This is a genomic window from Enterococcus spodopteracolus, from assembly GCF_030441955.1.
GTDB lineage: Bacteria > Bacillota > Bacilli > Lactobacillales > Enterococcaceae > Enterococcus_B > Enterococcus_B spodopteracolus.
In genome coordinates this window covers 230,686-346,028 of the sequence record NZ_JARJHD010000002.1, presented here as the reverse complement: position 1 = coordinate 346,028, position 115,343 = coordinate 230,686, and the positions used below count along the sequence as shown (strand labels likewise).

The window sequence follows — 115,343 nt, the reverse complement described above, 5'->3', positions numbered from 1 at the left end:
AGTCGATCTCTTTTTTGATCTCAAATCATTACATCTGAGTAAGTGTCCTTTGCTTAAAGCTTACGTGCAAAGAATGAAACGATCAATACTAAAATGATTGCTCCGATAAGTGATGGTACGATTGCCATTCCACCGATCACTGGACCCCAAGTACCTAAAAGTGCTTGACCAATAGCTGATCCAACTAGACCTGCAATCACATTCGCAATGATTCCCATTGAAGAACCTTTATTTGTGATTGCTCCTGCAATTGCTCCGATAATACCACCAACGATTAATGACCAAATAAATCCCATGATTGTTTCCTCCTAAAATTCTATAAAATTAACTTTATTGTACGCGTGGTTCATTATTTTCTTTTACTTTTTGCGCACCTTTGCCAACAGCTGATTTTGCTTTGTCAGTTTGTTTTGAAGCAAATTGACCAGTTGATTTTGCTGCATCAGTTACTTTGTCTTGTACTGTTTCTTGATCTTTTTCGTATTCTGCTTGTGTTTTGATGTCAACAACATTTACGTTAACTTCGATCACATCAAGATGAGTCATTTCATTTACTTCTGTGCTGATCAATTCTTTGATTTGATCGTAAATATTTTCGATATCTTTTCCATATTCAACAACTACATCTAAATCAACAGCTACTTGTTTTTTACCAACTTCTGCATTGATTCCAGCAGTCACGTTATCTGTATTGACTAATTTCTCAGCAATGTTTGAGAAAAATCCGCCATCAAGAGTCAACAAACCGTCAACGTCTTTCAATGCGTAACCAATGATTTTTTGAATGACTTTGTCTTCATAAGTCAATTCACCTTTTGCTGTAGTATCAACAACTGAATTTGTACCTGTAGTAGTGTTCACGTTTTTGAAATCTTTGTTTTCCATATTAAATTCCTCCTATGATTTGAAATATTCATCTAATAATTTTGTTTCTTTTAAATAAAAACCAAGGCCCACACCAATAGCGGTCATGATCAATATTAAAAGAGTTTTAAAAAATCCAACTGTTAACCATAAAACGGCTAATAGTAAGCCAAGACCCCCAAAGATAATAGGGAGCTTATATAGTGAAAAAAATTCTTTCATTTGTGTGCCCTCCTATTCTACTCGTGAGTGCTGCTTGTCTTCATAATCTTTTTCTTCTTGATAACTACTATAATTGACAGCTACTTTGATCTCTTGTTCTGAACCAAGGACATTGGCAACTTGATCTCTCACTTCTTGCATCAACATTTCTGTTTTACCAATAAGAGAAGAAGTACGTTTTAAATCGCCTTTTACATGAATATTGATTTTCTGTTTTGTTGATCGTACTTTGACTTTTGGTGATTGAATGAACTCTTCTTCGTGTAGATACGAACGAGTCAGTCCTTCAATTGCTTTTTTATCCAACGTCAATTTTCCATCTTTGTGCTTTAATACGAAGGTTCCTTTCGATTTTGGATAGAAAAGAACAAATAATAAGATGAGAACGACAACAATTGCAAAAACGACTGCAGCCCAGAAAATAAATTGTTGCATATAATAATTTGTTATCGTAAAAAAGCGAAAACGTTCCAATTGTTCAGGTAAGATATATGGTGCATTAACTAGAGCGATGATCAAAAGTACTGAAAGTAAAATTATGCTTACAATTACACCGATGATCTTTACCCCCTTATTCATTTTCCACCTCCTAAGTATCTTATTTTTTTATTTTTCAACACATGACCAACAAGTATATCGCTTGAGGAACCCATAGAAATACCTACTTAAAGTAAGCGCTACCAAAAAGTACAGGCTCAAAATAACTTTGGTACTCCCTCCTGTATAGAAATCTTAAATAACAGTAACAATTATTATATAACTTCTATTGTTTCTTGCTGGCTATACTACAAGGATAGTATTCAAGATTAAAAATTGCAAAGATAATGCTCATTTATATTACAAAAAAAAAAATAAAAATGACAAAATACAGCAAGAAACGATCATTTCCCACTTTTAAACCAAATGTTTTAATCTTTTATTATAAAGGATGATACCCTTTTCAAAAATCATTAAAATATTTTATAATAAGTAAAAGAAAAATGGTAGAATAATAGTTATTCAATTTAGTAAAACTATTACTCTTGGAAAGAGGTGTCATATGCTAAAAAAAACCATATATGCATTTATAATAACGATTATTTACTTGTTTGTTTCCAATGCTGGTAATCTATTTTTTGGGGTGTCTAAAGAATTTAGTTGGACAACTACTCTGTGGGAATCATTGTTTTTCTTTTTATTCATTCTCTTACTACAAAATTATCGAAAGAAATGAATGGGTATGAATAAAAAAAATAAAAAGCGATTTAGATTTTTTCTAAATCGCTTGTTTATTTTTATTTATTCATTTCATTTTTTAATGCTTCAGGCATTTTGGGTTCGTAGATAACGAATGTGCAATCTGCACCGATCGTTCCCATCGCGTAAGTTGCGATAGCAATCGCCATTGTTGAAATAACCTGCATCATTTGTAATTTCTTTGTTTTTAGACTTGTGAACATATTTACTCTACCCCTTTATTTTTAATAAACATCAACAATGTAGCAATTGCTAGACCTGACAAAAGATATGTACGAATATTGTCACTAGGTAAAAGCAAGCCGATCGTTGTGATGAACAAAATAATAAGAACCGTTTTTTTTAATTGGAAAGGTTCTTTTGCTTGATTGATCGTCCGCTCTTTTACGAATATTCCTAAACCAACGAATAGAATTCCGAGAACAAACACAGGACGAGTCGATTCAAAACCAATCGAAGCAATGATCCAAGGCAAAACAACCAAGAAAAGCACACTAAGTATTGTACAAACTGCACTGTTACTTGCATGAAATCCTTTTGTCGTAAAACGAACTGAGATGAATACAAGGTGTGTGATGAATACTGCTCCCACAGTATGTAAGAGAAACGCAATCCCATACATCACGATCATCTTGAACAGATCAACAAATAGGATCGATAACCCATATTCCACCTTTGCTTGATCAATCGGTGAAAGTCCTAATTGTGAAGCGAAATGTCCACTTATTTTCTTTGATAATTTTTCCTCTATTGAAATGTACTCTTCAGTCATCTTTCACGCTCCTTCGCAGTTTATTATACCTATTTTACAAATCTATGGATTATTTTATCAAAAGTGTTTCTTTTTTTATCAAAAGCGCAAAACCGATACATTTATGCTTTGGGCGAAAACTCATTTTCAAAGCGAGTGGCTAATTTTTTTAAATATCTAGTAGAGACTAAACATTCTTCCCCGTTAGTCATGATCACTTTTCGCTTTTTTTTATTGATTTCTGCTATGTTAGCCAAATTGACGACAAACGATTGGTGACACCGACACAAAGAATCATTTAATTTTTCGATTTCTTTGATTTTCCCTGCATACTCAATCATGCGATTATCCAAGTGTACAATCAATTTATGTGGTGTTGGACTTGAACTAAAAAAGAGAATTTCATCAACATATAATTTTACATCGATGGCACCGCTTTTTAGCCAGATCTGATCCCTGGTAGACAACGCAGTATTCATATATCGTTCGATCGCAATATCGATACAACTGATGATTTTTTGTTGTAATTGTTCTTCATTATCTTTGATTATATAATCCAACGCCTCTACCTTATAAAGAAAAGTAAGATAGACAAAATCGGTATAGGTCGTAACAAAAATGATTTTGGCTGTTGGATCATACTGTCGGATCTGCTTTCCTAGTTCCACGCCATTGATATCTGAATTTAAGTCGATATCTAAAAAATAGATACCCTCTGTTTTGTTAGTTGATACGTAGGATAAAATATCATACGGGTTATCTGCAGCTAGTTGGAACTCAATATCATAGTCCATCATCATCACGTAATTTTTAATAATGTTGGTGATACGGTTACGATGGATCTCTTCATCATCACAAATAAAAATTTTTAACATAGTTACCCCTCTACCTCACATATAGTTATGATTTGTATAAACTTATTATTTTGGATCTTTGTATCTAAAAACACATTTGTATTCAAGCGGACTAACTCATCCAGATTTGTCAAACCTATCCCAGAATTACCGGGTTTTGTCGTAAAACTTGCTTTCTTTAAATCATGTAATTTAGGCAAATCATGTGGACAGTTATTGATCAACATAAATGTACAGTCTTTATGGTCTGCCACGATTGCTAGTTCAATTTCTGGATGTTCAATTTCTTCTGAGGCTTCAATTGCATTGTCCAAGATGATCCCCAGCATTCTTACGAGTACCATCGTTGACACTTCCAAATGATTGACCACCTCAGGAACAGAAATGCTTACATGGATTCCTTTCTCATGTGCCATATATAACTTACTCATGATCACACTTTTGATTTCTCGAATTTTTATATTTGAAATCGAAGACATCCTAAAAATTTCTTGGTCAAAAATCGATCCGGTCGCTTTGATACTATTTCTAAAATAATCCTTTAGACCTGTTAGATCTTCAGTTTCGATATAATCTTCCAATGAAATTAGAATATTTTTGTAATCGTGTTTAAATTTTAGAATCTCTAAATAATTTTTTTCAGCTTGTTCACTGTATTCGATCAAGTAACTCATTTGACGTTTTTGCTCTCTATTTTCATATTCCGTTCTTTTTATGAAAATAAAAGAAAAACAAATGATCGCTGACAACAGCCCATACAATATCATGAATAGCTCATGTGCATCGATCAAATAAATTCGCAAATTTGGAAATCTTTCAATGACCACCAGACAAAAATAGACACAAATCGTCGCTGTTGCGATGATTCCGCTGATTTTCATCGTCAAGAGATCTTTGTAGCACTTTTCTAATAACCATGTTTTGAAAATATATGCAAAGAAGAAAAAAAGAAGGGTTCCTAGAATCACAGTTAATCTTATGTTTAGAACCAAATGAAGAATCGTATAACTAAAATTGATGATATAATCGGAAAAAATATATAAACAGAATGTGACAGAAGGGATAAATAGCGCAATATAAATATTTCGCCGGAAGTAATAGGTTACGGCACATAAACTAGCCCATAAAACTGCAGTTGCAAAAAAATTCATCAAAAAATAAAGTGCCATATAGCAAATGATTCCAATGATTGACAAAATGACGTAATACCGATTTTTTAAATGCGTTTCCAAATAGCTAGTCACCCAAAAGATGCAAGCCGTTTGAACGATGACAATCAACAAGCTTTCCAGCGTGTCTAAATTCACAAAATATCCCCCTAATTTAAGTAAGTCCTCACGTGCACAACAAACCAAAAACAACAAAGAATTGCTTCATTACCCATTTCTCTTAGACAAAGACTAATTTCTTCATTTTATGTACCTTTCGATAACAAAAACGATTTAATCCTTTTCACCAAAAAAGATTGTAGCACATTTCACTAGTCTTTTGGATTACATGTTGATTAATAAACTGCGTAGAACTTTTCATTTTTTCGGTGCAGCCAAGGATTTTTTCTGGAAGTAATAGTCTATTTACATCAATTGTATGTTGTGCTATAATAGATATATTGCGAATCATATGTTATACGACATCTTAATTTGTTTTTATGAAATTTAATCCCACTGGCGTAACTAAAGGGTTACAAGGATGTATTAGTGGTTAGGGAATACATTGTTTAAATGAGAAAGAGTTAATATAGAGTAATCGCCTCTTTAGAGGTTTTAAGTAACACCAATGCTTCGTTAGATTGCCTTTTCTTCGGAAAAGGCAATCGTTCAACCATTTTTTTATCGAAAAACGATATATTATAGTTGAATATCAATATATACATTCTATTAGGAGGTTAAATAAATGAAAAATCATTCACGCTTTTTAAAAACAACGACTATCGGAATATGTGTTGTTTTCGGACTCTTTGGTCTGTTGTTGGGTACTCAGTTACTGACCAAAGAATCAAATGCCCCCTTAGATTGGCAAACCACCCTATTGAGTTTAGTCATTTTCACAACTCTACTATCAGGTATCATTATTGGCGGTATCATTTTTAAATTATTAACAATCATCTTTAAAGACCAAACATTTTCTGATCATTCACATCGTTTAGTTAGCTATATCCGAAAAGTAATGATTTTCTTATCACTCAGTACTTTTGGTATTTTACCAAAATTCTATCAAATGGCAGATGCGGATGACGCGCCTGGATTGATGCTATTAGGCCTTGCACTAGTTTTCTTACCTTTTGCGGGATTAGTATTAATGAATGTCTTGATCAAAATATTGGAAGAAGCAATTCGTTTGAAGAAAAATGACGAATTGACCGTGTGAGGTGTGAGATGGCGATCATTGTTAATTTAGACGTAATGTTAGCAAAGCGGAAAATGTCAGTAACGGAATTAAGTGAAAAAGTGGGTATTACCATGGCTAATCTTTCTATTTTAAAAACTGGAAAAGCGAAAGCGATTCGCTTCACCACATTAGATAAAATCTGTGAAGTTTTGAATTGTCAGCCTGGAGACCTTCTTGTCTTTGAAAAAGATCAAGAAATCTAAATATTTTTGGTGTTATAAAAATGCAAGCCCCGTAATCTCAAGATTTGGAGGACTTGCATTTTTTTATTCGTTATCAAGCCAATAATTCTTGATAAAAGTTGATCAGATTATGGATCTCTCTTGCCTTTGGAAAGACGGATATACCAAATATAGGGATATTATAGGTTTTATCAATCGTAATATTTGAAATAATACAATCAAAATTCTCATAATTGATCAAATCTTGGGACAAGGTTTGATTATTTCTAGCAACAAATTCAAAATGATTACCCAATTGTTGGTCTAGCTTACTGAGTAAATAGGCGTCATATTTTAGTGTAGAATTGGTGATAACTAACGCCCGAACTTGCTTATTATCTTCGAATTTTTTTATTAAATCTGGCCAATACAATAATATTTCTGTAAACATAGTTGTCGCAAATTCTTCGAAATCATTTAGTAGGATATGATGTGTATGTACATAATATTTTAACTTATTCCATAATCGAAGCTGGATTTTATTCATTTCTGAGTGACTATTTTTAAAAAAAAGAGAGTTTTTTTGATAACTTATAGAGAAAGGCACCGTGCTTTGTTGCAATAAAATAGTTGCTTTACGAAAGATCTTTTTTTTATCTTCGCACACAATTCCATATTTTTCTTCCACTTCTTTGATAAAACTATCAATTGCAAATAGAATTGGATTTTTTTGATTCAAAGAACCTCTGTCGAATAATTGAAAAATAAATGCTTGATCGAATATAAAACTTGCCAAGTGTTCATTAATCAATTCGTTGCTCTTTGGTAGACGCAAACGTTTATTTGATAGTATTTCGTACTTGAATTTCTTTTGTTTTTTACTAACCGAAACTACCCCCTTATCATTTTGGAACAATAATATTCGACCAGCAATCCAAAAATGAAATATTTTTTCTTCTTGCGGTTCCAAACTAATCAGCCCTTGCTGCAAGCTGTTTTCTTCAACAAAATCCTGCGCAAGTTGAGTAACAATCAACCGAAAGGATGCAGGAAATGCATCTTCAAAATAATGATATTTTTCCATTAAGAACTGAACAGTCATTTCAGTAATGACTTGATCGTTTCCAACAAGTTTGATCAGTGCTTGTACTTTCAGATCATAACTCTGTAACATTGGATTGATTTTATCGACAATTCGCCGCAAGGTACTTTCAGAAATAAATAAATAGTCTGCTAATTCAAGATAATTCTTGAATTTATGTAATAAAATAGCTTCTAAGTAGCGATATTCAATCGACTCTTGCTTGATCACTTGATAGATATAATCTTCCGTGACATGAGGTAGAATTGTTGCTTTAACCCCCTCTTCTCGAGTCATTTGGATTTTGATATCGCTGGCATAAGAATGAATATCAAACAAGTCATTTCTTAAAGTTTTGGCTGAACAACCAAGTAAATTTTCTAAGTCGTTAAAGCGATAGGCATCGCCTTCAAATAAGTACTCCAGTAACTTCAATTGTCTTTTTAATTTTTTTGACAAAATCTTCAACATTTCTATTCACCTCACAAACAAATAAAAAACACTCAAATTTGGGTCTTCCCCCTTTTGAGTGTTTCCCATATTTAATTTTAGAGGTTTTTTTTCTTCTCTAAAAACTATTTTTTCTACTATGAATAAAAAAGTGGATAAAAAATGACTTTATTTATTGGACTCTTCTTCCAACTTTTTAGTCGATCGTTTTTCCCAGAAGAAGATACCGCCAAACAAGGCAAGTAACATAGTCCCTAACACAGAGAGAAGTGTGTTTCGAGTGGCATTTGTCTGTGGCATGTTTCCTGTTGCTTCAAAATCACTTCTGTCATCTTGTCCACTTTCTCCATTTTCACAGCTCTCACTTCCAGCACCCTCTTCGCTAGCACCTGGTTTATCTTCTGCACCTTGTTCGTCCACTGAGTATCTTCCTTGAACACTCGCAGGATTCAATTCTAACTACACTCCTTCATCTGGAACAATCGTCACATCCATACTTTCTGTTGCTTCTCTGCCATCTTGGATACGCACTCTCGCATGCCAAATGAAATTGCCTAAATTAGTGGTACTGATAGTATTTATCCACGTAAGTTGATAACTGCCATCATCCGCGATCGTAAATAGCTCTTGCGACATAGGATTCGAATCATTTTGACGTATCGTAACTTGAGGATTGGTCGTAAAAATCAATGGTTTTATTTCGATTTCAATAGGAAGCGTGACAGCAGGTCTACGGTTTGATCACTAACTCTAATTTCAATGCTTTACTTACCTCTAATTGACTTGTATCAGATTGCGTTACCCATTCATAGTCTACCGTTCCCCTCGTATTGTGGGCATCCACAAAATTTTCTGGATCAGGAATACTCTGTTGATGTTCCAGAATCAATGACTCAGATTTTGGAGTAAGGCGAATACTGCCAATGTCAGTTCCAGAGAAATCGACAATGAAACTAGTTGAGCTACTCTCCAATCTCCAACATCCATTATTTATTCACTGGGAATGTCCCCAGTAAGAAAATGGGAAAATGGGAATCTGCGGATTTCGAATTCTTCTTCTTGAGGTAGTGCTATTTTTAAACGGGTAAAGACCACATTCATTTCCCCGTCTGTTCGAGTATTATGTAAGGCGCTTAATGAAGGTGTGACTTGCATTGGCCAAGTTCCCACTCTTTGGATCAGAAATCACCGTATAAACTGCTCGTTGAGTATGATCATTTCGGCGCAAAGGGCTTAGATCTTCGACGATATATCGAATAAAATCATTATAACCAAAATCCGGTGTTCGGTAGTACATAGGTGTGACATTTCTTAAAATAACTTTATCACCTATGTTAAAATTATCTTGTGTTAGATCTAGGTTGCTTCTGATCCCAGCTCTTAAATGCCCCGTCAACATGTCCCCTAATTGCCTACCCCGTAGGTTATTTACATACGGAATCCATGAAGGTAAATCTTGTGCGTGGATGGGATTTAATAGTTGATCTAACGAATCACTCCGTTCTATTATCTCTTCTTTACTTAAATTCTTTAACTCCACTTTGCTTAGTTCATTTCTTTCTTTCGAGTCATTTTGCTCTTTCTCTGGTTGTTTCACTTTTTCATTTGTTTCTTTTTTTACTTTTTCCCCATTCTTTTTTTCCCTCTCATTAGTAGTCGTTCTTGCCTGTCTACTTTGAATCGGACCTAGTTCATGGAATGCGGTCACTGCTTGAACGACTATGTCATTGAGATTACCTAAAGTCAAACCTAGGATCAAAGCACTGTTCAACAGTTTTCTTCTTGTTCTCAAATTGTCCCCCCTTTATCAAACAATCAGAGAAAAACTTTTTCGTCTGGTTCATTCTCTGTTGATAGTCGTTTCTTTTTTTCTTAAAGGATGTTCGTAGTAATTTAAATGACACTTTTATGAAAAGGTTATGTATTTTCAGTTTCTTAATCGTCTTTTTACTATTCACTCCTTTTTCAAATCATTTATAAAAGTATTGAAAATCTTTATTTTTCCAAGTTTATCGGTCATCAATGCCTTGTGTAACGTTATTTTTTCCTTTCAATCGGGAGTGATTGAAAGAAGAATTTTTGTGAGAAAATAATTTTCTAATCATCTACTTGTATGAACCCCGAAAGGACAACAAAAAAGAAAGATCTTCACTTCGTTGAACAAGTCAACTTGTAAAGATCCTTCAATCAAATTCCAGATAATTAAATGTTACCGATTATATTAAAGTAAAAGAATGTTTGCATCTATCGCAAATTTTCTTCTTTATTCTTATAATTTACGGGCAAAGAATGACACGATCAATACTAAAATGATCGCTCCGATCAGTGAAGGTACGATTGCCATACCACCAATGACTGGTCCCCATGATCCTAATATTGCTTGTCCGATTGCTGAACCAACAAGTCCTGCAATGACGTTAGCAATGATACCCATTGAAGAACCCTTATTTGTGATTGCTCCTGCAATTGCTCCGATAACCCCACCTACGATTAATGACCAAATAAAACCCATCTGTATTTCCTCCTATAGTGTCTAGCCGATTTTTTTCAATGCGACAACTCATTTATTTTGATTAAAAGTTTTGACTCACTAAGATATTTTATTGTACTCTTGGCTCGTTATTTTCTTTTACTTTTTCCGTTCCTTTGCTTGCTGCATGTTTTGCTTTATCTGTTTGTTCTGAAGCAAATTCTCCAGTTGCTTTTGCAGCATCCGTCACTTTATCTTGTACGGTGACTTGATCTTGTTCAAATTCTTCTTTTGATTTGATATCTGTTACATTGACATTCACTTCGATGACATCTAAGTGTGTCATATTCGCTACTTCTTCACCGATGATCTCTTTCATTTGTTTAAAGATATCTTCAATGTCTTTGCCGTATTCAACGACGATCGACATATCAACAGCAACTTGTTTCTTACCTACTTCTGTTTCGATCCCAGCTGTTTCATTGTCAGTATTGACTAATTTTCCAGCTACATTAGAGAAAAATCCTCCGTCTACTGTCAATAGTCCGTCGATACGTTCTAATGCGATTGCAATAATTTTTTGAATGACTTTGTCATCATAAGTTACTTCACCGTTCATTGATTCTTCACTGCCCTTCACTTCATTTGTCTGTTTGTTTGCCTCATGAGTTGGAGTATGCACATCAGGAGTTTTCGCTTCATGATGTGGATGATCGTGGTGTTCTTTTTTATCATGCGCTACTTTTTCTTCTACATGCGGCACCACTGGATCTGGATGTGCAGACACTGGCGCAGTTTTATTTTTTTCATCTTTGATCCCTTGTACTTGATTCGGTGTTGTTGGATCTGGATGTGCTGATTTCGGTGTATTTCCCTTTTGATTTGAATGATTGTTTTCCATGGTAAAGCCTCCTAAGATTTAAAGTAATGTTCTAAAATTCCGGTTCTTTTTAAATACATACCGATGGCTACACCGAGCGCAACCATGATCACGATCAGCAATGTTTTAAAAAATCCGACAGCTACTAGTAAAATAGCTAATATCAATCCAAGCGCGCCACAAATAATTGGGAGCTTGTATGTCGAAAAGATCTCGTTCATTTTCTCTCCCCCTTACTGTACTCGAGAATGTTCGACTCTTTTTGATTGTGGTGAGTCAAAACCAGTATAATCGATCAGGACATTCACTGGTTCATCTGTACCAATGATTTGTTTTACATCACGCTCAATATCTGTCATTAGCGCTCCTGTTTTACCGATTAATGATGACGTACGTTTCAACTCGCCTTTTACTTTTACGTCAATTTTATTCTTTGTTGCTTTGATCGTTACTTTTGGGGAAGAAACAAACTCTTCTTTCGTCAATCGTGAACGAACCATTCCTTCGATTGCTTTTTTGTCTAATGTTAACTCACCATCACCTTTTTTTAGTAAGAATGAACGGTAAGTTTTTGGGTAGAATAATAAGACTAGAATCAATATCAGCGTTAACACAGCAAAAGCTGCGGTTACCCAAAAAACATATTGTTGTACGTAAAAGTTAGTTAATGATAAAAACCGAAATTCTTCTAACTTAAACGGCAATGGATAAACTGAGCTTAGCAACATTGCAAATATTAAAACAGACAGCAGAAGAATCAGTAAGATTGCTCCTATCGTTTTGGCTCCTTTGTTCATTGTCTCGCCCTCCTAGCTTCTTGTCACTGATTATAGATTAATGGCTTCTCCACCAGTGATACCGTAAATCTGTGCTGTGACATAGCTTGCTTTGTTAGATGCAAGAAAGACATAAACAGGCGCTAACTCAGCTGGTTGTCCTGCACGTTCCAACAATGCTTGTTGACCAAACTCAGGTAGATCTTCTTTTGGTTGACCTGCATCTAGTTGTAATGGTGTCCAAATTGGTCCTGGTGCTACGCCGTTGACACGAATTCCTTTTGGTGCTAATTGTTTTGCTAAACCAATGGTGAAGTTTGCAATCGAAGCTTTAGTAGCTGCATAATCTAACAAGTGTTCACTTGGATTGAATGCTTGGACTGAAGTCGTTGTAAGGATTGCTCCTCCTGCTGGAATATGTGGAATTGCTTCTTTCACAAGTGCAAACATGGCAATAATATTTACAGCAAAAGTATCTTTTACTTGTTCCAATGGGATTTCTGCAATTGAAGGAGACGAAATTTGTTGCGCCGCATTGAGAACAAGTGTGTCTAATCCACCAAATGCATCCACTGTTTTTTGGATGATTTCTTTTGGTGCAGCTTCATCTCGCAAATCATAAGGTAATAGCAATGCTTTACGTCCAGCTTCCTCGATATAATGCGCCACTTGTTGCGCATCTTCTTCCTCACCTGGGAAAAATTGAATGGCTACATCTGCACCTTCTCGTGCAAAAGCAATGGCAGCGGCACGGCCAATACCAGAGTCTGCACCTGTGATCAAGACACGGCGATTTGCTAATTGCTCCGTACCTTTATAACTTTCTTCACCGCAATCAGGTACTGGTTTCATATCCTTTTGTAAAGCCGGAGTTTCTTGATCCTGTTTTGGAAATTCTTCTGTGTGATATAGTTTTCTTGGGTCGATTAAATTGGGTTCTGTCATGTTGATCCTCCTATTTTTTAGTCATAACTGACGTTATAAATTTGGGCGTATAAGCCCGTATTGATTATTTTGTGTAATCTTTTCTAAATAAGTGATACCCTAAAGCAGCAGCAGCAACAATCGAACCCCCTAATACTAAGAGGAAACCAGTTGCTGAATCTTCTCCTGGTAAACCACCTGTATTCATCCCCCAAATACCTGCAATCATCGCAGGGACAGAGATGATCAATGCGGTAGAATCCAGATATTTCATCAGATGATTCAAATTGTTGTCCATCATTCCATTGAACAGATCACCGATACTTTCTAACAGATCGCGATAAATCAAAATCATCTTCTCTGTTTGACGTTGTCTTAAACGAACGTCATAAAGTAGTTGTTCGTCATTGACACGTTCTTTGAATTTAGGTGTTTCCCATAGGAGGTCCATTGTCTCTTTTTGATCCCGCAACGTATGATCGATGTAAACAATGTCTCTTTCTAAATCAGCCTGCTTGTACAACTCTTCATTTTCTGTCGTTTTTCGTGCTTCTTGATCTAGCGAATCAATACGCGTTTTCATTTCACGAAGTTCTTTGACAAAATGGGTATAGATATCTAATGCCGCATAAACAATCACTTTTTCGAAAGAATCGATTTTATTACCATGATGTTCAATCAGCCGATCGATAAAATTAGTTTTTTCGTCTCGACAAGTAATCAATAAGTCATTTGATATGACGAAAGATAATGGTGTCAAACGACGTTCGATTTTTTCTTTTTCACTTGAAAGGTTGAGCAGTACTAAGGAAATCGGGTTGTTCAAACTTGTTCCTGATAGATGTTCTAAGCGGGAGACCTCTTCTGGATAAGTCATACCGACAAATATATCTTCAGGAAGTTGATAGGTTCGAGTAACCTGTTCGATTTCCTCAGTATCGCTCGTATCAATAACAAGCCAATTAAAATGTTCTTCATCTGCGGCTATTACTTTCTTGTTTTCATCAATCAAGTAATATTCCAGCATGGTGAATCGTCCTTTCCAGTATGCAATCAACTAAAGAAACAATTAGTTAGTTTGATGTTATGATCTAGTACAGCAATCTCATTTTCCAATGAGAAACTATTTAATACATGATCATAATCCATCGTTAAATATTTGCCTAAATAGCATTGTTCACTTTGTGATGTATAGATTTCTAGCGAAGGATGATTAATTTTTGTGACGTATAGTCCAAACTCAGTAACAAAAGGGATAATTTGGAAAAAGCTACCTTTCGCACACGCTCCTTTGTCTCTAAGGAAAGGATCTTTACTATTGATCAATGCAAGTGCTAGTTTTGATTGTTCGCCTGCTTTTTTCTTTAAGATGTCCATCACATTTCTTGTCAGCGTGATTTCCATATCGATCATCTCCTCTATTATAATAGTAAGTTTTTTCTATTATCGATCAATGACTCAATTCAGTATTTCGTTGAACACGAGCGTACAATGGATATTTAGGGAATGATTTAACACAACGAAAAGCGGTCATATTTGCATACTTTTCATAGTATTTTTTACTAGCACCTTTAAACTCTTCACTCCATGGTTTGATATGCCCAGAGTAATGGATGATATAAGGCTTACGACGTGCTTCTTCATACTCTTTTTCTCCTTGAGCTGTTGGATGTTTTTTTGCTTTCGCCATGATGTAACCTTGCGCATTCCATTTTGGATGCAAAGCAATCCAACGATCGTGTAAGATAGCATTCAAAGCATCTTGGTCATGGAATCGAAGTTTTTCTGGGTTTTCTTCGATGAATTTTAGAACGTTTTTCGTGATGTTTTGTTCTAACCATTTTTCAACATTAATCAGCATCAAACCAGAGTTAAAGTAACGCATTGAATCTGCTTCAATCTCCATTTTTTCAAGACGTTGGTGGAAACCAGCATCTTCAACTGCTGCCATCACTGCGCCATTAAACTCTAGATCCCATAGTTTACTGATATCGTTCAATGCAATCATGTCACAGTCCATATAAAGGATACGTTCGACATTTTTCCCTCTAAATAACTCAGGAATCGCAATACGATAATATGCTGTTTCAGGGATACGATCACTAGTCACTAAGTTTTTGAAGAATTTTTTGTTGATTTTCAAAAATTCAACATCTGTATTCATTCGTGAATTTTTCACTGAGTAACGTAAAAGATTTTTACTTTCTAATTCAATATCATCATCAATCACGTAGAAACGTACAAACACTTTCGGGTCACTATTTTCTAAAATTGACACAAACAGTGCTGCTAGATGAGGCACAAATTTTGTATTACAACTAGAGACAACTGCTACTTCTTTTCTTCTATTCATTTACCTCGCCTACTTTCATTAATACGCTATGCGCTAGATTTTTTAGATAGATTTGTGTATAAGGATGATCCTCCAATGTATTCCAAGGTTTATCATGCCCTGTGAAGTGAACGATTGAAGGAGCTTCATTCCCACTCTTATATAACTCTTCATATTTCTTATCTGGAGCTGGATGGCGTTCAAAAATCAATGAACATTGCATGTTCCATTTTGGATGAAGTTGTTCCCAATCTCCATATAAGACACCATTCAATGCGTCTTGATCATGATAGATAATCTGTTCACCATTTTCTTTTAGGAATTGGATCGTTTTATCTGTAATGTCTTTTTCATTCCATTGATCAATATCGATCACCATGACACCTGAGTTAAAATAATATTCTTCTGAATCGATCCCCAGGCGCTTCAACGCTTTCGTTTGTCCTGGATCAATTACTGCCCCAATTGTTTTACCGTTCAATGATTCGTCATATAATGCAACGATATCATCTAACACTAAAACGTCTGCATCTAGATACAACACTTTTTTATAATTGTATTTTGCTAAGATCTTAGGTAGAGAAATTCTTAAATACGCCGTTGTTGTAATGTGGTCACTGACTAAGAAATCTTCATATACATCTTTCTCCACTGTCAAGAATTGGATGTTTGCATGTTCTGAATGTTGTGCAACTGTCTGACGCAATCCTTCTTTACTATATTCTGATAGGCCATCATCAATCACATAAAAATATATATGTCTCATCTTATTCGCATTTTCCAGTGCCGTTGCAATCATTACGCTTAGATAAGGAGCATAATTTTCATCTGAAGCAGTCACAACCGGTACAGTCCCATACTTAATCTCCATCAAAATCACTCCTTTTTTTAATCTTTTTCTAACCTGTTCTACATCTACAATATGCCTACTTTTTCCTGAAAGCAAAAGATATGCTTTGTTTTATATGAATATTACCCAAATTTTTCCCTTTTTTATGAAAATGAAAACGAAATCATTAAGATTGTTATGCTTTTTTATACAGCGGTCTTAACCATTTTCTTACTAATATCTTTTTCACTATTTATGAAAAATCTTTTTTGAAAAAATACAAAGAGTTAAAGCATTTTATTTTTATTTTAGAAGTTTCTCATTTAAGCTATTGGTGAAAGAAAAAAGACTAAGGGAGCGTAAAAAGATGAAATTAGCAGCTATTGATCTAGACGGGACCTTGCTTGATTCCCAAGGAGTTGTCCCACAAGAAAATATTCGAGCATTAAAAGCTTTCTCCTCTAATGGAGGAATCGTAACGATTGCAACAGGAAGAAATAGTATTTCTGCCAAGGATGTCTTTGCACAATTAGGAGTCAGCGGCTATTTGATTTCTTCTAACGGTGCATTGATTTCCGAAATGAAAGACGGCAAGATTGATCATGTATTAAGACGTTCAAAAATCGAAGTATCCATACTTAAAAAGGCCTTTTATTTAGCAAAAGAAGCAAAAATATCGATCATCGCAAGCCGAGAAACACAAGATGATCAAATCACTTTTGATGAAACTACCTTAGTAAAAGACGATCCTTATTATCAACACTTCAACTTGCAAAATCATTCCTTTGATGAGATCACAAAACAGTTGGACGATCCTTCCTTAAGCTATTTGAAATTAGCTCTGACGGATAAAAATGAGGAAAAACTACAAAAAATCCAAGCAGAGATGAAGAAAGAAGGAATTGATTCTGTTTTTTCAGACCCACATTTCCTAGAAATCACTCCTAAAAATATTACAAAGGCACACTCACTCTTATTTCTAACTGAGTACTTAGGGTTATCTTCAGAAGACGTCATGGCGTTTGGTGATCAAGAAAATGATTTGGCAATGCTTGAGTTCAGTGGGTTAAGCGTGGCTATGGGCAATGCGCAAGAACATGTGAAGGATTTAGCAGATGAGGTGACAGAAACCAATGATGAAGCCGGTGTCGCAAACTTTTTGAATGATCACTTTTTATAAGGAGAGATGATAGATGTTAGTCGTTATCGATATGCAAAATCATATTTTAGATCCAACTAGTGAATTTTATATCGAAGATGCTGAAGCATTAGTTGAGCGAGTAAACACACGTTTAAACCAAGCACGTGCAGCGAATGAATACGTACTATTCACTCGAGATATCCCTATCGAACGGAAAGATGAGGCAGAGAGTGAAGATCTTAAAATTATTCCCACGCTCTCTCCTCTACCAAATGAGCAGGAAATCAAAAAATACTACTTTACTCTGCCTCCAGAAACGTTAACAGAGATCAAGCATTCCCTTTTTGAACGTAAAGAAGAACAAAAGACAATTGAAGTGGTCGGGATCGAAACTAATTTATGTGTCTTATCCAACACGATCGCTTTACAAAGTGCTTTTCCAGAAGCTGACTTTATCATTGATTCGTCACTAGTCAGCAGCCGTGTTCACGAGCCACAAGCACTTAAACTTCTAAAAGACTTTAATGTCTATGTCAAAGAGTAAATGTTCGAAACCAATCTAAAAACATAAAAAGGTGGAATGAAGGTTCCACCTTTTTTATGTTTTTTTCAAATTATACGTCTACAGAAGAATCATGTTTTTTATCGAAATATTTGTTCATAATCGCATAACATGCTATCTTTTATCTAGTGAATATAAATCTAGTATATTCACAAATAGAATAACTCAAAATACAATTTATACACAAATAAAATATAGCTATGGGAGTTTATTTATTATGCTGGAATTGAGCCGACTTGCTTTTCTTTTTCCTGTTTTTATATTTGTCCCCATCGTCTTTTCGTTTATCAAGTGGACAAAAGAACGAAAAAAGATCGCACTTGCTAGTTTTCCTGCGATCTATTTCATGTACAAAATATTGAATTATCAGTTTTTTGAACCTTCACATATTTTCATTTTTAATTTAGTTGGCTTCATTTTCTCCATACTCTTTGTCATTGGGTATTTATTTTATCTAAACAGAAAAAATACACGTTAACTTTCATAGATAATTATTTAGAGAAAGGTGAGGTAAAATGACGATTGAAGAAGCGATTTTACTGGATACACTGCATTGCCGTTTAAACTTCCTCAAAGATAAAAAGCATTTAACTACACCACAGGTTGCTGAAAAAGTGAACATACCGATTGAGACATATAAAAACTATGAAGATGGAAAAAATATACCTAGTATCATCGAATTGATCTTTATCGCAGATTTTTACGACACGACTATCGATTATTTGATTGGTCGAACGGAAGCATCCTAAACACTTAATTCACTGTTTTAGAAAGAAGGAAATCTTATATGCGCTTATGGCATCAAAGCCTCTTGCAATCACTTCCGCGCCAACAATTATTAGGACAGCATCGCGAATGTTGTGCTCTGAGAGGCAATGGTTGGGGACGAAAACATGCGACTGTCGATTACGTTTTTACACATTCGCCTTACAAATTATTTCAGTATCATTTGTTAGTAATGGAAGAAATGAAAAAACAAAATTATAACCCTGGTGAGGAATGGTTTGATCCCTTGTATCGTGGAAAAATTTGCGAACCTTATCCTACCCTTTCCCCTATTGAATGGACCTCACCACTTTATCCAGAACATGATCAAATCTACTTAGCCGAATGTGTAGCAAACCTAGAACAGAAAGGGATAATTTTGTAAACAAGTAATGACTTATTGTTCTAACAAGCCTCTCGATTGCTGAATCGAGAGGCTTTTATTGAAATTGGACATAAAAAAACTGCTCCTTCATAAGAAAGAGCAGTAAGATATCAATCGTTTGATTATGCTTTAACGATGTTGATTGCTTGAGGGCCACGTTGTCCATCTTCAACATCAAAAGTCACAGCTTGACCTTCGTCTAATGTTTTGAAACCGTCACCTTGGATAGCTGAAAAATGAGCGAATACATCATTTCCATCTTCCCCAGTGATAAATCCAAAACCTTTATCTGCGTTAAACCATTTTACTGTACCGTTATTCATGTATATTTCCTCCTGATACGTATCAATGTACGTTTATAGTGCAATAAATATTTGATAGGCAAAAGGAGTCTTATAATGTTTAACTTATAGCTCAAATTACGTTTCAAAATAGATTACTTTTATACTATAGCATGCCTTTTTAGAAAACACAACTATAAACCTTTAGTACTTTCAATTTCTCTATTCATCTCATTTGTTTGATTTGTTCATTAGATGAAGCAATGTCTTTCTTCTGATAAATCATCCCTAACTTCTGCATGAAAAAGCGTTCACTCACATTAGACAGCATTTGCCTAATTCCGCTGATAGCTTCCTCTGGAGCAGATCCTTGAACAAACCAGAAAACCGATTTTTGATACAAAGGAGCCTCTGGTGTGTCTAACCCATACTCAAATAGATCCGTCCAGCGATCAATAAATGTTTTTAACAAACCGGTCACATCCCACCAGTAGATGGGTGTACCAATAACCAAGACATCAGCTTGGTTGATTACTCCCATGACTTTGTCAAATTCATCCTCTTCAGTCATCTGTCCTAACTGATTGATCGAATAATCAACTAAATGCAGGACCGTATAGTCGATATCCTTTAAGATTTTTTCTCCCCATTTAACGGTCATCCCCTCTTTGTTGGGGCTAGCATTAATAAACAACATGCGCATATTATCTCCTCCTCTACCCAGTTTTTCGTCCAGACTCTCTTTTTCTTATGAACTCTTAGATTATTTAAATTCGAACGATTATGATATCAAAACGATACTTTTCTTCATTAAATATAACATTTTTTACATAAAAAAAACAAATATTAAAAAAACCATCGTCCATCAAAACTCTCTGTCATTATGTTCATCTTAATGATAAAATAAAGTTTGTTTGTTATTATTTCTTTATATATTTATAACGTTGTGCTTTCTTCTACTACTAATCTTTTTTGATTTATCTATACTCTCTAACTGGCTTTCGTCGGTTCGATTCCGACATAGAGAATACGGTCAATCGCCGTAAATAAAACCAATCGCTTTTATTAGGGGAATCTTTTTATGAAAGCGATCTATTTTTTTGTAGAAACAGGAGGAAAAAATGAATTTATTATTGTTATTGTTAGGATTAATCAGTTTGATGCTTGGTCTACATCTATTTAGTCGATCAAGTAATAGAAATGGAAAAGCTTGGCAGCGCCATCTCGTTTTATTTAGTGCTTTATTCGGTTTGCTACTGATCAGTAGCGCTTGCGGATCTGGTACCAATCAAGCGTCAAAAGCAGATACCGCTACTTCGGAAACAACTTCAACATCCAGTGAAGAAAAAGCCCAACGAGAAGCGGCGGAAAAAAAAGAATTAGAAGAGAAAAAGAAAGAAGAAAAATTAGCAGCTGAGAAAAAAGCGCAAGAAGAACAAGCAAGACTTGAAGCGGAAAAGAAAACGCAAGAAGAACAAGCGAAACGTGAAGCAGAAAAGAAAGTACAAGAAGAACAAGCAAGACTTGAAGCGGAAAAGAAAGCACAGGAAGAACAAGCTCGCCTCGAAGCAGAACAGGCAGCTCAAGCACAAGCAGCGGAACAAGCGCGTATCGCTGAAGAAGCTCGTGTAGCTGCTGAACAAGCAGAAACCCAACGCGTGGCACAAGAACAAGCAGCCGCAGCTCAAGCACAACAGGCCTCTGCTAATGGTCCCCAATATGTCGATGCCAATGGACAAGGATTAATTAAAGGTTCTAGAAACGGAATTTATCATACACCAGGAAGCCGTTATTATGATCGCACAACTAATCCTGTTGCTTGGTTTAAAACTATAAGTGAAGCTGAAGCTGCCGGTTTTCGTGCTCCTTTACAATAATTAAACTATTTTTATGAAAGAAGGGTTATACCCTTCTTTCTTTTTATAATCATTATTATTTAATAAAAATACAGTTGATTCAATCCAACTATCTGTGCTATAATAGTTATGGAATTTCGTTATCAACGTATCGTTGCCTTTCAACAGAACAATAAGAAAGGAGAATGACTATGACATTCTATAACAAAGAATTACAATATCGTGTCACTCTTAATACCGATTTAAATCTTTTCGTCGTGTTCGACAAAGAAGATAGCAATCGTGTAGCGACTGGTGTAACGATCGAACAAGCAGTGCAAGAACTTAAAAAATCTGCATAGGAGTGAAAACCTCGAATGGACGATTGCAACTCTAGTTCACAATAAGACACCTACTTGAAAGGTCAAAGTAGGTGTCTTAAATTTTATATGTGTGATGAAACTCTTCTCTTATTTTACATATGATGATCGAATGATTGCAGCTTATTCTTAGGAATATTCTCTTTTTCAATTATTTGATCCTATTTTCAGCAACTTGAAAAAGTACCTGATTTTTACTACTCTTCAACTAGTCCTTACAATCTTTTTTGCTTTGTGCTAAAATTTCTTTTTCAAGATGAAAATATTTTTGTCTTTATAAGCCGTTTACAAGGAGGTTTGGAAGTGAAAACAGCGATAGCTCGTTCTTTATGTGACACCAGAAATTGACGCTTCGATGTTTTCAATATGCTATGGAAAAGAATCTAACCGTATGGACTTTATTATTATGTTTGATCATTGGACTAGCCTTATTACTTTTTAATGTGATCAGTTGGACAACATACTTTGTTGTGGTATCAATTATTGCTGGATTGACGTTCTTTGAAAAAAAGCGACGCTCAAACCCTAATAAGTAAAACTCTTTTGATTATATAAAGGCAACGAAAACTGCATTAGAAATGAAATGCATTGTCAAAATAAGCGCCACCCCTCAAAAATCATTTTCATGGTTTCGAAAAGGGTGACGCTTATTTATTATGATGTGGATTTTAAACATCTCAAGTATATTAAATGATAGAACTGATGGGATGACAAATACACTTTTTCCCCACTAAGTTAGTGTAATAATTCTGGTAATCCAAATACTTCAAATCCATAGATTCTTGCTGCAGTGTCTGATCCTTGTGTTGGTTTGTCAATACGTAATCGGACATATCGTGCAGATTGTACCGCAAAAGTCTCGACGGAGCTACTCGCCGTATTATTGGTAGTTTTGGCAACTTCTTTATATATCGCTCCATCTTCACTTATTTCGATCGCGTATGCTTTTGTATTCATGTCAGGACTTTCTCCACCTGCTTGCGCATGGTCTATGCGAACTTCGCTAATGGTGTGAACATTCCCTAAATCAAGCGTCAATTCGTGTGGCGGCGTACCCGTTGCACACCATTTAGTCGTCAAGTCGCCATCGATTGCAAAATGAGGGGCTTCCGCTTCATTAGTATAAGAGGAAGCGGTCGCTTTCGCTTTTCGTGATAACAGCGGTAACTCCATTGGTACTTTATTAGAAATTGTAATCAAACCGTTTTTTTCGACAGGTGTCTCCCCTGCTTGATTGCTTGCCGTTAATTTGACTTTATAAACACCTTCTTTGTGGTAAGTGACAACTGGCGAATGTTCATGACTTGTCGTAATATCCCCACCTTCAAATTCCCAAGTAACCGTTTCAGTGTTTAAGGATGACGTGTTTGTAAAAGTAATCGCAGATCCTGGAGCAGCTAACGTTCTTGACGCAGTAAAATCAGCTCTCGGCACTTTATTATCCGGCCAATCAAACGAAACGGCCTCTGAAGGTTCACCTTGATTACCCAGCGCATCAACAGGCACGACAATCAATTTTGTTTGCGTGGTGTCTAAGGTTCGTTCAAGGGCATTGATATAATGATTCGTAGCTGGTGTTGCTCCTAAGAAAGATTTTGAGTTGTCAGGATTCAACCGGTAGATCTCATAGTAGCTTACTTGACTTTCCGTCTCATCCCAAGCAAGTCGTATGCCAGCGTATCGACCTTCCTCTTCATCAAATGCAACATCTTCCAGCGTCAGTCCCGAAACTTTCGTGGTTGGAAGTTCCTTTCCATCTGTCAGGGCTAATTGACCCAGGTGTAGCGCATAATCGGACTGAGTCTCTGAAGCAACAAGCTGATAAGAGAGTGTGTTAATTTTTTCTCCTCCCAACTGACTGACATCATAGCTGACAGTTGTCCAATCCCGACCGATTGGTTCACTTGCCGAGATGATTTCTTTTCGTCCGTCAGCCATTTCTAACACTAAGTCAAGTTGGCTAATGCTCGTTGCTTTTGCCGTTGTTGTGACAAAAGTTTTATCGGAAATGATTTCATCCATTCGATACAGTTTGATTGTGCTTGTTGCCTCGTCCACTATACTCCCTTTAAGAAGCAAAGAATTTCCGCCACGAAACGCCTCATCATAATCCATCTCAACTGCTAATTGATTTTCTCCTTGATGGTCAAAAATCCAACGATACGTTGGCATCACGTCTTGCATACTGCGATTATTCCACTCTAGATCGGATACTTTTTTTCCATTGATAAAGTATCCATACCCATTCCCCATACTAAAATTCGTCACAAAAGGCAAGCTGGTAATAGCGCTCTGCTCTACTGCATACGTAGAGATCCCAGGCCATTCTTTTTCTATCGGTGCCTTGCCTTTGGTTGGATCACCTTGTTCATTTATCCAAAAACGCATTTCACGACGTTGAAAATCAGCAGGATTACTTGCTGATATGTACGTCCAACTTGGGACATACAGCCCTAATGAAGTATAAGGAGTGCCAGTTTCATCTGTGAACAGCCGCCAATTCACTGGGGTATCATAACCATTTTGTTGGACATCGATACCAGCATATAATTGATAAGGATCAATTCCTAATTCATTTGCTTTCTTTTTAGAAGCTTTCAATAGCTCTTGACTAGCTAAACGATCGGTATTCCACCAGAAATTCAAAAACATGCTATCTGCTAAAGGATTCATCTCCGCATCGATTAAAAAAGCTTTGTTTTTATCTGTCAGTGCATTTTGCCAATCCATCTTCCCTTCCGAAGTCATCGAATCATACCACATGATTTCTAATGCTGCTTCTTTTTGTTTGAATTGTTTGATGAATTCTTGCATCAAATCCGCATGTTTTTTACTCAATCCTTCTGTCGTATTCGCCCCTTGTACCTTTTTTTGATTGTTTGTATCATCAAAACTTGTGACTACTGTGTCCGTTTCCTGATTGATAAACCAGCCATCAAACCCATATCGAGTAGCTACTTCGATCAATTGATCGACTAAAGGAAAGGTACCATCCTCATCTTTTTGCAAGAATGTATCCAACCATTCGATTTTACCGCCATGAGCAGACTGTGGAAAGAAAACTGTCCCTAATACTGGCACACCATTTTTATGGGCCGCATCAATGACATCAGGACTTGGCGGTACAATAATCCCTTCACCAGACGAACCACCCCAATACACAAGTTGGTCGATATATTGCCAATTGGAAAATACATTGGCATCAAAAGTATTGATACCTCTAGGCGCATTCCCACTTGTACTGCTATTCATGATCGACAAAGCGACAACTTTCATTTCTGGTGTCTGCGTATCATTTGAAGTTGCCAGTGTGTTTTTATCGATCCGCTTTGCCAAAGGCACTTGGCTAACATTGTAAGGTGCATCTGGATCTTTAGAAAATTCCCATTCTAGCAAATCTTCTGGAAACCAGTAAGACGATTCCGGTTGATTATCCATTCCTCGTTGATAAGTTGCTGCTTCTGTTTCTTTGTAATCAAACGTTTTAGTCTCTGCGTGATACGTTGTCCCACTACCAATTGCACCTACTATTACTACTGCACTAAAGAGTCCGACCGCCATTTTTTTCTTATCCTTCATCTCCGCTCCTCCTAAATTTAATTGGTTCATAAAAATGATAACGCTTTCTTTATTTTGGGTATATGAACAAATCATAGAACTTTCACAACAAATTATAGGTAACCTGAACAAAAAAACTGATTTTGATCGTCGATCGAAATCAGTTTTTTTATTGTTGATTCGCTATTATGCCCTTTTACGATACATTTTATTCGAACCCCTCATGAAACCAATCAAATATAATAAAACTTGTATTGTAGGTCAGCATGATTAGTTACTTCAACATTTTGACTTTTCATCGTTTGTTCAGTGATGACGGATTTTTCCATCATTCATTCCATCGCTGAAAACACGAATCTCATAAACGATTTCTTCTAATGTTCCAGTGGAAGCTTCTGCTTCAATCGCAAAAATAGTCGACTTGTTTTCAAATATTTCTGGAAACAACTCTGGAAGGCGCTCACCATAACTTTCAGGACTAAATCGGCATGCGTATTCTCCACTAGGTAAAATCTTGATATTGTTACCGACATTTTTTGTAGGCTTGATTTCTATATACATATACTGGTGCACGTTTTTATCAATAAATTCATAGAGAATACCAAAATCATATAAAGGCTCATACCCTGCTTCCATCGAGCGATCAAACAAATTGGCTGCTTCTGTATAAAGTGTCTTTTTGTTATCAGTCGGTTGATAAGGAAAAACATATAAGTACTTTTCTGACAATTGCCGAATATGTTGCTTTTTAGAATGTCGATATGTTTTTAACAAATTGATTTCTTCTTTTACCTCTTGCATTCCTTTTAAATTTTGTTGGAGCGAATCGATTTTTTGTTTCATTAATTCTTCGCTATATGATAAAAAAGATAGATAATCGATGGAATTATTCGGATCACTGAAGCGATGCAATTCCTTTAAAGGCAACCCAATCTCTACACATGCTTGAATCAGCTCGACCGCACTCACTTGCGCTAAGGAATAATAGCGATAGCCAGAATCTGGATTGATGTATACCGGTAATAATACTCCGACTTGTTCATAATATCTTAACGATTTAATATTGACACCGGTTATTTTCGCCAATTCCCCGATACTCAACAATTCACTTCTTTTGTCCATTTCTCTCATTATAATTCTCCTACATGATAATGATCTTTAATATCAAGCGTTCAGATACTGATTATATCATAAACTATTTTTACATATTATATTTTATCGTTATTTTTTAATCTAAAACCATTCACATAGATTCCTTTATTTAATATTTTTCATCCATAAATTTTGATAAACAGCTATATTTATAACGTTTTAAATTCATCTTTATTTTAGTTATATATAAAAAACAAATGAACCATTAACAGAATTTCAATGATTCATTAGATAAAGATATAATAATTCCGAATCTTCTCATTTTTGAGACAACTAAAAAAACTACCACCATCAACTTTATCTAAGCTGATAGTAGCAGTTTTCTCTTACTTAATAGATATGATAATCCGACTGTCCTTCTTGTTCAATTGTAATGACTAGTCGATGCGGCAAACAGATACTTGTCTGTCCAGCTTCCGAGATCCAGCCAGTTCTGACAGCGATTTGATCGGGACTATTATCTTCTTTAACTCTGATCTTGCCTTCATGGATTTCGACAATATTGTATTGGGTATCAGATGGATAGTAAGTCACCATCTTGCTACTGATTTCATCTAAATCAAATCGTTCGACTTCTTTTCCGTCGATTTTGACTACTGCATACTTCACACTATTACCGCTTTCTGCGTTATCAAATGACAAAGCAAAGACAATTGTCGGAACGAAAGAAGCAACTATCAGAATACTAATAATGATGATATCCCAAGGTTTTATACCTGATTTACGAAAGTTGTGCATATTGATTGTCCTTTTGGATTTTCTTGTTCTATCCTTTTATCGATCTTCTAAATAGATGTTGATTTGTTGTTCGTCATCATAATCCAGTTGATCAGTTTCAAGCATTTCCATTAATTCTATTTTCAAGTCTACAGGAATCTCCCAGAAGCCGTCAATAGATTTGAACAAATCGGCGTCATACTTTTGAAAAATAGGATAAATGTCCAAAAATTCTTCAAAGGACAAGTTTTGTTTTTCGTAATAGTCTTTGACAAAGCCTTGCTCTATCGCATGTTCTGTAGGAAGGCCAGTTTCTGTGATCAGTTTCTTATCGACCATCGCACGATAGAATTCCCCTTTGTCTACAGGTTCTTTCACCGTTTCAGAATAATATTTGATTCCTTGTTCGACTAATGGCGGATAAATAATTTCCATTTCTTGCCCCCCTTACATCTTCCAATCGGTTATTCTGTCACTTTGCGTCCTTTATAGTAGCCTTTTAAAGAGACATGATGGCTTCGACGATAATCACCAGTCAACTCGTCAAAAGAAATCTCTGGTTTCGTCAAACTTTGGTGTGTTCGTCGCAAATGTTTTTTTGCTTTCGATGTTTTTCTTGCTGGTACTGCCATAACTTTTTCCTCCTATTTTACCAACTTGCTTTTTTAACTCCTGGGATCAATCCTTGATGTGCCAGTTCTCTAAAAGTGATTCGAGACATGCCAAATTTTCTCATGTAGCCTCGAGGACGTCCATCTGTTTGATCTCTAAGTTTTAAACGATTAGGATTAGACTCTTTGGGCAACTTAGCTAGTCCTTCATAATCATTTGCTGCTTTCAACTCTTGACGTTGTTCACTATATTTATTGATCAAAGCTACTTGCTTATTCATTTTTGCAATTTTTGATTTTTTTGCCACTAATAATCTGCTCCTTTATTTCACTTTATATTATTCAAATCGTAACTATTACGTTTTGGGTAGAACAACAATACCATGTATTTATTTGTTTGTCAAAAAAGTAACACTAATAAAAAATATGGCTGATCGACCTTGTACTGAGCGTGTGTTTTTGAGAACATTGAAAAAGCACCCATGATATGTATCACATCCATCACAGTAACTTTTTTTACTATTATTAACTACCTCAAATGTAATTAAACAATTCAGCATTATATATTGATTTTTTGCAATGCTTTCGTAGGCACTTCGTTTTCTGGTCCTGCACTCCAGCGCTTTCCTTGTAAACCTTTTGCATCGATTTTACAAGTATCGACCTTACTTTAATTTGTGATCCGCTAATTTTATTTACTGTTTGTTGAGTGCCATCTTCATCGTATCCTTCAAACGTCTAGAGATAATCCTTCCCTTTTTTTATCACCACTACTTGTTTTGATATAGTATTCTTTCACTTCTTTATCAGATAAAAAATTGTCCGTTAATGCTTGAAAGCCTTTTGTCTTTGATTCAATAAAAAATGGACCGATTCCTAAATAAGCGCAATTGCTAACTATCCATTTAATCGTTTCTCGTACCCATTTCCACTTCCTTATTTTTTTACTTTTTGTCGAAACCATATGATATATCTACATGAGTCAAGATATGTTCTACTATTGAGCTGCATCATTTAACGTAATAAAATTTTCATCTAGCGATTGATTTAGACTTGGCAAGAATAACGCAATAAAAATAACCCGTAAACTCCAAAACTATTCTCGGAATTTACAGGATATAGAAAAAAAATTACTACAACAAATTTTTTGTTAAGCTTTGGTCTACCTTACAACTACCGCATATTTACGTGCATTATAAATATTCTCAAATGTTGCCCGATTCATCCAATAAGAACCACTGATAGGATCAGATACATGGACTTGATTACTTCCTTTATTATATCCATCAAGAGTGACCGCATGATTATTATTCGTTGCGGTACCAAAATTCCAATTTCCCCAACGGATTGGCTGAAAGTTGATCGTCACCCAAGCAACAACCGGATGGCCATTTTTGACGTCGTTTAACAACGTACTCATCGAGCTACCTGAAATATTTTGGACATTTCCGTACTTCTTGCCCCACGCCGTCAAAGGTGTAGGATAAATTGCAGAATAAGTCCATGAGTTTTCGACAAATGGGCTGCCGACAAAACCGCTGTTTGGATTACCATTCGGAGATTTAGGAATTGTATTCAAAAATTGAGTCAAACTCCAGTTGGTGATCTTTCCTTTATATTGAAGTGCCTGTAATAAAGAAGCCCCTTCACATCCACTTGGCGCACCCAACGCATATTGGTTGTAATTTTTCACACCCAATAGCTTATAGTCCTCTTGATTTTGTTGACCACTGCCAACTGCGTACCAACCAACACCTTCATAGACCCATCCTTGTTTCGTGATTACTTTTTTCTCGTTTTCATCTAATGTATAATGGTGCCAGTTCACTCGTTTACTATATAAACGACTGACAGGAATGGCATTCGCTCCTTTATAAGAATACCAACCGATTCCTTCGTATGTCCAGCCTTGTTTCGTAATACTATCTCTTTCTTTTGCATTCAACGTATAAAAATGTTCACCATTATAGCGATTGTATAAACGATAAACTGGATCGCCACTTGTCGGCGCCTGCCAACCGACACCTTCGTAATTCCAGCCAATCCTTCTTAAATTATCTCGTTCACCAGTATCTCTCGTGTAAAAATGCTCCCCACTATGTGGATTGAATAAACGATACATTGGAATCGTTTGCACAGTTGCTCGAAATAATCTTGGAGAGCCTTCGATCAATTCCTCTTTTGGCGCTTGCGTGATATCAGCTTCGTTTTTACCAGCTTTTTCCGGCGCTTGCAAAACTACTTCTACTCCATCGATGATTGCAGTTTGTGGTTGCTCTGGTTGAGCTTCTTTTGCTTCCCTCGCTTGTACTGGTGGTGTTTGTTGTGTCTCTTGCGCGGGTATCTCTGTTTCTGTCTCTTGACTGACTTCATTTGTTTCTATACTTTTTATCTGTGGAGCTACTGAAGTTTGAGTCGATTCAGTCGATGTATCCATTGTAGACGAATCCTCTGCAAAAACTTGATTCACACCAAACGAACTCGCTAAAATCGCAAGTATCGTGAACCCAAAAATCCCCTTAGAAATAAATCCCCTTTTCATCTTTTTCCTCCTCATAAATGAACAAAAAATAGCAATAGATTTTACATAAGATATTCTCTAAAAATATTATAACCACAGTGTTGAAGAGACAACAAAAAGACAAGAATATTACATTTAAAGACGAATGCTTTTTGAAATACCTTGTCTTTTCGTATTACATTTATATTGAAGATCTAACCACAAAACATTAACTAATTCATATATTTAAATTGTTGTTGTTCTATAATTGGATAGCTAATTAACTTGTGACTATCTAAGTCTTCTTTATTCATATCAACTGCAGTGATTTGACTGTCTTCATAGGTTCGATAATAATAGATTCCTTTATCAACATTGCAACAGGAAGAATAAATTGTATATTCATATTTTCCATCACCCACATCACATAAACCTTTTTGTTGTTCTACTGAACCTAAGATATGGAAAAATTGACTGACACTTTCTGATTCTGAACTACCGGATACTGAGTTCAGTTTCGTAAAAGTTGCTTTAACAAAACGAGAAACTGAGGATAAATCTCCAGGTAATCCTATCCCACCCATACCGCGACTGTAAGCATTCAAATTAATTTGATCTGAAAAATTATTTTTTGGAGTTTCACTCGATAAGACACGATAATTATTTAAATTGAATAATTGATAATCAAATGATGGATTATTAGTAAGAACGCCCACAGGATTATCATATATATGAAGGCCATCTTTCATACTTTCGATTACAATTGATCTTTCTTTATCAGCTAATAACCAATGTAAAGGAGACAATGGAAGCTCATCACTATAATTTATATTTGCTAAGTTGATATTTTCTAACAATTTTTCTGCTTCATCTACAGTTGAACATTGGCCCAAAATCCAAGGGATGAATTCAAACGGAGATACATTATCTTTCCCTTCTTGTATTTCTTTATAATCAGCATATCCAGAAAAGTTTAGACCAGCCATACTTAATCCTTTTTCATTCGTTGCATCATAATAAAGAGGATAGTCAGCTACACCAGCAGCAATACCAATCATCGCATAATGAGTATCCAAATTGTTCACCTTTCGAAAAACTAATTCATAATTTTTTGGAGTAACAGTGACTACTTCATTGTAAGATATCTCATAATCAAAATTTCTTCCAAAATAATGATCACTTGTTACATAAGTAATAGACGTACACATAAATTATTCCTCCTAAAATAATAGTTTGTTCATCCTCATATTACTCCTAACACTTTCATATATCAAAAAAAAAAGAACATCATGTTCAAAAAAAGTGGTTCAAATTGTATAACTAATAGTAAAGCTCTATATTCAAAATGATTAAAGAAAGAGGACGTGAAGATAACTGCCAAACCTAGAAAAAAAAGAAGAAAAAGTTCGAGAAAACATCGTTGTTGAAATCAATAAACTAGACAAATAAGCCGACAAAATTAGTGCGTTATCTGAAAAATGGTTAAGATAATCTTCCAGAAAATAGCTATCCCATAAAAAACAAAGACCTTCAACATACTTAAAGTATCTTTAGCTAAAATAATCCTAGTGATTACTCAGTAGTTAAGATTCCTATCATGTTGGAAAATATAAAAGAAAATGTTAACAGACAGTATAAATTGAATTTTCCCATAAATCCGTGGGAAAATTCAACAAAAAAAAGTCTAGCCCAACGGCTAGACCCCTTACTATTTCTTCGGTTCATCCTCGTCCATTTTCAGAACGGCCATGAAGGCTTCTTGAGGGACTTCGACGTTACCGATTTGTTTCATTCGTTTCTTACCTTCTTTTTGTTTTTCAAGTAGTTTACGTTTACGGGAAACGTCACCCCCGTAACATTTTGCCAATACATTTTTACGTAAGGCTTTGATGTCTGAACGTGCAACGATTTTTTGGCCGATTGCTGCTTGGATTGGTACCTCGAATTGTTGACGAGGGATTAGTTTTTTCAGTTTTTCTACGATTGCTTTTCCGCGTTCATACGCAAAATCACGGTGAACGATGAAACTTAATGCGTCGACTTTTTCACCATTCAGCAAGATATCCATTTTGACTAGCTTACTCTTTTGATAACCTGACATTTCGTAATCAAGTGAGGCGTAGCCTTTCGTGCTTGATTTTAGTTTGTCGAAGAAGTCAAAAACAATCTCTGACAATGGCAAGTTATAAACGACGTTGACACGGTAATCATCTAAATAGTCCATCGTGATAAAGTCACCACGTTTGCGTTGAGAAAGTTCCATGACTGCACCAACGTATTCATTAGGTACCATGATCTGTGCTTTCACAAAAGGTTCTTCGACATCTTGGATCGTGACTGGTTCAGGAAAATCAGCAGGATTATCAACGACGACCATCGAACCGTCTGTTTTATTGACATGATAGATTACAGATGGTGCTGTTGTGATCAATTCAAGATTGAATTCACGTTCCAAACGTTCTTGAACAACATCCATGTGAAGCAACCCTAAAAAACCACAACGGAAGCCAAAACCAAGTGCTTGTGACGTTTCTGGTTCAAACTGCAATGCTGCATCGTTCAGTTGAAGTTTTTCCAATGCTTCACGTAGGTCATTATATCGTGATGTGTCGATCGGGTATAAACCACAATAGACCATTGGATTCATTTTACGATAACCTGGTAAAGCTTCTGCAGCTGGATTGTCCGCTAGTGTCACTGTATCCCCGACGCTTGTATCTTGGACTGTCTTGATGCTTGCTGTGATATAACCAACATCACCGACCATCAAGAAGTCACGAGCAATCGTTTTTGGTGAGAAAACGCCGACTTCGGTCACATCGAAGGTCTTGCCATTACTCATCAATTTGATTTTATCCCCTGCTTTAACAACACCATCGGTGATACGTACGTTTAAAATAACTCCGCGGTAGCTGTCATAGATCGAATCAAAAATCAATGCTTTCAAAGGCGCTTCGATATCACCAGAAGGTGCTGGGACATATTCCACTACTTGTTCTAGTATTTCTTCGATACCGATCCCAGACTTCGCACTTGCTAATACCGCTTCACTGGCATCGATGCCGATCACTTCTTCGATTTCATTACGCACACGCTCTGGATCTGCGGCCGGTAAATCGATCTTATTGATGACTGGTAAAATCTCTAGGTCATTATCTAATGCCAAATAAACATTGGCTAATGTTTGTGCTTCAATCCCTTGAGCGGCATCCACGACTAAGACTGCGCCTTCACAGGCAGCTAAACTTCGGGATACTTCATAGGTAAAATCGACGTGCCCAGGGGTATCGATCAAATGGAAGATGTATGTCTCCCCATTTTTTGCCGTATAGTTCAATTCTACGGCATTAAGCTTGATCGTGATCCCACGTTCACGTTCTAGATCCATGGAGTCTAATAACTGATCTTGCATTTCGCGAGACGTCACAGTGTTCGTCTTTTCCAAAATCCGATCGGCCAAAGTTGATTTCCCATGGTCGATATGAGCAATGATCGAAAAATTCCGAATTTGCTCTTGGCGTTGTTTCATTTTCTTTATATCCATAGCGTCTCCTCTTTTCATATAATCAGCACTTTTCATTATACCAACGAAAAGGAGGAATTTAAAGACTTTTTCCTTCTAAGGACTTTAGAAGTTTTTTTTGGAAACTTTTGTTATACTGTGAACAAGTAACTAAATTGGAGTTGAAAAAATGGACCAAACAGATTTTAGAGAAAATTTTGAGTTGAAGCCTGTCACGGAGGAACATGTTGATCAGTTCAATGAATTACTTTCCTATGTGTTTCAAGTCACTGACTCGGATATTGAAGAAAGTGGATTCGAAAACAAAAGAGAATTTGTACGTTCTAAGCGACCGATTCTAGAATTATCAAATGTATTCGGCTGGTTTCATAAAGAAAAACTGATTTCTCAAATCGCGATCTATCCTTGTGAAGTCAATATCCACGGGACGCATTATCAAATGGGTGGTGTCACTGGAGTTGGCACCTATCCCGAATATGCGAATCATGGACTGATGCAAGACTTGATCATCGTAGCTTTAGATAACATGCGTAAAAATAAACAGTGGATCTCTTATCTCTATCCTTACAATATTCCCTACTACAGGCGTAAAGGTTGGGAAATTATGTCAGATAAGCTATCCTTTAAAATACGTGATACACAGCTACCTAAACAAGTGCCCGTTTCAGGTATTGTCGAGCGACTACCTGTCGATCACGAAGATGTTTTCCGAGTGTACCAGCAATTTGCCAATAAAAATCATGGGGCATTGTTCCGTAGTGCGTTTCACTGGGAAGAATACTGGCGTTTCGAGAATGAAGAAGAACGAACTGCGGCGATCTATTATAATAGCAACAATGAACCAATTGGTGTACTGTTTTATTGGGTCGCAGAAGAAATATTCCATGTAAAAGAGATGTTTTATCTGAATCAAGAGGCGCGTAACGGATTGTGGAACTTCATCTCTGCGCATTTCTCAATGGTTTACTGGGTACATGGTGATATCTACAAAAATGAACCCCTTGCTTTCTTATTAGAAGATAGCCAAATCAAAGAACAGATCGAACCCTACTTTATGGCAAGGATCGTTGATGTCAAAGAATTTATCCAACACTTCCCTTTTTCTGGTACAGCAGAAGACTTCCATTTCATCGTGGAAGATTCCGTGGCACCTTGGAATAATGGCGTATTTGGCTTGACGTGGCGAGATGGTCGCCTGTCGATCGTTAACGAACCGATTGGTAAAATGGTTCGTTTAGATATCCAAACATTGACGTGTCTAATGATGAATTATCGTCGTGCTTCTTACCTTGCTCGAATCGAGCGCATAACCACGGATGAGGAGATGGTCAAGACGTTAGAGCGAATCATCCCAAACATGGAAGCTTATTTTAGTGACTATTTCTAATACAAAGGATGTTGAAACGAATGAATATTTATTTTGCATCACCACTTTTTGCAAAAGGAGATTTGCTTTATAACGAATCTCTTGTTAAAAAAATCAGAGAGATTTCTTCTGATTTGTCGATCTATCTCCCACAAGAAAACGAAGCAATCAATGATAAGACTGCCTATGCAGACAGCAAAATGATTGCCTTGGCTGATACTGAAAAAGTACTAGAAAGTGACTTGATGATTGCTCTTTTAGACGGATTAACGATCGATGCCGGGGTTGCTTCTGAAATCGGTGTCGCCTATGCAAAAGGCATCCCGATCATTGGTTTATATACAGACAGCCGCCAACAAGGAGCGACTCATCCAAAAAAAGTCGCTGCCTTGCAACAGGCTGGTGAAAATCAGTTCCATTATTTAAATCTTTATACGGTCGGCTTGATCAAGTTGAACGGAACGATCGTATCTTCTGAAAAGGCATTGTTCGAAGCATTGAAATCATATCTAGCTGGAGGAAATATTAGTGAGTAAGACAGTAAAAAAAGTTCAGATTGCATTAACGATTTTCGGTCTATTTGTTGTTGGTTATAACATTTTCGAATTTGTAACAAACAAATATTCGACCACACAAGGAATCACCTTTATCGTCGAATCTTTGGCAGGTATCTTATTGATTTATTTGCCACAGATCACTCGCCGATTGTTCAAGATCCATGTTCCTGATGCAATTGTTTTATTTTATTGGTTTTTCTTGTTCATCTCGGTCTTTTTAGGAACAGGTATGCATTTGATTAGTATTATTTCATTTTGGGATAAAATCTTACACGCAGTCAGCCCGATGGTTCTGACTGCCTTAGGTTACGGTTTGATCGGCTTCTTGCTGAAAGATGCACCAATCGAGAAAACAAGTCCTTGGCTATTTCTTTTATTTGGATTTGCTTTTGCTGGGTTGTGCGGAGTTTTCTGGGAATTCTGGGAATTTTTATGCGATCAATTCTTAGGGATGAACTTGCAACGGTTTGCTGCATCTGATGGTACTCTCTTCGTCGGACGAGAAGCATTGATGGATACAATGGGAGATTTACTAACAAATACAGTCGGCGCCTTTATCATGGGTATTTATGCGTGGGTCCAAGTGAAAAAAGACCCAGCACATTTTGAGAGTTACCGACTACAAAAATTAGATCACTGATCAATCGTAGTAAATATGATAAATAAAAAAATTGGCAAGGGATTTTGTTCAATCCTTTGTCAATTTTTTTAATTCTTTATTTAAAAAATCTCATTCCAACCACACCCACTACATACACCTATGTACCCAAATAGATTGAGCGTTTTTCTAATGATGTCTTCTTCTCTCTCAAAAGAATGATGCTTCCTTAAGTTGAGACAAGTAAACTCATTTGCGAAAAGGGATACACCTAAAGACGCAGACACAGCAAATAACGTCGTATTAGCGATCAACCAAGAATAACCGGTGACGATATTTCGATCAATTGCATTGACTTTCAATTGTCTGATCTTCTTCATTGAGAGGATCATCCCTCCAACAAACATGCCGATGGATTGAGGTAGAAACACTTTCGGTCCATGAATATCAAAATAACTTGTGCTCGTTACATATATCATCAAAAACGCAGGCAAGTGAAATAGGTCTTTTTTTCAAGAGTTCAAAACAGAGGAATTGAATACGTTTTTTTTAGAAGCTGGAACTATTACCATTGTCGTCGTATCAAGCTCACTTAGTACTTCATTTGGATAATTATTGATCGAGACACCGACTCGTGGTTTTTTAATTAATTCGATGGTTGTTCCGCTAAATAGTTCATCGATCAATTTTAATGATTGTGAAACTGTTTTATTCAATAAATTCATGTGTTTCGCTATTTTTGTGCCCGTCGTATGTTCATCCATCAAAATATATTGAATGATTGCGTTCTCTCATTCCTTGATCATCACACTATCACCTCATCTACATCTTCTATCTTAGCTTGTCAGTCGCTTTATGAGAACACTTGCTTTTACTGTTTTGAATACAGTAAATCATAGGATTAGTTTCTGATCTAGCTATCACCATTCACTTTTCAGTAGTTGTCCATTCAATGATCCCACTGATTATTTTATTAAGTATAGACGAAAAAAATACCTGTCAAAGTGCAGACTATCAGTAATAGTCCACTACTTTGACAGGTAATGCTTTTCCCTACTGTCATGTATAAGGGTGGTACAAGCGTTTCTTATGATTCATCTTCGGGTAAGTTTTCACTTGCAAATGCCAAGTGGTGATCAAACAAAGTGATTGTTACTTTCGATTTTGGCATGATTTTACCAGCGACTATTTCTTTAGCCAAAGGCGTTTCGACTTCTTTTGTAATGAATCGTTTCAATGGGCGTGCGCCATACGCAGGCTCATACGCATTTTCTGCAATCCATGTTTTTGCTTCGTCACTGATTTCCAAAATGATTTCTTGATGTTCTAAACGATGTGCTAATTGAGAAACCATCTTGTCAACGATCCCTTTGACATTGTTTAGACTTAATGGTGTAAATAGAATCGTGTCATCAATACGATTCAAAAATTCTGGTTTGAAATGACCACGAAGAATCGTTCTCACTTGTTCTTCGACTTCTTCTGGTATCGTACCTTCCGCGGTAACACCTTCCAACAATAATTGAGAACCGATATTGCTTGTCATGATCATCACCGTATTTTTAAAGTCAACGACTCGACCTTTTGAATCCGTCAAACGTCCATCGTCTAATACTTGTAATAAAATATTGAAGACATCTGGATGTGCCTTTTCAATTTCATCCAGCAAAACGATCGTATATGGGTTTCGTCGCACAGCTTCTGTTAACTGTCCACCTTCTTCGTAGCCAATGTAACCTGGAGGCGCACCAACTAAACGAGAAACGGCATGTTTTTCCATGTATTCACTCATATCGATCCGCACCATATGCTCTTCAGAATCAAATAAGTTTTCTGCTAAAGCTTTTGCCAGCTCGGTTTTACCGACACCAGTTGGTCCTAAGAATAGGAAAGAACCTAATGGTCGATTTGGATCTTGTAATCCTGCACGAGAACGAATGACCGCATCACTCACTGCATCTACCGCTTCATCTTGCCCAATGACACGTTTATGAAGTGTTTCATTCAACTTGATTAGTTTTTCGCGTTCACCTTCCACGAGTTTCGTTACTGGAATCCCTGTTAAACGACCGACAACTTGAGCAATCTCATTTTCAGTGACAGATTCTTGTACCATCTTGATGTCACTGTCTTTTGTTTTTGCTTCTAGTTCTGCTAATTCTTTCTCTAATTGTGGAATCGTACCATGACGCAAAACAGCGGCACGCTCAAGATCATAATTGTTTTCTGCGTCTTCTAATTCGTGTTTTGCCTTATCGATTTCTGCACGTTTAGAAGAAACGGTATTTACTTCTTCTTTTTCAGTTTCCCACTGCATCTTCATCGCATTGGCTTCTTCTCGAAGATCGGCTAGTTCTTCTTGTAAGTTCTTCAAACGTTTTTTACTTGCATCATCAGATTCTTTCTTCAAAGCTGCTTCTTCGATCTCCAACTGCATCAAGCGACGAGTCACCTGATCTAATTCCGTTGGCATGGAATTCATTTCCACTCGGATCGTAGCACTTGCCTCATCGATCAAATCAATGGCTTTATCAGGTAAAAAGCGATCTGTGATATAGCGATCGGATAATGTAGCTGCCGCAACCAAAGCATTATCATGGATATTGACGCTATGGTGGATCTCAAAACGCTCTTTCAATCCTCGAAGAATACTGATCGTATCTTCAACAGTTGGTTCCTTCACTAATACTTTTTGGAAACGACGCTCTAACGCTTTGTCCTTTTCCATGTATTGGCGGTATTCATCTAAAGTAGTCGCACCGATCAAATGAAGTTCCCCACGAGCTAACATCGGTTTAAGTAAGTTACCGGCATCCATACTACCTTCCGTTTTTCCTGCCCCGACGATATTGTGGATCTCATCGATGAACAAGATGATCCGTCCATCGCTTTTCTTCACTTCTTTCAAGACTGCTTTTAAGCGTTCTTCAAACTCCCCACGGAATTTTGCTCCGGCAATCAAGGCACCCATATCTAAAGAAAAAATGGTTTTATTTTTTAAGTTTTCTGGTACATCTTTGCGAACGATTCGTTGAGCTAATCCTTCAACAATCGCTGTTTTACCAACACCAGGTTCCCCGATCAACACAGGGTTGTTTTTAGTTTTACGTGACAAGATTCGAATCACATCACGAATCTCTTCATCTCGGCCAATAATCGGGTCCATTTTGCCACTACGAACTTGTTGGACGAGATCGATACCATATTTTTCTAACGCTTTATACTGTTCTTCTTGATTTTTAGAAGTCACACGCTCTCCTCCCCTCATGTCTTCGATATTCTTACGCAATTCTTTTTCATTCAGTCCCTGTTTTGTCAAATAAACAGTCAGTGGATAATTTTTTAATTTCATTAAAGCTAATAGCACGATCTCAGTGGATAAGAATTCATCACCAAAGCTTTCTCTCAATTGATCCGCTTCATTCAATAAATGAAAAAGATTTTGACTAAGATTTTGTCCGTATTGAACATTACTGCCTGAGACTGTTGGATACTCATCTAACACTCGATCAATCTCTTGTTCAAACGCATCTGCATCGATACCTGCATCTGTATATAGATTACGGCCAAAATGATTTGGTTGTAAAAAGATCTTCCATAAATGAACGATGTCGATTTCTTGATGTTTTCTTGTCATCGCTACTTGTTGTGCTTCTGCAATCGCTTCTTGGAGCGTAGTTGTCATTTTTTCACTATTCATCTATTTCCCTCCTGTAGTAGAAGTTGTTTGGTCAAAGTCAACTATAACTTTCTCTAACGTCTATAACATCCGTCTAAAGTCTCGTTTTCTTTAACCTTTACAAGATTATTATACTCATTTGGTCAGCTTTGGTCAAAGATTATACTCGCGATCATCAAAAAAATTTGAGACAAAAGTTACAGGAAATGTTGTCCGTCACTCTATACCAAATAAACGACAGAAACAAAAGAAAACTCTATAAAAATAAGGGCAACAACCGCAATTATTTACAGAATAATTTCGTGGTTGTTACCTTTAATTCTAGAGGCTGGTCCTATTCCGACCTAAAGGTATTTATTTCTGATGAGTGCTTGGGACAAACTAGTTGATCCATCAAAATCAAGTCATGATGATTGATTTTGATGAGCGAGCGCTGAAATAAAGGAGCTGATATTTTTATATGAATCATTTAAACCAATTCCGCCTTTTTTAGGCATTTTTATTATATTGATCTCTTTAGCATAGCGTCCAAAGGCAGGATTTTCTTCAGACATCGCAACTACACTTGGGATTCCTTGTACACCGAAGACTAAGGATAATTGGGCCGCCATCATGCCAAAATTAGCATAATGCATTGCGGGGCCACAAAGAACAGCATCTGCAACGATTTTTTTGGCAAAACCTATAATTTTTTTGTTTACCTCTTCTTGGTGAGCGAGATAATACTGAGCACCACAATACAATGTAGCAATGATTTCTGTATCATGTCCATGAAAAAGTGTATTTAAGGTACGACGACCTGGTCCAAGGGCTGTTTTTTTGCCTCCAGGAGGTAGCTGGGCATTTTCATCACTGCCCAAGCCTGCAGTCAAATGATTGAGAATCAAGACTTTTTTTCCTACGGCCTCTTTTCCTATAAATCATCAAAATCGAATTCGTCAAAATCGATTTCTTCTTCTTCCCGTACCGCTTCTGCTTCTTCTTTTAAATGCTGATTATCTAGCACTTGAATAAAAGGATAATAAATAGCCATTCCTAGTAGATCAGTAATGCTTGCAAAACAGATGACTGCCAACCACTAACTAAAAAACCAGAAATGATCGGTGGTGTTGTCCATGGTAGTTGAATACCATTCGTATAATTAACTAATCCTAACTCCATACAAAAATAGGAAATGATAATATTGATCGTGGGTACAAGTGCAAATGGAATTAGTAAGACTGGATTTAAGACAATCGGTAATCCAAAAATAATCGGTTCATTGATCCCAAAAATCCCTGGTACTAGTGACAATTCCGACAGTTTTTTACTCGTTGGCTTTTGTATACTAGAATCATAATTAAAATCAATGAAAGCGTAGATCCTCCACCACCAAAAGTAGCAAACATATCTTGAAATTGACCTGTGATAATATTTGGTATATCTGCGCCATTTTTGAAGGCATCTAAATTTTCAACGGATAGTGCTCGTAAAATCGGATTGAATACTGCCCCAACCACACTCGAACCGTTGATACCGAAAAACCAAAAAAAGTGCAAGAATAAGTAGGCTATGATCATCGCGCCTAGAGTATTTCCTAAGCTAAGTAAAGGAGTTTGTAAGAACTTAAATAGTATTTCTTGTAAATGACCATATGAGGTTAGGTTTGCTTCTGAAGGCAACTTTTGACTGGTCACGTAAGTTCCATCATTGATTCGTTGTGCAATTTTTCCAGCTATATTTTGGAAAAACCCTTATTTTTCATTTTATTACCTACTTTCTAACTACATATCATTCATCAAACAGTCGATTCATTCTGACATCAAAAGTCATACGTCTAAAAGTTGAACGGTCCAAAAATGAAAGAGCAACTTTTATCGTCCTTTATCCTGTTTGTAGGATGAGGAAAATCAAGAAAATATTTCTTGTCAAAAGCTAAGCTTTCTATTAATTTTTATATATAGTATATACCATTAAGTATAGTCTTTCAGCAACTAATGAAGGAATTTTAATTTTACCCTACTGGTGCTGATTGTTTCTTCCATACATTTCGGGCGACTGTCTTGTTTGAGAGATAGCAACGTCTACCTTATTCTACGTGAAAGCAATCGTTGAACAGATATTTTTCAATAAACAAAAAAGAATCAATCTAAGCATTTTCAGCTCAGACTGATCCTCCATTTAAATTCTCCTTGAAAGTTGTTCAAATTATTTAAATTTTCCCCTTTGTACGCTTTTTTTCTGCCTTTACCTCATGGATCTCTTGACGTAAGATATTCCGTCTTTCTGCAATCACGTAGAAAAAGCCATAAATGAATGGCAAGATGAACGAGCCAAATCGATAAAGCAATAAGGAAGAAACAGCATCTACCGTTCCAACTACAGGACGAAAGAGCAATAGATAAACAAATTCAAACGAGCCAATGCCTGCGGGTGTTGGCAAGACTCCTGATAACACCACTGCAAAGCTGATAAATGAAAATGTCAAAAGAAAATCAAGATTTGGATGATTTCCTACTAAAAACAGATAAGGCATCACATACCAACAGAGTAGTTTTAGCAGGTTCCAACAATAGATCCTGATCAATGCGGTGCGATCTTGGATGATCGTTTGCACCGTTTCTCTCAGTGAATAGATCTGGCTGTTGCACGTATCGACCCAGTGACGTAAACGTTCAGTTTTGAATAACCGATTGGACACTTTGACGAAAAAAACTTGAAGATTCAAACTGACGGAGACGGTCACAAGAAATAATATGATCAAAGCCGTCAAAATGATACCAGCAATGATAAACCAAATCATATTGGGTGCCTTTTCGTAGAACAAAGAAAATTGAACAATCAAGCCAATGACTGCATAAGTGATCACCGCTAATTTATACATGATCATATGCAGGGCAGTGACTCCTGCTCCTTGAGAAAACTTCATCCCTTTTTTATTGTAAAAATAAATTTCTGAGATCAGTGTACCCGTTCCAAATGAGACAATCCGATAAAAGGCAATATAACAAGACGTCCAGAATCCATCACTTGTACTGAAGGATTTGGAAAACGGCTTGGCGATCTCTTTGATTGAGCGACCTTCTACAATTTGATAAAGTGTACCGAAAAAAAACATCGCCAGAAGCACTTGGACACTTGTTGAAAGCAACTCCTTGAAAATATCCGCAAAAGATTGGTTGATCAAATAATAAATAATAGCGAGAATAATAGTCAATAATAATAAATTAATGATGATTTTGATTTTTGTTCCTTTAGTAGACATGTACGACTCCTTAATGGAAAAAATAGATCAAGACGAGATCAATCATGATTCCTAACATGAAAACGATCGTGAACTTCTTTTTTTTAGTTTTGTGACGAAATATGCGTTGTGCGAACAAACCGCCCAAACCACCACCTAACAAGCTAACAAACAACAAATTACTTTCTGGTACACGCCAAGCACCTTTTTTTGCTTGACGTTTATCATAACCCATCAAGCCAAATAGATAAACATTCACAATGAATAAATAAAACCATAAGGGATTATGCATCAATACTTCCATCAACTTCCTCCAATTATTGCTCATCTTTTGGTACATAGATCGTTATACCTTCTGGGATGACTTTTAATTCGATCGGTAAGTCATCTGTAGTATCACCATCCGTCCGAGTCGTCACTTTCTTTTCTCGTGCCTGGATATTGACTTGACTAGCTGTCAGATATTTGATTCCAGGAACAGAATAGATCTTACCTTTGATCATACGTGGGAGATAAAATGCAAACCGGAAAAAATCTAATGAAGGAACGATGGTGATGTGGAACTTGCCATCATCAGGTGCAGCAGAATCGTCGAAACCAGTAAAACCACCTACTGAGTTAGACATCGTGATAGTCAACAACTGTGCTTTGCCCTTCCAATGCTCTTCATCCGTCTTGATATCCAAATGATATTTTTTCTTTTTTAGCAATAATTTCACGAAACGTTTGATAAAGATCCATGAACCATATTTTTGCTTTTCTTTTTGGCTGATCCAGACCGCTGTGTCTGCTAATATGCCAATAGTTAAAGTAGAAATGACTACTTTATCATTCACTTTCCCATAATCGATTTTGCGGATCGTTTCCTCTAACATCATCGCTGCGGCTTCTTCTTTCTCAAAAGGAATGCCTAACACTTTCGCTAAGTTATTGATCGTTCCACCAGGCAATAAGCCAACATGGTAATGGTCTAATTCATCTTGGAATGCTTGGATGATATGATGGATCGTGCCATCACCACCAATGATGACTAGTGTATCTACCTCATGTTCTTTTGCTTTTTCCCTCAATGTTGCATCTTTGATCGACGGTCCAGTTTCCGTTAGATAAACCTCTAGTTCTGGTCGGTGTTTTGCGACATACTCTTTGAACCATTCAGCTAATTGTTCCCCTTCATCCTTTCCTGAACTTTTGTTATAAAATACCAGTAACTTCTTCATAAACCATATTCCTCCTACTTTCCTGCAAAAAACAAAGGGAGTGGATGCGAAATAAACGCTCACCCTCCCCCATGAACAGTGATTCGAGCACTGACTAAAATAGCCTCGAATCAATCATATGTCAACGCAGTGTAGCAATCAACCAATAATGTGAGATTATTGGTTGAAATTTAATCTTTTTTACCAATGAAACGGATCGATTACACCTGCGTATTCAACTCCGCGATTTTAACAATCACATCTGTCGCTTTTTCCATGACTTGTAGGGACACAAATTCAAAACGTCCGTGCATGTTTTCGCCACCCGCAAATAGATTTGGTGTTGGTATCCCCAGATAAGAGATTTTTGAGCCATCTGTCCCACCACGTACCGGTTCGATCACTGGCTTGATATCTAAATCGATCATTGCTTTTTCAGCTAGATCAACGATACTCATATCCTTTTCGATGATTTCACGCATGTTGTAGTATTGATCATACATTTCTACTTGAATACGCTCTTGGTCAAACCGTTGATTCATTTTTTCTTGCATGCTTGTGATCATTGCTTTTCTTGCTTCAAATGACTCACGTTTATGGTCACGGATGATATAGCTCATTTTCGCCTCTTCTGGACTACCATTCAATGCCATCAAATGGAAGAATCCTTCGTAACCATCTGTTTTTTCAGGAACTTCATCAGCTGGTAATTCATTGTGGAAGTCGATCGCTAATTGTAAAGCATTGATCATTGTATTCTTCGCTGTACCAGGATGGACATTTTTCCCTTGGATCGTGATGTTTGCTTGCGCTGCACTAAACGTTTCGTATTGTAATTCTCCTAAAGGTCCACCATCGATCGTGTAAGCAAAATCCACGTTGAACTGTTCTACGTCAAATTTATCCGCACCAACTCCGATTTCTTCGTCTGGACCAAAAGCAACTTTGATCTCCCCATGAGGAATTGAAGGATTTTTCAACAAAATCTCCATAGCTGTCATAATTTCTGCAATACCTGCTTTGTCATCTGCGCCTAATAATGTCGTACCATCAGTGGTGATCAACGTATGGCCATCATAATTTTTTAAATTAGGGAAATCTTTGACATTCAAGGTAAAGCGCCCTTCTTTATCTAGAACGATCGTTGATTCGCCATCATAATTTTCAATGATCTGAGGATTTACGCCTACAGCATTGAAATCAGCGGTATCCATGTGAGCAATAAAACCAATCGAACGTACGTCATGATCGATATTACTAGGTAGTGTAGCAATCACAAAACCATTTTCTGTATTGTATGTTACATCAGACAAGCCTAGATCTTCTAATTCTTTTTTCAAAACTTGCGCAAACTCTACTTGCGTTTGCGTAGATGGCGTAGTATGACTTGTTGGATCGGATTGTGTTTCCGTTTTGACATATCTTAAAAATCGCGGTAATAAGTTCTCGTACATAAATGACTCTCCTTTTTATTTAAATTCAAATGGATTGGTCGATGTTTCTGAAACAAAAAAGTCAACCGTCCAATTCTCTTCGTTTTTCCACTTTTCAAACTTCTTTACAAATTTTTCCTTGCACAATGATTCGATATAATGGCCAGGATCAATTGCAGCTAATCCTGCACTTTGCATATCTTGCGCTGTATGGAAATAAATATCGCCAGTAATATAGACATCCGCTCCTTGAGCCAAGGCAGCGGGATAAAACTTCTCACCACTCCCACCACAAATAGCGACTCGTTTGATCATTTTTTGTGGACTTGTCGTTGGGCGAACCACACGTAAACCTTCCAATTGAAAAACTTCTTTTACATGGGCTGCGAAATCATCCAAGCTCTGTTCTTTTGCTAGTTCCCCAATACGACCTAATCCCCAGGTTTTAACTGGTGCATCGATCGAGAACAAATCAAATGCTGGTTCTTCGTAAGGATGTGCTGTAAACATCGCTTGTAAGACTTTCTTTTCTATATTTTCTGGGAAGATCACTTCGACTTTGGCTTCTTGGACTTGTTCAGCACGGCCGACTTCACCAATTGTTGGATTCGCCCCAGCTTTTGGACGGAATCGACCTTGGCCGATAGAGGTAAAACTTGTACTATCATACTCTCCTTGTTCTCCGGCCCCCGCTTTTGCTAAGGCAGCTCTTAAACGCGGAGCATCCTCCACTGGAAGGTAACTGATCAATTTTTTATAGCCACGTTCATGTGTTTGAACAAGATGACCTGTGACCTCAATTCCTAATTGCTCACAAAACCAATCGTTCAACCCATCTTCAATGATATCCATGTTTGTGTGAGCTGCATAGACTGCAATGTCATGTTTCAACAAATCAGCGTACATTTTTTCTTGTGGAGAATCAGTGATCAAGCGTTTGACTGGTCTAAAAATAGGGGGATGTTTTGCAATCAAAAGATCGATTTTTTTCTCAATGGCTTCTGCCACCACTTCTGGTCGGACATCTAAAGTCATCATCACACGTTGGATCGGTTTGTCCAAGGTGCCGATATGCAACCCAACTGGATCGCCTTCTTCTGCTAACCATTGCGGGCAATAGCTTTCAAATTTTTTGATGAAATCTTGTGCTTTAATGGACATGTCATAAAACCTCCTTGATCCATTCCACCTCTTGTTGGATTGTCTCATATCTGTTTTGTTCACTCGCATTTTTTAATTGCTCTAAGATCACTTCACGTTGTTTAAGCTCACGTTGCCATTTTGCCGAAAAAGTAGCGTTTTTCTCTTCGAGTAAGAATGGCCCAAACATCAGCTCTTTTTCAGAATAATCGATGGGCTGTTCTTTCTTTTCAGCTACGATGATCTCATAGATTTTTTTGTTTTCTTCGATGATTTCTTCTGCAATGATCTGATAGTTATTTTCTTTTAGCCACATTCTTAGCGTTTTTTCGCCAATATTGGGCTGTAGAATCAAACGTTCTTCTCCCGATAAGCGCTGGTTTTGCCGACCAGATTCTAAAATGTCGCGAATCAAAGAGCCTCCCATGCCAGCAATCGTGATCGCGCTGATTTGATCGTGCTTTTCGATGGCATCTAATCCATTAGCCAAGCGTACCTCTATTCGCTCAGACAGTCCATTTTTCATCACCTGTCGTTTTGCCGATTCATAGGGTCCTTTAACGACTTCTCCAGCTACAGCAAAGTCGATTTTCCCTTTTAGCATCAATGCGACGGGTAAGTACGCATGATCTGAACCGATATCTGCTAAACGAGCAGCTTCTGGTACAAAACGTCCGACAGTTTCAAGACGTTTCGATAACTCTGTGTGATTCATTGTTCCACTCCTTAACTACTGAATGTTTGGATGTCATCCAATTTGTCACGCCTTTGGACAAACACTTACTTATCAAAGTTATCCTACTTATTTACGCTTTTATGATAACTATTGTTCTTATTCCTATCATAACATTAGTTTATGTTCAATAGAAAAAAGAACTGGGAAAATATCCCAGTCTTTTTTTAACAATTAATCAAAAGATCTCGATTGATTCTTTTTTTATTGGGCAGTGATCTCAATGATCGAATTTCCAGGAACTTGTGGAGGGATCGACATCGTCATGACCGCCATTTCTACCAATTTAAATTCGATCTTTTCTCCTTCTTTCAAGGAATCGACACCACCAGTGATTTGATCCACTGAAGCATTTAAGATCACTCCATCATTGCTGAAGGATGTACCGATATTTGCTGGATCTTTTATTTCTTCTACATCTTTGACGGTGATTTGGTATACATCACCTTCCGCTTCGCCGAAGCTTTCGATCGTACCTGTAAACACACTTTGCTTTTGTTCGGTAGAACTATCTGTTTCCACTGTCGATTCTGCATTGATCGAATCGATTGAACCTGTACTTCCTTCTTCGTTGCCGCAGCCTGCCAATGCAAACAAGAGACCGGCAGCAACTAGACCAGTTAAAATAGCTTTCATCATACATCCTCCGTGTAATTTCTTGCGTTACTGCTTTGATGATTCCATCCGGTTATTTCCTCAAGTCCATGGATTCGTTTCATCTTAACTTTGTTCATTTTATGAATTTTTATTGAAAAGGTGAAAAACAGTGACAGTTGAGTAGATACTCCAACCTGTTTCTGTAAAAATCATTTAATACCATTAGCCATTTCGGCGATTTCGGCCTGTCATTTCGATTTCTTTTGTCAAATAGCGGATTCGTTCCATGATCCGTTTGGCTTTCAACGGTTCCTCATCGCCTCGTTGTGTCACCGTCAAATGCTGTTCTAATTCGTTCATCGTGAAGTTTGAAGAAAAGAACGTTGGCAATTGTTCTTGCATTCGAAACTGTAAGATGACACCAAATACTTCGTCACGGATCCAACTACTCATCGCATCCGCTCCAATATCATCGATCATCAAGATCGGCGATTTCTTCACCGCATCTAACTTCTCAGCCACTTGATCTTTACCGATGGCCTGCTTCATTTCAACTGCAAATGTTGGAAAATGAACCAACGTTGTGGTGAATCCTTTGATTGCCAGTTCTTTCGCTGTTGCACCTAAAAGATAGGTTTTCCCGATACCAAAACTTCCGACCAAGTACAACCCTTTGTGAAAGCTTTTAGGATCAGCTGAATATTGTTCAACGAAGTCTAATGCTTCTAAGCTTGCATAGCCACGTCCATCTGTTCGTTCGAAATTTTCAAAGGAAGCAGATTGGATGTCTTTGGGCATATCCATTGCTTTCACACGACTCTTGATCTCTTCTTGTTTTTGACGAGCTAAGAGCGCTTCTGTCGGCACGTAGGTGACGTCGACATAGTGGAAGTTCAATGTCAATTTTGGTTCATATCCGGGAGCGATCATGGTTGGATCATTCGTTTGATATTTTCTTTTTTCTTGGACATACTCATAGAGTTTGGCATAACTTTTTTCGATATCCGCTTGCGTCAGTCGGTCTTGATGGGCTGACAGAAAGGCTTGAACGTCCGCATCATTCAAAACTTCAGCAATCATCTCGGAATACTTTTCTTGGTAGTTGCGTTTACTGATGATTTTCTTCAGTTCTTTTCCCACATCTTCCATTAGCTCTCACCTTCCTTTTTAGCCAGATACTCTTTGAAGCGACGATCGATCTCGGCTTTTTTCTCTGTACTGATTTGTGTTTCGTCTTTTGGTTGATTGACCCAATCAGGCAATTTTTCTCGCCTTACATTTCGTCGATAATTGGACGTGTTGTTCTGTTTTGACGCTTTCGGTTGCTTCGCTTTCGTACTCAATGTATGGAGATGCTCAATCGCTTCTTCTGGCATACTGATTTTTTTTTGCGCCCACTCATTAGCGATCGTATTCACGAAGCTCGCATTTAAGCTCGCATGGTTTTTTATGACTAACACATAGTTGATCAAAATGTTGATGACACTGCTAGACAGACCAGATTGGGTGACCAAATCTTGCAACAACCAATTTTCCTGTTTGGAAACATACCCGCCTTTTTCTTTTTTTATCGCTTCGAGATAACGCATCGGTGGGGTTTGGCGTGCGACTTGGATCAATTGTTGTGCAGCACTAGGCAACGCCTGATTGACAGGGACACCTGTTTCAGCAGACTGATCGGTAACCAGAGTGTTGCTCGATTGTCGCAACGTATTCTGCTGTTGCTGCCGTAACAAGACGATCCGTTGGAGTTCTTTTAAAGATACTTCTTCTGTCGTAAAATCAAATGACTGTAGAATCAACTCTCCTAAAGTCAGTTCATCGAAGCCATAGAGTTGTTGGTATGTTTTCGCTTGTTGCAGAACTGGTTCTGTCAACTGATTGATGTGTTGTTTCTTCAACCAATCGGTTAAAAACGTCCAGTCAAACGAGTCTGAATCTGCGATCAATGATTTGGGTTCAACAGGTGTGAATTTTTGCTGGATCGATTCCACTTGTTCTTGGTTTGCTGCATAGACTGTTTCATTGAACCGATAGACTTCCAAAAACTTCTTAGTGATTTTTTGATAGCCTTCATGCGAAAGATTTTTTGGCTTAAATAATTCTGTCAATTGGTTGAATCGACGTTCGCCAACTTTTTCTAGAAGTAAAAAAGAAAGTAACGTATCATTGAAAAACGTAGGAACGTCCATCGGTTCTAACACCTCATAAAGAAAACAATTACCCAAATTTTCATCTTTTTTGAAATAGACTTCTAAAAGACCGATTCCTTCTAATTTTTTTCGTGCCTCATAAAATTGCGGTAAGCCACAACTTAGACTACTCAATAAATCGGCGTGTAGTCCTTCAGGACCTACGCCAGTTTCTAACGAGATCTCCGAATACAGCGTCAAGTAAAGACTCAACGCTTCTCCCCCGATCAATGGTTGGTAAAGGAATAACAAGGCAGACTTTCCTTCTTCTTTTAAAGGACTGCTCTTTCTTCCTTGGTAAATATTTTTCGGTTGTAATTCTTTCCACGCATTTTCCAAGGAATACTCCCTCCTTTATTAATTACGCATCATTTTCACTATTACCCGTATCTTTTGCTTTATCAACAATATCTTGTAATTCTTTCAAAAAGACAGACATATCTTTGAATTGACGATAGACACTCGCAAAGCGAATATAGGCGATTTCATCTAAGTTGACTAAATCTTCCATGACGTATTCACCGATCAGATTAGTTGAAACCTCATTTTCGCCAAGACTTCTTACACGATTTTCAACATGGTTGACGATCTGTTCCATTTGTTCCATCGCTACTGGACGTTTTTCGGCAGAACGGATCAATCCACGTAAAATCTTGTCACGATTGAATTCTTCTCGTTCACCATTTTTCTTGATGACTAATAAAGGTGCCGCTTCAATTCGCTCAAAGGTCGTAAAACGGAAGGAACATTTTTCGCACTCACGGCGTCTTCTTATCGCACGACCATCGTCAGCTTGACGACTATCGATCACTCTTGAGTTGTTATGTTGACATCTAGGACATCTCATCGTAATTTCACCTCTCTTGGTGTAGTTTAATCGCTTATTTGAATGTACCAAATGAAGTTGTTCTATCAGTCAACTCTTTCCACCAATTATGGATCATTGGTCTTAAGAAGACTGGTTTTCAACACTAAGCTTAAAAATTATAAAATATGAAAAGGATTTTTTCAATTTATATCTTATTACTCAGTTCAAAGTGATTTTCACAACTTCACTGCTTATTGTTTTAGATTTTTTTCCACTGATTTTTTATTGAACTAATTCAAGTGGATCGTAATAAACGTTTTCTTATTACTAACTTTAGTATAACATGAAACAATTAAGCAATGCGACTGTCCCAGTTAAAAAATCGCTTGAAATGAAAGATTTGTTGTGTTTTTATCTCAACGAACGAAAACAGACTGGTGTTTAGCACCAGCCTGTTTCTTTTTGATTTTCTATTTTACTAAATGCTTGGGTAATCCCTATAGTTTATCTTCGATTCCCGTGTAATGTTTCATTCGTTCTTCTTCGATTTTTTGTTCTGTTGAACGATGATCGACTTGGGGGTCTTGGTTTACTTCAGGGCTTGTTTCTGGATCTTTGCGTTCTGTGGTTAAGTCCTGTCGCTTGGATTCTTTTTCGACATGTTGGTCTTCTAACTCAGCAATTCTCGCCCGATATTCATCTTCACGAATTTTACCTTCTTCTGCTTGGATCTGGCCCTTTTCCTGTAAATCTTCTTTGTGGAGAATCTCACCAATTTTTTCTTTCGCAGAACCTACTACTTTATCTTTTTGGTTTTTGAATGTACCCATCGTATCATCTCCCCCTCTTTCTTTATATAAATAGCATAGCAAAATGTTGCGATTTACTCAAAGAAAGCGATTAAGCAACAACCATTTTTTAATTACAGCGGATAAATCTTCCTTGGTTTGGCGATTATCAAATACGATATCCGCACGTCGTTTCTTTTCCTCGATTGACAGTTGGCTTTTCACTCGTTGTTCTGCTTCTTGTTTCGATAATTGATTGCGTACCATCAAGCGTTCGATTTGCTGAGATTCAGGAATATAGACAACTGCGACGGCATCCATCTGTGTATCATACTGTCCTTCATACAATAAAGGAATATCGACGACGATTAGCGGATATTGTGCTTTCTTCTCTATGATTTCTTCAGTGATTCTCCCACGGATAAATGGATCTAATACTTGATTCAATTGCTCACGTGCAGTGACAGAGCCGAAAATCAATTGTCCAAGTTTTGCCCGATCTAAGTGGCCGTCCTGTTGGAGGATCTCTTTCCCAAATGCTTGAATCAACGCATGAAGTCCTGGCGTATCCGGTTCAACGACTTCTCTTGCCACTTGATCGGCATCAATCACTGGAAAGCCATATTGTTGGAAAATAGCAGCGGCAGTACTCTTGCCTGTCGCAATTCCCCCAGTCAAACCTAAAACAAATCCTACTTGGATATTCTTAATTTCTGACATGTTGGACAATAGTGCGTCCCCCTTTGCGCAACTTTCGTTTTCACGATTGGTGTTTGGCAACGAACACATGCTTCTCCTGTCTGCCCATAGACATGTAAAGCCACTTGGAAACTCCCTGATTCACCTAACGCATTGAGATAACTTCGGATCGTTGTTCCCCCTGCTTCAACTGCTCGTGACAACACATCAATGATTGCTTGACGGAGTAATTTGATTTCTTTTGGGCGTAAAGAATCAGCTGGTTGCTCTGGATGGATCTTCGCTTCCCATAATGCTTCATCTACGTAGATATTTCCTAGTCCTGTGACCAACTTTTGATCAAGTAACAAAGGTTTGATGGCTTTGTGTGACTTTTGTAGCCCTAAGGTAAAGTCTTTTAATAAGAATAAATCTGGTAAAGGCTCTGGACCTAATTTCAAAATTCCTTTATAGGTATTGCTCGCTCCTTTTTCAACGATCGTCATACGGCCGAATTTTCGTACATCGTGGTATCGTAATTGGCTGCCATCTTCAAAAGAAAAAATCACATGTGTGTGTTTATCGATCGGTTCTTCTTTTTTAAAATATTGATATTTCCCCTCCATCCGTAAATGAGAGATCATTTCATAATGACTCAAGTGAAAAATCAAAAATTTCCCTCTGCGACCGATCGATTCGATGGTTTCACCAATTAACGTTGCTTCAAAAATCGGTACCTCCGGTTGTTCAATGATTCTCGGCCATAGCACTTGGACGTTATTGATTTTTTTGTTTTTCACTAATTTCTCTAATCCTCTACGGACAGTTTCAACTTCTGGTAATTCGGGCATCCTTTTTCTCACCTACAATTTTCACTTATTTGATTTTGAATCGAACTTATCTGAGACAAAAATAAAAACTATATTTGTCCTTGAACTTAAAATAGAATAAACGGTGTTCCACAAGCAACTACTTCAGAAATAAGCCAAGAAACCCCAAAATTTGAAAAACAATTTTCGGGTTTCTCGCCTTATTCTCAGAGCTGGACATCTCTGTTACAATCTAACCCTGCATCGAACGAACCCGATCCATGATCTTTCCTCGATGTTTGTCCATCGGTATAAAAGTTAAGAATTATTTGGCTTCATACCATGTTTTGCCCCAGCTGCTGTCTGTGATCAGTGGAACATGTAAAGCAACCGCCTGTTCCATTACTTCGCTGACTAATTTATCTAACATCTCTAATTCACTTTCTGGCACTTCAAATACTAATTCATCGTGCACTTGAAGCAATATCGTCGCTTGCAAGTCCGATTCTTTCAAGCGTTTGTCCAATTCGATCATGGCGATTTTCAGGATATCCGCCGCACTTCCTTGAATCGGTGTATTGATCGCTGTCCGTTCGGCAAATGAACGAATATTATAGTTTCTTGAATTGATATCGGGTAAATAACGACGACGATGATATAACGTTTCTACAAAACCTTGATCTTTCGCTTCACGAACGATACGCTCCATGTATTCTTTGACACCTGGATATTTTTCAAAGTACGTATCGATATATTGTTGAGCCGCTTTACGAGTAATGCCTAAGTTTTGTGATAATCCATAATCAGAAATCCCATAAACGATTCCAAAATTGACTGCTTTCGCTTGACGACGCATATTTGGTGTGACGTCTTCGGCTTTTTCAATGCCGAACACACGCATTGCTGTACTTGAATGGATATCTTGTCCTTCTAAAAAGGCAGCTTTTAAATGCTCGTCATCTGAGATATGCGCCAATACACGTAGTTCGATCTGAGAATAGTCAGAAGAATAAATCAACCAATCTTTGTTTCTAGGAACGAATGCTTGACGGATCTTACGACCTTCATCTAAACGGATCGGAATATTTTGTAAGTTGGGATCAACTGAACTCAAACGGCCTGTCTGCGTCAATGTTTGAACATAGCGAGTATGGACTTTCCCGTCCGATTGGATCACTTTCAGTAAACCTTCGACATAGGTCGATTGGATTTTAGCGATTTGACGATAGATCAAAATATCATCAACGATCGGTGCTTGCTCACGTAATTGTTCTAAGACGTCAACCGCAGTCGAGTACCCTGTTTTGGTTTTTTTGATCACTGGGAGACCCATCTTTTCAAAAAGGATCACACCTAATTGTTTAGGTGAATTTAGATTGAATTCTTCTCCAGCCTCTTTATAGATTTTTTGTTCGATCTCTCTCAATCGATCTGAAAATTCGATCTTCATTTCTTGAAGACGAGTCGCATCCACTTTGATCCCAGTAATTTCCATTTCAGCCAAGATGATCGACAAAGGTAATTCCATTTTTCGGAAAAGATCTTCTTGATTTTTTTCAGCTAATTCTTGACTTAGTTTAGGCGTCAAGCCATTGATTGCTGAAACTTTTCGTGCAAGGTGGGCAAAGAAAACTTCTTCATCTTCAGGTAGACCTTTCTTCGCGCCTTTTCCGTAGATTGCTTCATCCGATTGGATATCGTGATACCCATAATGTGTTGCTATCCCTTCGATGTCCTCACTTTTCTCGTTCGTATCCAATAAATAGGCACCTAGTAAGACATCAAAGTCGATCCCTTGTAATTTCGTTGCATAGCGATTCAATGCCACATACGTACGCTTAGCATCATATACATTTTTCAGACGAGTCTTGTCCCCAAGCCATGAAAGAAAGGCCTCATTTTCAAAAATCGCTAAGTCATTTGTCACATAGATTTTCTCTGGTGTTCCCCAAGCCACACCTACGATGTCTTCTGTATGATAATTGTCGCCCATCATCTCGACATATAAAGCCATATTTGTCTGGAACATGCTCTCATCGTATTCATGGACCACTTCAAACAAAATATCTTTCATTTCGACTTGTTCTTCGACCACATCTAATTTAGCAAGAAATTGTTTGAAATCCATTTCCTTGAAGAAAGGCACCAATTTGTCTAAGTCTTTCCCTTGATAGGCAAGGGAGTCAATATCAACTTCTACTGGCGCATTGGTATCGATCGTTGCTAATTTTTTAGACAAGAAAGCTTGCTCTTTGTCATTGATCAGATTTTCTTTCATCTTACTTTGTTTCATTTCGTCGATATGTTCATAGATCCCTTCAACGGAACCATATTGTTTCAATAATTTAATCGCTGTTTTTTCGCCAATCTTAGTTACTCCAGGGATATTATCAGAAGCATCTCCTGCTAGTCCCTTCATATCGATGATTTGTTTCGGTGTAAGGCCATCATATTTTTCCGCCACATGTTCTGGCGTATAACTTTCAATATCACTTACACCTTTCACAGTGATATCGACTTTGATTTCTTTTGATGCCAATTGTGTTAAATCTCGGTCACCTGACAAAACAACTACATCGAATGTTTCTTTATCCACTTTTTTTGCTAAAGTACCGATGATATCGTCTGCCTCATAGTTCGGCAACTCGTAATACTTCACTCCTAGACCGGTTAGAAGCTCACGGATATAGGGCATTTGTTCTTTGAATTCTCCCGGTGTCTTTGAACGACCCCCTTTGTATTCTGCGTACATTTCTGTTCGGAATGTTGTCTTCCCCGCATCAAAAGCAACCAAAACATGCGTTGGTTGTTCTTTTTGCATGACATTTTCAAACATATTATGAAACGCATAGATTGCATTTGTATGCAACCCATTACGATTTTTAAAACGTTCCAACGAATTGTGCAACGCAAAGAATGCACGAAAGGCCACACTATTTCCGTCAACGAGTAATAATTTATTTTTAGTCATCCGCTTAACTCCTTACTATAAAGTTCTTTCTCATTCTAACAAAGAATGCCAAAGAATGCGAAAAGAAAAAACGGACAGGCAAAAGGTTATTAGAAAAGCGGTCCGTACTAAGGCGTAAGACACCAGTGTTACTTTTTGAACGCCGTTTATACTAGATTACGAATAAAGTAATTTAGGATAAAAATAAAAAAACAGAGATTACTGGTATCGATGACCAAAAAAGAACCCACTAGAATTTGACGATCAAATTCTGTGGATTCTTTCTTTTCATATGAGAGATATTTTATCTTGCTCTTCGGTTATTACTTAGTTATTACGTCCAAAGATTCGTAAGAATGCTAAGAATAAGTTGATGAAATCTAGATATAGTTGAAGTGCTAGGAATACGGCAATCCCACTACTTGCTTGTCCATTTGATTGGACATATACGTTTGCAATCTTTTGGTTATCATAAGCAGTGATACCTGCAAAAATCACGACAAGTAGTAATGAGATGAACAGTTCAACTGCACTACTTCTTAAAATAAAAACATTCAAGACCATCGCAATGATCACACCGATCAACGCTGCCATTCCGGCACGACCCACACCTGTTAGATCTTTTTTAGTGAACATCCCGATTGCTGACATCCCAATGAACATCCCAGTGGCTGAAATAAAGGCAGTTGTGATTGTTCCGATATCATAAAAAGCTAATGTAACAGCTAAAACTATACCATTCAACAAGGAATATGCGATAAATCCACCGATTGCTAAGCTTGGATTTTTTTGTGCTTTTGCTCCTAAAACTAAAACCAAAATGATTTGGACGATCCATAATCCCATAAAACCTAATGGAAAATTATTGATGAAGCTTGCTACTTGATAAGGAAAGACTTGGATCGCTAAATAGGAAGTGATCGCACTCAACGCTAGACCGATTCCTAAAAATCCGTAGACTTTCGCATAAAAGCGGTTGATACTATTTGATATGATTTGATTGTTCATCTTATTCACCTTCACTTTCAAGAGTTAATTCTTGTTCTAATTCTGGTGGTTGTACCATGACTACTGCATCTAATACACGATTATCTTGTGTATTCGTGGCCTCCACTGAAATAGTCACAACATTTTTCATCTTATCCACTCGAATGACTTCAAACTGAAAAGTCAATGTTTCATAATGAAAAACCGGCTCGACAAAATTAGCTGAAAAATTCACCACATGAGAACCTGGACCAGGCAAGTGTTTTGACACTGCACTTGTAATGATTCCCATTAACATCACAGTTGGAACAATGGGTTGATGATATTCCGTTTTCTGTGCAAAATCATGTTGGATATATAAAGGATTGGCATCATTTGTTAACCCTAAGTATAATAATAACTGATTATCTTCAATTGATTCTGTTAAAGATAACGAGTCACCTTCCTCGATTTCATTGATTGTTTTTCCTAATTTACGCGGTTTACTTATGTTCAAGTTTAAACCCTCCAGTTTATTTATTCATTCGTACCAATTGTACCAAATCATACAAAAAACGCAAGTTACAGAACATGCTTTGGACTTTCACTTATGTAAGCAATCCCTTCGATGATCGTACATTATTTATTGAAGACTATAGCATAGTTTAATAAAAACCGTTCGTATTTTGTCTGGATACTTTAGGATTTCTTAATTCGATCGAAGACGTAGGGTCACTATAAGCAGGCGAAACATTACTGAAAAAGAACTACCCATCACCCACAAATAAACGTCAAAAGGGCTGTCACATGACAATCCCTTTTGACGCTAACTTTTTTTATTCACTTAACTGATCACAGAACGTTTTTCGTTGTACTGCTCAATAATTTTTCATAGGCTTGTTCAAATTTTTGAACATCACCAGCCCCCATAAAAATAATCACTGCTTCGTGGTAGTCTAATAACGGCGAAACGTTATCTTCTTTGATTACTTGACCACCTTTTTTGATTTTTGCTCCTAGGTCTTCGATTTTAACGTCCCCTTGTTCTTCACGGGCAGAACCAAAAATATCACATAGATACACACGGTCAGCTAAATCTAAGGCCTCGGCAAATTCATCCATCAAGGCAATCGTACGAGTAAATGTATGTGGTTGGAAGACTGCAATGATTTCTTTGTCTGGATATTTTTGACGTGCGCCATCAATAGTTGCTTTGATTTCAGCTGGATGGTGAGCATAGTCATCAACGACTGTCATATCAGCCACGATTTTCTCACTAAAACGACGTTTCACTCCAGGGAATGTCAACATTTCGTCAGCAACTTCTTTCACGTCTAACTTCTCGAAGTAGGCAACTGCGATAACACCAAGTGCATTCAAAATATTATGTTTTCCAAATGCTGGAACTGTAAAGTGTCCGACAAATTCTTCGCCATGGAACACATCAAAAGCTGAACCAGTTGTCGTTCGTTCAATATTACGTGCTTGGATATCGTCATCTTCATTCATACCGTAATAATAGATTGGCACATCCGCTTCTAACTTTCTTAAATAGTCGTCATCTCCGTAAGCAAAGATCGCTTTTTTGACTTGTTTTGCCATCGTTTGGAAAGCTGAAAAAACATCATCGATACTTGTATAATAATCAGGATGATCAAAATCGATATTCGTCATGATCACATAATCAGGAGAGTAAGCTAAAAAGTGGCGACGATATTCACATGCTTCAAAAGCAAAGAACTCAGCCTCTGGATCACCATGACCAGTGCCGTCACCAATCAAGTAACTTGTCGGACGAATCCCCGTCAATACATGTGATAATAATCCTGTTGTACTTGTTTTCCCATGGGAACCAGTGACAGCGATACTAGTATAATTTTGGATAAAATCTGCAATAAAATCATGGTAACGGATCACTTCTAATCCAAGCTCTTTTGCACGTTGGATCTCTTCGTGTGAATCTGGAAAAGCATTGCCGGCGATCACGATCATTCCTGGTTTGACGTTTTCTGCATCAAACGGCAAGATCGGGATATTGGCTTTTTCTAAATCTCTTTGGGTAAAGAAATATTTTTCGATATCTGATCCTTGAACGTTTAATCCTTTTTCATGTAATACAAGTGCCAAAGAGCTCATGCCGGAGCCTTTAATACCAACAAAGTGGTACAAATTTTCTTGATTTTTCATTTGAATCCTCTTCTCTTAACTATCATCCATTATTTTATTCATACATTCAACACGAAACCCATTATCTTATAAACAATAAAAAATTTCAACCAAATTTATTCGGATGATTTTTCGTTCCTTGAATATTAGTATCCTGACTACCTTTTTAGAGAAATTTTTTCATTGGTTGCTAAAAGACGTAAATAAGCAGACCACACCTCATCTGGGATGTCGACATGACCGATAAATCCCGTTCCATTAGGTCCATAACCTTGGGCATCATCTTTCAAACGAACCATTTCTCCAAATACTAAGGCTTGGAAATAATCAGAGGGCCACAAGTCATTTAGTCTTTGATCAGAGAAGTTAAATCCCTTGGTACTTTCTGTCACTTGTGGAAGTATCGGTACATAGTTATAAAAATGGACAGACTCATTGCCCCATTCCTTCTCAAAAGTCGCCTTTGTTCGTCGTTGCAAGGTGGGATCATTCATCAAAAGAACACGTTCAGGTAATGGGCCCTGTGCTTTTAATAAATTGTAAGAAAATGAAGCATTCTCGCCACAATTGGTTGACTTCGTTTCTAACAATAGTGCCTGTTCAGGTAACCTATATTTTTCAAGCAAATAGTGGGCACAAATCTCACTTTCACTTAAACCTTGTTCAAATAAGAATCCTTGTTTTTCAAAATTTTTATAGAGATACTTTGTCGCATGTCCGATCCCACCAACTAAAACGATTTGCGCGACCTGCTGGCTCAAGTAAGCCTTTGCTACTTCATCTAATAGGATCGGCAGACAATTCCCAGCCAGAATCAGTGTTGGTGCTTTTAGTTCCGAACACTCCTGTGGGTCAGGGTCTGCTAAAAAATCCAATAAGCAATTCCAGTCTGCAATTCTTGATGGTTCACCTGTCATTCTGGTCCTCTCCTCATACAATTATTCAACATCCACGTACGTGGTTTCTTTCCATACCAATCGTCCTCTACAACGCCCACACAAATAGCGATCTGTATTGATTTTCCTTTTACGATAAATCCATTCAGCACACTTTTGGCATTGATATCCTTCGATTTTTTGCTTTCTATTTGAAGGAATAGCAGGTGCATAACGTAAGCCACCCGTTTTTACCAATAAATGTTTGAAATCTGAATCACGATGACGATAGCCTTTTCCGGTCAAGTGAAGATGATAATGACACAGCTCATGCTTGATTATCCCGATGATCGTTGCTTGATCGGCTACTGCAAACATCGTCGGATTAAAATCCAAATGGTGATCATTCAAATGATACCTACCACCTGTTGTTTTCAAACGTTTGTTGAACATTGCTTGGTGCATGAACGGACGCTGGAAGCTTGTCCAAGAAATCTCTTCGACTAACTGTTGCAATTCTTCTTGTGTCACGCTTGATCCTCGTAAGGCGAAAGCATCGTCAGACTGATACGCCCTTTGTTCGTATCCACTTGTTCGATCCAAACAGTGACGACATCACCAACGGAAACCACGTCAGTTGGATGTTTGACGAATTTATTGCTTAATTTAGAAATGTGGACTAAACCATCTTGTTTCACACCAATATCGACGAATGCGCCAAAATCGATGACATTGCGAACTGTTCCTTTTAATTCCATGCCGGGTTTTAAATCTTCCATACTCAATACATCTGAACGTAAAAGTGGCGCAGGCATTTCATCTCGCATATCTCGTCCTGGTTGGGTCAACCCCTCAAGAATATCTTTTAATGTTTCTTCACCTACTTGCACTTGTTGTGCCAAGCGTTGTAGAGAAATCTGACTTAATGTTTCAATTGCTTCTTTCGTTCCTAAATCCTTTTCAGATAATTGGTTTGCCTGTATGATCTCTTTTGCTACTGCATAACTCTCTGGATGGATCGCGGTGTTGTCCAGTACATGTTTGCCACCAGGCACACGTAGGAAACCGATTGCTTGTTCATATGCTTTTGGCCCTAAACGTGGGACCTTCTTCAATTGCGTTCGAGAAGCAAATGCACCATTTTCTTCACGATACGTTACGATGTTTTGAGCAGTCGTCTTATTTAGACCAGAAATATGTTGCAACAACTGAGGACTCGCTGTATTGACATCGACCCCTACTTGGTTCACTGCCGTTTCAACAACAAAATCCAACTGTTCTGCTAATCTTTTTTGTGAAACATCATGTTGATATTGTCCCACACCAACAGCCTTCGGATCGATTTTCACTAGTTCAGCCAACGGGTCTTGTAATCTTCGAGCAATCGAAACTGCACTCCGTTCTTCGACTTGTAACTCAGGAAATTCTTTACGGGCAATATCACTTGCGGAATAGACAGAAGCTCCGGCTTCATTGACGATGGCATAAAACGCTTGATGTTTGGCTAACTTCAACTGTTCTGCCACAAATAACTCCGATTCACGGCTCGCCGTCCCATTACCGATTGCAACCATATCCACGTGGTACTGATCAATCAATTTCACAAATGCAGGACCTGCTTCGGCTCTTTTTGCTTGATTTGCCGGTTTATGCGGGTAAATCACTTCGATCGCTAAAACCTTACCAGTCGCATCCACCACTGCTAATTTACAGCCGGTACGATAAGCTGGGTCAAATCCTAAGACAACTTTCCCTTTTAAAGGTGGTTGTAATAACAAGTTACGCAGATTTTCACCAAATATAGCGATGGCTTGCTCGTCCGCTTTTTCGGTCAATTCATTACGGACCTCCCGCTCAATCGCAGGTTGGATGAATCGTTTGTAACTATCGTGAATCGCTAAACGAACAGAACTAGCAGAAGGCGAAGCTGTATCAGGAATCAATTGTTTCTCCAAATAAGTTAAAATCGCAGCTTCATCAACCGTAAGATTGACTTTCAACACTTCTTCTTTTTCTCCACGATTGGTTGCTAAGATGCGATGAGAAACAATTTTATGAATTGGTTCAGAAAACTCGTAATACATTTCATATACGCCTTTTTCATCATTTTCTTTGTTTTTGACGGTACTTTCGTATAGCCCCTTATTGTACGTATATGAGCGGACCCATGTTCTGAATTTTGCATTGTCACTTACCTGCTCTGCAATGATCTCATGGGCACCCTGTAAGGCTTCTTCAGGAGACGGAACTTCTTCAGTGACGTATTTAGTTGCTTCGGTCAAAACATCTTCAGATGAAAAGGTCAATAACCAAGTTGCTAAAGGTTCTAACCCTTTTTCTTTCGCAATCGTCGCTTTCGTTCTTCGTTTTTGTTTGTATGGACGATACAAATCCTCTACTTGTTGCATCTTTACAGATTGTGTAATACTTTGTTGTAATTCTGGAGTCAATTTTCCTTGTTCATCAATCAAACGCAAGACTTCGGTTTTACGTTTTTCCAAATTTTCTAAATAAGCATAGCGCTCTTCAATTTCACGGATTTGTACTTCGTCCAAGCTTCCGGTCATTTCTTTACGGTAACGAGCAATAAAAGGCACCGTATTTCCTTCTGCTAATAGATTTAAAACAGTCGTCAACTGTTTTGCTTGATAATCTGCCAATTCTTTCTTTACAAGATCTAGAATCGTTGGATTTACTTTGTCTGTCATTAAATAGCCTCTTTTCTAAGTCGAAATCGATTCCTACTACGGTTTATTCATTAAAAAGCAAGAATCAAAAAATCATACTGATTTATTTTAGCATAGATTCTAGTAATTCTAAATGTAACTAAACAGTGTCTAGAACAAAAATAAAATTCATTTTTGTTTTTAATTTGAAAATGTATAATCGGTTTTCCAAAAACTGACCTTCAGGACTAAGCTAAAAAGCCCAAAAATTTGAAGAACAAATTTCGGGTTTCTCGGCTTATTTATCAGAACTATACACTTTTATCAAAAACTTTTTCTGATCAATCACGTGGTTGCCATGGTCCTTGATTGTTTTGATACTCGATATCTTGGATGATTCCAGTTGGTTCAAAAACGACACCATGCATCGATCCGCCAAAGACAGCCCCACCGTCGATCCCGATTTTCTGATCTTGTATCCACAAATCAGTTGTCTGCATATCTCCATGGAGTAACGGCGTGATCGTATGACCAAATACGATCGTCTTATCAGTCCGATTCTTATGCTCATGAAAAGGCTCTCTAATCCATAAAAAATCTCCAGGGCTAGTATCACGCCAATCTTTTTTAGTTAGATCAACACCCGCATGGACAAAAAGATAGTTTTCCCATTCATAATATAAAGGCAAATTACATAAAAAATCGACCAATTCACGATATCTTGAACGAATCATCATGGCAATCTCAGTTGGTGAATATTCTTCTGCTGCACCTGGATGCAAAAGACTTTCCATTGTTTCTCTTCCACCATTTCTTAAGTAAGACGGATACCAGTCTTCTGGTTCTTGGAGAAACTGTAAGAAATACTCTTCATGATTGCCTCGTAAGTAGACCGCACCAGTTTCTTTCACTAACTTCATTCCTAGTAATAAGCAATCTTTTGTTTTTGGTCCACGATCATTCAAATCACCAATCAAGACTAATTGATGAATATGTGGATCATAATGTGTTAATAGCTTTTGAAAAAGATTATAACTTCCATGGACATCACCGATTGCATAGACAAATGGTTTATTCATGACACCACCACCTTTTCATTTGATTATATCGCAATTTTATCCTCATAGGTAGCAACAATTTCCGAATAGTTAAGAGAAAAATCTCCTGATTTCAGATGAAAATGAGAGCCACGAAAATTTGAAGAACAAATTTCATGACTCTCATTTTATTTATAAACACTAACTACGTCTGCTTTGATTTTTAGAAAAATTATACAAATGCTGCTAAATGAGCGTCGATTTCTTCCGCAGATAGATTTCTTTCTTTAACATAGCGATTATGCGGATGTTTAGCACATGCTACTGAACATGAGCCTAAATGTTTTTCTTCGTTTTCCACTGAGGCTAACATTTGACGATTGCACTCTGGATTTCCACAGTTGATGTAACGTTCACAAGGAGTACCATCAAACCAGTCTTTCCCAACGATCTGCTTATCTACGCGATTGATATCGACAGCGATACGCTCGTCAAAAACGTACATTTTGCCATCCCATAGTTCTCCTTGGACTTCTGGATCTTTACCATATGTCGCAATCCCCCCATGCAATTGACCGACATCTTTGAATCCTTCTCTCACTAACCACCCAGAAAATTTCTCACAGCGAATCCCACCTGTACAATAAGTCACGACCCGTTTTTCCATAAATTCTTCTTTATGATCACGAATCCATTGTGGCAGTTCTCTAAAACTACGGATATCAGGACGAACTGCTCCTCTAAAATGCCCTAGATCATATTCATAGTCATTTCGTGCATCGATCACAACCGTATCTTCATCAAGAATCGCTTCTTTAAACTCTTTAGGCGACAAATAAGCGCCGGTCATTTCTTTTGGATCAATGTCATCTTCTAGTTTTAGTGAAACTAATTCAGGACGCGCACGAACAAACATTTTTTTGAATGCATGACCCTCACTAGGATCAATTTTGAAAAATGTGTCAGCAAAACGTTCATCTGCCAACATCGCTTCCATATATGCCTCAGTTTCTGCGATTGTTCCAGAAACTGTCCCATTGATCCCCTCTTCTGCGACAAGGATACGCCCTTTTAAATTTAGTGATTGACAAAAAGCAAGATGCTCTTTCGCAAAAAGTTCAGGATCTGTGATTGTTGTATATTTATAATATAGTAGTACTTGGTAATCCATTTAGTTACTTCCTTCCTTCAATTCATTCCATAACAGTATAAAGAAGTATAAATGAAATGACGATATTTCTGCTTGTGTATTTTTGCGCAAGTATAGTTTACATAATATAAATATTGTAATTTATGTATTTGAAGACACAAAAAAACCGACTAAAATTTCAGTCGGAGTTCTTGCTTCATTATTAGTAAGTAAATTATTTTCCTGTCACAGCAAAGTAATTGCCATCGGGATCTGCAAAATTGAATACATATTCTTCACCTACATGGACTAAATCACCTAATGTCACTGCTAATTGTTGCATCTTTTTGTATAAATCAAAAATATCCTCACTATAAAACATCAAAGAAGGTGCCCCACTCGCTGTACCTGGTGAATGCTGTTCGATAAATTCACGATCATATAAAACAAACGCAGTACCTGCATCTTTTGATTGAGCAACCTCAATGATCAATGTACCATCCATTTCTTGACGATCCAACACAACAAAACCGATCTGTTGCCAGAAATCTGCATTTTTTTCAACGTCATCTACGTATAACATGATTTTCATTTCATTTGTAAACATCTATTCATTCCTCCACTTTTTTCGTCCTAGCTAGTTTAGCATAATTTATCTTATATAGAAAAGTATCTTCCTTCTTTCCTTATCACAATAAATCATTATAAGCAATTTCTGTATATTTTTTATATCTTCACTAGTCCAATTAGAATTGAAAAAGCTAGTTCCATCTAACTTTCAGTTAATTAATTTTCAGTTAAAAACAGTGAGTGTTTCTTGAGAGAATTAATATTATGTTTATTTATATGTGATTGATTAATTTTACTAAGAGGTTTTTTTATTTTAACATCTGATATCGCCCCACCTACCTCCTCAATCTTACCACTCTCCACCTGCTTCACACCAGTGGTCGTCAATACTTTGTAAGACGCATACGTAAAGTCTAAGACCATTAAGACTTGGCCGAGTTCGGATTCATTGATCCATTAGCGTCTCTCCTTAAAAAGTTATCAACTTAATTGAGCATTTAACGTAGAAAACCCTTGAGCAACAGTTTACAAATGATCAGCAGCGCCTGAGATGGCTGAAGCGATTTGTCTGGCTGAGTTTTTGACGGATGTCAGATTACTTTGAATCTCTAGATTTCCAATAAGCGTGGGACGTGTGTCATTTTGAATCGATGATACTTGGTTTAAGGGGTGGTTGCACTGGTGATTCTTGAAGTGGACTGTTGGACTTGCGAAGAATCATTGCTGAATGTTCCTCCTCGAATAATATAGGCTGTATAGAACGCTTACACATTCATTATAGCAATACATAACCCTTCGGTGGATGAGAATTGTATTAGATAGTTTTTGTTACCTTATATTTTTATAGATTTTTGTATCAATTATTTTACGTTTTCACTTTTCGGAATATATTTACAGAGTAAAAAAAGCGAGAGCATTTCGCTCTCGCTTTTCGTTTTTTTTATTAAGCATTCACGTCAACGACTTTTGCTTCATCTTTGATCACATCTCGATCAAGATCATTGATACGTGCACTTGTAACAATACCTGCTACCATACTACCACTTACGTTGACAGCTGTACGAGCCATGTCGATCAATGGTTCAACGGAGATAACTAAACCAACGATTGCTACTGGTAAGTTCATTGAACCTAATACGATCAATGAGGCAAAGGTTGCCCCACCACCGACACCAGCTACTCCGAATGAGCTGATTGTTACAATGGCTACAAGAAGCAAGATGAATTGAATACTAAAAACATCCATTCCAGCTGCTGGTGCAACGATTGTCGCTAGCATGGCTGGGTAAACACCCGCACAGCCATTTTGACCGATCGATAAACCAAAGCTGGCAGCAAAGTTTGCTGTGGCTTCATCCACACCAAGCGCTTTTGTTTGTGTTTCGATATTCAATGGCAAAGCACCCGCACTTGAACGTGAAGTAAATGCAAAACTTAGTACTGGAAATGTTTTTTTCAAGTAGTCGATCGGGCTGACTTTCACACCGATCAAAATCAAGAAATGAACGATCATCACTGCAAACAATGCAAGATAAGACGCTAACACAAATTTACCTAAGTTCAAAATGGCATCAAAATCACTTGTTGCCATCACGTTCGTCATCAATGCGAACACGCCATAAGGTGTCAAACGCAAGACTAACGTCACGATACGCATCACGATACGGTACAAGCTATCGATCATATCAGCAAAGAATGATGCTTCTTTTGGTGCTTTTCGTTTGATTCCTAAGTAAGCAACCCCAACAAATGCCGCAAAGATCACGACAGCAATCGTACTTGTTGCACGAGTTCCGGCAAGGTCTGCAAAAATATTTTTAGGAATAAATGACAAGATTTGTTGTGGGATACTTAATCCTTCCACTGTTTCTTGTCGTGTCGCTAACTCAGAAATACGAGCAGTTTCGGCCGCTCCTTGCGTAAATTCGGCACCTTGAAGACCAAATGCGATCGTCACACCGATCCCAATCAATGCGGAAATAGCCGTTGTTGCTAATAAAGTGGTCAGCACCGTTGCACTGATTTTACCTAATTTTTCTGATACTTTCATTTTTGTAAAAGCCGCAACGATTGAAACAAAGACTAAAGGCATGATCAACATTTGTAAGAAACTAACGTAGCCGTTCCCAACAATACTGATCCAATCCATGGATTGCGTAATAACCTCGTTTTCTACTCCAAAAATCAGTTGCAACGCGCCCCCGAATACGATACCGGCAGCTAGCGCAGTGTAAACCCGCGTTGAAAATTTTGCATGGCGCTTTTGCATACGATAAAACACATATAATAATGCCGCAAAAACTAGAACCACTAAAACTGTGATGAGTGTTGTCATTTTCATCCTCCTCTTAATTTGTAATGACAAGTCCATCTAAGGAAGTAAAGGTTCCCGAGAAGAACTCTTCAGCTCTTCTCCTGAAAATATTTTTTTCAGTGACTTATTCATTCTAGACTATTTTCCGAAATTTTTCCTTACTTTTGCTTACAATTAGTAATAGAAAAAAACACCAGTGATAGCTAATAACTATCACTGGTGTTTTTTCTTAATTTTATTCTTTGGTTTTTTCTTCTTTTTCTGATTGGAAGTTCAATTTCACACCTGGCGCATCCAAGGCGATCTCTGTTACTTCATAGGCCAGACGTTTGACCATTTCAAAAAGTGGGGCCACTAATTCATCGACCTCTTCTTGCGTCACATCATTTTGATCTTGGACTTTGCGATTCAAGATGTGGTTGATTTGACTAACGCTTCCAGATAACACATATGTATCAAATACTAAACGAAATTCTAAACGGGCACCAACGATGCTATGTTCTTTCGGATAGTTTTCAATTGTCTCTTTTAGTGGTGAAAAACCTACTTTTAAGTCAGTTTGTACCTCTTGATCAGGTTTTAAAAAATCATAATGAAAAGCTTCTACTACTTCTTTTTGTCTTCTAATCTCCATTTTATCACTCCTCTGTTTAAATTATAGCATAACTAAAGTTGAAAGGGGATACTTATTCTGCATTCTTTTCGATTGCTAAAATATCCGCTAGATTTGCCACAATATGATCGGCAGGAATCTCCCCTAAGAAATGATCAATATCATATAGGCAAGTGTGGATCTTTGCATTGACCCCCGCTTCAATATCTAATCTTCGATCCCCTACCATCATCGTTTTATCTGGATCTAAATGATAACGATCGATCAAGTGATTGATTGCATCAGGTGCTGGTTTTCTGGCAAAGCCTTGGTCGATACCAATCACTTCTTCGATCAAATCTGCTAGCTCAAAGACTTTTAAAAGTTTCCAAGTAGAAGCCGTTACACGATGTGTTAAAATATAATGTTTTGCTCCATTCTGTTTTAAACGACGTAAAACCATTTCAGTCTCTTTGAACGGTACTGAGAGTTCTTGATATTGTTCTTCATATTGATGAAATAATTGATTGAAGGAGACTTCTTCTAATTGGTAACTTTCTCGTAATTTTCTCACCGATTCTTGCTTCATCACGCGATATATTTCCTTTTTTGGTCGTTCGATACCAAAATCTTGTAATGCTTGAGATACTCCTTCAACCATCGCCGGATACGTATCGAACAAAGTCCCATCAAAATCCCAAATGTAATTTTTAATCATTCTTTTACTCCTTCTTTACTCATTTCACTAGACATTTGACTAATATTTTTTTATACCTTTGTTGTGAATTGCGTGCCGCACTTTTTGCAAGTCACTCGAATCTCACCCTTGCCTTTCGGCGCCCTTTGCTTGAGTTGACAAGTTGGACATGAAAAAATCGTGTAGGTAGCGCTAGCTTGTTGTTCGGGTTGACGTTTCAGTTTATTTTTCATTTTCGTAAACCAGCTTTTGATCGCAACTGTTTTTTGTAAATACGCTTGATTTTCGTTTGAACGAACATAGATTTTCTTTGAACTAAATCGAGCGATGGTCAAAGCGATAAAAACGAAGAAGAGTAGATAGCCTAAACTGAAAGGCAACCAATATCTAACGACAAAGAAAAATAATCCTAAAACTAAAAATAAACGATTCAATGGATCAAGACGCGCATATCTTCCTTTCATGACTTGTTGATATTTTTGTTGAGCTTTCATTATACGTTGTATCCAAATAGGTCCCATTTTTTTCTCCATTTCTCTTTTATTCAAAAAGAAAAAGCCTTAGTTGGCCTTTTCCATCGTCATTTGTTGTAACACATGACGGTTCCTCATAAAATCGATCACGATCAGTTTTTTTTCATCTTCACGTTTTACTACTCGAAAGGTATCTTGTAAAGGGAATGTTAACTTCTTAGATTGGATTTCCTTCAAGCGTACAAAACGACGGATCAACGAGAGCAATTGTGGAAACTGGATCGATGTGTGTAATAATTCTGGATATTTTTTTAGTAACTGCGTTGTTTTAAACAAATTTCTTTTTCGGCTGATTTGTTTTAAAAAACTTTTTAATATCTTTTGCTGCCGCTGAAAGATTGAAAGAGAGCCTTCTTCATCGATCTGGTAACGCATCTGACGTTGTAGATCTTTCACCGATAGATGTACTTCAGTGGTACCCGACTCTACGTTGATTCCTTGAGGGAAAAGTTCTGAAATTGCTTTGTCCCACTCATTTAATGATACTTCAAGATAGTCATTCAATGGCAGTTGAAGTTCTTGAACAAAAAATTGCTTCGCAGCTTGAATGCCACCTTGTTCATAAATTTCCCCAATCGTCAACCCTTCTAAATGAAACTCCGGCGAAAAATGCAAGACTGTTTTTTGTTCATCGATTTGCGTATAGATGAATGTCGACCGTTTGAGAATCGTATCTTTTAAAACAACTAAAAAATTCATTCTTTTCCCCCTTTTTTCTACTACAAAATAGCATATTTTCAACTGTTTGTGTGCAAATATGCTGAAGATTTCATAAAATCTTATTCTTTGAATTTTATGCGCATATAAAAAACTTTTTCATGGCTCTATTAGTTTTTTTATTCATGTATTTGATATTTGGGAGATTCGATAACCGTTACCGAGTATCTGAATCTAAAGGTGTCTGACAACTTATAGATTCATTTCGGCGCGCCTTCTGATTTTTTGCTCGTTAATAAGCCTTGTATTCGTATCATTACTATTTGTTTTACCTATATTTTTAATTGTTGAAAAAATGCTATTTCCCGAAGGGGCCTGTGTAAGCTGTGAGACGTTGATTGCTGTCGTTATTTCCGCGTTTTCTAAGGTAGTTTCCAATGGATGCTCATATATTAAATTCTCCACATTAACTACTTTCATCACAGCAAGAACAAACAATAGGTCGCCGTTTCCTAGTTGGTCAGCTAGACTTCTTTTCATGGGTGCGCGCTCAAAAAAGTTTCGTCCTAATCCAATTATCAAGAATACAAGCCATTAGCATCTCAGCATCGGTTATTTGAAGGTTTGCTTTTAACATTTTGTCAGTCAGTACAGCATTCAAGACAGCTTATTTTGTGACAGCCGGCAATTTTAACATGTCACTTACATTTTCCACAAAAGAATTAACCCCCTCGCCATGAATTAGCTTCAGAAATTTTTTCGTATCTCTTTCGAAGATCTTCTCCACTATTCCTGAAACCTATCGGACTCCTTAGATAACTTATCAAATCGTCCGATGATGCGACAATATGGGTCACTTCGTGCATAAGAGTATCTTTGGGACTTGGCTGCACTTGAATCCTTGGTCTAGTAGCTAGATCCACATGAAAAACTATCAAGGATGAAAATAATTCGACATTCAGGGGCAAACCGCATGACAAACGCTTGTGCACTCATGAATCCTTTAATTTGTGAGTAGTGATTCTTTGTCACCTCATCATGCAGTAAATCAGTAGAAACAAGCCAAATATTTTTAAAATTAAAATCCTCTATTTGTTGAAGAAGCTGTGCACTTTTTTTCAACTGATAACAAGCGCTTCATAATTTTTTTATATTTGTTCTTGATTTTCTGCATCACCTCATCTAAACCTTTCGATTAATTAAGCTCCCGCAGGCGTAGTTGCAGGAGTCTCTTCTTTTGATAGTTCCTTCTCTATAAATTTCTGGAAATCTTCCTGCGCATTTTTAAACTCTACAGTAAATTATTCTAGAAATCGTTTGAGTGATTCTAGCGCTTTAGTGATATCGATACCAGAAAATACACGATAATTCGGATTTGAATCTTCGGGGAAATCCCCTTTAATCGGTGAAGTAATTAGCTCTCTTAATTTAGCTTCATCACTAATTACAGAAGATGGGAATTCTGGGACAAACTCTTGATATAGGTTCTACCTGTCTCTGAAATCATCAATCCCAAATCATCTAAAGTTTATCTAATCAAAACTTTCTTTATTCATAATTTTAAGTTATAACCTAAAAAATACTGATCCAGCAAAATAGACAAGGATTTTTGGTAAAAGAAAAAGCCGTAAAAAACTTAAAATAGCACAAGGTCTATTTTGTTTTTTTCGACTTATTGTCAAAATAAGATTATCAAATTTTAGTATATTTCAAGGTAAGTGCTATTCCGAATTTAGCAACTTGCATTTGGATGAGTTTCAATTATCTTCTAACAAATCTTTCATGTCAACGACTTCGCGATATTGATGGATTTTCGTAATACCAATCACTTTATCGATATCAATACTAAAACAAATACCATTGCCCGGAACATCGATCTTGATACCTTTTCCGATCGCATCCATCACTTCATTTGTCAAAGTATCTGGTACTAATGTCAGAACGATATCCTTTTCCGGTGAGATATCCAACCCTAAGAATTTTCCTGTGTCATGGACTCCAGAACCACGTCCATGTAAAATCGTCCCCCCAGATGCGCCAGCCTTCTTTGAGTAATCGATCACATCTTCCCCAATACCACCATCCACGATCGTGACGATCATCTCGAGATTTAGTGCGACTAAATCATTCATTGTTGTTCCTCCATTTGTTGTAATTTTTCTTTGTTTTTCTGATCTTTTTTGCCTTTTTGTTTATATATGAACCCTAAGACTAATGTCGATAGTATCGGTGTCAATGCGATCATTGCCACCACACCAAATCCATCAATAATTGGATCTCGACCGTCGATCTGTGTGGCGATTGCCACACTCATAGACAAAATAAAGGTAGAACACATCGGTCCTGTGGCGACGCCACCGTTATCAAAAGCCATCGATAGAAAAATCTTGTCAACTTTTGCACCTAAGACAAATGCTAAACCATATCCAGGGACCAAGAAATAATAAAGAGAAAAACCAGCTAATAAGCGCCACATGGACAGACCGACTGCTAAACCGATCCCAATCGAGATCACTGCTAACATTACTTTTGCATGAATCCGACCTTCACTTAATTCTTCGACTTGTTTGACCATCACATGGATGGCTGGCTCTGCAAAACCTACTAAAAATCCCATAACAAACCCTAAAGGAATCAGGATCTGATTATTCGCTAAAGAAGCAATTGCACTCCCCAGGTGTTGTCCCACTGGTACATAAGCAATATTTACACCATGTAAAAATAGAATTAATCCGATAGTTGTGATCAAAAAACCTTTCATGATATCAAAAAAACGTTTTTTTCTTAATTTAAATGAAAGAAAGTTCATCAGTACAAATAAGATCACGATTGGTGCCACCGCAAGGATGACTTCATATCCGACTTGTCCAATACCTGTAAAAAAAGTGACCAAAAAATTCATTGGAAGATCACCCCCAAGATCATGACAGCCAAGATAGGACCAAGTGAGGCAATACCAACCATTCCAAAGCTATCATTTTCATTTTTCCCTTGGCGGATCATGCTTGTCATTCCACCAGCCAAGGCTAGAATAAACGGAACAGTCACTGGGCCGGTTGTGACTCCACCTGCATCAAAAGCAATCGGCATAAATTCGTTACTTGTGAAAAAGGAAGCGATGAGTACCGCAAGATAACCGATCACCATCAATCGATAATACGACAGTTTAAATACGACTCTTAGTAAGGCAAAAGCTAAAAATACACCAGTTCCCACACTGACTATACCGATCAATAAGACTCGACCAATCTCTCCATCCGAAATATCAAATACTTGTTGACCTAATACTTGTACAGACGGTTCGGCAATCGTGATCACGATTCCAATCAGAAAACCCAAACTAATAACGATTGGTAGACTTTTCTTTTTGATCATATATTTACCGACTAAATCACCAACTTCCATCATCGAATAATCCGCACCAAACAAAAAGAGACTCATACCAACCATCATCATGATTGCTCCTAAAATGAATCTTCCCATACTTTCAACATCTAATGGTGCAAATACAAAGGTCAGGATAACGATCAATATCGTCATGGGCATGATCGCAATGATTACTTCTTTAAAATTTTTTCTCATGTATCCTCCTCCTTTACTTCTAGTTTACCTGATTAAAAGTAAGTTTACGAGGAAAAACAGTAAGCGATACCATTTTTATGTAAAAACGGTAAAAAAAACAGCAAAAAAACTAACTAGAGCATCAAAAAAAATCGACAAATATTGTTTTATATCTATGCAAAAAAAGGCTAAAATACATGATATAAGCAATAAAAGCCAGAAATAGATAAACTATTTCTGGCTTTTACCGCTTATTTTAAATAAGTTTATTTTATAACAAAAGTTATCCTCATATTGTAAATCTGAAGGTGACGTTTTTCATATTTTTGATCATTCAAGCGATAGTACCTGAACATGAAATTTCAGGCTTATGTCTGTCTATTTGACAGAACCAATCATCCCTTGAACAAATTGTTTTTGTAAAACGAAAAACACGAGTGCAGTTGGTAAGGTCGCAATCACCAGTCCACTCATGATCATACCATAGTCTGGTGTATAGGATGCCCCCATGGCTGATAATACTAATGGAACTGTTCGTTTATCTGGAGATTGTAACGCCACTAAAGGCCAGAGGTAATTGTTCCAACTACTCATAAACGTGATGATCGCCGCTGCGGCATACGTATTTTTAGCTGTTGGTAAATAGACACGAAAGAAAATACTTAATTCTTTAAGACCGTCTAAACGTGCCGCCTCTACTAGGTCCTTAGGAAAGGATTTCGCGTTTTGGCGGAAAAAGAAAATCAAAAAAGCGGTACTTACTGAAGGTAAGATGACGACTAGAAAACTATTGATTCCTAATATCGTACCATTCAATTGTGAAAACATCCGATATAGCGGGATCATCAATGCCGCAAAAGGGACCATCATCGATAATAACAAAATATTAAAGACGACTTCTTTTCTTTTACTCTTATAGATCTCAAAGCCATAACCTGCCATGGAGGAGATCAATAAAGCAAAAATCGTTGTAACCACAGCGATCATTGCAGAATTAAGTAGAGAGCGTGAAAAATTCAAGTCATTCGAAAAGAGATTTTGGAAATTGATCACTAAATTTTCACCGATCATCAGTTTACCTGAACTAATATCGACTGCTGTATTTGTCATCCCTAAAATCATCCAAACAAACGGGAAAATTGAAATAAAGGAAACGATGACTAAAGAGGTATATTTAAAAATGCTTAAGAGTAACTGTCCGATACTCACTTGCTTTTTTGTAATTGACCGGGGTTGACTACTTGTCATTTCTCTCATTTGCTCTCACTCCCTATTTTAGTTTGAATCACTGATAACAAGACAATAAATAGTACGATAACGAAAGAAACAGCTGCGGCATAACCAAAATTCGGGGTGAATTTATAACTCAAATTATAGATATATTGTGACAATGTCGTTGTTGCATTTGCTGGCCCACCACCAGTGATATTTTGTACCTCATCAAATAATTGCAAGGTACCGATCGTTGAAGTGATCGACGTAAACAAAATGATTGGTTTCAAGTTAGGTATCGTGATTTTAATGAACTGTTGCCACCTTGATGCGCCATCAATATCAGCAGCTTCGTATATTTCTGGATCGATGTTTTGCATACCAGATAAAAAGAAAATCATATTATACCCTGTCCAACGCCATGTGATGGAAATAATGATCAATACTTTTGCCCAGAATGGATGAGTCAACCAACCGATCGGGTTATCAATCAAGCCAATTCCAACTAAAAGGTTATTGATTAAACCTGATTGGGAAAATAAACTTTTCATGATCAAAGAATAGCTGACCATTGAGGTAATACATGGCAAGAAGATCGCTGTTCTGAACAATCCTTTGAACTTCAATTTTTTATCATTCAATAGATTGGAAATAAACAATGCCAAAAACAACATGACAGGAACCTGTACTAATAAGTATAAAAAGGTATTGAAAAATGCTTTACGGAAAGTTGAATCTCCTAACATTCGTTGATAATTTCCTAATCCGTTGAATGTCATGTTTACCGGAGGTCCACTTTGAAAAGAGGTGATCAGCGCTAACCCCATTGGTATAAAAACTAAAATTGAGATCATGATCACTGGAAGGACTAAAAACGCGTTGCCATTTTTAAATAAATCCTTTTGTTTCATATTATTCCCTACTTTCATTACACATATGTTGAAGAAATACATGCCTCACAGAAAGTCAGACAAAATTGCTAGTTATTTTCTTCTAAGCTTTTTACCACTGCCTCAATGATTAGTTCCATCGGACAGAGAATAGCAAACGAGTGGAACTTCTTATTTTTTCGAATACCATTGCTAAAGTTATACAGGATAGCTAACGGTGCGAATGTCCCCTATCGACATTTCAATTAATTGCTTATTCTATAAACGATACCTTCAAACGAAAGAACAATACTCTCGTTGATCCGTTTGAAGAGATCGCCACTTATTTCTTTGTTATTCCATTCATCATAGGTTTACTGTTGACGCTGGATATGACTTAATTGGCTAATTGAGCTTCGACTTGTTTTTGCGTATCTGCCAAAACTTTGTCTGCTGATTCACCATTGATGATTCGGCTCAAGGATTCCGCCACAACAGATTCAATGGCATAAGTTTCATGACCATAGTTCACTTCAGGGATTTCTGCTGTCCATTTTGAAAAGTCATCGAATACTTTTTGATTACTATAGAACTCAGACGGCTGTTGATAAGCTTCTTGGTCATTCGCGCTCAACATAGTCGATACTAAACCGATCTCTTCTGCTAATTTGCCCATCAATTCTTCATTCGTTGCGAATGTCTTTTCCAAGAAATCTTTCGCATTTTCTTCACCAGCTACGCCCTTGATCACATACCAGCCGGCACCACCCAAGTTGGAAGCTTGTGCTTTTTGCATGTTAGCAGGTAGAGCTGGAATCGGTGCGATCTTCCACTTACCTGATTGATCTTCTGCCCCTTGAATGGTTGAAGAATACCAAGCACCAGTTGGTGTAGAAGCAACAGTTCCTGATTGAACCGCCGTAACCCCAGCATTCCAGTCAGATGTTTGTTCGACTAGATCTTCTTTAAGCAAGGTAGCAAAGAGTTCTAACCCATATTTTAATGATTCATTATTTTCGATCGTCACTGTTTCTCCATCTTCCGAGGTATACCATTCTCCGGCTTGTTGCATGATCATGCGCACACGACCTAAATCGGAAGGATTGACTTCAGAGATTTTTTTTCCTGTTTTTTCTTTGACATCTCGTGCAACTTGTAAATAATCATCCCATGTTAAGTTCTTTATATCTTCCTCTGAATAACCAGCTTCTTCTAAGATATCTGTCCGATAGAAATTGGCTGTCACACCTGAGTCAAAAGGTACACCGTAAATTTTATCGTCAACTTTGTTGACTGCAAATTTATATGCGGCAAAGTTATTTTCATCCACAATACCTGTCAAATCAGCAAACGCATCTGGGTAAGAGGTCAGATACCCTTGGATACGGTAGTCTTCGATCAACACAACATTTGGTAAACCATCGGTATTTCCGCTAGCTAATGCCGTATTCAGTTTTTGTACGATATCATCTTGAGACATCGTTACTACTTCTACGTCAACATCCTCATTTTCGTAAAACTCTTTGGCTTCATTGACGGCTTTGATATTAAAGGCTTCATCCCATGCCCAGACCGTTACTTTATCTTCGTTTCCCGAAGCATCACTGGAAGAATTGCCACACCCGGCAAAAAGTGTAACTGCTGCTGTTAGGACGAAAGCACTAGCTAAAATTTGTTTTATTTTCATTTTTATACCCACCCTTTTTAGTGTTTGTTTTTTTCTTACATGCTTATCATAACAGACTTGCAAACGTTTTCTTCATTGATGATCGTTCTCAAGAAAAATATCCTAAAATAAGAAAAAAGTACAATTTTGTCATCTTTTGATTTAGTAAATGAAATTTTAGACTTGCATTTGTAAACGTTTCCCAGTATTTTTAACTTACGTAACAAAGGAATAGGGGGAAAAACATTGAAAAATATCGTATTGATCGATGATGAACAGACCATTCTCTCTGGTCTAAGTACCCTGATCGATTGGCCAGCGCACGACTTCCATCTCAAAGGGGCCTTTTCAAAACCACTAGAAGCGCTCGAATTTATTAAGCATCAGCCTCTTGATATCGTCGTAACGGATTTGATGATGCCAGATTTAAATGGTATCGAACTTTCTCGATTGATCAAGAAGGAACAACCTGAAGCAAAAATCTTAGTTTTATCTAGCTATGATGACTTTCAATTGGTCAAAGATTCATTCAAAGAAGGCGTTTCAGATTATTTACTTAAGCCAAAATTGAATCCTAGTGAGTTTTTAGCTTCTTTAAAGAGTCTGGTGGAACAATCTACAGAAGTAAAGAAACCACGTTTGACAGAACTCGAAAAAATGAGTCAGCTACTCAGCAATTATTTGTCCGGAACTTCTCTTGATTTAGGTATATCACGCAAACAATTCCCACATGACTACTTTTATTTAGTCTATTGTGAAGAAAAGCAATCGGAAAAACTGCGTCGAAGTGAACAATTGATTGCAGAAGCACCACAATATACAAATCAGCTCGCCTCTGTCTTCCCTTTTTCTACGACAGCAAATGATATTGGTTATTTTATCAATGTCGCTTCGAAGAAGGCATTCGATCAGCTGATTGAACGATTTCAGCAAGAACACCAGACAGATTCTTGTCTCTATGTTCTATCTGATGTTCTGGATTTTGAAAACTTTTATTCTGAATTCCTTACATTAAAGCAAAAAAGTAGCGGACAGCACTTTTATCTGACAGATCACTGCGTTATTTGTGAAAAGCTATTATCTTCCCTACTCTCTTCTTATGAACAACAAACAAAAAGTTATTTGACCAAGATCATGAACAAAGATTTTACGTCTGCCATCGAAGAATTGGACAATTACATGAGTAAGGTGCTTGATCAACGTTTGCAACCAAGCTATCTGAAACACGAGATCATCAATCGACTCTATGCCTTGATCAATGCGATCGCGGACGAACATGAAAAAAGAGAAGAAATCATGACACTAAAAATCACAATTCCAGCACAGATCACGCAAACAGAACGGTGGGATGATCTGGTTTTGATCGTCAATAACACGACGAAGTTATTACGTGAAGTCACCACTACATTCAGAAAAGACAACTCAGATGTGTTGACGTTGATCTATGAGTATGTCCAAGAGAATTATCATCAAGACATCAGTCTACAAACGCTATCCGAAAAATATCATTTTTCTTATAGTTATTTATCAACGATCTTTACAGAAAAGTATGGGATCAATTTTACGAAGTACTTAAAAAAAGTCCGTATCAACCAGGCAAAACTATTGTTGAAAGAATCGAATCTTTCGTTAAGTGATATTGGTCAGCAAACTGGATTTACTGAACTTGGTTATTTTTCTCGGGTATTCAAAGAAGAAACTGGATTGACTCCTTCACAATATCGTAAAGGAATACTGACCGTATGATTAAAAAGCTGAGAGAACACGAGCTTTTGACCAAACTTTTGATCATTCTTTTTATTGCTTTATTCACTCAAGCAGCGACGATTTCTTTGTTTATTTATCAACGCTCAAGAGACGCCTACATCCAACAATTCGATCAATCCAATCGAATGACCTTACAAAAGATCCAACATGATTTTGAAACATTGAATGACAATATAGAGAACACGTTGACATTATTGGCTGAAAGCTCTGCTGTAGAGGGGTATTTCAAAGAAGGCCAACAAACGACTTTGGAGAAAATCAATCAACTACGTACGGTGCAAAAAATGAATGATTCATTGGCACCGATCTTTCCAAACATCAAAGATGATATTTTTCTTTTTGGGGAAAATGGTCGGATGTTCATTAGTAATGACATGGTGAGTGATCTCACTGCTGATGACTTTTTCCAATTAGAGTTGATCCAGAAAGTCAATGAGAATCCAACAGCGACACAAATGGTCTTTACTCAGTTCGGACTGACGAAACGCGATAAACATTCACCAAGTGTCTTGTTTATCAAAAAGCTTAGATCTACTTTGAACCAAACTTATGGTTACGCTGTCGTAGCCATCACTTCTGATGAGTTGGCAAAAATATTCAGCCAATCGGTCGATCCGGAAATCACGCAAATCGATTTTGTGACAGATGAGAAAAAAATCTTTGCTTCAAATGTTCAGAACCGGATCGGAACGACGTTTGATTCATTTGATGAGTTAGTCGAACACGAGACGTTGACCAAAGCCAATCAGCGGATCACTCGTTTACCACTTTACCGACAAAACTCGGCTTTGGTCAGTGAGGTCAATGTCCACTCGATCGCCGATCAAATGAATGTCATTATTCCGATCATCCTTTATAATATTGGAACGCTGATTTTAGGCGGTATCTTAGTGGCGATCTATTTAAATCGCAACACTCGCTCCATCTATCAATTAGTAGATTCATTGAACCAAATCAAAGAACCAGTAGCAGCTACTGTTCCGATCCAAGGAACATATGAGATCCGAACACTCGCTACTACGATCAATCAGCTGCTAACAACGATCAGTGACAATCATACGCAATCTTTACAAAATGAAAAGAAAAAACGGACATTAGAGATACAAGCGATGCAAGCACAGATCCAGCCTCATTTTATATATAATACGTTAACTAGCCTCAAATTTTTAGTGTGGCAACAAGAAAATGAAAAAGCAGTCGCAGGCATCGATAGTTTTATCGACCTTTTGCGCAGTACGATTGGCAATAAAAATGAAATTATCCCTGTAGAAGAAGAACTGAACAGTGTGAGAAGTTATATTGCGATCTTGACACTGCGTTACGGTGATGCGATCTCAACCAAAATCATGGTACCAGAGGAACTTTATTCTTTATATATGCCCAATATGATTATCCAACCGATCATCGAAAATGCTTATTTGCATGCGTTCCAAACGAAGAAAACTGGCTACATCACTTTGTATGGGATGATCCGAGAAAATAAATTGACGTTTGAAGTCATGGATACAGGTGATGGCTTTGATACGGAACAGCCAACGAAAAACAGAGACTATTTTTCAGGTATCGGTAGCAAAAATGTTCATGAACGAATCCAATTACTTTATGGTGAAGATTATGGCTTACACATTGATTCAGTAGTTGGTGTGGGTACATCGGTAACGATTACGTTACCGATCATAAAAAAAGAGAGTAATACTGAATGAACGTGGAGACAGAAACAATCCATTCAGAAAATCAGGCGAACTACTTCTTTCATGACCTTTAAGTATCAACCGCAACTCATAGAACCCACTAAAAATCCATTCTGCGGATCTTTCGTGGGTCCTATTTTTGATGTTCCAATTTACATTATTTAATGATAAAACTAAATTCGTGGTCTTCTTCACCACTAATATGATAGGCTTCTTCTACATCCGCTCCCCATGAATCAATACCTCCGACTCCTCGGACTTTCGCCAACATCGTGACAACCGTTCGCCGTTCCGGTGGTAGTTCCTCCATGTGTGTCGCCTGTTCTAATTCTTCTGCTTTGAATGGTAATGCCGCAAAAGCAAATGGCGAATCCTTTTGTTCAAATCTTAAGGAAAACTCTTCCTGACTTTTATCTGCATTATTCAAGGTTGTCTTGCGCGTAATCTCTAACCACTTGGTATCCATATGGACGCCACAATCTTGTGGCACTAAATAAGGTGGGATTGGCAAGCCCTCCACATGATAGACCCCTGGTGCGCCACCAGCTTTACGATCCGGATAAGTTTCACCTGACAGGCCTTCATAATCGAAATGAGTGGCTTTTGTTGGCATGATCATGCGAAATCCTAATACTGGCAGCTCGGGTAATCCTTGCTTGCCATGATAGTACATGTTCACGTGTAGATCCCCTTGTTCGTTGACACGATACGTCATATCGACGGTCGTTTGTGGGGTTGTGTTGACTGCCAATGTGAAAGTGATCTCGACTGTATTTGCATACTCTTGGTTACTATAACGATTGTTGACTGGTGCGATCGGCAGTTCGATGGCTTGGTCGTTTATTGCAACATGGATTGCTTCCACTTTTAGATACAACCCTGCGCCAAGCCACATACTAGAGCGATACCCAAAGCCATTTCCTCGATCATTATCTGTCAATGCTCGCCAAAAAGTCGGTTGCGTTTCACGATAAAGCCATTCTTTTCCATTCTTTTTGAGTGATTCCAAACCACCTCTGGTATAAGAGAAAATATAATGTTTTTCTTTTATTTTGATTCCTAAAGTGCAGTCGCCATAAATGATTCTCAATTTAGGATCTGTATTTGCCATAATAGTATCTTACCTCCTGTAATGCTGGTTTTTCTTGTCCATTTGCAAAAACGATGCCGTTTCCGGAAAACTCATAATCACTTGGACGATCATCAAAATCCCCGCCGTAACGCATGACTTTTCGATTGGTCACTGGATCAAGTACCTCAAGTGCTTGATCTTTAAAATCCCAAATATATCCGCCTTGATACATCTCGTATTCATCTAATAATGCCATATAAGAACCTAATCCACCTAAAGAATTTCCCATATCGTGCATGTACTCGCACAAGATATATGGTTTATCTGCCTGATTCTCTAGATAATCAGCGACCGCCGCAGGTGTTGCGTACATACTACTTTTCATATCCGAAACAGAAGCTTCAAATGTGGGATCAACATAATTCCCCTCATAGTGAACAAACCGGTCTGGATCAACCTTCTTGAAGTATTCATTCATCAACCGAATATTCTCCCCTACATAGGACTCATTGCCTAAGGACCAGAACAAGATACTTGTATGGTTCTTGAACGTTTCAAAATGGGTTTTTGCTCGATCTAGCACCACTTCTCGCCATTGCAGAATGCCTCTTGGTACATTATAGGATGGCTCAAAAGCACCCATTTTTTGCCATGACCCATGTGATTCTAAATTGGTTTCTGCCATCACGTGGATACCTGCTCGATCGCAGAGGAAATACCAAGGAATCTGGTTGGGATAATGTGAGGTCCGGACGCCATTGATGTTGGCATTTTTAATCACTGCCAAATCCTTTTCCATGTCATCTAAGGTGATCGCACGTCCTGTTTTTTCACTCCACTCATGACGATTGACTCCATTGATGATCAAGCGTTTTCCATTCAGATACATCACTTTATCTTTTAACTCGATCTTGCGAAACCCGAATGGATACTCGACATATTCAGTCACTCCGTCACGGTCCCTGGTTTCAATTTCAAACGTATAGAGATTCGGCGCAAAATGATCCCATAATACCACTTCACCTAAATCAATACTGAGCTGCACTGTTTCGCCTATCGCTTGCTTTTCTTCATAGATCGTTTGTCTGTCTAAATCAAGGACCCGTACCTGTAAGTCGCTTTCAGCTGTAAGATTTTCAAAAGATAAGGACACATCCAATTTTCCTTTTTGGTACGTGTCATCTAATTGAGGACGTAACCACAAGTCTTCTAAATGATTCTTGCCACGAGCAACTAAGACGACATTTCGAAAAATCCCAAAGAAACGGAAAAAATCTTGGTCTTCTAAAAAGGCAGCTGTGCTACGTTTGTGGACTTCGACTGCCAAACGATTCTCTTCTTCAAGATAAGGGGACAAATCAAATTCGGACGGTGTAAATGAATCTTCTGCATAACCGACGAAATGACCATTCAACCACACATACATGGCTTGTTCGACACCTTCAAAACGAATCGTGACATCTTTTCCCTTCAATCCCTCTGCTAATTGGAAAGTCGTGACATAGGACCCTACTGGATTTTCTTCAGCTTGAGAGAACATCCCTGCCATTTCCTTTTCTGAAGCAGTTGTATAAGCGGGACGACGAAACTCATGACCTTCCCAAGGATACATCGTGTTGATGTAATGGATCTTATCAAAATCACTTAGTTCAATGTGGCCAGGCACATGGATCGTGTCGAATGAACGATCATCAAAATCTTGTTCAAAAAACTCTTTGGGGCGCTTTTCTGCATTTTCAGAAAAACAAAAGCGCCATTCACCATTTAGCGACTGTAGTCGGGAACTTTGACTTCTTATTTCTTCTTTTGAACCGTAGACCGTATGATCACTGTGTGCCTTTCGCTGATTCACACGAAAAACTTGTGGATCATCTAACCAATCAATTGATGCCTGCATGTTCTTCTTCCTCTCCTGTAACTATTTTCTCAAAGTGAAAAATTTCTGTTTGAAAATCTCCGTGAAAATCAGGGAGATAAAACCCCATCGTCATTAACTCCGAGCCTGAATAAATCAATGAACTTTTACGTTCACGATACATCCCTTCCTCCAAACCAATCAAGCGGATCTCATGAAAAGGCGGTTGTCCAGAAGTTAATCGTCGTGCCATAAAGACCACGATCTCCTTTTTATTTGGAGAAACAAATTGCCACGCCGCAATGTTTTGTTCAAAGGGATTTTCTAAGCGGTCAAATTTTCCTTGTTGGATTGTTTGACGAATTTCTTTATACGTGCTGATCTGTTCTTTGATGATTTTCTTTTCTTGTTCGTCTAATGCGGTCAAATCTAGTTCATAACCAAATACCCCGCTCATCGCTACATCCCCGCGTGTCTTTAAATCTGTCACACGTCCACTTTGATGGTTAGGCGATGCAGAGACATGGGCACCCATGGATGAGATGGGATAGCCGAGACTCGTGCCATATTGGATGTCGATCCGTTCCATTGCATCGGTATTGTCACTTGTCCAGGATTGTGGCATATAGTAAAGAATTCCTGCGTCAAAACGGCCACCCCCACCTGAGCATCCTTCCCATAAGATATCTGGGTAAGCTGTGATCAACTCTTCTAAAAGGTTATATAATCCTAAAACATACCGGTGATAGACCTCTCCTTGATTCTCCACGTAAGCAGAGTAAACATCTGATAAGGAGCGATTCATATCCCATTTCACATAATCGATCGGTACCTTATCCAAAATCTTTCGTAATTGCTGACTGATCGAATCTCGCACTTCTTTTCGTGTAAAATCCAAAACAAATTGCGACCGAGATGCTGCAGGCGTGCGTGCTGGTTCTTGCATCAAATAATCAGACGCCTGACGATACAATTCAGAATCGATCGAAATCATTTCAGGCTCCACCCATAGCCCAAATTTGAGGCCTCTTTCATGAGCATACTCTGCAATTCCCTTCAATCCATTCGCCAATTTCCCTTCATATTCAAACCAGTCTCCTAAAGAAGAAGTATCTGCATCTCTTTTCCCAAACCAGCCGTCATCTAAGACGAACATTTCCATACCTAACGCTGCTGCTTCATCGATCAGTGCTTCGATTTTTTTGCTAGTAAAGTCAAAATAAGTCGCTTCCCAATTATTGACCAAGATCGGACGTGGTTCGTACTGATACTTCCCACGTGCCACACGTTCTCGCAACAGCTCATGATGTATGTGGCTCATGCCATTTAATCCTTCGTCTGAATAAGAAAGGATCATTTCTGGCGTTTGAAACGCTTCATCGGTTGAAAGTTGCCATTGGAACTGATACGCATTGATGCCACCAACGATTCTTAGTTGATCGATTTGATCTTTTTCGATCTCGAACGCATGATTGCCAGAATAGATAAACTGTAGACCGATGGCTTCTCCAAGACTTTCCGTCGTATGTGTATGTGTCAAAGCGATAAAATTATTCATTTGGTGACTACTGCTTCCTCGTCGACTTTCAAATGATTTCACCCCCTCAGTGATCCGTTGTCTCGAAATCAAACGCTCTCTAGCATGGGCTCCAGGTAAGGCGATCACTTCAGTAAATCTGCCCGAATTCGTCAAATCTAATTGAAAAGAAGCTGCTTTATCTAACAAGATCATTTGCTTCGTTTGATTACGATACTTAGCGGAGCGGATAATGACCCCTCGTTTTTCGTAAATCGTATAAAAAAGATCCACATAGATCGGTAAAACTCGGTCTTTCAAGGTGATACACAACGTTTGTGCTTCCTGTTCCTTCAATATATAGGTTTGTGGTAATCCTGAAAGCTTTGGTTTACCTTGGATGATTTGATATGTTTCATATCTTAAATCAAGCAAGCTAGAGCCATTCTCACGTGTGATGATCGTAGCTGGAATGCGATAATCCATACTTCCGTGTCCCGAAAATTCTTGTGGTAGCGTATCTTTTGAAAATGCTCGCTCATCATGCAAAGGAACATTTCCTGAAAAACCGCGATCTCTTCTTGGATATTTTTTGTTATCGGTATAGTTATTCACTTTTTTACCAAAATGAACATGGGTCAACACACCAGATTCTTCAATTTTCATCACATAAGAAATCAATGGATTCGACAAATGAAAAACATTTGTTTCCGAATCGAATGCAATCAACGATTGTCTTTTCATTTCTTCACCTCACAAATTTTTAGAAACCGTTTACTTTTTAACTAACTCCTGTATACTGTTTACTAAACATATTTGTCAATAACTTTTTTAATATTTCTTAAAGGAGTGATTTTATGGTAGGGATTCGTGATGTCGCTCGAAAAGCGAATGTCTCTCCTGCAACTGTTTCACGCGTATTGAATCAAGATAAGACAATCCATGTCGCACCAGAAACAAAGAAACGGATTTTTGAAGTTGCAGAAAAATTGAACTATGATATCAATAAACGAAAATATATCAAAAAACGAATGCCATCGATCGGTGTGATCTCGACGATCAGTAAGGCAAGTGAAGCCCAAGATGTCTATTACAAAGAATTACGTATGGGATTAGAAGAAGAAGCAAACCGCCTGCATATTGGCATGAATCGCATCTACAATCTCTCTGACAATCCCAAGGAATGGAAAGACTTAGATCAACTAGGAGCGATCATCGTAGTTGGAACAGTGACGAAGCAATCGATCACTGATCTATTGGCACAAAATCAGCATTTGATTGTTGTTGATAATCCCGATATCCAACAAGAAGTTGATATGGTTTATGGCGATCTGGAACGAATGACTAAAGCTGTTTTAGAACTATTTTTAGAAAATGGCCACCGACGAATTGCTTATATCGGAGGCTATCAAGTCGATATGGATGAACGAGGAGGTAAAACAATCAATCAAGATGAAAAACGAGTACGTGCCTATTTACATTTCATGGCCGATCATCAGCTACAAGACTACAGTACGCACTATCTCGGAAATTGGACAGAAGAAGACGGCGAACGTTTAGCAGAAGAATTGATCCAAAGTGACGATCCGCTTCCAACCGCTCTACTTGTTGGAAGCGATCCAATGGCGATCGGAGTTTATCGCACGATGAAAAAAAATCAAGTTGATATCGGTAAAGACATCGTGATTGCAAGTTTCGATAACATTGAAGCAGCCAGTAAATTAACTCCCGGATTAACCACCGTACAAATCAATGCCAAATCCATCGGTAAAGCCGCCGTTCGCTTAGCTGTCGAAAGAATCGATCAAATTCGCAACGAACCAATCATCCTAACCTATCCCACCCGGTTAGTGGTAAGAGAAAGCTTTGTGCCAAAGAGGTTGTGAAAAAAGCGCTTTGACCTGAGCAGTAAGATAGAAAATTGGAAAATAGCGCTTCATATTTTTAGATTTTTTTGCTTAGTGTTGAATATCAGCTCTCATAATCGTTTTTTTCAGCAAAAAAAACCATTAAGAACAACTGAGTTGTTCTTAATGGTTTTTCTGAATACTTGGTTTGTCGGTGATTACTTAATTCCAGACCTCTTCGGCTATGCTCTTGATCAACGCGATTTTCTGCCATTGTGCTTCTTCTGTCAAGATATTCCCTTCTTCAGTGGAGGCGAACCCGCATTGCGGGCTTAGAAACAATCGATCTAAAGGAATGTAACGAGTGGCTTCATAAATTCGCTCAATGATTTTTTGACGATCTTCAAGTACGCCAGATTTTGAGGTTATCAATCCTAATACTACAAGTTTTTCCCCGCTAACTTTCGCCAGTGGTTCAAAACCTCCTGAACGTTCGTTGTCATATTCTAAATAATAGGCATTAACATTTTCTTCCGTAAATAGTGGTTCAGCTACAGCATCATATCCGCCAGCTGCCGCCCAAGTGGAGTGATAATTACCACGACAGACATGCGTATTCAAAATCAGATCCTGAGGTTGTTTATCTAGAACGGCATTATTGATCTGTACATAGATCTGTGCTAAATCTTGCCGTACCTCACTTTCTTCTTTCTCAATATCAGCCAAAAAACCTTCTGGTAATGGTGCAACGAGTACGCCCCACGTACAATCATCCAATTGGATCGTTCTGGCGCCTGCTTCATATAAATCCGCAATCACTTGCCGATAAGCTGTTACAATATCTTGAAAAAGTTCTTCGTTTGTCGGATAGATGGTACGAACATGAGGCAAAATGTCTGGACGTAACAACTCCACTAACAATTGAGCTGGGGCTGGAATGGTTTGCTTTACTTCAATGCCCTCGGTCGTATGGGTACGTGTAAACCGAAAATGGTCCACAAAAGGATGACTCTTTCCTGTAATTTTTTCTGTTACAATGACCGTTCCTGTACGTGTCTCTTCTCCGTGAAACTGGTAACCACGCTCAGGTACAAAAAATTCGATACCTTGTAAACCAAAGAAAAAGTCCAAATGCCACCAACTCCGACGAAACTCCCCATCTGTCACCGCATGTAAGCCAGCAGCTTCTTGTTTTTTGATCAGATCGATAATGGTTTCATCTTCTATCTTTTTCAAATCAGTAGCAGAAATAATCGATTCATTATACGCTTTTCGTGCTTGTTTCAGTTTCTCAGGCCTCAAGAAACTGCCGACGATGTCATAGCGGAATAGGGATGTTGTTTGAGTAGTCATAATAAATTCCTCCTTCGATTACGTAGTTGATAAGAGTCAGATGAAAACAAAAAAACACTCATCTCTTTTGCCAAGTCTTGACAAAAGGGACGAATGCGTCGTGTTACCACCCTTATTTGCATTATCCTCACAAATAATGCCTCAACGATACCATCAGATATCCGGCGAGTTAACGGTCGCGATCCGGTTTTACTCACTTACTAGTAAAACAAGCTCCAAGTTCATCTTCACTAAGGTTTTAGGTCTCCTTTTTCACCCTCCGGAGTCTCTTTTTACCTTCCACCATTAGTTACTCTTCTCTTCTACGCTTTGATATTGTCAATTACTATCCCATGTTTACTTTAGAATGTCAACTGATTCTACTCACCCTGACTTACTTCGATCCATGTTCGATAATATTCAAAGGAGACATTTTCTTTTGTCGTATGGGTCAACAAGTATTGACCAATCGTTTGTCCTAATCGGTAGCCTTGCTCCTGCAACCTGTCTTTTACTTCAGATAGATTATTATTCTCTGTGTAGTTTACTTGTACTTTTAATAGAAATCGCACGTATTTTTTCGTAAGATCATTCTGCCAGATTGTCTGTGAGCCTGGAAGTTCTTTTGTGTGTTCCTCCGTACAGAAGCCATAAATACCGTTCTGCGTATTTTCTGGAAAATATATCACAAAACTTGAATAATTTTTTAGATACTCCTTCGAATATAAAATATCATCAGATGCTGCCACGACGATTTTTTGGAAGGGAATTTCTTCTTCAGGAAATTTATTTGGCGGACTATCGATCATTTCTTTCAGTTGATTTTTTCTTGATAATACTTCTTTATGCTTTTGTTCCAAAATTTTTTTCTCATGATCCAATCGCTGCTCCGTTTCATTTAAAGTATGATACAACTCATTTAATGATTTACTATATAGATTTTTCATCTGCTTGATGGGAATACCTAACTTTCGATAAAAATTGATGTCATATACTTGAAAGATGGCATCGATATCAAACAAACGATACCCGTTTTCCTCTTCTCGCGCTGTATGGATTAACCCTTCTGCATCCCAATAACGAATCGTTGATCTAGGGATATCTAATAATTCTGCTACTTCTCCAATTGAATACATTGTTTTCATAGATTTCACCTCAACTTTAGTTTAAGCTTTTTCCCCTTGACCTTCAAGTAACTTTAAGGTGTAGAATGCGTATTTGTCGGGAAAAGGAGGAAACACTATGACATTATTAAAAAGATCTATAAAAAATAATAAACGAGTTACCTTACTTACTTTTTTATTCATCTGTTTACAACTTCTAGGGACACTTGGTGTGCCAAAGTTAGTAGCTGATCTCATAGACACAGGGATTGCAAGTGGCGAAGTGAAAGAAATCCGACAAATCGGAATTCAAATGTTGATCGTTGCCTTATTAGGATCTTTTGCCGCAGTTGCCTCAAGCTACTATTCTGCTTTGTTAGCTTCTCGATTTGGCTATCAGACACGAGCAAGTTTTTTTCAAAAATTCCAACAATTATCAATGAAAGATGTTGATCAATTTAACACTGGATCTCTTTTGACTAGAATGACCAATGACGTAGATAACGTCCAACAAATGATCGTCATGTTTTGTCAGATGATCATCCCAGCACCTATTATTTCATTATTTACGATTCTGATGATGTTGGAGCATTCCGTCAAGTTGACATTGATTACGTTAGGATCGATCTTCGTCTATGCTCTAATCACGTATTATTTGATGAAAAAAGGAACACCTTTATCTTTGAGTATCCAACCAAAGATGGATCGTGTCACGACAACGTTGCGCGAATTCTTTACAGGTGTCAATATGATTCGTGCCTTCAACAATCAGGACTATGAAGAAAAAAGAACAAATGAGACCTTTGAAAATTATGCGCAACAGATGATTCGTGTCAATCGGATCTTTGCTTGGGTCACACCCATTGCCTTTTTATTGATGGGCATCGTTTATGCTTCAATTTTGTGGTTTGGCGGCGATTTGGTGGCTAATGGTAGCTTACAAATCGGTACAGTAACTGCCATTGTGGAATATTCGATGTTGACACTTGCCTATTTAATGATTGCCGCAATGGTTTTTGTTATCGTACCAAAATCAATTGCTTGTCTTGAACGGATTGAAGAAGTATTACACGCTGAAATCGAAATCAAAGATCCCGACCAACCAGAAATTTTATCCTTCGATTCAGTCGATGATACTTTCCTATCCTTTAAGAATGTCACGTTTCGTTATAACAAAAACGCTGATCCAGTGTTAGAAAACATTGATTTTGTCGTCCCAAAAGGAAAAACCACAGCTATTGTTGGTGGAACAGGTTCAGGAAAAAGCACGATTGCGAAATTACTGCTACGTTTAAATGATGTGTCAAGTGGACAAATCAAATTCGCAGGTATCCCCATCACACAAATGAACCAAGAAACACTTCGAAGTTATATTAGTTATGTTCCTCAGAAAGCTTTTCTATTTAGTGGAACGATTCGTAGTAATCTACTGATGGGTAATGAGCATGCGACAGATGAAGAATTAGCCAAAGCAGTTCGTGTCGCACAATTGAATGAAGTCTTAGAAAATCTACCGGATCAAATGGACAGCTTTGTTGCACAAGGGGGAGAGAATTATTCTGGCGGACAAAAACAAAGGATGTGTATCGTTAGAGCGTTAGTCAAACCTGCTGAAATTTATGTCTTTGACGATAGTTTCTCTGCATTGGATTATCGGACAGATGCTAATTTACGCCGTGCGCTACATCGAGAAATGGCAGATAAAACACTGATTATCATTGCACAACGTCTTAGTACCATCATAAATGCTGACAATATTATCGTTTTAGATGAAGGGCGGATCGTGGGACAAGGCACTCATGAAGAATTATTAAAAAATAATCGTTCGTATCAAGAATTTGCGAAATCACAAGGTGTGTTAAAGGAGGAATTCCATGGAAATGACTAAAACAACGACAAAAAAACAAGGCTTGAAACGTTTCTGGCGAATGATCCAATCCGAACATAAGATATTTTATGGTTCCTTACTTTGTAGCTTGATCGGTAATACATTAGTCGTTGCTATGCCGCTAGTCATGGGGATTGGGATCGATCAACTACTCGGACGGATCAAAGATGTCGGACTTAGCAACATGACAATAACAGATGTAAGAGAAACCTTACTTTTACCTGTGATCCTGTTGATACTCTTTTCATTATTAAGTAGTATCACTTCCTTTATCCAAGAACGAGCGATGGCTTCATTAAGTGAACGAGTGACCTTACATGTCCGAAAAGAAGTCACGAAAAAATTCAAAGCTCTACCGATGGCTTTTTATGACCGCCATCAAGTCGGCGATATCATTAGTCGCACAACTACTGGGTTGAATCAATTGTCCCAAGTATTGTTAACTGGGATCAACCAATTTTTCACTTCTCTAGTAACGATCCTCTTAGCTGGTATCATGTTGTTTTATATCGATATAAAATTGACTTTACTTGTTCTTGTTTTAATTACGATCAGCACAGTTGTCACAACAAAATTTGCAAACAAAAATAAACAAATTTCTGACAATAATCAAGAAGAACTGGGAGATATGAACAATAAAGCGGAAGAATACTTGACTGGTAATTTGGTGATCAAAGCCTTCAATCAACAAGCACTAGCGATTGAAGAAGTCAATAAAGTGAATGAAAAGCAATCGAAAGCTTTCAAAAAAGCACAATTCATGAATTTTGCAATTTATCCAGCGATCCGTTTGATCAATCAATTAGCGTTTATCGCTAGTGCAGTCATTGGGGCAATATCCGTTTTGTCTGGAGGTATCACGATTGGTTTCTTGCAGGCATATTTGCAGTATATCAATCAAATCTCAGAACCCATCTCCACTGCGTCATATGTCATTAACTCCGTACAATCTGCCATGGCGTCCATCGAACGAATTTTCGAGATCATGGATGAGCCAGAAGAAGCCATTGATCGTGCAATAGAAAATCCAATTATTGCCCCCCAAGGAGCTATTGAATTCAAACATGTTCGTTTTGGTTATACACCAGAAAAACCGTTAATGAAAGATGTTAATTTTTCCGTCAAGCCACAACAAACTATTGCTATCGTAGGGCCAACTGGAGCTGGAAAAACAACACTTGTCAATCTTTTAATGCGCTTTTATGAAATCAATGACGGACAGATTTTGTTCGACGGTCATAACATCACCGATTTGCCACGCCAAGAATTACGGAATCTATTTGGTATGGTACTTCAAAATACTTGGTTATTCGAAGGTACTGTTGCAGAAAATATTGCTTACGGCAAAAAAGAGGCAACCAGAGATGAAATCATTCAAGCAGCTAAAATTGCTCAATGTGATCATTTTATCCGTACATTGCCACAAAGTTATGACACCATTATTTCAAGCGAAAATGGGGCAATCTCTCAAGGACAACAACAGCTCTTAACCATTGCACGAGTCATTTTAGCTAATCCTGCAGTCGTCATTTTAGATGAAGCAACATCAAGTGTCGATACACGTACGGAAGCGTTGATCCAAGAAGCTATGGATGCTTTAACTAAAAACCGGACCAGCTTCGTGATTGCCCATCGTCTGTCAACGATCGAACATGCGGATATGATCATAGTGATGCAAAATGGAGACATCATTGAAACAGGTACGCATACAGAACTACTGCAAAAACCGACACTTTATGCAAGCTTATACAATAGCCAATTTCAAAATAGTTGAGCCAGAAAAAAGCCAACTTAGCTTCATTCCGAAACTAAGTTGGCTTTTTTCTCTTTTGGCTTTTTTCTCTTATAGAATAATCAATCTTTACGATTTTTCTTTTTATTGTAGATAAAAGTTCCAATCGCCCCACCAACGAGGGCTAAGCCAAGAACCGCTGCACTAGATTGGATCTCACCCGTTTTTGGCAAGCTTTTTGCTGCATTTCCTTGGGCTTGTTTTTGTTGTGTCGCAGAGGTAGTGGCTGTTTTCTTTTGCTGAGTATTCCCTCCGCCTGTGTTGGCATTTTCTCCTGCAGTTCCTCGTTTACTCACTGTCACTTGACTGGTTTCTGAAACTGAACCATTCGTATAAGTGATCGTGTACGTTCCTTCTTTGTTGGTATCAACGGATCCTGTTACCATGCTTTCATCAAATGCAAGGGTGAAACCTGCACGATTTGTCGCAGAAACGAAACCATCGATCGGCTTCCATGTATCACCGACATATAGCTGGAGGTCTTTTGTCACCATCGTTTCTCCGTTTTCTTTCACAACGACCATTACTTCCTCTGTCGCTCGACCGTTGGTATAGGTAAGTGGATAATCGCCTGCCTTTGTTGTATCAACAGTACCAGTCACCATCCTTTTATCAAAAGTGAGCGTCTCACCGTCTTTATTCGTAGCAGACACAAATTGATCACTTGGATCCCATGTATCGCCAACATAGATGCTACCGTTTTGTGCTTGAATCGTTTCTCGATTTTCAACGACGGTTACTGTGATTCGTTGAGAGGCTTCTCCATTCGTATAGGTAATGACAAAGTTTCCTGTTCTTCCAGTGTCAACGGTGCCTGACACCATACTTTCGTCAAATGGCAAATTCTCACCTGCTCTGTTCGTTGCTGAAACAAAATTATCGCGAGGATGCCAAACATCACCTGTATGTATTCTTGAATCAGTTGCGTTGATCGCTTCTTGGCTCGCAACGACTATCACGGTGATCACATGGCTGATCGTCCCATGTGTATAGGTGATCTTGTATTCACCTTCTTGAGTCGTATCAACTGAGCCACTGACCATACTTTCATCAAAAGGAACATTAGTCCCAGCTTTATCAGTCGCTGAGACAAAATTATCACTTGGATTCCAACTATCGCCAACGATGATCGTTGAATCAACGACTTGAAGAGATTCCTGATTTTCTTCAACCGTGACATTGATTTCTTGACTAGCAGAACCATTGGTATAAATCACCGGATAGATACCTGCTGTTTTGGTATCGACTGAGCCGCTGACCATGATTCCATCGAATGGGATTGATTCACCAATTTCGTCTGTAGCTAATACAAAGTTGTCGATTGGCTCCCAGTTGTCACCGACATAGATCGTTGAGTCGATCACTCGGATCGATTCACTAGCGATCGGTTGCCATACATAGGTATCTGCCATACTATTTTGATAAGTCGTCATCAATGAAGAGGAACTTAATATATGGTCACCTAATGGTATCTCTTCTGTACCAGTGCCAACATTTTGCCAATAACCTGTATAATCATCCGTTGCTAACAACTCTGGGATATTGGTATCATTTAGAGAATAAAATTGGAGACCTAAAGAAATTTTAGACAATGAATTGGCACCAGCAAACATCTCTTGCTGCCATTGCACCTTGCCAGTTTTAAAATGTGATAAATCTAGCTCAGTGATATTTTGACAATTTCTAAACATTCCTCGCATGAATTGGATATTTTCTGTATCGAAACCACTCACATCGATTGCCCGCAAATTGAGACATTCTGCAAACATAAAACTCATCGTCGTCACATTGATGGTCGAAAAGTTTGAAACGTCTAATTCTGTCAAACCGGAACAGCCAAAGAACAGATAATACATGGAAGTCACGTTCTCCGTATTGAATTGACTGACATCTAATGCCGCCAAACCGGAACAGCCATGGAACATATAATGCATGAATACCACATTGCTCGTATCAAAATGACTCACATCCAATGTCTGTAATCCTGAACAGCCATGAAACATAAATGACATATCTGTCGCTTGACTCGTCACAAAACTTGACAAATCAAGTTGGCTCAATTTAGAGCAGCCACGAAACATATGACCGAAATTCGTCACGCTTTCTGTTTGAAAGCCTTTCACATCTAGTGTCGTTAAAGCAGAACAATCGTAAAACATGTAACTCATGTTCGTAACATTCGACGTAGCAAAGCTGGATAAATCTAATGAAGTCAATGCAGACATACCATAAAACATATGACTCATATCACTAACATTCGCTGTATTAAAACTAATCAAATCCAATGTCGTCATAGATGACAAGCCATTGAACATATAATTCATTGAGCGAACATTTTGCGTATTGAAATTGGAGAGATCTAATGAGGTCAGTTGGTGACACCATGCAAAGAAATAATCCATATTCATAACTTGACTAGTATCTAAATAAGATAGATTTTCGATCGTCGTTAGCTGATTCAAGTCAAAAAATAACCCTAATGACTCAGCATTTGCAACTACTGGCCCTGTAAAAATAACTTTTTTGATGAGTGAGCGGTTAGAAAACCAAGGTGCTCGAGCAGCCATCGTTGTTTCCCCTAAAGTTCCTGAGTCTATGTACAATATACCTTCTTGGTCGATCCGCCATTGGCTGGTACCGAATACGCCAGAGACAACTTGATCATCTACCTCCTGTATCTCGCAAACTGTGCGAGCATCTGGATCTGGGTTTACTGCTTCATTCGAAGCTTCAGTGACTTCTTCTTCAACAGTTGAATCCGTAGTCGATTGCTCTGTCTCGGTGGTTACATCTGTTGTCGCTTCCGTCGTTGGTTCTGTAGGAATTTCTGACGGAACAGAGCTTGAGGATTCTTGGAGTTCAGTTGCTTGCTGTTCTTTCATCTCTTCACTTTCTGTTGCTTCCATAGTGATGTCTTCTGCTTGTTCTTCAAGCGACGAACTGGCTACCTCTTCTGTTATTTGTCCACTATCTAAGTGATCAGCAAATGTGAGGATACTCTGTTGGGATACGTTCATGAGTAATAACATCGAAGCTGTCACTTTTAATATTTTTCTGTGGTCCATTGCTTATTCAACTCCTTTAATTTAGAAAGATAAAAAAACATCTAACTAAATACTAACTTATTTCAGCATAGAAAATTTTTTATTTTTTTTTTTTGAAAAAAAAATTTGAAAAGAGGTTTGTCTTTACTAAACAAGCAAGTTAAAATAAAACAATCAAATGAGAATCATGCATACGAAAGGAGTACCGAATGGACATTTTTTTTAAGCTACATGAAAGTAAACAATTGCATCGCCAAATCAAGATTCTTGCGTATTTAAGAAAAAGAAATGAGATTATTTCAATAACAGAATTAGCTCAAGAAATAGGCTGTACACCTCCCACCCTACGTACAGATATTCAGGCCTTACGTACTAAGCTACCGCCGACGATTAAATTGCTGTCAATCAAAATGATCGGTTATCAGTTAAAGATTTCTGATGGAGAAACATTGGATACTTTTCTTTTATTTCTTGCTAGAGAAACGATTACTTATAAGCTGATTGATCGTAGCTTTCGTGGTTCTCTTCAATCGTTTGAAGCAATGCGCTTAGAGTATCATTTATCAAGTTCTGCCTTACGGAAAATCATCCGACACATGAATCTTGGATTAATCAATTATCGAATACAATTTTCGCCTAAAAATGGGGATTTACTCGGCAAAGAAAATGATATTCGCTTCTTCTTTTTTTATTTCTACATGTGCTTTCGCCGAAGCATTATCGCCGATCATACATATATATTCTCTCCAGCAACACATAAGGTCATGTTTGCTGAATTGCAACAAGCATTTCAATCTCACTTACATATTAGTAATTTTCGTGCAATGTTATGGTTGTCCATCTTAAAAGAACGCTGGTTACGCAGAAAAAAAGGGGAGATTCCTGAGAATACCTTGACTACGATCCAGTCTAGAAAAAGTTTCAAAAAATTTGAAAAAAAGATCGGGCCATTTTTAAAAAAGATGCTTGGTATCCAACAGCTTTCTACGAACGAACTTGCTTGGATCTATTTAATTGTTTTGCATTGTATTTCCTACAGCTCATCACAGTGGCGCGAATCAACGACTCGCACAGCGCTTCACTATCAAGAAGAAGCAGAAATGAAAAGCTTGATCAAGCAACGATTATTGGAAGAACCACTTATTTATGGGACAAATAGCGAAGGCATCGAGCAGATGAGCGCCTATTTAGCCAATCTCCACTTGCTAAGAAACCTTACAGACCAATTTGAAAAGTATTCTCTATCTATCAATCATTTGGTGGATCACCGTTTTCAAAATCTTCACCTCTCATGGGAAAATCGCTTGATTCAGTGGGACTGGCAAGAACTCCTTCCACTCACTCACACAAAAGAGGTTGCATTATCTTTGAGTCTAATCCAATTTTCTACTCAGTCCCAAAAAGAAACAAAGAAACAACAAATCATTTTTGCTTTCCATGGTGATGCTGGCTATGATAATTTTTTGATCACGATGATCCAAAAATGGCTACCAAAACAATACGATGCTCATTTTCTAATTGATCAAGTAGTTACACAGTTAAAGATCAGTGAGTTACATGCATCTCTTGTCGTCAGTAACTATGACTTGGATGGAACGTTATCGTGCGACGTAATCCAAATCGCTCAAGTGCCTACCAAAGAAGAATGGTTGTTTTTACAAAAACAATTGATTGAACGCTCCATCCATCATTCCCTCTTTTGATTTTTACTATTTTGAAAGATATATCCAATAGAACAAAGTTCAGCAAAAAATAAGCGTCAAAAGCGATTTTCGGCTTTTGACGCTCATCGGTTGACCATGTGGTTCGAACTGTTGCACACATCGTTTTTTAAGAAATGCGATTATTTGTTATAAATTTTCGGTCCTTTTCGCATATTACGGCGATCATTCTTTGGCTCTGCCATTTTCTCCACTCTGCCGCCACCTTGCTTTTTCTTGATTATCTCAAGCATTTTTTCTTTTGAATTCATCAGTTTCCCTCATTTACTCTATTCACTATTTCGCTAGCGTGATAAACACTTGGTTATTGTACCATATTTTTTCTTGATATTTTCAACTTTATCGATTTCTTTATGGTTTTAACAGATATAGTCGCTCTCATTTAATATTTTTGTGAAGTTTTTACATTGGAATTGATTACGGATAGAAAAATTTAATTAACTCTACCTATAAAATTTTCTTACGAATATATTTTAGTAAATAAATATAGGTATTTTACTTACCATGTTGCAACTCACTTTAAGAAAAAATAACATTAAAAGATATCACTTTTTATCAAATTTCGGCCTTGCCACCAGATAAAAGATTGGTCCCAAAAATTTTTTGAAAATCTTTTCATATTTTTCAAAATCAAACATCTATTTTGTAGAAAGAATCCCTAACTTTTCTCCACCCATCCTTACAATGCGATGGTCTTCTTGATAGCCATTTCTTCTAAGATAAAATGCTTTATGACTTATACGTCGCTCATTATTGCTAGCAGTAGGATTCTCTGTTTCCGAATTTTGTACAATACAATTATTAGGGTACTTCTCTTGGATGTTTGCTTAAACATGCGCTCCGTGTTATTTCATGTTCTTTTATAGTGGATAGTTGAATTAAAAATTATTTTCTTTTTTTACAAAATATATATTTTACAGGAAGAATCTTAAAAGATAGATGTTATTTTTATGATAACTATCTTTAACTATTGTTATACTCTTTTAAATACTTTATAAATAAAGAAAAAGACGCTTACTATGACAGAAACGTCTTTTACTCTGAATTAATTTTTACGCAGTAACCCGACACATTCCACATGATGTGTTTGCGGGAATAAATCAACCGGTTGAACTTTTTCCAACTTATAACCATGTTCTGCAAACAACTTCACATCCCTAGCAAAGGTTGCAGGATTGCAGGAGATATAAACGATTCGTTCAGGAGCCATCTCGATTGCTGAATCAATAAAGCGTGCATCTAAGCCTTTTCTTGGAGGATCGACAACTAAAACAGTTGGTTTGATTCCTTTTTCTTGCCATTTTTTCATGACTATTTCAGCTTTTCCAACTTCATAATACGCATTTTCGATTTTATTTGTCAATGCGTTGAACTGCGCATCTTCAATCGCTGCTGGTACGATTTCCATTCCATAAACATTTCCTACTTGATCCGCTATAGATAAACCAATCGTTCCAATTCCTGAATACGCATCAATCACGACATCGTCTTTTTTCAATTCAGCAAATTCAATCGCTTTTTGATACAATACTTCGGTTTGTAATGTATTGACCTGATAAAAGGATTTAGAAGAAATACGATAGGTCTTACCAAGTAACTGGTCTTCAATATACGATTGGCCAAAAAGAACTTTTTCTTTTTCTCCTAAAATGACATTCGTTTTTTCTTCGTTGATATTTTGGATCACTGACACTACTTCCGGCAAAGCTTCATGGATGGCTTCAGCGATTTCTTTCGATTTGAAGAATTTTTCTTTTCGAGTGACTAAAACCACCATCATTTGATGCGTGTAATGACCTCTACGAACAATGATATGACGAATTTGTCCTTCATTTTTTTCTTCATTGTAGCCACGCACTCGGAAACGTTGCAAGATGTCTCTTACTTTAATGATGGCTTGATCGATTTGTGGGTCTTGGATGAAGAAATCTTCTATTTCCACTAAGTCATGACTATTTTTCTTGTAAAAACCAGTCACCAATTCGCCTTCGACGCGACGAACAGGAATCTGTGCTTTATTCCGATATCCTGTAGGCTCTTCCATACCGATCGTTGGTTGCACCGTGACTTCAGGCATTTTAGCGATTTTAGCTAAGACATGTTCGACTTGTTTTTGTTTGAATATTAATTGTTGCTCATAACTTAAATGAGCTAAAGGAGCGATTCCTGTACGCAATAAAACATTACTAGTGATTTCTTGACGGTCTGGTGACGTCGTCAACCAGTTTTCAACCTTACCATAGCCAAATTTATTGCCTGCTTTTACGACAAGGATCTCCACTTGTTCACCTGGCAAAGCATTTTCAATAAATAATGGATAGCCATCAATTTTCGCAACACCTAACCCCTCGTAACTTAAATCGATGATATCAACAGTATACCGTTCATTTTTATTAATTGTTTGTGTCATTTCATTACTCCTATTCTTTTGAATGGTTTCTAATTTTGTCCGTTCAACAAAGGAAAGAGCTGGGAGATCCATTCATTCCCAGCCCTTTTTTCTTCAGTCTATTGAAAAAAACAAGTAATTCTATGATCTTTGCTTTTTCCTTCGAATAGTCGTCCAATCCTGCTCAGTTCTGATCCTTGTCAGCAATTTTACCTTCGCCATCGATATCTTCATCCGTCAAGCGTTCTACTTCTTTGACGAATTCTTTGCTAACTTCTTCTAGTTCTTCTTCCTCAAAACCAGTGATTGCCTCATCTGGAATTTGATCTGTGTTTGCATAAAATTCGATATGCTGATGAAGATTTTGAAAATGCATCGGAGCATTCCCACCGTATTCGCCATCTAAATTGATCATGACAGGGCGATTCGCATTGTCTTCGGTTTCAACATAAAGAGAACTTGTTTTCGTATAGATGACCCTTGGATCATCGACATGCTTCCCGCCATTGAGCATTAGGGCAGCAATGTGTAGAATCTCAAAAATATTCGCCGTTTTGACGATGATCAAAGAGAATTTTCCATCATCTAGCTTTGCATCAGGCGCAATTTGTTCAAACCCACCAACGGAATTCGTCAACCCTAAAAAGAACATCGAAGCATTGCCATTATATTCTCCTTCGTCATACTTCAAGCGCATCTTGATCGGTTTGACACGTGGTAACATTTCTGCTCCTTTTGCCAAATATGCAAGATAGCCAAAAATACTTTTCAATTCGGAAGGAACTTCGTAGGTCAATTCTGTCAAGTAGCCACCAGCTGCAATATTGATGAAATAGCTATTATCAGATTGACCGATATCCATTTTGACTGTTTGATTCTTTTTGATGACTTCTGCTGCTGCCTTGATATTATCTCGAGGAATCTTCAAGGCGCGAGCATAGTCATTGGTCGTTCCCGCTGGAATGATCGCCATTTTAGGTCTAACTTTCAATGAGGCGATACCATTAACGACTTCATTGATGGTCCCATCGCCACCAGCAGCAACGACAAGATCAAAACCTAACTCAGCGACTCGTCGTGCTTCATTTTTTGCCGAGTCCTCTTCCGGAGTCGTTGCATAAGCACTTGCTTCATAGCCCGACTCCTCCAAAGCTTGGAGGATGTCGGCAAGATTACGTTTTAACAATTCTTTACCTGAGACCGGATTATAGATCACACGCGCTTTTTTCATAGCATCCCTCTATCGTTTCGCTAATTCTTCATTTAGCAATTTGTTGACCACACCTGGGTTTGCTTGTCCTTTAGTAGCTTTCATGATTTGTCCAACTAAGAAACCGACTGCACGGTCTTTTCCGTTTTTAAAATCATCAACAGATTGTTGATTGTTATCTAAGATTTCATTGATGATCGGTAATAACTTCGCTGGGTCAGATAATTGTACCCAACCGTTTGCTTCAACAACACTTTGTGCATCTCCGCCATTCATGATCAACTCACGAAAGACTTTTTTCGCAATTTTAGAGCTGATCGTACCATCTGCGATTAAAAGAATCATACCCGCTAAGTTTTCAGGTGTTAGCTTCGTTTCAGCTAATTCCAATTTCTCACTGTTTAAGTATGCTGATACTTCGCCCATCAACCAGTTGGAAGCTTGTTTCGCATCTGCTCCGTTTTCCAATGTCGCTTCAAAGAAATCAGACATTTCTTTTGATAGCGTCAATACTTTCGCATCATACTCTGGTAAGCCTAATTCGCTGATGTAGCGTACACGACGAGAAGCTGGCATTTCTGGTAAGCTTGCTTTCACTCGTTGGATCCATTCGTCATCGATCACGAATCTTGGAATATCAGGTTCTGGGAAGTAACGATAGTCACTTGACCCTTCTTTGACACGCATCAAGATCGTCTTATTTGTCGTTTCATCAAAGCGACGAGTTTCTTGTTGGATCTCTCCACCAGATAACAATACTTTTGCTTGGCGTTTTTCTTCAAATGCTAAACCTTTTTTGACAAAAGAAAGGGAGTTCAAGTTTTTCAATTCTGCTTTTGTCCCAAATTCTTCCTGTCCATAAGGGCGTAAAGAAATGTTCGCATCACAACGCATTGAACCTTCTTCTAATTTCACGTCACTGACTTCAGTAAATTGGATCACAGAACGTAAAGCTTCTAAATAAGCATACGCTTCTTCTGGTGAACGCATGTCTGCTTCTGAAACAATCTCGATCAATGGTGTTCCTTGTCTGTTTAGATCGACATAAGAGTAACCACCGATGCCGTGCATGTTTTTCCCTGCATCTTCTTCTAAATGCACACGTTCAATGCGAATTTTTTTCTTTTTACCTTCAACTTCGATCTCGATCCAGCCGTCATGACCGATTGGTTGATCGAATTGTGAGATTTGGTAAGCTTTGGGATTGTCTGGATAGAAATAGTTTTTGCGGTCAAAATGAGTATCTTTCGAAATTTCGCAATTCAATGCTAACGCTGCACGCATCCCAAATTCTAGCGCTGCTTTATTCATTACTGGTAAAACTCCAGGGTATCCCCAGTCGATCACATTGGTGTTGCTGTTTGGTTCAGCACCAAAATGCGCAGGAGCTGGAGAGAAAATTTTTGAGTTGGTTTTTAATTCCACATGGACTTCAAGTCCAATGACTGTTTCAAAATTCATTCGGCTTTCCCTCCTAAAATAGCTGGTCGTTGACGATGGAACTCTGTCGCTTGCTCAAACGCATAAGCTGCTTGATACATTGTTTTCTCTTCGAAATAATTACCGATAATCTGTAAGCCAACTGGTAACCCTTCCGATAAGCCTGCAGGCACTGACATACCAGGTAGTCCTGCCAAGTTCACTGGGATCGTCAAGATATCACTCATATACATCGTGATTGGGTCGTTGATATTTTCACCAAGACCGAACGCCACTGTGGGTGAAGAAGGACCGATGATCAAATCATAATCCGCAAAAACTTTTTCAAAGTCACGCTTGATCAAGGTACGGACTTGGCCTGCTTTTTTGAAATGCGCGTCATAGTAACCTGCACTCAACGAGAACGTTCCTAACATGATCCGGCGTTTTACTTCTTCTCCGAAACCTTCAGAACGTGAATTGACATAAACGTCATCCAAGTTCTTGATATCTTCTGAACGATACCCATAACGAATACCGTCAAAACGTTGCAAGTTCGAACTTGCTTCAGATGAAGCAATGATATAGTAGACAGCCACGCCATATTTTGAATGAGGTAAGCTGACTTCTTCAACTGTTGCACCTAATGAACGAAATGTTTCAGCTGCTTTAAGAATTGATTCTTTCACGCCTTCATCGACACCTTCACCTAAGTATTCTTTAGGTAAAGCAATCTTCATTCCTTTAATATCGCCAGACAAGCCTTCTGCAAAGTTAGGGACAGATACGCCAGATGAAGTGCCGTCTTTTTCGTCGTAGCCACTGATTGCGGTCAATGCTAATGCGTTATCTTTGACTGTCCGAGTCATTGGACCGATTTGGTCTAATGATGAAGCAAATGCAATCAAACCGAAACGGGAAACACGACCATAAGTTGGTTTCATTCCTACGATTCCATTGAAAGCGGCTGGTTGACGGATACTTCCACCAGTGTCACTACCTAGAGAAACTGGAACTTGGCCTGAGGCAACTGCAGCTGCTGAACCACCAGAAGATCCACCAGGAACTTTTGTTTGATCCCAAGCATTCTTTGTTTTTTTGAAGTAAGAAGTTTCGGTACTTCCGCCCATTGCAAATTCATCCATGTTCAATTTACCAACAGGGATCATGTCTGCTTCGTATACTTTTTCCATGACTGTCGCATCGTAGATCGGTTCAAAATTATAAAGGATCTTTGAAGCTGCTGTCGTTAAAAGATCTTTTGTCACGATGTTGTCTTTGATACCGATTGGGATACCAGAGAGGACATTATTCTCATCGATGCCTTTTTCATCTAAAGCTTTTGCTTGGGCTAAAGCTTTCTCTTGATTTAATGTGATGAATGCATCGATCGCGGGTTCTGTTTCCTTGATGCGATCAAATGTAGCTCTCACTAAGTCTTGTGCAGTGATTTCTTTTGACACTAATAAATCGTGTAGTTCTTCTAATGAACGATTGTATAATTCTGTCATTATGCGCCAGCCTCCCCATTATCGATGATTGCTGGTACTTTGATGAAACCATCTTCTTTTTCAGGTACATTTTTTAATAATTCTTCTCTGCTCCAACCTAGTTGTGCACGGTCTTGTCGCATGACGTTGACAGTCTCAACGACGTTTGATGTAAATGGTACGCCTTCTGTGTCTACTTCTTCCAGCATTTCTACCATGTCAATGATTTTTCCTAATTGATCAGTAAAACCTGCGCGCTCTTCGTCGCCAAATTTCAATTTGGCTAACTTCGCTACATGTTTTACTTGTTCTTCACTAATCGCCATAGTACCCCTTCTTTCCTAAATGAAAACTTTGCTTCTTATTTTAACATAAGAAATTCGCATTCTGAAATTCTTTCTTGAAATTTATCTGAAAAATTATTCTGTTTCTTGGGCAGGATGACTCTCTGCTAACGCTTCAGCCATCTGATCTTCCGTCCAAACCTCGACCCCTAACTCTTGGGCTTTCGTTAATTTACTACCGGCATCTTCGCCAGCGACAACGATATCCGTTTTTTTAGAGACGCTGCCAGTGACTTTCCCACCAAGGTTTTCAATCGTTTCTTTGGCTTCTTCTCTTGTGAATCGAGTTAGTTTCCCCGTTAACACGATCGTCTTGTTTTTAAACGGCGATTCTACTTCTTTCAGCTGTGTCGAACGAATGCCTTTGTATTCAAGATTGACACCTGCTTGTTTAAGTTCTTCCATCAACTCGTGGACTTCTTCGTTATCAAAATAAGTCACTACACTATCTGCAATGATATCACCGATTGTATCTAATTGGATGATCGATTCAAAATCACTGCGACTCAACGTTTCTAAATCGCCAAAATGCTCCGCTAAGATTTTCGCTGCTTTTGCACCAACGTGACGGATACCTAAACCAAAGATCAAACGTTCTACCGAGTTCTCTTTGCTTTTGTCGATCGCTGTTAAAATATTATTCGCTGATTTTTCTTTGATTTTATCTAACGTCAATAATTCTTCTTCTGTTAGTTTATAGAGATCAGCAACATCCGCGACTAGTTTCTTCTCGTACATCTGTTCCAAGACTCTTGGGCCTAAGCCATCGATGTTCATCGCATTTCGAGAAACGAAATGATTCAGTCCTTCTTTCATTTGTGCGGGACACTTCGGATTGATGCAACGCAAGGCAACTTCTTCATCTAAATGAACCAACTCACTGTGACAGACAGGGCAATGTTTAGGCATTTTATAAGGCTCGCTGTCTTTTGGACGTTTATCTAAAATGACTTGTGCGACTTCAGGGATGATATCCCCTGCCTTGTAGATTTGGACAGTATCATTCAAGCGGATATCTTTCATTTGGATATAATCGCCATTATGCAAACTGGCGCGACTGACTGTCGTTCCAGCGACACGTACCGGTGTCATGATCGCTGTCGGTGTCACTACACCCGTTCTGCCGACCGTCCATTCGATTTCTTCGATGACCGTCTCTACTTCTTCAGGCGGAAACTTATAGGCAGTCGCCCAACGTGGGGCTTTGACCGTAAAACCTAATTGGTCTTGCAATGAAAAATCATTGACTTTAATAACGATCCCATCAATCTCGTAAGGCAAATCTTTTCGTTTTTCATGGTATTCTTCAATGAACGCCCAAACTTCGTCGATTGAATGACAAAGACGTTTTTCATGGTTCGTATGGAAACCGATCTTGTCTAATTCTTCTAACGCTTCGTATTGCGTAGAGACTTGCATCGGTCCAAAATCTGCTACGGTATATAAGAACGTATTAAGATTTCTTTTCGCTGTGATCTTGGAATCTAACTGGCGCAATGAACCTGCTGCAGCATTACGGGGATTGGCAAAAACTGGTTTGCCTTCTTCTTCATTTTTTTGGTTCAATTTAACGAATGAACGTTTCGGCATAAAACATTCACCACGTACTTCGATACTCATCGGTTCTTTTAATTTGATTGGAACAGAACGCACCGTTTTTAAGTTTTCTGTGATATTTTCGCCGACCGAACCATCTCCCCGAGTCGCTCCCCGTACAAACTCACCATTCTCATATCGCAAAGATACTGATAAACCATCGATTTTCAATTCACAACAATAATCGACTGGACGGCCGATTGCTTTTTGGACGCGTTGATCAAATGCTAACAGTTCTTCTTTATTGAAGACATCGTTCAAACTATATAATGGAATGTCATGTGTGACTTTTTCAAATGAGGAAAGAATCTTTCCACCTACTCGTTGGGTCGGTGAATCTGCGGTGATCAGATCTGGATATTGTTCTTCGATCGCCACTAATTCGGCATAGGTTTTGTCGTAGATATAATCTTCTACCGTTGGCTGGTCCAACACATAATACTCACGAGACCAACGATCTAACTGCATTCTGAGTTCTTCTGCTTTTTTTGTCGCTTCATCGATCGTCATTTCGTGTTCCATCTTTTTCTCCCCCTATTGAACTAAACTTTTTCGATTGGTGCAAAAGCAGCTAATACACGCTTGACTCCTTGACTTGGAAATGCAATATCAAGCTCAAGGTCTTTTGCATCACCACTAACTCTAACTACTGTACCAGGTCCCCATTTTTTATGTTTGACTTTATCTCCTGGCTTCCAACCACCTGTTTCGCCACCTGTAGCGACTTTTGCTGATACGCCTGCTTTTGTCGGTTGTTGGTACTTAGGTGTCGCATTATTCGCACGAAAAGGCGACGGTTGAGAGGTATTGGAGCTTGGACGCATTCCATGGATATCTAATAATTCTTGATCGATTTCTTCTAAAAATCGTGAAGGTCGATTATATTGCGTACGACCATATAAGGTCCGTGAAAAAGCATTGGTCATAAATAATGCTTCTTCCGCCCTAGTGATCCCTACATAGGCCAAACGGCGTTCCTCTTCCAGTTCACTTTCCTCCATCAATGCACGAGAAAGTGGAAAGACACCTTCTTCTAGACCAATCAAAAAAACGACTGGAAACTCTAGACCCTTAGCAGCATGTAAGGTCATCAATGTCACTTGCTTCGTTTCTTCTTCTAAGCTATCGATATCTGATACAAGTGCAAGGTCATTTAAAAAGACGACCAGTTTGTCCTCTGGCGAATCAGCACTCTCTAGCCCCTCTTTTTCAAATTGTTTATCAAATTCTTGAGTCACCGTCAAAAACTCTTCCAAGTTTTCTATACGTGCTTGGGATTCTAACGTATTTTGGATTTTTAGATCATCCAAATAGCCACTACGTTCTAAGACTTCTTTGGTTAACTCTGTAACGGTCAAATAAGGGATCATTTCAGTCAATTGATGCATCATCTCGCCAAAAGAGCCTAACTGTGTTCCTGCTTTTCCGCCGATGTTCGCTAACTCAACATTTCTTGCAGCCTCTAGCAACGGCCATTCGTGCATCGTGGCAAAGCTACGAAGTTTTTCCACCGATCCTGGTCCAATCCCACGTTTTGGTGAGTTGACGATCCGCTCAAAACTCAATGAATCTTGAGGATTTGCCATCACATTAAGATACGCCAAAACATCCTTGATTTCTTTTCGATCATAGAATTTGTGACCTCCAACCATTTTGTACGGAATATTGGCTTTTAGTAAGGTTTCTTCCATGACACGCGATTGGGCATTTGTTCGATAAAGAATAGCAAAGTCTCCATAATTGCGACGATTCGTCTGGATCTCTTCTTGCATTCTTTCTACAATAAAACGTGTTTCGTCACGTTCATTGTCTGCTCGATAGTACGTGATTTTATTACCGTCTTGGTTTTCTGTCCAAAGATTTTTGGGTTTTCGATTGCGGTTGTTTTCGATGACTTGATTCGCTGCATTCAAGATCGTTTTCGTCGAGCGATAATTTTGTTCTAACAAGATCACCGCAGCATCTGGATAATCTTTTTCAAAATCCAAGATGTTTTGCATATCTGCTCCACGCCAGCCGTAAATACTTTGATCTGCATCCCCAACTACACAAAGATTTCTGAACCGTCCAGCTAATAGATTAACTAGCGTATATTGTGCGTGGTTCGTATCTTGATATTCATCTACATGGATGTAATGGAATTTATTTTGATAATACGTCAATGAATCTGGATGCTCGTCAAATAAACGGATCGTATTCATGATCAGATCATCAAAATCCATACATTGGTTGTATAGGAGTTCCTTCTGGTACGCTGCATAACATTTTGCAACAATTTCTTCATAGTAACTGCCTTGCATCTTGGCAAAAACCTCTGGTGACAACAAACTATTTTTTGCTTGCGAGATCGATCCTAACAAGCTTCTTGGATCGTATTTTTTAGGATCGATATTCAAGTCTTTTAAAATTCGTTTCATCAATGATAATTGTTCCGAAGAATCAATGATCGTAAAGTTTCGATTGTAGCCGATATAATCCACATCTCGTCTTAAAATACGGACACACATCGAGTGAAAGGTAGAGACCCAGACATCTTCGCCACCTGTTTCTAAAATGGCATTGACCCGTTCTTTCATTTCCTTCGCCGCTTTATTGGTAAAGGTGATCGCCAAGATATTCCATGGATTCACTTCTTTTTCTTCAATCAAATAAGCGATTCGATGAGTCAAAACACGTGTTTTCCCACTACCGGCACCAGCCATTAATAAAAGCGGGCCATCTGTATGTAGAACCGCTTCTTTTTGACGAGGGTTCATTCCCTTTAATAAGTTTTCTTTGGATGACATTCACAACATCCTTTCTATTATCAATCCTTCTAATTATAGCATTAACCCCCTATTCGATAAAGGGAATCTTCTTGTAAAACGTCTTCAACATCACATTAGTCATTGATTCAAGATTAGTCTAACGCATGGTTGAATCACTTCAGCAAAAAGCCAGAATTTGAGACAACATGAAGGGTCACTTAACGTTTTTGCGATACTATTCTTCAGTCACTAGAAATAATTTTTCAACCTATTGAGAATACCAGACCAATTACATCTTAGAGAATCAGATTTGATTATCTACTAACACAAGTAAAAAAAAGAGGAGTGGGACATTAGTTCTCCCCCACGCCTATAACCGAATAAACGGCGGGAACAAAAGTCCCCTCTTCGGAAATAAGGCTAAACCCTTCCGTCCCAACCTCCTTCACTATTTGATTGAAAAATCTTCACTGATTCATTCCGATTCGACTTTCCCTTACACGGACTTCAAGTCCATGAGGTCATGTTCCCGCTTCCTTCCACTCTCACTATACTTGATTACAAGAAAATAGTGGGTAAGATATTCCGTCGAATACCTTACCCACTAATCTTAGTATGTTTTATATTTTTATTAAAGATTAGGCTACTTCAACTGCATCTGGTGATTTTCTTAAAGCACCATAAATTACTCCAGAAACAATTGCACCAATTGCAATGAATACAAGATACATAATCGGATGACTTAGTAAGAAGACAACGAAAATCCCGCCATGTGGTGCTAGCAATTTGATACCAAATGCTCCCACTAAACCACCTGTCAATGCAGAACCAATAATGAAACTTGGAATTGCTCTGATTGGATCAGCTGCGGCAAATGGAATTGATCCTTCGGTTACGAAGGAGAGCCCCATAACAATGTTTGTCAAGCCAGCATCTTGGTCTGTTTTACTGAATTTATTTTTAAACAAACGTGTTGCAACGAAGATAGCTAATGGTGGAACCATTCCTCCCGCCATAACGGAAGCCATCACAACACTACCACCAGTTGCAACTGTGGTTGCTAATGTTGCTGTACCGAACACATATGCTGCTTTATTGATTGGTCCACCAAGATCGGCAGCCATCATACCAGCAAGTAGCGCACCTAATAATGCAGCATTTGAACCGCTAAGTCCAGATAAGAAGCTATTCAAACCATCGTTTAGTGCTTTCATCGGTACATTGACCATCAACATCAAGAAACCGGTAATCAACAATCCAAAAACAGGATAGAATAGAATCGTTTTGATTCCTTCCAGTGACTTAGGCAAGTTTTTAAACAATTTACGCAAGAAGACGATCACATAACCTGCTAAGAATCCACCGATCAAGGCACCTAAGAACCCAGCACCGCCAGCATTTGCTAATGCTCCCGCTGCAAAACCAACGATCAACCCAGGACGGTCACCAATACTTGAAGCAATGAATCCTGCTAAAACTGGTAACATAAAGCCAAACGCGGCTTGTCCAATTTGATTGAACCAGCTTGCTGCTTGATTGTAATTCCCAAGGTTTGCTAATTGATCTTGTGGTACACCCATGAATTGGTCGACCATGAATGATAATGCAATGGCAATCCCACCACCGATAACGAATGGTAACATGTGAGAAACACCGTTCATCAAATCTTTATAGATTCGTTGGCCGATCGTTCCATCTGCATTTCCTTCATCAGAAGAATTTTCTTTTCCATCACCATGGAAAACTGGTGCTGAACCGCTGACAGCTAAGTTGATCAATTCTTCAGTTTTTCGAATACCGTCACTTACTGGACGATTGACTAATTCTTTCCCGTCAAAACGATTCATTTCGACTTTTTTATCAGCCGCAATGATGACGCCATCTGCACGAGCAATATCCTCCGCAGTTAAACGGTTTTTGATCCCTTCTGAACCATTTGTTTCAACTTTGATCTCAACACCCATCTCTTTGGCTTTTTTCTTCAGCGCATCTTCAGCCATATAAGTATGGGCAATCCCTGTCGGACATGCAGTAACTGCAACAACAAATTTTTTATTAGAAGAAGTCGCTGTTTGTGCTGCTTCTTCTTGTTCCGCTACCGCTTCAGCTTCTTTTTGTTGTTCAGCTGTTTGGAACAATTCTTGGACTTCTTCCGGTGTTCCTGCTTCTTTTAATTTTCCAACAAAATCTGGATCGATCAATAAACGTGATAAGGCAGCTAATGCTTGTAAATGTGTGTCGTTTGCTCCTTCTGGTGCGGCGATCATAAAGAATAAGAAAGTTGGTTGACCATCTAGTGCTTCATAATCTACGCCTTTATTGCTTTTCGCAAACAAAACTGTTGCTTCTTTGACAGCAGCATTCTTCGCATGTGGCATTGCAATGCCATCACCTAGCCCAGTGGATGTTTGAGCTTCACGCGCTAAGATCCCTTTTTTATAAGTTTCGATATCTGAGATACGACCTGCATCATACATTTTTTGGACCATTTCATCGATGGCGCCTTTTTTATCAGTTGCCTGTAGATCCATGATCATCGCATCTTTGATCATTAAGTCTTTGATTTCCATGATTTATCCCCCACGATATTAATCAATTTTTGTTATTTCTACTTCTGGTAACAATTCATCAATGAATGGGCGAACCGCTAAATCATCCGAAAAAGCAGTTGCACTTCCACATGCCACGCCCCACTTGAACGCTTCTACCGCATCTCTATGTTTGCTATATGAACCGATAAAACCAGCAATCATCGAGTCTCCGGCACCCACTGAATTTTTCAATGGTCGAACTAATACATTGGAACGGTAGGTTCCTTCTTTTGTGAACAATAAAGCACCATCCCCAGCCATTGAAATCAACACATTTTTTACTCCTGTTGCCAATAATTTCTTGCCGTAAGGAATGATATCTTCAACGGAATGGAATGTCACATCATACAATTCAGCTAATTCGTGATTGTTTGGTTTGATCAACAACGGTTCTTTTTTTAATGCTTCTTTCAAATCATCGCCGGTAGTATCGATCACAAACTCAGCACCTTTTTCGCGGATGATCTCAATCAATTCTTGATAGAATCCAGCACGTAAACTCGCAGGTGCGCTTCCTGATAATACCACGATATCGTCTGCTCCAACTGTCGCTAATTCTGCTTTCAAACGTTCAATGGCTTGATCTGAGATTGTTGGTCCTTGTCCATTGATCTCTGTTTCAGAATCAGATTTTAATTTGATGTTGATCCGAGTATCTTCTTCCACTTGTGTGAAAGCTGTTGCGATTTGTTCTTCTTTCAACCAGTCAGAAATAAAATCCCCAGTGAAACCACCAAGAAATCCTAAAGCGGTCGAATCAGAATCGATGCGCTTCAAAATACGGGAAACATTAATCCCTTTTCCTCCAGGGACTTTGAAATCTTCGGTCATTCGATTTAAATCACCGAGTTTTAATCCATCTACTCGTACGATAAAATCGATTGATGGATTAAGCGTTACTGTATAAATCATTGATTTGCCTCCTTAATTGTCGTCCGTTCACTGTAGTCGTCAAGAAATTCTAGTGGACAACGCTCGGTTATGATCGTGGCATCTTGCAGTGGTGCAACAGAAACAAAGGTTTGCTTATTGAACTTCGTATGGTCAAGTAAAACATAACTATCTTGTGCATTTCTAATTGCTAAGCGTTTGACCGCAGCTTCTTCTGGATCTGGGGTAGTGAATCCACGTTCAAGATGAACGCCATTCATTCCCATAAATGCTTTATTAAAATGGTAATCCTGTAATTGGCTAAGTGTATTAGCTCCTAATACTGCATTCGTTGAGAGTTTCACTTGCCCCCCTAAAACGATCGTTGAGATTTGTAGATCAACTAGCACGGCAGCATGTTTCACTGAATTGGTTACAACAGTGATCTGTTTACCTTTTAAAAAAGGGATCATCTCTAACGTGGTTGATCCTGCATCAAGATAAATGACTTCTTCATCGTTCACCAGTTCTGCTGCTAATCGTGCAATCATCTGCTTTTCATGAACGTTTTTGAGCGTTTTTTCACTCATGTTTTGTTCAAAACCTAAAAGATCCTCTTTTTTTGCTCCTCCATGGATACGTTGCAATAAACCTTCATCTTCTAACTCTTGAAGATCCCGTCTAATCGTTGATTCAGAAGCATCTAACAAGACTACTAACTCTTGGGATTTGACAATTTTATGTTGTTCCAATAGTTGTAGAATTTTCTGTTTACGTTCTTCTGTAAGCATTTCCACGATCACCTCACGATAGATTCTAGCATATTTTTATATAACATTCAACAATATTCATTCAAAAACATTCAAAAACGATAAAAATCTTGAATACACACGTAACTTCAACTACAAGTATGAAAGCATCCACAAAATCATACTTCAATTTTTGTGGATGCCTTCTGATATTTTAGATTTTGAACTACTTTACCATTTCACTTTTCCGATCATCTCCGTATGATCCAGCTTTTCTTGAAATGATTGACATCAGCTAATTTTTCTGCATCAATAGATTACCAGACAATTCAGCTTGATCTATCAAGACGACCCGGAGACGTTTTTTTCCTTGAACTGCATCAAAGCTTAAACGTCCTCTTCTCTTGCGTATTCGTTTGAATTGAATCTCTGATAATCGATTGCGGATCTCCTCGATAGGAAAATCAGCTAAAAACTTAATCGGCAAGTAAATGCGCAATGAGGTCAAATAGTCTTGGTACATTTCATCGGGGGCTTCGACATTCAAGTATTCATTAATATAATAACTATAAGCATCGATTCCCTTGTCTAACATGAATGTTGGATCGATCACTTTATAACAGATCAACTGGCTATGGCTTTCATCAATCCAAGGAAAAAATGCTTGACGATTAAGGACACCTCTCGCTCTTTTTTCTTTATAATCGTAAGTAGCAAAATCATAGCTTCTTGTTACGAAAAATGTTGCTTTCTTCTTTTCTGTTGGTTGCATCAAATGATTTTGATACTGGACCGCTTGCAAGGAGTCTTGGGTATAGGCATATTCGACAAATGGCTCTTTCAGTAAACCAACGCCGTTGTCCCACGACAAATGATCAAAGCCTAATTGATCTCGATAGTATTGTTGAAATTTTAAATTCGCTTCACTTTGCCAACGAAATGGATCGCGATACAACTGGATACCAATTACTTGATTCTCGTATTGGATGATTTCCTCCACCTGTTGCATTTCCAAAAAAATCTCTTTAGGGATCAGTCGATAATAATATTGACTATAATACATTTCCCAACAAGAAGTAAAACAACGCCCTTCTACGATTAGATCATAACCGGGAAACTGGTTACAATCTACCACAATCTGCCCATTTTGCCCTTTGATTTTAGGCAACTTTTCGATGTTCTCGGCAGATTCAAAGGATAAACGCTTTTCGATTTCTTTCGTATTATGATATAAATATTCTTCGACACTTCTCATATAAGCAAAAATACCATTTTTTTGCATTTTTGTTTGAAGATAGTTTCGAATCACCGATTCATTTTTTTGAAATACCTGCCACAAAAACTGATAATCAATTTGGAGATGATGATAGCCAAATTCGAAACGGCAAGTAAGCTTATTCTGATAAATTTCAAACCAACCGA

The 115,343-nt window shown here is 37.9% G+C and carries 107 protein-coding genes, 2 pseudogenes and 1 other annotated feature (1 of these 110 running past the window's edge); of the genes and pseudogenes, 17 read left to right on the top strand and 92 right to left on the bottom strand.

Annotated elements, in window-relative coordinates:
* Positions 1–53 precede the first annotated feature (53 nt).
* From P3R27_RS04555 to P3R27_RS04520, 8 genes are all read right to left on the bottom strand, one after another.
* The gene (locus P3R27_RS04555) at positions 54–296 is read right to left on the bottom strand and encodes a GlsB/YeaQ/YmgE family stress response membrane protein (RefSeq protein ID WP_010735387.1); all 243 of its coding nucleotides are present in this window, start codon (positions 294–296) and stop codon (positions 54–56) included.
* A 34-nt stretch (positions 297–330) separates the two neighbouring features.
* The gene (locus tag P3R27_RS04550; protein ID WP_034688708.1) at positions 331–885 is read right to left on the bottom strand and encodes an Asp23/Gls24 family envelope stress response protein; all 555 of its coding nucleotides are present in this window, start codon (positions 883–885) and stop codon (positions 331–333) included.
* Positions 886–897: 12 nt separating this feature from the next.
* Positions 898–1,086: a DUF2273 domain-containing protein gene (locus tag P3R27_RS04545; RefSeq protein ID WP_034688709.1), complete on the bottom strand. Its 189-nt coding sequence runs from the start codon at positions 1,084–1,086 to the stop codon at positions 898–900.
* 12 nt (positions 1,087–1,098) lie between these two features.
* The gene (amaP, locus tag P3R27_RS04540) at positions 1,099–1,665 is read right to left on the bottom strand and encodes an alkaline shock response membrane anchor protein AmaP (protein WP_034688710.1); all 567 of its coding nucleotides are present in this window, start codon (positions 1,663–1,665) and stop codon (positions 1,099–1,101) included.
* A gap of 695 nt (positions 1,666–2,360) precedes the next feature.
* Positions 2,361–2,525, bottom strand: coding sequence for a cyclic lactone autoinducer peptide (locus P3R27_RS04535; protein ID WP_034688711.1), 165 nt, complete (start codon positions 2,523–2,525; stop codon positions 2,361–2,363).
* Between the two features lie 2 nt (positions 2,526–2,527).
* Positions 2,528–3,094 carry an accessory gene regulator B family protein gene (locus P3R27_RS04530; protein WP_034688713.1) on the bottom strand — a complete coding sequence of 189 codons (567 nt, stop codon included), beginning with the start codon at positions 3,092–3,094 and terminating at the stop codon, positions 2,528–2,530.
* Positions 3,095–3,195: 101 nt separating this feature from the next.
* Complete coding sequence (locus P3R27_RS04525; protein ID WP_126134108.1) at positions 3,196–3,948, bottom strand: LytR/AlgR family response regulator transcription factor; 753 nt, start codon at positions 3,946–3,948, stop codon at positions 3,196–3,198.
* Positions 3,949–3,950: 2 nt separating this feature from the next.
* On the bottom strand, positions 3,951–5,234 hold the full coding sequence (locus P3R27_RS04520; RefSeq protein ID WP_034688716.1) for a sensor histidine kinase: 1,284 nt from the start codon (positions 5,232–5,234) through the stop codon (positions 3,951–3,953).
* A 586-nt stretch (positions 5,235–5,820) separates the two neighbouring features.
* Here P3R27_RS04520 and P3R27_RS04515 point away from each other — a divergent pair.
* Positions 5,821–6,294, top strand: a complete 474-nt coding sequence (locus P3R27_RS04515; RefSeq protein ID WP_034688719.1) for a DUF2975 domain-containing protein — start codon at positions 5,821–5,823, stop codon at positions 6,292–6,294.
* An 8-nt stretch (positions 6,295–6,302) separates the two neighbouring features.
* A complete protein-coding gene (locus tag P3R27_RS04510; protein WP_010735376.1) occupies positions 6,303–6,518 on the top strand; it encodes a helix-turn-helix domain-containing protein in 216 nt (71 codons plus the stop codon).
* Positions 6,519–6,591: 73 nt separating this feature from the next.
* On the opposite strand, the gene P3R27_RS04505 is transcribed toward P3R27_RS04510, so the two are convergent.
* The 14 genes from P3R27_RS04505 to P3R27_RS04440 all read right to left on the bottom strand — a co-directional run bounded on the left by P3R27_RS04505 (position 6,592) and on the right by P3R27_RS04440 (position 16,260).
* Positions 6,592–8,028, bottom strand: a complete 1,437-nt coding sequence (locus tag P3R27_RS04505) for an AcpB/EbpR/MafR family transcriptional regulator (RefSeq protein WP_034688720.1) — start codon at positions 8,026–8,028, stop codon at positions 6,592–6,594.
* A gap of 147 nt (positions 8,029–8,175) precedes the next feature.
* The gene (locus P3R27_RS04500) at positions 8,176–8,460 is read right to left on the bottom strand and encodes an LPXTG cell wall anchor domain-containing protein (RefSeq protein WP_034688722.1); all 285 of its coding nucleotides are present in this window, start codon (positions 8,458–8,460) and stop codon (positions 8,176–8,178) included.
* Between the two features lie 6 nt (positions 8,461–8,466).
* Positions 8,467–8,643, bottom strand: a complete 177-nt coding sequence (locus P3R27_RS04495; RefSeq protein ID WP_161633739.1) for a hypothetical protein — start codon at positions 8,641–8,643, stop codon at positions 8,467–8,469.
* A gap of 94 nt (positions 8,644–8,737) precedes the next feature.
* Positions 8,738–8,980, bottom strand: a complete 243-nt coding sequence (locus P3R27_RS04490; protein WP_126134110.1) for a hypothetical protein — start codon at positions 8,978–8,980, stop codon at positions 8,738–8,740.
* A 147-nt stretch (positions 8,981–9,127) separates the two neighbouring features.
* On the bottom strand, positions 9,128–9,799 hold the full coding sequence (locus P3R27_RS04485) for a hypothetical protein (RefSeq protein WP_301357323.1): 672 nt from the start codon (positions 9,797–9,799) through the stop codon (positions 9,128–9,130).
* A gap of 477 nt (positions 9,800–10,276) precedes the next feature.
* Positions 10,277–10,519, bottom strand: a complete 243-nt coding sequence (locus P3R27_RS04480; protein ID WP_010735371.1) for a GlsB/YeaQ/YmgE family stress response membrane protein — start codon at positions 10,517–10,519, stop codon at positions 10,277–10,279.
* Positions 10,520–10,607: 88 nt separating this feature from the next.
* On the bottom strand, positions 10,608–11,378 hold the full coding sequence (locus P3R27_RS04475) for an Asp23/Gls24 family envelope stress response protein (RefSeq protein WP_126134112.1): 771 nt from the start codon (positions 11,376–11,378) through the stop codon (positions 10,608–10,610).
* 11 nt (positions 11,379–11,389) lie between these two features.
* Positions 11,390–11,578: a DUF2273 domain-containing protein gene (locus P3R27_RS04470; RefSeq protein ID WP_010735369.1), complete on the bottom strand. Its 189-nt coding sequence runs from the start codon at positions 11,576–11,578 to the stop codon at positions 11,390–11,392.
* A 12-nt stretch (positions 11,579–11,590) separates the two neighbouring features.
* Entirely contained in the window at positions 11,591–12,154 is a 564-nt protein-coding gene (amaP, locus tag P3R27_RS04465; RefSeq protein WP_034688727.1) for an alkaline shock response membrane anchor protein AmaP, read from the bottom strand.
* A 30-nt stretch (positions 12,155–12,184) separates the two neighbouring features.
* Positions 12,185–13,078: an SDR family oxidoreductase gene (locus tag P3R27_RS04460; protein WP_023519734.1), complete on the bottom strand. Its 894-nt coding sequence runs from the start codon at positions 13,076–13,078 to the stop codon at positions 12,185–12,187.
* 64 nt (positions 13,079–13,142) lie between these two features.
* A complete protein-coding gene (locus P3R27_RS04455; protein ID WP_126134114.1) occupies positions 13,143–14,084 on the bottom strand; it encodes a magnesium transporter CorA family protein in 942 nt (313 codons plus the stop codon).
* Positions 14,085–14,110: 26 nt separating this feature from the next.
* Entirely contained in the window at positions 14,111–14,461 is a 351-nt protein-coding gene (locus P3R27_RS04450; protein WP_301357327.1) for an iron-sulfur cluster biosynthesis family protein, read from the bottom strand.
* Positions 14,462–14,507: 46 nt separating this feature from the next.
* On the bottom strand, positions 14,508–15,410 hold the full coding sequence (locus P3R27_RS04445; RefSeq protein ID WP_034688731.1) for a glycosyltransferase family 8 protein: 903 nt from the start codon (positions 15,408–15,410) through the stop codon (positions 14,508–14,510).
* Complete coding sequence (locus P3R27_RS04440; protein ID WP_034688732.1) at positions 15,403–16,260, bottom strand: glycosyltransferase family 8 protein; 858 nt, start codon at positions 16,258–16,260, stop codon at positions 15,403–15,405. The genes P3R27_RS04445 and P3R27_RS04440 overlap by 8 nt, the downstream gene beginning before the upstream one ends.
* A 325-nt stretch (positions 16,261–16,585) precedes the next feature.
* Between P3R27_RS04440 and P3R27_RS04435 the strand changes: the two genes are divergently transcribed.
* The 4 genes from P3R27_RS04435 (at position 16,586) to P3R27_RS04420 (ending at position 19,071) form a co-directional block, all read left to right on the top strand.
* Positions 16,586–17,398, top strand: coding sequence for a Cof-type HAD-IIB family hydrolase (locus P3R27_RS04435; protein WP_034688733.1), 813 nt, complete (start codon positions 16,586–16,588; stop codon positions 17,396–17,398).
* Positions 17,399–17,411: 13 nt separating this feature from the next.
* A complete protein-coding gene (locus P3R27_RS04430) occupies positions 17,412–17,903 on the top strand; it encodes a cysteine hydrolase family protein (protein ID WP_034688735.1) in 492 nt (163 codons plus the stop codon).
* A gap of 533 nt (positions 17,904–18,436) precedes the next feature.
* The gene (locus tag P3R27_RS04425) at positions 18,437–18,670 is read left to right on the top strand and encodes a helix-turn-helix domain-containing protein (protein WP_126134116.1); all 234 of its coding nucleotides are present in this window, start codon (positions 18,437–18,439) and stop codon (positions 18,668–18,670) included.
* 38 nt (positions 18,671–18,708) lie between these two features.
* On the top strand, positions 18,709–19,071 hold the full coding sequence (locus tag P3R27_RS04420) for a TIGR02328 family protein (RefSeq protein ID WP_034688741.1): 363 nt from the start codon (positions 18,709–18,711) through the stop codon (positions 19,069–19,071).
* Positions 19,072–19,193: 122 nt separating this feature from the next.
* Here P3R27_RS04420 and P3R27_RS04415 read toward each other — a convergent pair whose 3' ends face one another.
* On the bottom strand, positions 19,194–19,394 hold the full coding sequence (locus P3R27_RS04415; protein WP_010735357.1) for a cold-shock protein: 201 nt from the start codon (positions 19,392–19,394) through the stop codon (positions 19,194–19,196).
* 184 nt (positions 19,395–19,578) lie between these two features.
* Positions 19,579–20,055, bottom strand: coding sequence for a flavodoxin family protein (locus P3R27_RS04410; RefSeq protein ID WP_034688742.1), 477 nt, complete (start codon positions 20,053–20,055; stop codon positions 19,579–19,581).
* A 418-nt stretch (positions 20,056–20,473) separates the two neighbouring features.
* Between P3R27_RS04410 and P3R27_RS04405 the strand changes: the two genes are divergently transcribed.
* Positions 20,474–21,229: a sunset domain-containing protein gene (locus P3R27_RS04405; protein ID WP_126134118.1), complete on the top strand. Its 756-nt coding sequence runs from the start codon at positions 20,474–20,476 to the stop codon at positions 21,227–21,229.
* A 170-nt stretch (positions 21,230–21,399) separates the two neighbouring features.
* Positions 21,400–21,549 (top strand): hypothetical protein, encoded by a 150-nt coding sequence (locus P3R27_RS04400; protein WP_010735353.1) that lies wholly within the window; start codon positions 21,400–21,402, stop codon positions 21,547–21,549.
* 753 nt (positions 21,550–22,302) lie between these two features.
* Here P3R27_RS04400 and P3R27_RS04395 read toward each other — a convergent pair.
* The 10 genes from P3R27_RS04395 to lepA all read right to left on the bottom strand — a co-directional run bounded on the left by P3R27_RS04395 (position 22,303) and on the right by lepA (position 33,649).
* Positions 22,303–25,146, bottom strand: coding sequence for an endo-beta-N-acetylglucosaminidase (locus P3R27_RS04395; RefSeq protein ID WP_206437462.1), 2,844 nt, complete (start codon positions 25,144–25,146; stop codon positions 22,303–22,305).
* A 285-nt stretch (positions 25,147–25,431) separates the two neighbouring features.
* Positions 25,432–26,256 carry a MerR family transcriptional regulator gene (locus tag P3R27_RS04390; protein WP_126134120.1) on the bottom strand — a complete coding sequence of 275 codons (825 nt, stop codon included), beginning with the start codon at positions 26,254–26,256 and terminating at the stop codon, positions 25,432–25,434.
* A 351-nt stretch (positions 26,257–26,607) separates the two neighbouring features.
* The gene (locus tag P3R27_RS04385; protein WP_034688744.1) at positions 26,608–27,015 is read right to left on the bottom strand and encodes a NusG domain II-containing protein; all 408 of its coding nucleotides are present in this window, start codon (positions 27,013–27,015) and stop codon (positions 26,608–26,610) included.
* Positions 27,016–27,051: 36 nt separating this feature from the next.
* Complete coding sequence (locus tag P3R27_RS04380) at positions 27,052–27,429, bottom strand: hypothetical protein (RefSeq protein WP_010735348.1); 378 nt, start codon at positions 27,427–27,429, stop codon at positions 27,052–27,054.
* 29 nt (positions 27,430–27,458) lie between these two features.
* Complete coding sequence (rpmF, locus tag P3R27_RS04375; RefSeq protein ID WP_034688745.1) at positions 27,459–27,626, bottom strand: 50S ribosomal protein L32; 168 nt, start codon at positions 27,624–27,626, stop codon at positions 27,459–27,461.
* 17 nt (positions 27,627–27,643) lie between these two features.
* Entirely contained in the window at positions 27,644–27,913 is a 270-nt protein-coding gene (gene rpsN, locus P3R27_RS04370; protein ID WP_010735346.1) for a 30S ribosomal protein S14, read from the bottom strand.
* 422 nt (positions 27,914–28,335) lie between these two features.
* Positions 28,336–28,569, bottom strand: coding sequence for a hypothetical protein (locus P3R27_RS04365; RefSeq protein ID WP_241234755.1), 234 nt, complete (start codon positions 28,567–28,569; stop codon positions 28,336–28,338).
* 198 nt (positions 28,570–28,767) lie between these two features.
* Positions 28,768–30,147, bottom strand: a complete 1,380-nt coding sequence (locus tag P3R27_RS04360) for a C39 family peptidase (protein ID WP_034688746.1) — start codon at positions 30,145–30,147, stop codon at positions 28,768–28,770.
* Between the two features lie 191 nt (positions 30,148–30,338).
* Positions 30,339–31,313, bottom strand: a complete 975-nt coding sequence (gene bsh / locus P3R27_RS04355) for a choloylglycine hydrolase (RefSeq protein ID WP_034688747.1) — start codon at positions 31,311–31,313, stop codon at positions 30,339–30,341.
* A 500-nt stretch (positions 31,314–31,813) separates the two neighbouring features.
* A complete protein-coding gene (gene lepA / locus P3R27_RS04350; RefSeq protein WP_034688749.1) occupies positions 31,814–33,649 on the bottom strand; it encodes a translation elongation factor 4 in 1,836 nt (611 codons plus the stop codon).
* A gap of 148 nt (positions 33,650–33,797) precedes the next feature.
* On the opposite strand from lepA, the gene P3R27_RS04345 reads away from it, so the two are divergent.
* The 3 genes from P3R27_RS04345 to P3R27_RS04335 are packed head-to-tail and all read left to right on the top strand — an operon-like array spanning position 33,798 to position 36,191.
* The gene (locus tag P3R27_RS04345) at positions 33,798–35,015 is read left to right on the top strand and encodes a GNAT family N-acetyltransferase (RefSeq protein WP_034688751.1); all 1,218 of its coding nucleotides are present in this window, start codon (positions 33,798–33,800) and stop codon (positions 35,013–35,015) included.
* A gap of 20 nt (positions 35,016–35,035) precedes the next feature.
* On the top strand, positions 35,036–35,530 hold the full coding sequence (locus P3R27_RS04340; RefSeq protein WP_034688823.1) for a nucleoside 2-deoxyribosyltransferase: 495 nt from the start codon (positions 35,036–35,038) through the stop codon (positions 35,528–35,530).
* Entirely contained in the window at positions 35,523–36,191 is a 669-nt protein-coding gene (locus P3R27_RS04335) for a DUF2238 domain-containing protein (protein WP_126134123.1), read from the top strand. The genes P3R27_RS04340 and P3R27_RS04335 overlap by 8 nt, the downstream gene beginning before the upstream one ends.
* 80 nt (positions 36,192–36,271) lie before the next feature.
* Here P3R27_RS04335 and P3R27_RS04330 read toward each other — a convergent pair whose 3' ends face one another.
* From P3R27_RS04330 to P3R27_RS04135, 40 genes and pseudogenes are all read right to left on the bottom strand, one after another.
* A complete protein-coding gene (locus P3R27_RS04330; protein ID WP_080693151.1) occupies positions 36,272–36,628 on the bottom strand; it encodes a GRP family sugar transporter in 357 nt (118 codons plus the stop codon).
* Positions 36,629–36,661: 33 nt separating this feature from the next.
* Positions 36,662–36,874, bottom strand: a complete 213-nt coding sequence (locus tag P3R27_RS04325) for a hypothetical protein (protein ID WP_235186331.1) — start codon at positions 36,872–36,874, stop codon at positions 36,662–36,664.
* Positions 36,875–37,236: 362 nt separating this feature from the next.
* Positions 37,237–39,849 (bottom strand): ATP-dependent chaperone ClpB, encoded by a 2,613-nt coding sequence (gene clpB / locus P3R27_RS04320; RefSeq protein WP_034688754.1) that lies wholly within the window; start codon positions 39,847–39,849, stop codon positions 37,237–37,239.
* Between the two features lie 383 nt (positions 39,850–40,232).
* Complete coding sequence (locus P3R27_RS04315; RefSeq protein ID WP_235186332.1) at positions 40,233–40,715, bottom strand: GrdB-related putative oxidoreductase; 483 nt, start codon at positions 40,713–40,715, stop codon at positions 40,233–40,235.
* Positions 40,716–40,741: 26 nt separating this feature from the next.
* Positions 40,742–41,477, bottom strand: a pseudogene (locus P3R27_RS04310) (PTS sugar transporter subunit IIC); the annotation flags it as partial.
* Between the two features lie 542 nt (positions 41,478–42,019).
* Positions 42,020–43,072 (bottom strand): lysylphosphatidylglycerol synthase transmembrane domain-containing protein, encoded by a 1,053-nt coding sequence (locus P3R27_RS04305; RefSeq protein WP_034688756.1) that lies wholly within the window; start codon positions 43,070–43,072, stop codon positions 42,020–42,022.
* A gap of 10 nt (positions 43,073–43,082) precedes the next feature.
* Complete coding sequence (locus tag P3R27_RS04300; protein ID WP_010735321.1) at positions 43,083–43,355, bottom strand: DUF1294 domain-containing protein; 273 nt, start codon at positions 43,353–43,355, stop codon at positions 43,083–43,085.
* 13 nt (positions 43,356–43,368) lie between these two features.
* On the bottom strand, positions 43,369–44,271 hold the full coding sequence (locus tag P3R27_RS04295) for a diacylglycerol/lipid kinase family protein (RefSeq protein ID WP_034688757.1): 903 nt from the start codon (positions 44,269–44,271) through the stop codon (positions 43,369–43,371).
* Positions 44,272–44,471: 200 nt separating this feature from the next.
* Positions 44,472–45,704, bottom strand: a complete 1,233-nt coding sequence (gene pepT, locus P3R27_RS04290) for a peptidase T (RefSeq protein ID WP_034688758.1) — start codon at positions 45,702–45,704, stop codon at positions 44,472–44,474.
* A gap of 15 nt (positions 45,705–45,719) precedes the next feature.
* The gene (locus P3R27_RS04285; protein WP_034688759.1) at positions 45,720–46,844 is read right to left on the bottom strand and encodes a Nif3-like dinuclear metal center hexameric protein; all 1,125 of its coding nucleotides are present in this window, start codon (positions 46,842–46,844) and stop codon (positions 45,720–45,722) included.
* A 1-nt stretch (position 46,845) separates the two neighbouring features.
* On the bottom strand, positions 46,846–47,538 hold the full coding sequence (locus P3R27_RS04280; RefSeq protein ID WP_034688760.1) for a tRNA (adenine(22)-N(1))-methyltransferase: 693 nt from the start codon (positions 47,536–47,538) through the stop codon (positions 46,846–46,848).
* Between the two features lie 222 nt (positions 47,539–47,760).
* Positions 47,761–48,192, bottom strand: coding sequence for a hypothetical protein (locus tag P3R27_RS04275; protein ID WP_034688761.1), 432 nt, complete (start codon positions 48,190–48,192; stop codon positions 47,761–47,763).
* 183 nt (positions 48,193–48,375) lie between these two features.
* Positions 48,376–49,302 (bottom strand): primosomal protein DnaI, encoded by a 927-nt coding sequence (dnaI, locus tag P3R27_RS04270; protein WP_034688763.1) that lies wholly within the window; start codon positions 49,300–49,302, stop codon positions 48,376–48,378.
* Positions 49,302–50,684 (bottom strand): replication initiation and membrane attachment family protein, encoded by a 1,383-nt coding sequence (locus tag P3R27_RS04265; RefSeq protein ID WP_301356916.1) that lies wholly within the window; start codon positions 50,682–50,684, stop codon positions 49,302–49,304. Before P3R27_RS04265 ends, dnaI begins: the two co-directional genes overlap by 1 nt.
* A 22-nt stretch (positions 50,685–50,706) precedes the next feature.
* The gene (gene nrdR / locus P3R27_RS04260) at positions 50,707–51,192 is read right to left on the bottom strand and encodes a transcriptional regulator NrdR (protein ID WP_034688768.1); all 486 of its coding nucleotides are present in this window, start codon (positions 51,190–51,192) and stop codon (positions 50,707–50,709) included.
* Between the two features lie 458 nt (positions 51,193–51,650).
* Positions 51,651–51,983, bottom strand: a complete 333-nt coding sequence (locus P3R27_RS04255) for a hypothetical protein (RefSeq protein ID WP_010735312.1) — start codon at positions 51,981–51,983, stop codon at positions 51,651–51,653.
* 57 nt (positions 51,984–52,040) lie between these two features.
* On the bottom strand, positions 52,041–52,661 hold the full coding sequence (gene coaE, locus P3R27_RS04250) for a dephospho-CoA kinase (RefSeq protein WP_152538784.1): 621 nt from the start codon (positions 52,659–52,661) through the stop codon (positions 52,041–52,043).
* Positions 52,634–53,470, bottom strand: coding sequence for a DNA-formamidopyrimidine glycosylase (mutM, locus tag P3R27_RS04245; RefSeq protein ID WP_034688774.1), 837 nt, complete (start codon positions 53,468–53,470; stop codon positions 52,634–52,636). Before mutM ends, coaE begins: the two co-directional genes overlap by 28 nt.
* Before the next feature lie 283 nt (positions 53,471–53,753).
* Positions 53,754–56,399 (bottom strand): DNA polymerase I, encoded by a 2,646-nt coding sequence (gene polA / locus P3R27_RS04240; protein ID WP_301356915.1) that lies wholly within the window; start codon positions 56,397–56,399, stop codon positions 53,754–53,756.
* A 306-nt stretch (positions 56,400–56,705) separates the two neighbouring features.
* Positions 56,706–57,386 carry a Bax inhibitor-1/YccA family protein gene (locus tag P3R27_RS04235; protein ID WP_301356914.1) on the bottom strand — a complete coding sequence of 227 codons (681 nt, stop codon included), beginning with the start codon at positions 57,384–57,386 and terminating at the stop codon, positions 56,706–56,708.
* A 1-nt stretch (position 57,387) separates the two neighbouring features.
* Positions 57,388–57,861 (bottom strand): MaoC/PaaZ C-terminal domain-containing protein, encoded by a 474-nt coding sequence (locus tag P3R27_RS04230; protein ID WP_019722649.1) that lies wholly within the window; start codon positions 57,859–57,861, stop codon positions 57,388–57,390.
* 335 nt (positions 57,862–58,196) lie between these two features.
* Positions 58,197–59,531, bottom strand: a complete 1,335-nt coding sequence (murC, locus tag P3R27_RS04225) for a UDP-N-acetylmuramate--L-alanine ligase (protein WP_034688780.1) — start codon at positions 59,529–59,531, stop codon at positions 58,197–58,199.
* A 137-nt stretch (positions 59,532–59,668) separates the two neighbouring features.
* Positions 59,669–60,427 (bottom strand): YdcF family protein, encoded by a 759-nt coding sequence (locus tag P3R27_RS04220; RefSeq protein WP_034688781.1) that lies wholly within the window; start codon positions 60,425–60,427, stop codon positions 59,669–59,671.
* Between the two features lie 21 nt (positions 60,428–60,448).
* On the bottom strand, positions 60,449–60,916 hold the full coding sequence (locus tag P3R27_RS04215; RefSeq protein ID WP_034688782.1) for a SprT family protein: 468 nt from the start codon (positions 60,914–60,916) through the stop codon (positions 60,449–60,451).
* Positions 60,913–63,093, bottom strand: a complete 2,181-nt coding sequence (locus P3R27_RS04210; RefSeq protein WP_034688783.1) for a Tex family protein — start codon at positions 63,091–63,093, stop codon at positions 60,913–60,915. The genes P3R27_RS04215 and P3R27_RS04210 overlap by 4 nt, the downstream gene beginning before the upstream one ends.
* A 299-nt stretch (positions 63,094–63,392) precedes the next feature.
* The gene (locus tag P3R27_RS04205) at positions 63,393–64,130 is read right to left on the bottom strand and encodes a metallophosphoesterase (protein WP_010735302.1); all 738 of its coding nucleotides are present in this window, start codon (positions 64,128–64,130) and stop codon (positions 63,393–63,395) included.
* 190 nt (positions 64,131–64,320) lie between these two features.
* Positions 64,321–65,259, bottom strand: a complete 939-nt coding sequence (gene trhO, locus P3R27_RS04200) for an oxygen-dependent tRNA uridine(34) hydroxylase TrhO (RefSeq protein ID WP_034688784.1) — start codon at positions 65,257–65,259, stop codon at positions 64,321–64,323.
* A 193-nt stretch (positions 65,260–65,452) separates the two neighbouring features.
* A complete protein-coding gene (locus P3R27_RS04195) occupies positions 65,453–65,824 on the bottom strand; it encodes a VOC family protein (protein WP_034688786.1) in 372 nt (123 codons plus the stop codon).
* Between the two features lie 906 nt (positions 65,825–66,730).
* Entirely contained in the window at positions 66,731–68,122 is a 1,392-nt protein-coding gene (locus P3R27_RS04190; protein WP_019724480.1) for an L-cystine transporter, read from the bottom strand.
* A 214-nt stretch (positions 68,123–68,336) separates the two neighbouring features.
* Positions 68,337–68,735, bottom strand: a complete 399-nt coding sequence (locus P3R27_RS04185) for a DUF1149 family protein (RefSeq protein WP_010735294.1) — start codon at positions 68,733–68,735, stop codon at positions 68,337–68,339.
* Between the two features lie 52 nt (positions 68,736–68,787).
* Positions 68,788–69,408: an HAD-IA family hydrolase gene (locus tag P3R27_RS04180; protein ID WP_200868964.1), complete on the bottom strand. Its 621-nt coding sequence runs from the start codon at positions 69,406–69,408 to the stop codon at positions 68,788–68,790.
* A gap of 53 nt (positions 69,409–69,461) precedes the next feature.
* Complete coding sequence (locus P3R27_RS04175; RefSeq protein WP_318036062.1) at positions 69,462–69,884, bottom strand: hypothetical protein; 423 nt, start codon at positions 69,882–69,884, stop codon at positions 69,462–69,464.
* Between the two features lie 66 nt (positions 69,885–69,950).
* Positions 69,951–70,622, bottom strand: a complete 672-nt coding sequence (locus P3R27_RS04170) for an LCP family glycopolymer transferase (protein WP_010735291.1) — start codon at positions 70,620–70,622, stop codon at positions 69,951–69,953.
* Positions 70,623–70,832: 210 nt separating this feature from the next.
* Positions 70,833–71,120 (bottom strand): hypothetical protein, encoded by a 288-nt coding sequence (locus P3R27_RS04165; RefSeq protein WP_010735290.1) that lies wholly within the window; start codon positions 71,118–71,120, stop codon positions 70,833–70,835.
* 1,217 nt (positions 71,121–72,337) lie between these two features.
* A complete protein-coding gene (locus P3R27_RS04160) occupies positions 72,338–72,712 on the bottom strand; it encodes a P-II family nitrogen regulator (protein WP_010735288.1) in 375 nt (124 codons plus the stop codon).
* The gene (locus P3R27_RS04155; RefSeq protein ID WP_034688794.1) at positions 72,709–73,482 is read right to left on the bottom strand and encodes a DUF1538 domain-containing protein; all 774 of its coding nucleotides are present in this window, start codon (positions 73,480–73,482) and stop codon (positions 72,709–72,711) included. The genes P3R27_RS04160 and P3R27_RS04155 overlap by 4 nt, the downstream gene beginning before the upstream one ends.
* Positions 73,479–74,162: a DUF1538 domain-containing protein gene (locus tag P3R27_RS04150; RefSeq protein ID WP_010735286.1), complete on the bottom strand. Its 684-nt coding sequence runs from the start codon at positions 74,160–74,162 to the stop codon at positions 73,479–73,481. The genes P3R27_RS04155 and P3R27_RS04150 overlap by 4 nt, the downstream gene beginning before the upstream one ends.
* A 357-nt stretch (positions 74,163–74,519) precedes the next feature.
* Positions 74,520–75,326, bottom strand: a pseudogene (locus P3R27_RS04145) (carbohydrate ABC transporter permease); the annotation flags it as partial.
* Positions 75,327–75,394: 68 nt separating this feature from the next.
* The gene (locus P3R27_RS04140) at positions 75,395–76,264 is read right to left on the bottom strand and encodes a carbohydrate ABC transporter permease (RefSeq protein WP_010735284.1); all 870 of its coding nucleotides are present in this window, start codon (positions 76,262–76,264) and stop codon (positions 75,395–75,397) included.
* Positions 76,265–76,619: 355 nt separating this feature from the next.
* Positions 76,620–77,909: an ABC transporter substrate-binding protein gene (locus P3R27_RS04135; protein WP_034688797.1), complete on the bottom strand. Its 1,290-nt coding sequence runs from the start codon at positions 77,907–77,909 to the stop codon at positions 76,620–76,622.
* Positions 77,910–78,134: 225 nt separating this feature from the next.
* Here P3R27_RS04135 and P3R27_RS04130 point away from each other — a divergent pair, with 225 nt between their 5' ends.
* Both P3R27_RS04130 and P3R27_RS04125 read left to right on the top strand, forming a co-directional pair.
* Positions 78,135–79,634, top strand: a complete 1,500-nt coding sequence (locus tag P3R27_RS04130) for a response regulator transcription factor (protein ID WP_034688798.1) — start codon at positions 78,135–78,137, stop codon at positions 79,632–79,634.
* The gene (locus tag P3R27_RS04125; RefSeq protein ID WP_271523943.1) at positions 79,631–81,358 is read left to right on the top strand and encodes a cache domain-containing sensor histidine kinase; all 1,728 of its coding nucleotides are present in this window, start codon (positions 79,631–79,633) and stop codon (positions 81,356–81,358) included. Before P3R27_RS04130 ends, P3R27_RS04125 begins: the two co-directional genes overlap by 4 nt.
* Before the next feature lie 145 nt (positions 81,359–81,503).
* Here the strand turns inward: P3R27_RS04125 and P3R27_RS04120 are convergent, their stop codons facing one another.
* The 3 genes from P3R27_RS04120 to P3R27_RS04110 are packed head-to-tail and all read right to left on the bottom strand — an operon-like array spanning position 81,504 to position 86,533.
* The gene (locus P3R27_RS04120) at positions 81,504–82,457 is read right to left on the bottom strand and encodes a beta-galactosidase small subunit (RefSeq protein ID WP_301356727.1); all 954 of its coding nucleotides are present in this window, start codon (positions 82,455–82,457) and stop codon (positions 81,504–81,506) included.
* Positions 82,438–84,315: a glycoside hydrolase family 2 TIM barrel-domain containing protein gene (locus P3R27_RS04115; RefSeq protein ID WP_126134134.1), complete on the bottom strand. Its 1,878-nt coding sequence runs from the start codon at positions 84,313–84,315 to the stop codon at positions 82,438–82,440. Before P3R27_RS04115 ends, P3R27_RS04120 begins: the two co-directional genes overlap by 20 nt.
* Complete coding sequence (locus P3R27_RS04110; RefSeq protein WP_034688804.1) at positions 84,299–86,533, bottom strand: alpha-galactosidase; 2,235 nt, start codon at positions 86,531–86,533, stop codon at positions 84,299–84,301. The genes P3R27_RS04115 and P3R27_RS04110 overlap by 17 nt, the downstream gene beginning before the upstream one ends.
* Before the next feature lie 113 nt (positions 86,534–86,646).
* Between P3R27_RS04110 and P3R27_RS04105 the strand changes: the two genes are divergently transcribed.
* Entirely contained in the window at positions 86,647–87,675 is a 1,029-nt protein-coding gene (locus P3R27_RS04105) for a LacI family DNA-binding transcriptional regulator (RefSeq protein ID WP_034688805.1), read from the top strand.
* Between the two features lie 183 nt (positions 87,676–87,858).
* Here P3R27_RS04105 and P3R27_RS04100 read toward each other — a convergent pair whose 3' ends face one another.
* Positions 87,859–88,989, bottom strand: coding sequence for a 5-methyltetrahydropteroyltriglutamate--homocysteine S-methyltransferase (locus P3R27_RS04100; protein WP_301356726.1), 1,131 nt, complete (start codon positions 88,987–88,989; stop codon positions 87,859–87,861).
* A gap of 82 nt (positions 88,990–89,071) precedes the next feature.
* Positions 89,072–89,303, bottom strand: a binding site (T-box leader).
* 45 nt (positions 89,304–89,348) lie between these two features.
* A complete protein-coding gene (locus P3R27_RS04095) occupies positions 89,349–90,113 on the bottom strand; it encodes a MerR family transcriptional regulator (protein ID WP_126134136.1) in 765 nt (254 codons plus the stop codon).
* 97 nt (positions 90,114–90,210) lie between these two features.
* Between P3R27_RS04095 and P3R27_RS04090 the strand changes: the two genes are divergently transcribed.
* Entirely contained in the window at positions 90,211–91,959 is a 1,749-nt protein-coding gene (locus P3R27_RS04090) for an ABC transporter ATP-binding protein (protein ID WP_301356725.1), read from the top strand.
* Positions 91,946–93,733, top strand: coding sequence for an ABC transporter ATP-binding protein (locus P3R27_RS04085; protein ID WP_271523952.1), 1,788 nt, complete (start codon positions 91,946–91,948; stop codon positions 93,731–93,733). The genes P3R27_RS04090 and P3R27_RS04085 overlap by 14 nt, the downstream gene beginning before the upstream one ends.
* 80 nt (positions 93,734–93,813) lie before the next feature.
* Here the strand turns inward: P3R27_RS04085 and P3R27_RS04080 are convergent, their stop codons facing one another.
* A complete protein-coding gene (locus tag P3R27_RS04080) occupies positions 93,814–96,816 on the bottom strand; it encodes a bacterial Ig-like domain-containing protein (RefSeq protein ID WP_301356724.1) in 3,003 nt (1,000 codons plus the stop codon).
* 188 nt (positions 96,817–97,004) lie between these two features.
* Here P3R27_RS04080 and P3R27_RS04075 point away from each other — a divergent pair, with 188 nt between their 5' ends.
* Positions 97,005–98,498, top strand: a complete 1,494-nt coding sequence (locus tag P3R27_RS04075) for an AcpB/EbpR/MafR family transcriptional regulator (protein ID WP_034689570.1) — start codon at positions 97,005–97,007, stop codon at positions 98,496–98,498.
* A gap of 140 nt (positions 98,499–98,638) precedes the next feature.
* Here P3R27_RS04075 and P3R27_RS04070 read toward each other — a convergent pair whose 3' ends face one another.
* From P3R27_RS04070 to P3R27_RS04015, 12 genes are all read right to left on the bottom strand, one after another.
* Positions 98,639–98,767: a hypothetical protein gene (locus tag P3R27_RS04070; RefSeq protein ID WP_034689573.1), complete on the bottom strand. Its 129-nt coding sequence runs from the start codon at positions 98,765–98,767 to the stop codon at positions 98,639–98,641.
* 794 nt (positions 98,768–99,561) lie between these two features.
* A complete protein-coding gene (gene rlmD, locus P3R27_RS04065) occupies positions 99,562–100,926 on the bottom strand; it encodes a 23S rRNA (uracil(1939)-C(5))-methyltransferase RlmD (protein ID WP_034689574.1) in 1,365 nt (454 codons plus the stop codon).
* A gap of 163 nt (positions 100,927–101,089) precedes the next feature.
* Positions 101,090–102,136 (bottom strand): diacylglycerol kinase, encoded by a 1,047-nt coding sequence (locus P3R27_RS04060; RefSeq protein ID WP_301356723.1) that lies wholly within the window; start codon positions 102,134–102,136, stop codon positions 101,090–101,092.
* A 9-nt stretch (positions 102,137–102,145) separates the two neighbouring features.
* Positions 102,146–103,576 carry an Asp-tRNA(Asn)/Glu-tRNA(Gln) amidotransferase subunit GatB gene (gene gatB, locus P3R27_RS04055; RefSeq protein ID WP_010735264.1) on the bottom strand — a complete coding sequence of 477 codons (1,431 nt, stop codon included), beginning with the start codon at positions 103,574–103,576 and terminating at the stop codon, positions 102,146–102,148.
* Positions 103,573–105,045, bottom strand: coding sequence for an Asp-tRNA(Asn)/Glu-tRNA(Gln) amidotransferase subunit GatA (gene gatA / locus P3R27_RS04050; protein WP_034689580.1), 1,473 nt, complete (start codon positions 105,043–105,045; stop codon positions 103,573–103,575). The genes gatB and gatA overlap by 4 nt, the downstream gene beginning before the upstream one ends.
* Complete coding sequence (gatC, locus tag P3R27_RS04045) at positions 105,045–105,350, bottom strand: Asp-tRNA(Asn)/Glu-tRNA(Gln) amidotransferase subunit GatC (protein WP_034689581.1); 306 nt, start codon at positions 105,348–105,350, stop codon at positions 105,045–105,047. The genes gatA and gatC overlap by 1 nt, the downstream gene beginning before the upstream one ends.
* A 93-nt stretch (positions 105,351–105,443) precedes the next feature.
* Positions 105,444–107,486, bottom strand: coding sequence for an NAD-dependent DNA ligase LigA (gene ligA, locus P3R27_RS04040; protein ID WP_301356722.1), 2,043 nt, complete (start codon positions 107,484–107,486; stop codon positions 105,444–105,446).
* A gap of 20 nt (positions 107,487–107,506) precedes the next feature.
* The gene (gene pcrA / locus P3R27_RS04035; protein ID WP_034689583.1) at positions 107,507–109,750 is read right to left on the bottom strand and encodes a DNA helicase PcrA; all 2,244 of its coding nucleotides are present in this window, start codon (positions 109,748–109,750) and stop codon (positions 107,507–107,509) included.
* A gap of 599 nt (positions 109,751–110,349) precedes the next feature.
* Positions 110,350–112,281, bottom strand: a complete 1,932-nt coding sequence (locus P3R27_RS04030) for a PTS fructose transporter subunit IIABC (RefSeq protein WP_034689584.1) — start codon at positions 112,279–112,281, stop codon at positions 110,350–110,352.
* Between the two features lie 18 nt (positions 112,282–112,299).
* Positions 112,300–113,214, bottom strand: coding sequence for a 1-phosphofructokinase (gene pfkB, locus P3R27_RS04025; RefSeq protein WP_034689585.1), 915 nt, complete (start codon positions 113,212–113,214; stop codon positions 112,300–112,302).
* On the bottom strand, positions 113,211–113,963 hold the full coding sequence (locus tag P3R27_RS04020; RefSeq protein WP_034689586.1) for a DeoR/GlpR family DNA-binding transcription regulator: 753 nt from the start codon (positions 113,961–113,963) through the stop codon (positions 113,211–113,213). Before P3R27_RS04020 ends, pfkB begins: the two co-directional genes overlap by 4 nt.
* A 253-nt stretch (positions 113,964–114,216) precedes the next feature.
* On the bottom strand, positions 114,217–115,343 hold the 3' portion of the coding sequence (locus P3R27_RS04015) for a hypothetical protein (RefSeq protein WP_034689587.1). It continues 199 nt past the right edge of the window; the window shows 1,127 of its 1,326 coding nt (coding positions 200–1,326); its start codon lies beyond the right edge, outside the window; its stop codon occupies positions 114,217–114,219.

Coding starts and splice junctions, on each gene's coding strand:
- P3R27_RS04555 (WP_010735387.1), bottom strand. CDS start 296: ATGGGATTTATTTGGTCATTAATCGTTGGTGGTATTATCGGAGCAATT.
- P3R27_RS04550 (WP_034688708.1), bottom strand. CDS start 885: ATGGAAAACAAAGATTTCAAAAACGTGAACACTACTACAGGTACAAAT.
- P3R27_RS04545 (WP_034688709.1), bottom strand. CDS start 1,086: ATGAAAGAATTTTTTTCACTATATAAGCTCCCTATTATCTTTGGGGGT.
- amaP (WP_034688710.1), bottom strand. CDS start 1,665: ATGAATAAGGGGGTAAAGATCATCGGTGTAATTGTAAGCATAATTTTA.
- P3R27_RS04535 (WP_034688711.1), bottom strand. CDS start 2,525: ATGTTCACAAGTCTAAAAACAAAGAAATTACAAATGATGCAGGTTATT.
- P3R27_RS04530 (WP_034688713.1), bottom strand. CDS start 3,094: ATGACTGAAGAGTACATTTCAATAGAGGAAAAATTATCAAAGAAAATA.
- P3R27_RS04525 (WP_126134108.1), bottom strand. CDS start 3,948: ATGTTAAAAATTTTTATTTGTGATGATGAAGAGATCCATCGTAACCGT.
- P3R27_RS04515 (WP_034688719.1), top strand. CDS start 5,821: ATGAAAAATCATTCACGCTTTTTAAAAACAACGACTATCGGAATATGT.
- P3R27_RS04510 (WP_010735376.1), top strand. CDS start 6,303: ATGGCGATCATTGTTAATTTAGACGTAATGTTAGCAAAGCGGAAAATG.
- P3R27_RS04505 (WP_034688720.1), bottom strand. CDS start 8,028: ATGTTGAAGATTTTGTCAAAAAAATTAAAAAGACAATTGAAGTTACTG.
- P3R27_RS04495 (WP_161633739.1), bottom strand. CDS start 8,643: ATGTCGCAAGAGCTATTTACGATCGCGGATGATGGCAGTTATCAACTT.
- P3R27_RS04480 (WP_010735371.1), bottom strand. CDS start 10,519: ATGGGTTTTATTTGGTCATTAATCGTAGGTGGGGTTATCGGAGCAATT.
- P3R27_RS04475 (WP_126134112.1), bottom strand. CDS start 11,378: ATGGAAAACAATCATTCAAATCAAAAGGGAAATACACCGAAATCAGCA.
- P3R27_RS04470 (WP_010735369.1), bottom strand. CDS start 11,578: ATGAACGAGATCTTTTCGACATACAAGCTCCCAATTATTTGTGGCGCG.
- amaP (WP_034688727.1), bottom strand. CDS start 12,154: ATGAACAAAGGAGCCAAAACGATAGGAGCAATCTTACTGATTCTTCTG.
- P3R27_RS04460 (WP_023519734.1), bottom strand. CDS start 13,078: ATGACAGAACCCAATTTAATCGACCCAAGAAAACTATATCACACAGAA.
- P3R27_RS04455 (WP_126134114.1), bottom strand. CDS start 14,084: ATGCTGGAATATTACTTGATTGATGAAAACAAGAAAGTAATAGCCGCA.
- P3R27_RS04450 (WP_301357327.1), bottom strand. CDS start 14,461: ATGGAAATCACGCTGACAAGAAATGTGATGGACATCTTAAAGAAAAAA.
- P3R27_RS04445 (WP_034688731.1), bottom strand. CDS start 15,410: ATGAATAGAAGAAAAGAAGTAGCAGTTGTCTCTAGTTGTAATACAAAA.
- P3R27_RS04440 (WP_034688732.1), bottom strand. CDS start 16,260: ATGGAGATTAAGTATGGGACTGTACCGGTTGTGACTGCTTCAGATGAA.
- P3R27_RS04435 (WP_034688733.1), top strand. CDS start 16,586: ATGAAATTAGCAGCTATTGATCTAGACGGGACCTTGCTTGATTCCCAA.
- P3R27_RS04430 (WP_034688735.1), top strand. CDS start 17,412: ATGTTAGTCGTTATCGATATGCAAAATCATATTTTAGATCCAACTAGT.
- P3R27_RS04425 (WP_126134116.1), top strand. CDS start 18,437: ATGACGATTGAAGAAGCGATTTTACTGGATACACTGCATTGCCGTTTA.
- P3R27_RS04420 (WP_034688741.1), top strand. CDS start 18,709: ATGCGCTTATGGCATCAAAGCCTCTTGCAATCACTTCCGCGCCAACAA.
- P3R27_RS04415 (WP_010735357.1), bottom strand. CDS start 19,394: ATGAATAACGGTACAGTAAAATGGTTTAACGCAGATAAAGGTTTTGGA.
- P3R27_RS04410 (WP_034688742.1), bottom strand. CDS start 20,055: ATGCGCATGTTGTTTATTAATGCTAGCCCCAACAAAGAGGGGATGACC.
- P3R27_RS04405 (WP_126134118.1), top strand. CDS start 20,474: ATGAATTTATTATTGTTATTGTTAGGATTAATCAGTTTGATGCTTGGT.
- P3R27_RS04400 (WP_010735353.1), top strand. CDS start 21,400: ATGACATTCTATAACAAAGAATTACAATATCGTGTCACTCTTAATACC.
- P3R27_RS04395 (WP_206437462.1), bottom strand. CDS start 25,146: ATGAAGGATAAGAAAAAAATGGCGGTCGGACTCTTTAGTGCAGTAGTA.
- P3R27_RS04390 (WP_126134120.1), bottom strand. CDS start 26,256: ATGAGAGAAATGGACAAAAGAAGTGAATTGTTGAGTATCGGGGAATTG.
- P3R27_RS04385 (WP_034688744.1), bottom strand. CDS start 27,015: ATGCACAACTTTCGTAAATCAGGTATAAAACCTTGGGATATCATCATT.
- P3R27_RS04380 (WP_010735348.1), bottom strand. CDS start 27,429: ATGGAAATTATTTATCCGCCATTAGTCGAACAAGGAATCAAATATTAT.
- rpmF (WP_034688745.1), bottom strand. CDS start 27,626: ATGGCAGTACCAGCAAGAAAAACATCGAAAGCAAAAAAACATTTGCGA.
- P3R27_RS04365 (WP_241234755.1), bottom strand. CDS start 28,569: ATGGTTTCGACAAAAAGTAAAAAAATAAGGAAGTGGAAATGGGTACGA.
- P3R27_RS04360 (WP_034688746.1), bottom strand. CDS start 30,147: ATGAAAAGGGGATTTATTTCTAAGGGGATTTTTGGGTTCACGATACTT.
- bsh (WP_034688747.1), bottom strand. CDS start 31,313: ATGTGTACGTCTATTACTTATGTAACAAGTGATCATTATTTTGGAAGA.
- lepA (WP_034688749.1), bottom strand. CDS start 33,649: ATGGATATAAAGAAAATGAAACAACGCCAAGAGCAAATTCGGAATTTT.
- P3R27_RS04345 (WP_034688751.1), top strand. CDS start 33,798: ATGGACCAAACAGATTTTAGAGAAAATTTTGAGTTGAAGCCTGTCACG.
- P3R27_RS04340 (WP_034688823.1), top strand. CDS start 35,036: ATGAATATTTATTTTGCATCACCACTTTTTGCAAAAGGAGATTTGCTT.
- P3R27_RS04330 (WP_080693151.1), bottom strand. CDS start 36,628: ATGATATATGTAACGAGCACAAGTTATTTTGATATTCATGGACCGAAA.
- P3R27_RS04325 (WP_235186331.1), bottom strand. CDS start 36,874: ATGAATTTATTGAATAAAACAGTTTCACAATCATTAAAATTGATCGAT.
- clpB (WP_034688754.1), bottom strand. CDS start 39,849: ATGAATAGTGAAAAAATGACAACTACGCTCCAAGAAGCGATTGCAGAA.
- P3R27_RS04305 (WP_034688756.1), bottom strand. CDS start 43,072: ATGTCTACTAAAGGAACAAAAATCAAAATCATCATTAATTTATTATTA.
- P3R27_RS04300 (WP_010735321.1), bottom strand. CDS start 43,355: ATGGAAGTATTGATGCATAATCCCTTATGGTTTTATTTATTCATTGTG.
- P3R27_RS04295 (WP_034688757.1), bottom strand. CDS start 44,271: ATGAAGAAGTTACTGGTATTTTATAACAAAAGTTCAGGAAAGGATGAA.
- pepT (WP_034688758.1), bottom strand. CDS start 45,704: ATGTACGAGAACTTATTACCGCGATTTTTAAGATATGTCAAAACGGAA.
- P3R27_RS04285 (WP_034688759.1), bottom strand. CDS start 46,844: ATGTCCATTAAAGCACAAGATTTCATCAAAAAATTTGAAAGCTATTGC.
- P3R27_RS04280 (WP_034688760.1), bottom strand. CDS start 47,538: ATGAATCACACAGAGTTATCGAAACGTCTTGAAACTGTCGGACGTTTT.
- P3R27_RS04275 (WP_034688761.1), bottom strand. CDS start 48,192: ATGAAAGCTATTTTAACTGGTCTAGTTGCTGCCGGTCTCTTGTTTGCA.
- dnaI (WP_034688763.1), bottom strand. CDS start 49,302: ATGGAAGATGTGGGAAAAGAACTGAAGAAAATCATCAGTAAACGCAAC.
- nrdR (WP_034688768.1), bottom strand. CDS start 51,192: ATGAGATGTCCTAGATGTCAACATAACAACTCAAGAGTGATCGATAGT.
- P3R27_RS04255 (WP_010735312.1), bottom strand. CDS start 51,983: ATGGGTACATTCAAAAACCAAAAAGATAAAGTAGTAGGTTCTGCGAAA.
- coaE (WP_152538784.1), bottom strand. CDS start 52,661: ATGTCAGAAATTAAGAATATCCAAGTAGGATTTGTTTTAGGTTTGACT.
- mutM (WP_034688774.1), bottom strand. CDS start 53,470: ATGCCCGAATTACCAGAAGTTGAAACTGTCCGTAGAGGATTAGAGAAA.
- polA (WP_301356915.1), bottom strand. CDS start 56,399: ATGACTAAAAATAAATTATTACTCGTTGACGGAAATAGTGTGGCCTTT.
- P3R27_RS04235 (WP_301356914.1), bottom strand. CDS start 57,386: ATGAACAATCAAATCATATCAAATAGTATCAACCGCTTTTATGCGAAA.
- murC (WP_034688780.1), bottom strand. CDS start 59,531: ATGAAAAATCAAGAAAATTTGTACCACTTTGTTGGTATTAAAGGCTCC.
- P3R27_RS04220 (WP_034688781.1), bottom strand. CDS start 60,427: ATGACAGGTGAACCATCAAGAATTGCAGACTGGAATTGCTTATTGGAT.
- P3R27_RS04210 (WP_034688783.1), bottom strand. CDS start 63,093: ATGACAGACAAAGTAAATCCAACGATTCTAGATCTTGTAAAGAAAGAA.
- P3R27_RS04205 (WP_010735302.1), bottom strand. CDS start 64,130: ATGAATAAACCATTTGTCTATGCAATCGGTGATGTCCATGGAAGTTAT.
- trhO (WP_034688784.1), bottom strand. CDS start 65,259: ATGGATTACCAAGTACTACTATATTATAAATATACAACAATCACAGAT.
- P3R27_RS04195 (WP_034688786.1), bottom strand. CDS start 65,824: ATGTTTACAAATGAAATGAAAATCATGTTATACGTAGATGACGTTGAA.
- P3R27_RS04190 (WP_019724480.1), bottom strand. CDS start 68,122: ATGACAACACTCATCACAGTTTTAGTGGTTCTAGTTTTTGCGGCATTA.
- P3R27_RS04185 (WP_010735294.1), bottom strand. CDS start 68,735: ATGGAGATTAGAAGACAAAAAGAAGTAGTAGAAGCTTTTCATTATGAT.
- P3R27_RS04175 (WP_318036062.1), bottom strand. CDS start 69,884: ATGAAAGCTCAACAAAAATATCAACAAGTCATGAAAGGAAGATATGCG.
- P3R27_RS04170 (WP_010735291.1), bottom strand. CDS start 70,622: ATGAATTTTTTAGTTGTTTTAAAAGATACGATTCTCAAACGGTCGACA.
- P3R27_RS04165 (WP_010735290.1), bottom strand. CDS start 71,120: ATGAAAAGAAGTCTAGCTGACCAACTAGGAAACGGCGACCTATTGTTT.
- P3R27_RS04160 (WP_010735288.1), bottom strand. CDS start 72,712: ATGAATGATTTAGTCGCACTAAATCTCGAGATGATCGTCACGATCGTG.
- P3R27_RS04155 (WP_034688794.1), bottom strand. CDS start 73,482: ATGAATTTTTTGGTCACTTTTTTTACAGGTATTGGACAAGTCGGATAT.
- P3R27_RS04150 (WP_010735286.1), bottom strand. CDS start 74,162: ATGAGAAAAAATTTTAAAGAAGTAATCATTGCGATCATGCCCATGACG.
- P3R27_RS04140 (WP_010735284.1), bottom strand. CDS start 76,264: ATGAAACAAAAGGATTTATTTAAAAATGGCAACGCGTTTTTAGTCCTT.
- P3R27_RS04135 (WP_034688797.1), bottom strand. CDS start 77,909: ATGAAAATAAAACAAATTTTAGCTAGTGCTTTCGTCCTAACAGCAGCA.
- P3R27_RS04125 (WP_271523943.1), top strand. CDS start 79,631: ATGATTAAAAAGCTGAGAGAACACGAGCTTTTGACCAAACTTTTGATC.
- P3R27_RS04120 (WP_301356727.1), bottom strand. CDS start 82,457: ATGGCAAATACAGATCCTAAATTGAGAATCATTTATGGCGACTGCACT.
- P3R27_RS04115 (WP_126134134.1), bottom strand. CDS start 84,315: ATGCAGGCATCAATTGATTGGTTAGATGATCCACAAGTTTTTCGTGTG.
- P3R27_RS04110 (WP_034688804.1), bottom strand. CDS start 86,533: ATGAAAAGACAATCGTTGATTGCATTCGATTCGGAAACAAATGTTTTT.
- P3R27_RS04105 (WP_034688805.1), top strand. CDS start 86,647: ATGGTAGGGATTCGTGATGTCGCTCGAAAAGCGAATGTCTCTCCTGCA.
- P3R27_RS04100 (WP_301356726.1), bottom strand. CDS start 88,989: ATGACTACTCAAACAACATCCCTATTCCGCTATGACATCGTCGGCAGT.
- P3R27_RS04095 (WP_126134136.1), bottom strand. CDS start 90,113: ATGAAAACAATGTATTCAATTGGAGAAGTAGCAGAATTATTAGATATC.
- P3R27_RS04090 (WP_301356725.1), top strand. CDS start 90,211: ATGACATTATTAAAAAGATCTATAAAAAATAATAAACGAGTTACCTTA.
- P3R27_RS04085 (WP_271523952.1), top strand. CDS start 91,946: ATGGAAATGACTAAAACAACGACAAAAAAACAAGGCTTGAAACGTTTC.
- P3R27_RS04080 (WP_301356724.1), bottom strand. CDS start 96,816: ATGGACCACAGAAAAATATTAAAAGTGACAGCTTCGATGTTATTACTC.
- P3R27_RS04075 (WP_034689570.1), top strand. CDS start 97,005: ATGGACATTTTTTTTAAGCTACATGAAAGTAAACAATTGCATCGCCAA.
- P3R27_RS04070 (WP_034689573.1), bottom strand. CDS start 98,767: ATGAATTCAAAAGAAAAAATGCTTGAGATAATCAAGAAAAAGCAAGGT.
- rlmD (WP_034689574.1), bottom strand. CDS start 100,926: ATGACACAAACAATTAATAAAAATGAACGGTATACTGTTGATATCATC.
- P3R27_RS04060 (WP_301356723.1), bottom strand. CDS start 102,136: ATGAAAAAAGCGCGTGTGATCTATAATCCGGTCTCAGGTAAAGAATTG.
- gatB (WP_010735264.1), bottom strand. CDS start 103,576: ATGAATTTTGAAACAGTCATTGGACTTGAAGTCCATGTGGAATTAAAA.
- gatA (WP_034689580.1), bottom strand. CDS start 105,045: ATGACAGAATTATACAATCGTTCATTAGAAGAACTACACGATTTATTA.
- gatC (WP_034689581.1), bottom strand. CDS start 105,350: ATGGCGATTAGTGAAGAACAAGTAAAACATGTAGCGAAGTTAGCCAAA.
- ligA (WP_301356722.1), bottom strand. CDS start 107,486: ATGGAACACGAAATGACGATCGATGAAGCGACAAAAAAAGCAGAAGAA.
- pcrA (WP_034689583.1), bottom strand. CDS start 109,750: ATGTCATCCAAAGAAAACTTATTAAAGGGAATGAACCCTCGTCAAAAA.
- P3R27_RS04030 (WP_034689584.1), bottom strand. CDS start 112,281: ATGGAAATCAAAGACTTAATGATCAAAGATGCGATGATCATGGATCTA.
- pfkB (WP_034689585.1), bottom strand. CDS start 113,214: ATGATTTATACAGTAACGCTTAATCCATCAATCGATTTTATCGTACGA.
- P3R27_RS04020 (WP_034689586.1), bottom strand. CDS start 113,963: ATGCTTACAGAAGAACGTAAACAGAAAATTCTACAACTATTGGAACAA.